108 protein-coding genes, 4 tRNA genes and 1 pseudogene (2 of these 113 running past the window's edge) are annotated in these 113,247 nt (G+C 63.7%); 70 read left to right on the forward strand and 43 right to left on the reverse strand.

What is annotated here, in order from left to right; genetic code table 11:
* On the forward strand, positions 1-968 hold the 3' portion of the coding sequence (locus F0185_RS35325; protein WP_167224901.1) for a methyl-accepting chemotaxis protein. 697 nt of this gene lie to the left of the window's left edge; only the last 968 of its 1,665 coding nucleotides appear in the window; its start codon lies off the left edge, out of view; the stop codon is at positions 966-968.
* Between the two features lie 119 nt (positions 969-1,087).
* On the opposite strand, the gene F0185_RS12690 is transcribed toward F0185_RS35325, so the two are convergent.
* Genes F0185_RS12690 through F0185_RS12705 form a run of 4 tightly spaced genes read right to left on the reverse strand, consistent with a single transcriptional unit; the run spans position 1,088 to position 5,385 of the window.
* Positions 1,088-2,236: an FAD-dependent monooxygenase gene (locus F0185_RS12690; RefSeq protein WP_167224903.1), complete on the reverse strand. Its 1,149-nt coding sequence runs from the start codon at positions 2,234-2,236 to the stop codon at positions 1,088-1,090.
* Positions 2,236-3,597, reverse strand: a complete 1,362-nt coding sequence (pepP, locus tag F0185_RS12695) for a Xaa-Pro aminopeptidase (protein ID WP_167224905.1) — start codon at positions 3,595-3,597, stop codon at positions 2,236-2,238. Before pepP ends, F0185_RS12690 begins: the two co-directional genes overlap by 1 nt.
* Positions 3,594-4,316 carry an N-acetylmuramate alpha-1-phosphate uridylyltransferase MurU gene (murU, locus tag F0185_RS12700; RefSeq protein ID WP_167224907.1) on the reverse strand — a complete coding sequence of 241 codons (723 nt, stop codon included), beginning with the start codon at positions 4,314-4,316 and terminating at the stop codon, positions 3,594-3,596. The genes pepP and murU overlap by 4 nt, the downstream gene beginning before the upstream one ends.
* Before the next feature lie 13 nt (positions 4,317-4,329).
* Positions 4,330-5,385, reverse strand: a complete 1,056-nt coding sequence (locus F0185_RS12705; protein ID WP_167224909.1) for an aminoglycoside phosphotransferase family protein — start codon at positions 5,383-5,385, stop codon at positions 4,330-4,332.
* A gap of 97 nt (positions 5,386-5,482) precedes the next feature.
* Here F0185_RS12705 and F0185_RS12710 point away from each other — a divergent pair, with 97 nt between their 5' ends.
* The 5 genes from F0185_RS12710 (at position 5,483) to F0185_RS12730 (ending at position 11,412) form a co-directional block, all read left to right on the forward strand.
* Entirely contained in the window at positions 5,483-7,708 is a 2,226-nt protein-coding gene (locus tag F0185_RS12710) for an LPS-assembly protein LptD (protein WP_167224911.1), read from the forward strand.
* A 65-nt stretch (positions 7,709-7,773) separates the two neighbouring features.
* Positions 7,774-9,147, forward strand: a complete 1,374-nt coding sequence (locus tag F0185_RS12715) for a peptidylprolyl isomerase (protein ID WP_167224913.1) — start codon at positions 7,774-7,776, stop codon at positions 9,145-9,147.
* 4 nt (positions 9,148-9,151) lie between these two features.
* Positions 9,152-10,222, forward strand: a complete 1,071-nt coding sequence (gene pdxA / locus F0185_RS12720; protein WP_167224914.1) for a 4-hydroxythreonine-4-phosphate dehydrogenase PdxA — start codon at positions 9,152-9,154, stop codon at positions 10,220-10,222.
* A 34-nt stretch (positions 10,223-10,256) separates the two neighbouring features.
* Entirely contained in the window at positions 10,257-11,042 is a 786-nt protein-coding gene (gene rsmA / locus F0185_RS12725) for a 16S rRNA (adenine(1518)-N(6)/adenine(1519)-N(6))-dimethyltransferase RsmA (RefSeq protein WP_166893669.1), read from the forward strand.
* Positions 11,043-11,055: 13 nt separating this feature from the next.
* Positions 11,056-11,412, forward strand: coding sequence for a DUF5710 domain-containing protein (locus F0185_RS12730; RefSeq protein ID WP_167224916.1), 357 nt, complete (start codon positions 11,056-11,058; stop codon positions 11,410-11,412).
* A gap of 143 nt (positions 11,413-11,555) precedes the next feature.
* Here the strand turns inward: F0185_RS12730 and F0185_RS12735 are convergent, their stop codons facing one another.
* Positions 11,556-13,808: a PhoX family protein gene (locus F0185_RS12735; RefSeq protein ID WP_167224918.1), complete on the reverse strand. Its 2,253-nt coding sequence runs from the start codon at positions 13,806-13,808 to the stop codon at positions 11,556-11,558.
* A 220-nt stretch (positions 13,809-14,028) separates the two neighbouring features.
* Here F0185_RS12735 and F0185_RS12740 point away from each other — a divergent pair, with 220 nt between their 5' ends.
* Positions 14,029-15,147, forward strand: a complete 1,119-nt coding sequence (locus F0185_RS12740) for a serine hydrolase domain-containing protein (RefSeq protein ID WP_167224920.1) — start codon at positions 14,029-14,031, stop codon at positions 15,145-15,147.
* Between the two features lie 200 nt (positions 15,148-15,347).
* Here the strand turns inward: F0185_RS12740 and F0185_RS12745 are convergent, their stop codons facing one another.
* Positions 15,348-15,962, reverse strand: coding sequence for a hypothetical protein (locus F0185_RS12745; RefSeq protein WP_167224922.1), 615 nt, complete (start codon positions 15,960-15,962; stop codon positions 15,348-15,350).
* A 50-nt stretch (positions 15,963-16,012) separates the two neighbouring features.
* On the reverse strand, positions 16,013-16,630 hold the full coding sequence (locus tag F0185_RS12750) for a hypothetical protein (RefSeq protein ID WP_167224924.1): 618 nt from the start codon (positions 16,628-16,630) through the stop codon (positions 16,013-16,015).
* A gap of 227 nt (positions 16,631-16,857) precedes the next feature.
* Here F0185_RS12750 and F0185_RS12755 point away from each other — a divergent pair, with 227 nt between their 5' ends.
* The gene (locus tag F0185_RS12755) at positions 16,858-17,574 is read left to right on the forward strand and encodes an HAD family hydrolase (RefSeq protein ID WP_167224926.1); all 717 of its coding nucleotides are present in this window, start codon (positions 16,858-16,860) and stop codon (positions 17,572-17,574) included.
* Between the two features lie 129 nt (positions 17,575-17,703).
* Positions 17,704-18,720: a heat-inducible transcriptional repressor HrcA gene (gene hrcA, locus F0185_RS12760; RefSeq protein ID WP_167224928.1), complete on the forward strand. Its 1,017-nt coding sequence runs from the start codon at positions 17,704-17,706 to the stop codon at positions 18,718-18,720.
* Between the two features lie 35 nt (positions 18,721-18,755).
* Here the strand turns inward: hrcA and fur are convergent, their stop codons facing one another.
* Positions 18,756-19,184 carry a ferric iron uptake transcriptional regulator gene (fur, locus tag F0185_RS12765; RefSeq protein WP_126073843.1) on the reverse strand — a complete coding sequence of 143 codons (429 nt, stop codon included), beginning with the start codon at positions 19,182-19,184 and terminating at the stop codon, positions 18,756-18,758.
* Positions 19,185-19,274: 90 nt separating this feature from the next.
* On the opposite strand from fur, the gene F0185_RS12770 reads away from it, so the two are divergent.
* The 5 genes from F0185_RS12770 to F0185_RS12790 are packed head-to-tail and all read left to right on the forward strand — an operon-like array spanning position 19,275 to position 22,098.
* On the forward strand, positions 19,275-19,835 hold the full coding sequence (locus F0185_RS12770) for an outer membrane protein assembly factor BamE (protein WP_167224929.1): 561 nt from the start codon (positions 19,275-19,277) through the stop codon (positions 19,833-19,835).
* Positions 19,836-19,877: 42 nt separating this feature from the next.
* Positions 19,878-20,675: a 4-hydroxy-tetrahydrodipicolinate reductase gene (gene dapB / locus F0185_RS12775; protein ID WP_167224931.1), complete on the forward strand. Its 798-nt coding sequence runs from the start codon at positions 19,878-19,880 to the stop codon at positions 20,673-20,675.
* 5 nt (positions 20,676-20,680) lie between these two features.
* Positions 20,681-21,337 (forward strand): MotA/TolQ/ExbB proton channel family protein, encoded by a 657-nt coding sequence (locus F0185_RS12780; protein WP_167224932.1) that lies wholly within the window; start codon positions 20,681-20,683, stop codon positions 21,335-21,337.
* A 10-nt stretch (positions 21,338-21,347) separates the two neighbouring features.
* Positions 21,348-21,770 carry an ExbD/TolR family protein gene (locus F0185_RS12785; RefSeq protein ID WP_167224934.1) on the forward strand — a complete coding sequence of 141 codons (423 nt, stop codon included), beginning with the start codon at positions 21,348-21,350 and terminating at the stop codon, positions 21,768-21,770.
* 1 nt (position 21,771) lies between these two features.
* Positions 21,772-22,098: a barstar family protein gene (locus F0185_RS12790; RefSeq protein WP_166893646.1), complete on the forward strand. Its 327-nt coding sequence runs from the start codon at positions 21,772-21,774 to the stop codon at positions 22,096-22,098.
* 66 nt (positions 22,099-22,164) lie between these two features.
* Here the strand turns inward: F0185_RS12790 and F0185_RS12795 are convergent, their stop codons facing one another.
* Positions 22,165-22,527, reverse strand: coding sequence for a VOC family protein (locus F0185_RS12795; protein ID WP_167224936.1), 363 nt, complete (start codon positions 22,525-22,527; stop codon positions 22,165-22,167).
* 133 nt (positions 22,528-22,660) lie between these two features.
* On the opposite strand from F0185_RS12795, the gene F0185_RS12800 reads away from it, so the two are divergent.
* Entirely contained in the window at positions 22,661-23,002 is a 342-nt protein-coding gene (locus F0185_RS12800; RefSeq protein WP_167224938.1) for a hypothetical protein, read from the forward strand.
* Positions 23,003-23,055: 53 nt separating this feature from the next.
* Here the strand turns inward: F0185_RS12800 and F0185_RS12805 are convergent, their stop codons facing one another.
* The 3 genes from F0185_RS12805 to F0185_RS12815 form a co-directional block, all read right to left on the reverse strand.
* Positions 23,056-23,820 carry a helix-turn-helix transcriptional regulator gene (locus F0185_RS12805; RefSeq protein WP_167225283.1) on the reverse strand — a complete coding sequence of 255 codons (765 nt, stop codon included), beginning with the start codon at positions 23,818-23,820 and terminating at the stop codon, positions 23,056-23,058.
* A 53-nt stretch (positions 23,821-23,873) separates the two neighbouring features.
* Entirely contained in the window at positions 23,874-24,482 is a 609-nt protein-coding gene (locus tag F0185_RS12810; protein ID WP_167224940.1) for a CCDC90 family protein, read from the reverse strand.
* Between the two features lie 87 nt (positions 24,483-24,569).
* On the reverse strand, positions 24,570-25,160 hold the full coding sequence (locus tag F0185_RS12815; RefSeq protein ID WP_167224942.1) for a hypothetical protein: 591 nt from the start codon (positions 25,158-25,160) through the stop codon (positions 24,570-24,572).
* Between the two features lie 137 nt (positions 25,161-25,297).
* Between F0185_RS12815 and leuS the strand changes: the two genes are divergently transcribed.
* The 11 genes from leuS to F0185_RS12870 all read left to right on the forward strand — a co-directional run bounded on the left by leuS (position 25,298) and on the right by F0185_RS12870 (position 39,873).
* Complete coding sequence (gene leuS, locus F0185_RS12820) at positions 25,298-27,940, forward strand: leucine--tRNA ligase (RefSeq protein ID WP_167224944.1); 2,643 nt, start codon at positions 25,298-25,300, stop codon at positions 27,938-27,940.
* A gap of 3 nt (positions 27,941-27,943) precedes the next feature.
* A complete protein-coding gene (locus F0185_RS12825; RefSeq protein ID WP_167224946.1) occupies positions 27,944-28,462 on the forward strand; it encodes an LPS-assembly lipoprotein LptE in 519 nt (172 codons plus the stop codon).
* A gap of 7 nt (positions 28,463-28,469) precedes the next feature.
* Positions 28,470-29,486 (forward strand): DNA polymerase III subunit delta, encoded by a 1,017-nt coding sequence (holA, locus tag F0185_RS12830; protein ID WP_167224948.1) that lies wholly within the window; start codon positions 28,470-28,472, stop codon positions 29,484-29,486.
* A 37-nt stretch (positions 29,487-29,523) separates the two neighbouring features.
* Positions 29,524-30,816, forward strand: a complete 1,293-nt coding sequence (locus F0185_RS12835) for a glutamate-5-semialdehyde dehydrogenase (protein WP_370664008.1) — start codon at positions 29,524-29,526, stop codon at positions 30,814-30,816.
* 15 nt (positions 30,817-30,831) lie between these two features.
* The gene (locus F0185_RS12840) at positions 30,832-31,242 is read left to right on the forward strand and encodes a CopD family protein (RefSeq protein WP_167224952.1); all 411 of its coding nucleotides are present in this window, start codon (positions 30,832-30,834) and stop codon (positions 31,240-31,242) included.
* Positions 31,243-31,252: 10 nt separating this feature from the next.
* Positions 31,253-31,852: a 2-hydroxychromene-2-carboxylate isomerase gene (locus F0185_RS12845; RefSeq protein ID WP_167224954.1), complete on the forward strand. Its 600-nt coding sequence runs from the start codon at positions 31,253-31,255 to the stop codon at positions 31,850-31,852.
* A gap of 194 nt (positions 31,853-32,046) precedes the next feature.
* Positions 32,047-33,249, forward strand: a complete 1,203-nt coding sequence (locus F0185_RS12850; RefSeq protein ID WP_373888462.1) for a THUMP domain-containing class I SAM-dependent RNA methyltransferase — start codon at positions 32,047-32,049, stop codon at positions 33,247-33,249.
* Between the two features lie 2 nt (positions 33,250-33,251).
* Entirely contained in the window at positions 33,252-34,532 is a 1,281-nt protein-coding gene (locus F0185_RS12855) for a multidrug effflux MFS transporter (protein ID WP_167224956.1), read from the forward strand.
* A 331-nt stretch (positions 34,533-34,863) separates the two neighbouring features.
* Complete coding sequence (locus tag F0185_RS12860; protein ID WP_167224957.1) at positions 34,864-37,095, forward strand: putative bifunctional diguanylate cyclase/phosphodiesterase; 2,232 nt, start codon at positions 34,864-34,866, stop codon at positions 37,093-37,095.
* Positions 37,096-37,183: 88 nt separating this feature from the next.
* Positions 37,184-38,416: a putative DNA modification/repair radical SAM protein gene (locus F0185_RS12865; protein ID WP_167224959.1), complete on the forward strand. Its 1,233-nt coding sequence runs from the start codon at positions 37,184-37,186 to the stop codon at positions 38,414-38,416.
* Entirely contained in the window at positions 38,392-39,873 is a 1,482-nt protein-coding gene (locus F0185_RS12870; RefSeq protein WP_167224961.1) for a UdgX family uracil-DNA binding protein, read from the forward strand. The genes F0185_RS12865 and F0185_RS12870 overlap by 25 nt, the downstream gene beginning before the upstream one ends.
* Before the next feature lie 26 nt (positions 39,874-39,899).
* Here the strand turns inward: F0185_RS12870 and F0185_RS12875 are convergent, their stop codons facing one another.
* Entirely contained in the window at positions 39,900-41,024 is a 1,125-nt protein-coding gene (locus tag F0185_RS12875) for a hypothetical protein (protein ID WP_167224963.1), read from the reverse strand.
* 287 nt (positions 41,025-41,311) lie between these two features.
* Here F0185_RS12875 and F0185_RS12880 point away from each other — a divergent pair.
* A tRNA-Arg gene (locus F0185_RS12880) sits at positions 41,312-41,387 on the forward strand.
* Positions 41,388-41,816: 429 nt separating this feature from the next.
* Here the strand turns inward: F0185_RS12880 and F0185_RS12885 are convergent.
* The 3 genes and pseudogenes from F0185_RS12885 to F0185_RS12895 all read right to left on the reverse strand — a co-directional run.
* Positions 41,817-42,179 (reverse strand): annotated as a pseudogene (locus F0185_RS12885) (integrase core domain-containing protein); the annotation flags it as partial.
* A 300-nt stretch (positions 42,180-42,479) separates the two neighbouring features.
* A tRNA-Asp gene (locus F0185_RS12890) sits at positions 42,480-42,556 on the reverse strand.
* A 50-nt stretch (positions 42,557-42,606) separates the two neighbouring features.
* Positions 42,607-42,682 (reverse strand) — tRNA-Val (locus F0185_RS12895).
* A 17-nt stretch (positions 42,683-42,699) separates the two neighbouring features.
* Here F0185_RS12895 and F0185_RS12900 point away from each other — a divergent pair.
* Positions 42,700-44,319, forward strand: coding sequence for a hypothetical protein (locus F0185_RS12900; RefSeq protein WP_167224965.1), 1,620 nt, complete (start codon positions 42,700-42,702; stop codon positions 44,317-44,319).
* A 26-nt stretch (positions 44,320-44,345) separates the two neighbouring features.
* Here F0185_RS12900 and F0185_RS12905 read toward each other — a convergent pair whose 3' ends face one another.
* Together F0185_RS12905 and F0185_RS12910 are read right to left on the reverse strand one after the other, a co-directional pair.
* Complete coding sequence (locus tag F0185_RS12905; protein WP_167224967.1) at positions 44,346-45,467, reverse strand: DNA methyltransferase; 1,122 nt, start codon at positions 45,465-45,467, stop codon at positions 44,346-44,348.
* Positions 45,467-46,747 carry a hypothetical protein gene (locus F0185_RS12910; protein ID WP_167224969.1) on the reverse strand — a complete coding sequence of 427 codons (1,281 nt, stop codon included), beginning with the start codon at positions 46,745-46,747 and terminating at the stop codon, positions 45,467-45,469. Before F0185_RS12910 ends, F0185_RS12905 begins: the two co-directional genes overlap by 1 nt.
* 298 nt (positions 46,748-47,045) lie before the next feature.
* Here F0185_RS12910 and F0185_RS12915 point away from each other — a divergent pair.
* The 3 genes from F0185_RS12915 (at position 47,046) to F0185_RS12925 (ending at position 48,117) form a co-directional block, all read left to right on the forward strand.
* Positions 47,046-47,119 (forward strand) — tRNA-Gly (locus F0185_RS12915).
* Positions 47,120-47,212: 93 nt separating this feature from the next.
* Positions 47,213-47,674 (forward strand): hypothetical protein, encoded by a 462-nt coding sequence (locus tag F0185_RS12920; RefSeq protein WP_167224971.1) that lies wholly within the window; start codon positions 47,213-47,215, stop codon positions 47,672-47,674.
* Between the two features lie 20 nt (positions 47,675-47,694).
* Positions 47,695-48,117 carry a hypothetical protein gene (locus F0185_RS12925; protein WP_167224973.1) on the forward strand — a complete coding sequence of 141 codons (423 nt, stop codon included), beginning with the start codon at positions 47,695-47,697 and terminating at the stop codon, positions 48,115-48,117.
* A gap of 78 nt (positions 48,118-48,195) precedes the next feature.
* Here F0185_RS12925 and F0185_RS12930 read toward each other — a convergent pair whose 3' ends face one another.
* The 3 genes from F0185_RS12930 to F0185_RS12940 form a co-directional block, all read right to left on the reverse strand.
* Positions 48,196-48,840: a hypothetical protein gene (locus F0185_RS12930; protein WP_167224975.1), complete on the reverse strand. Its 645-nt coding sequence runs from the start codon at positions 48,838-48,840 to the stop codon at positions 48,196-48,198.
* A gap of 143 nt (positions 48,841-48,983) precedes the next feature.
* The gene (locus F0185_RS12935; RefSeq protein WP_167224977.1) at positions 48,984-49,286 is read right to left on the reverse strand and encodes a hypothetical protein; all 303 of its coding nucleotides are present in this window, start codon (positions 49,284-49,286) and stop codon (positions 48,984-48,986) included.
* A complete protein-coding gene (locus F0185_RS12940; RefSeq protein ID WP_167224979.1) occupies positions 49,286-49,999 on the reverse strand; it encodes a LexA family transcriptional regulator in 714 nt (237 codons plus the stop codon). The genes F0185_RS12935 and F0185_RS12940 overlap by 1 nt, the downstream gene beginning before the upstream one ends.
* 88 nt (positions 50,000-50,087) lie before the next feature.
* Here F0185_RS12940 and F0185_RS12945 point away from each other — a divergent pair, with 88 nt between their 5' ends.
* The 19 genes from F0185_RS12945 (at position 50,088) to F0185_RS13035 (ending at position 69,314) form a co-directional block, all read left to right on the forward strand.
* A complete protein-coding gene (locus tag F0185_RS12945) occupies positions 50,088-50,300 on the forward strand; it encodes a helix-turn-helix domain-containing protein (RefSeq protein WP_167224981.1) in 213 nt (70 codons plus the stop codon).
* A gap of 12 nt (positions 50,301-50,312) precedes the next feature.
* The gene (locus F0185_RS12950) at positions 50,313-51,266 is read left to right on the forward strand and encodes a ParB/RepB/Spo0J family partition protein (RefSeq protein WP_167224983.1); all 954 of its coding nucleotides are present in this window, start codon (positions 50,313-50,315) and stop codon (positions 51,264-51,266) included.
* Positions 51,253-52,707 (forward strand): DEAD/DEAH box helicase, encoded by a 1,455-nt coding sequence (locus F0185_RS12955; protein WP_167224985.1) that lies wholly within the window; start codon positions 51,253-51,255, stop codon positions 52,705-52,707. The genes F0185_RS12950 and F0185_RS12955 overlap by 14 nt, the downstream gene beginning before the upstream one ends.
* Positions 52,704-53,660 (forward strand): toprim domain-containing protein, encoded by a 957-nt coding sequence (locus F0185_RS12960; RefSeq protein WP_167224987.1) that lies wholly within the window; start codon positions 52,704-52,706, stop codon positions 53,658-53,660. The genes F0185_RS12955 and F0185_RS12960 overlap by 4 nt, the downstream gene beginning before the upstream one ends.
* 428 nt (positions 53,661-54,088) lie before the next feature.
* A complete protein-coding gene (locus F0185_RS12965) occupies positions 54,089-54,655 on the forward strand; it encodes a hypothetical protein (RefSeq protein WP_167224989.1) in 567 nt (188 codons plus the stop codon).
* Between the two features lie 216 nt (positions 54,656-54,871).
* On the forward strand, positions 54,872-56,083 hold the full coding sequence (locus F0185_RS12970; RefSeq protein ID WP_167224991.1) for a phage tail tube protein: 1,212 nt from the start codon (positions 54,872-54,874) through the stop codon (positions 56,081-56,083).
* A gap of 163 nt (positions 56,084-56,246) precedes the next feature.
* The gene (locus F0185_RS12975; RefSeq protein ID WP_167224993.1) at positions 56,247-56,699 is read left to right on the forward strand and encodes a hypothetical protein; all 453 of its coding nucleotides are present in this window, start codon (positions 56,247-56,249) and stop codon (positions 56,697-56,699) included.
* 68 nt (positions 56,700-56,767) lie between these two features.
* The gene (locus F0185_RS12980) at positions 56,768-57,022 is read left to right on the forward strand and encodes a phage tail assembly chaperone (protein WP_167077584.1); all 255 of its coding nucleotides are present in this window, start codon (positions 56,768-56,770) and stop codon (positions 57,020-57,022) included.
* A gap of 23 nt (positions 57,023-57,045) precedes the next feature.
* Positions 57,046-62,700, forward strand: coding sequence for a hypothetical protein (locus F0185_RS12985; protein WP_167224995.1), 5,655 nt, complete (start codon positions 57,046-57,048; stop codon positions 62,698-62,700).
* Positions 62,697-63,623 carry a hypothetical protein gene (locus F0185_RS12990; protein ID WP_167224997.1) on the forward strand — a complete coding sequence of 309 codons (927 nt, stop codon included), beginning with the start codon at positions 62,697-62,699 and terminating at the stop codon, positions 63,621-63,623. Before F0185_RS12985 ends, F0185_RS12990 begins: the two co-directional genes overlap by 4 nt.
* The gene (locus F0185_RS12995) at positions 63,623-64,828 is read left to right on the forward strand and encodes a hypothetical protein (RefSeq protein ID WP_167224999.1); all 1,206 of its coding nucleotides are present in this window, start codon (positions 63,623-63,625) and stop codon (positions 64,826-64,828) included. The genes F0185_RS12990 and F0185_RS12995 overlap by 1 nt, the downstream gene beginning before the upstream one ends.
* On the forward strand, positions 64,828-65,490 hold the full coding sequence (locus tag F0185_RS13000) for a hypothetical protein (RefSeq protein ID WP_167225001.1): 663 nt from the start codon (positions 64,828-64,830) through the stop codon (positions 65,488-65,490). Before F0185_RS12995 ends, F0185_RS13000 begins: the two co-directional genes overlap by 1 nt.
* A 44-nt stretch (positions 65,491-65,534) precedes the next feature.
* Positions 65,535-65,867 (forward strand): hypothetical protein, encoded by a 333-nt coding sequence (locus F0185_RS13005; protein ID WP_167225003.1) that lies wholly within the window; start codon positions 65,535-65,537, stop codon positions 65,865-65,867.
* A 4-nt stretch (positions 65,868-65,871) separates the two neighbouring features.
* The gene (locus tag F0185_RS13010) at positions 65,872-66,120 is read left to right on the forward strand and encodes a hypothetical protein (protein WP_167225005.1); all 249 of its coding nucleotides are present in this window, start codon (positions 65,872-65,874) and stop codon (positions 66,118-66,120) included.
* Positions 66,110-66,625 (forward strand): glycoside hydrolase family 19 protein, encoded by a 516-nt coding sequence (locus tag F0185_RS13015; protein WP_167225007.1) that lies wholly within the window; start codon positions 66,110-66,112, stop codon positions 66,623-66,625. The genes F0185_RS13010 and F0185_RS13015 overlap by 11 nt, the downstream gene beginning before the upstream one ends.
* Entirely contained in the window at positions 66,622-67,008 is a 387-nt protein-coding gene (locus F0185_RS13020; RefSeq protein WP_167225009.1) for a hypothetical protein, read from the forward strand. The genes F0185_RS13015 and F0185_RS13020 overlap by 4 nt, the downstream gene beginning before the upstream one ends.
* Positions 67,005-67,259 carry a hypothetical protein gene (locus F0185_RS13025; protein ID WP_167225011.1) on the forward strand — a complete coding sequence of 85 codons (255 nt, stop codon included), beginning with the start codon at positions 67,005-67,007 and terminating at the stop codon, positions 67,257-67,259. Before F0185_RS13020 ends, F0185_RS13025 begins: the two co-directional genes overlap by 4 nt.
* An 80-nt stretch (positions 67,260-67,339) precedes the next feature.
* The gene (gene trmB / locus F0185_RS13030; RefSeq protein WP_167225289.1) at positions 67,340-68,020 is read left to right on the forward strand and encodes a tRNA (guanosine(46)-N7)-methyltransferase TrmB; all 681 of its coding nucleotides are present in this window, start codon (positions 67,340-67,342) and stop codon (positions 68,018-68,020) included.
* A 118-nt stretch (positions 68,021-68,138) separates the two neighbouring features.
* Positions 68,139-69,314 (forward strand): DUF418 domain-containing protein, encoded by a 1,176-nt coding sequence (locus F0185_RS13035; RefSeq protein WP_167225013.1) that lies wholly within the window; start codon positions 68,139-68,141, stop codon positions 69,312-69,314.
* Here the strand turns inward: F0185_RS13035 and F0185_RS13040 are convergent.
* Positions 69,238-70,167: a DMT family transporter gene (locus tag F0185_RS13040; RefSeq protein ID WP_167225015.1), complete on the reverse strand. Its 930-nt coding sequence runs from the start codon at positions 70,165-70,167 to the stop codon at positions 69,238-69,240. The two genes, F0185_RS13035 and F0185_RS13040, sit on opposite strands and share 77 nt — an antisense overlap.
* Positions 70,168-70,268: 101 nt before the next feature.
* On the opposite strand from F0185_RS13040, the gene F0185_RS13045 reads away from it, so the two are divergent.
* On the forward strand, positions 70,269-71,156 hold the full coding sequence (locus tag F0185_RS13045) for an AraC family transcriptional regulator (protein ID WP_167225017.1): 888 nt from the start codon (positions 70,269-70,271) through the stop codon (positions 71,154-71,156).
* A 43-nt stretch (positions 71,157-71,199) separates the two neighbouring features.
* On the opposite strand, the gene recQ is transcribed toward F0185_RS13045, so the two are convergent.
* The 6 genes from recQ to F0185_RS13075 form a co-directional block, all read right to left on the reverse strand.
* A complete protein-coding gene (gene recQ / locus F0185_RS13050; RefSeq protein ID WP_167225019.1) occupies positions 71,200-73,023 on the reverse strand; it encodes a DNA helicase RecQ in 1,824 nt (607 codons plus the stop codon).
* Positions 73,023-73,856, reverse strand: a complete 834-nt coding sequence (locus F0185_RS13055; RefSeq protein ID WP_167225291.1) for an undecaprenyl-diphosphate phosphatase — start codon at positions 73,854-73,856, stop codon at positions 73,023-73,025. The genes recQ and F0185_RS13055 overlap by 1 nt, the downstream gene beginning before the upstream one ends.
* Positions 73,857-73,995: 139 nt before the next feature.
* Positions 73,996-74,742 (reverse strand): YoaK family protein, encoded by a 747-nt coding sequence (locus tag F0185_RS13060; protein WP_167225021.1) that lies wholly within the window; start codon positions 74,740-74,742, stop codon positions 73,996-73,998.
* A gap of 26 nt (positions 74,743-74,768) precedes the next feature.
* The gene (locus F0185_RS13065) at positions 74,769-75,713 is read right to left on the reverse strand and encodes a carbohydrate kinase family protein (RefSeq protein WP_167225023.1); all 945 of its coding nucleotides are present in this window, start codon (positions 75,711-75,713) and stop codon (positions 74,769-74,771) included.
* A gap of 1 nt (position 75,714) precedes the next feature.
* Positions 75,715-76,923, reverse strand: coding sequence for an AGE family epimerase/isomerase (locus F0185_RS13070; RefSeq protein WP_167225025.1), 1,209 nt, complete (start codon positions 76,921-76,923; stop codon positions 75,715-75,717).
* Positions 76,924-77,027: 104 nt separating this feature from the next.
* The gene (locus F0185_RS13075) at positions 77,028-78,047 is read right to left on the reverse strand and encodes a LacI family DNA-binding transcriptional regulator (protein ID WP_167225027.1); all 1,020 of its coding nucleotides are present in this window, start codon (positions 78,045-78,047) and stop codon (positions 77,028-77,030) included.
* A gap of 350 nt (positions 78,048-78,397) precedes the next feature.
* Here F0185_RS13075 and F0185_RS13080 point away from each other — a divergent pair, with 350 nt between their 5' ends.
* The 5 genes from F0185_RS13080 to axe2C are packed head-to-tail and all read left to right on the forward strand — an operon-like array spanning position 78,398 to position 85,005.
* Complete coding sequence (locus tag F0185_RS13080; protein WP_167225029.1) at positions 78,398-80,641, forward strand: glycoside hydrolase family 3 C-terminal domain-containing protein; 2,244 nt, start codon at positions 78,398-78,400, stop codon at positions 80,639-80,641.
* Between the two features lie 6 nt (positions 80,642-80,647).
* Positions 80,648-81,982, forward strand: coding sequence for a glycoside hydrolase 5 family protein (locus tag F0185_RS13085; protein ID WP_167225031.1), 1,335 nt, complete (start codon positions 80,648-80,650; stop codon positions 81,980-81,982).
* A 20-nt stretch (positions 81,983-82,002) separates the two neighbouring features.
* Positions 82,003-83,211, forward strand: a complete 1,209-nt coding sequence (locus F0185_RS13090) for a glycoside hydrolase family 27 protein (RefSeq protein ID WP_167225033.1) — start codon at positions 82,003-82,005, stop codon at positions 83,209-83,211.
* A 6-nt stretch (positions 83,212-83,217) separates the two neighbouring features.
* Entirely contained in the window at positions 83,218-83,952 is a 735-nt protein-coding gene (locus F0185_RS13095; protein WP_167225035.1) for a GDSL-type esterase/lipase family protein, read from the forward strand.
* Between the two features lie 3 nt (positions 83,953-83,955).
* A complete protein-coding gene (axe2C, locus tag F0185_RS13100) occupies positions 83,956-85,005 on the forward strand; it encodes a bifunctional acetylxylan esterase/glucomannan deacetylase AxeC2 (protein WP_229476978.1) in 1,050 nt (349 codons plus the stop codon).
* Positions 85,006-85,071: 66 nt separating this feature from the next.
* On the opposite strand, the gene F0185_RS13105 is transcribed toward axe2C, so the two are convergent.
* The 4 genes from F0185_RS13105 to F0185_RS13120 form a co-directional block, all read right to left on the reverse strand.
* Complete coding sequence (locus F0185_RS13105) at positions 85,072-85,395, reverse strand: hypothetical protein (RefSeq protein ID WP_167225037.1); 324 nt, start codon at positions 85,393-85,395, stop codon at positions 85,072-85,074.
* A 615-nt stretch (positions 85,396-86,010) separates the two neighbouring features.
* The gene (locus F0185_RS13110) at positions 86,011-86,712 is read right to left on the reverse strand and encodes a hypothetical protein (RefSeq protein WP_167225038.1); all 702 of its coding nucleotides are present in this window, start codon (positions 86,710-86,712) and stop codon (positions 86,011-86,013) included.
* On the reverse strand, positions 86,709-86,978 hold the full coding sequence (locus F0185_RS13115) for a hypothetical protein (protein ID WP_167225041.1): 270 nt from the start codon (positions 86,976-86,978) through the stop codon (positions 86,709-86,711). The genes F0185_RS13110 and F0185_RS13115 overlap by 4 nt, the downstream gene beginning before the upstream one ends.
* A 51-nt stretch (positions 86,979-87,029) precedes the next feature.
* On the reverse strand, positions 87,030-87,290 hold the full coding sequence (locus F0185_RS13120) for a YkgJ family cysteine cluster protein (RefSeq protein ID WP_167225043.1): 261 nt from the start codon (positions 87,288-87,290) through the stop codon (positions 87,030-87,032).
* 96 nt (positions 87,291-87,386) lie between these two features.
* On the opposite strand from F0185_RS13120, the gene F0185_RS13125 reads away from it, so the two are divergent.
* The 6 genes from F0185_RS13125 (at position 87,387) to F0185_RS13150 (ending at position 93,947) form a co-directional block, all read left to right on the forward strand.
* On the forward strand, positions 87,387-88,142 hold the full coding sequence (locus tag F0185_RS13125) for a FadR/GntR family transcriptional regulator (protein ID WP_166896317.1): 756 nt from the start codon (positions 87,387-87,389) through the stop codon (positions 88,140-88,142).
* 207 nt (positions 88,143-88,349) lie between these two features.
* Complete coding sequence (kdgD, locus tag F0185_RS13130) at positions 88,350-89,261, forward strand: 5-dehydro-4-deoxyglucarate dehydratase (protein WP_167225045.1); 912 nt, start codon at positions 88,350-88,352, stop codon at positions 89,259-89,261.
* 20 nt (positions 89,262-89,281) lie between these two features.
* Positions 89,282-90,862, forward strand: a complete 1,581-nt coding sequence (locus F0185_RS13135) for an aldehyde dehydrogenase (NADP(+)) (protein ID WP_167225046.1) — start codon at positions 89,282-89,284, stop codon at positions 90,860-90,862.
* 83 nt (positions 90,863-90,945) lie between these two features.
* Positions 90,946-92,313, forward strand: coding sequence for an MFS transporter (locus F0185_RS13140; protein ID WP_167225048.1), 1,368 nt, complete (start codon positions 90,946-90,948; stop codon positions 92,311-92,313).
* A 180-nt stretch (positions 92,314-92,493) separates the two neighbouring features.
* Positions 92,494-93,369, forward strand: coding sequence for an SMP-30/gluconolactonase/LRE family protein (locus tag F0185_RS13145; RefSeq protein WP_167225296.1), 876 nt, complete (start codon positions 92,494-92,496; stop codon positions 93,367-93,369).
* 41 nt (positions 93,370-93,410) lie between these two features.
* On the forward strand, positions 93,411-93,947 hold the full coding sequence (locus F0185_RS13150; protein ID WP_167225050.1) for a GNAT family N-acetyltransferase: 537 nt from the start codon (positions 93,411-93,413) through the stop codon (positions 93,945-93,947).
* On the opposite strand, the gene F0185_RS13155 is transcribed toward F0185_RS13150, so the two are convergent.
* The 6 genes from F0185_RS13155 to F0185_RS13180 are packed head-to-tail and all read right to left on the reverse strand — an operon-like array spanning position 93,920 to position 98,193.
* Positions 93,920-94,348: a nuclear transport factor 2 family protein gene (locus F0185_RS13155; RefSeq protein ID WP_167225052.1), complete on the reverse strand. Its 429-nt coding sequence runs from the start codon at positions 94,346-94,348 to the stop codon at positions 93,920-93,922. The two genes, F0185_RS13150 and F0185_RS13155, sit on opposite strands and share 28 nt — an antisense overlap.
* 28 nt (positions 94,349-94,376) lie before the next feature.
* On the reverse strand, positions 94,377-95,771 hold the full coding sequence (locus tag F0185_RS13160; protein WP_167225054.1) for a multicopper oxidase family protein: 1,395 nt from the start codon (positions 95,769-95,771) through the stop codon (positions 94,377-94,379).
* A gap of 13 nt (positions 95,772-95,784) precedes the next feature.
* On the reverse strand, positions 95,785-97,194 hold the full coding sequence (locus F0185_RS13165; RefSeq protein WP_167225056.1) for a TolC family protein: 1,410 nt from the start codon (positions 97,192-97,194) through the stop codon (positions 95,785-95,787).
* 2 nt (positions 97,195-97,196) lie between these two features.
* Positions 97,197-97,541, reverse strand: a complete 345-nt coding sequence (locus F0185_RS13170; protein WP_167225058.1) for a hypothetical protein — start codon at positions 97,539-97,541, stop codon at positions 97,197-97,199.
* 56 nt (positions 97,542-97,597) lie between these two features.
* Entirely contained in the window at positions 97,598-97,951 is a 354-nt protein-coding gene (locus F0185_RS13175) for a hypothetical protein (protein ID WP_167225060.1), read from the reverse strand.
* Between the two features lie 44 nt (positions 97,952-97,995).
* Positions 97,996-98,193 (reverse strand): heavy-metal-associated domain-containing protein, encoded by a 198-nt coding sequence (locus F0185_RS13180; RefSeq protein ID WP_167225062.1) that lies wholly within the window; start codon positions 98,191-98,193, stop codon positions 97,996-97,998.
* Between the two features lie 138 nt (positions 98,194-98,331).
* On the opposite strand from F0185_RS13180, the gene F0185_RS13185 reads away from it, so the two are divergent.
* Complete coding sequence (locus F0185_RS13185; protein ID WP_167225063.1) at positions 98,332-100,539, forward strand: heavy metal translocating P-type ATPase; 2,208 nt, start codon at positions 98,332-98,334, stop codon at positions 100,537-100,539.
* 5 nt (positions 100,540-100,544) lie between these two features.
* Positions 100,545-100,934 carry a Cu(I)-responsive transcriptional regulator gene (cueR, locus tag F0185_RS13190; protein WP_167225298.1) on the forward strand — a complete coding sequence of 130 codons (390 nt, stop codon included), beginning with the start codon at positions 100,545-100,547 and terminating at the stop codon, positions 100,932-100,934.
* A gap of 38 nt (positions 100,935-100,972) precedes the next feature.
* On the opposite strand, the gene F0185_RS13195 is transcribed toward cueR, so the two are convergent.
* From F0185_RS13195 to F0185_RS13215, 5 genes are all read right to left on the reverse strand, one after another.
* Entirely contained in the window at positions 100,973-102,043 is a 1,071-nt protein-coding gene (locus tag F0185_RS13195; protein WP_167225065.1) for a GSCFA domain-containing protein, read from the reverse strand.
* Positions 102,044-102,053: 10 nt separating this feature from the next.
* Entirely contained in the window at positions 102,054-102,884 is an 831-nt protein-coding gene (locus F0185_RS13200) for a hypothetical protein (protein ID WP_167225067.1), read from the reverse strand.
* Between the two features lie 28 nt (positions 102,885-102,912).
* Entirely contained in the window at positions 102,913-104,760 is a 1,848-nt protein-coding gene (locus F0185_RS13205) for a tetratricopeptide repeat protein (RefSeq protein WP_167225069.1), read from the reverse strand.
* A 146-nt stretch (positions 104,761-104,906) separates the two neighbouring features.
* Positions 104,907-105,296 carry a hypothetical protein gene (locus F0185_RS13210; protein WP_167225071.1) on the reverse strand — a complete coding sequence of 130 codons (390 nt, stop codon included), beginning with the start codon at positions 105,294-105,296 and terminating at the stop codon, positions 104,907-104,909.
* 163 nt (positions 105,297-105,459) lie between these two features.
* On the reverse strand, positions 105,460-105,954 hold the full coding sequence (locus F0185_RS13215; RefSeq protein WP_167225073.1) for a GNAT family N-acetyltransferase: 495 nt from the start codon (positions 105,952-105,954) through the stop codon (positions 105,460-105,462).
* A 121-nt stretch (positions 105,955-106,075) separates the two neighbouring features.
* On the opposite strand from F0185_RS13215, the gene F0185_RS13220 reads away from it, so the two are divergent.
* The 6 genes from F0185_RS13220 to F0185_RS13245 all read left to right on the forward strand — a co-directional run.
* A complete protein-coding gene (locus F0185_RS13220; RefSeq protein ID WP_370664012.1) occupies positions 106,076-106,786 on the forward strand; it encodes a TorF family putative porin in 711 nt (236 codons plus the stop codon).
* Positions 106,787-106,985: 199 nt separating this feature from the next.
* Entirely contained in the window at positions 106,986-107,072 is an 87-nt protein-coding gene (kdpF, locus tag F0185_RS35445) for a K(+)-transporting ATPase subunit F (protein ID WP_167225300.1), read from the forward strand.
* A complete protein-coding gene (gene kdpA / locus F0185_RS13230) occupies positions 107,072-108,853 on the forward strand; it encodes a potassium-transporting ATPase subunit KdpA (RefSeq protein WP_167225077.1) in 1,782 nt (593 codons plus the stop codon). The genes kdpF and kdpA overlap by 1 nt, the downstream gene beginning before the upstream one ends.
* A gap of 18 nt (positions 108,854-108,871) precedes the next feature.
* A complete protein-coding gene (gene kdpB / locus F0185_RS13235; RefSeq protein WP_167225079.1) occupies positions 108,872-110,971 on the forward strand; it encodes a potassium-transporting ATPase subunit KdpB in 2,100 nt (699 codons plus the stop codon).
* Positions 110,972-110,983: 12 nt separating this feature from the next.
* Entirely contained in the window at positions 110,984-111,562 is a 579-nt protein-coding gene (kdpC, locus tag F0185_RS13240; protein WP_167225081.1) for a potassium-transporting ATPase subunit KdpC, read from the forward strand.
* A 20-nt stretch (positions 111,563-111,582) separates the two neighbouring features.
* Positions 111,583-113,247: the 5' portion of a DUF4118 domain-containing protein gene (locus F0185_RS13245; protein ID WP_167225083.1), read on the forward strand. It continues 1,038 nt past the right edge of the window; the window shows 1,665 of its 2,703 coding nt (coding positions 1-1,665); it begins with the start codon at positions 111,583-111,585; its stop codon lies beyond the right edge, outside the window.

Here is a 113,247-nt window from a genome sequence, read left to right on the forward strand (position 1 = left end):
CCGACACCGTCAAGATCGAATCGAACGATGAAATCGGCCAGTTGCTGGCGGCGCTGCAAAAGATGAACGACAGCCTGGTGGAAGTGGTGCGCCGGGTGCGTAGCGGCACCGATACGATTTCGGTGGCGTCTTCCGAAATCGCGGCCGGCAACCAGGATCTGTCGAGCCGCACCGAGGAGCAGGCCAGCTCGCTGGAGGAAACCGCGTCGTCGATGGAGCAACTGACCTCCACCGTCAAGGCGAGCGCCGACAACGCGCGCCAGGCCAGCACCTTGGCCGAGACGGCGTCGAACGTGGCCACCAAGGGCGGCAACGTGATCGGCAATGTGGTCGATACGATGGGGCGCATCAACGAGGCCAGCAACAAGATCGTCGACATCATCGGCGTGATCGACGGGATCGCGTTCCAGACCAATATTTTGGCCCTGAACGCGGCGGTGGAAGCGGCGCGCGCGGGCGAGCAGGGACGCGGGTTTGCGGTGGTGGCGAGCGAAGTGCGCAACCTGGCGCAGCGCTCGGCGCAGGCAGCCAAGGAAATCAAGGGCCTGATCGGCAGTTCGGTCGAGCAGGTCGAAGCGGGCAGTAAACTCGTGAACGAGGCGGGCAGCACGATGGACGATATCGTCCAGAGCATCCGCCGCGTGACCGACATCATGGGCGACATTGCGGCGGCCACCCAGGAGCAGACCCTGGGGATCGATCAGATTAACCAGGCGGTCACGCAGATGGACCAGGTGACGCAGCAGAACGCGGCGCTGGTGGAAGAAGCGGCGGCGGCGTCGGAAGCGATGCAGGACCAGGCGCGCCAGCTGGCCGAGGTGGTCAGCGTGTTCAAGTTGAGTGCGGGTGTGGTAGCGGCGGCGCCGCGGCAGGTGGCGGCCAGGCCGGCGCCGAAAGCGGTGGCGCGCGCGCCGCTGAAGAAGCAGTTGTCCAGCACCGCGCCGACGGAGGATTGGGAAGAGTTCTGATCGTCGTTCCCGCGAAGGCGGGAACCCAAGTTCGTCGAGTCGTCTGAGGCTGCCGCCCAGAATGGGGTTCCCGCCTTCGCGGGAACGACGGGCTACAGGTAAACGATCAGACTATCGGCTCACCGCCGTCCGAACATCATCCACTCCCCCAGCAAATTCTTGGCCGGGTTGAAGGTATCGAGTAGTCCCAGCGACAACCCCAGCAAAGCTTGCCCCGGCCCCTGATGCGCGAACGCGCGCGCCATGGTGTCGGTCAGCTCCACCACCAGCTTGCGGTCCGTCCGGCGCTCCCGCGCAAACGCGCTCAGCGCCGCCGGACCGGCCTCGCGCGCCAGCAAGCGCGCCAGCACCGCCGCGTCGCGCAGCCCCAGGTTCAACCCCTGCCCGGCCACCGGATGCAAGGTTTGCGCCGCATTCCCGATCGCCACCGTGCGCCCGGTCGCACCCGGATCGGCATTCAGGCCAAGCGGATACGCAACGCGCGCGCTGGTCCCGGTCATCCGTCCCAAACGCTGCCCGAACGCCTCGCCCAGCTGCGCCAGGAAGCGCGCGTCGTCCAGCGCCAGCAGCGCTTGCGCGCGCTCCGGCCGCACGCACCATACCAGCGCATATTGATGGCCGTCCGGACCGTCCTGTGGCAGCATGGCCAGCGGCCCTTCTTCGGTAAAGCGCTCGTACGCCCGATGCGCAAGCGGCGCGCTGGTGCTCACGCGCGCAATGAGCGCCGTCTGCCGGTAATCGTGCGTGCGCGAGCGGGCATCCTGTTCGCCGAACACGCCGCCTTCGGCCCGCACCACCACCGCCGCCCGCAGTGCGCGCCCATCGTCGAGCGTGAGCGCGACGTTCTCCGCATGCTCCGCATGCCCGGCCACGCGCGCAGGCCGCAGCACCGCCACCCCGGCGCGCTCGCACGCCCCCGACAGCGCCGCCACCAGGTCGCCGTAACGCGCCACGTAACCGAGCGCCTCGACGCCGTGCTCGCCGCGGTCGATCATGCTGCGTCCGAACTGCCCGCGCCGCGACACGTGCACCTGGTGGATGGCCGTCGAAGGCAGCGGCCAGGCGCCGATTTCTTCGAGCAGCATGCGGCTGCCGTACGACAGCGCGATCGAGCGCGGGTCGGAGAGCGCCACGCCGAGCGCCTTGGCGTCGATCAGGCCGATGCGCGTGCTGTCCATGCCGCGCCGCGCCAGCAGGGCGGCCAGCGCCATGCCAACCGGCCCGGCGCCGCAGATTGCCACGTCAAACTTGGTAAGTGTTGTATCCATCAGGGGCGCATCAGTTGTTCGATATCGTCGGCCAGCTTGGGCGCCGCTGCGCTCAGGATGGTGTGGCCGCCTTGCGTGGCCGGCATGACCAGCACGTCGTCTTCGATGCGGATGCCGATGTGCCAGAACTGTTCCGGCACGCCCTCGGCGGGACGCACGTAGATGCCCGGTTCGACCGTCAGCACCATGCCGGGCTGCAGCGGGCGCGATGGCTTGTCGTCGAGCGTGAGGTCGCGGTAGGCGCCGGCGTCGTGCACGTCCAGGCCCAGCCAGTGGCCGGTGCCGTGCATGTAGAACTGCTGGTGCGCGCGTTCGGCGATGACGTCGTCGACGCCGCCGAATTTGTCCTTCGCCAGCAATCCCAGGTCGAGCATGCCCTGCGCCAGCACGCGCGTGGCGGCGTCGTGGATGTCGCTGTATTTTTGGCCTGGCCGCACCACGTCCAGCGCGGCGGTCTGCGCGGCCAGCACCAGCTCGTAGAGCGTGCGCTGCGGCCCGCTGAAGCGGCCGTTGACCGGGTAGGTGCGGGTGATGTCGGCGGCGTAGCTGTCGAGCTCACAGCCGGCGTCGATCAGCACCAGGTCGCCGTCGCGCGTTTGGGCGTTGTTGGCGTTGTAGTGCAGTACGCAGGCGTTCGCGCCAGAGGCCACGATCGGCGTGTAGGCCGGATACTGGGCGCCGTTGCGGCGGAACTCGTGCAGCAGTTCGGCCTCGATTTCGTATTCGAACATGCCCGGCTTCGACGCCCTCATCGCGCGTGCATGCGCGATGCCCGAGATGGTCGCCGCGCGCAGCATCACGGCTTGCTCGGCGTCGTCCTTGAACAGGCGCATCTCGTCGAGCATCGCCAACAGGTCGTGCGCCACCGCCGGCGCGGTGACGCCGCCGCGCGCCTGGCGCCGCACCGCCAGCAGCCAGTTCTTCATTTGCATGTCGAGCGCCGCGCTGTGCCCGAGCGCGTAATACGCGGCCGGGGCGTTGGCCAGCAGCCTGGCCATTTCGCTATCGAGTTCGTCGATCGGAAAGGCGGCGTCGAATCCAAAGGCGATGCGCGCGCCGTCGGGACCGTGGCGAAAGCCGTCCCAGATCTCGCGCTCCACGTTCTTCTGGCGGCAGAACAGGATCGCCTGCGCCGGCTTGTCGGCGTGGGCGGCCACCAGGACCAGCACGCTGTCCGGTTCGGTAAAACCGGTCAGGTAGTAAAAATAGCTGTCGTGGCGGTACGGGTAGTCGCTGTCGCTGTTGCGCTGCACTTCGGGCGCGGTCGGCAAAATGGCCACGGCGCCCGGCTGCATGGCCGCGCACAGGCGCGCGCGCCGGGCCGCGAACGGCGTACTTGTGTGGCAAGGCGCGCCGCTCATGATTGCGCCTTGCGCGTGCCCAGCGGCGCGTTCAGTTCTTCCAGCTGCGCCACGGTGCCGACGTTGACCCAGTCGCCCTCGTAGATTTCGCCGCCCACCTGGCCCAGGTCCGCGTACTGGCGGATCAGGGCGCCCAGGCGCGCATGCGTGCCCGGGACGATGGCCTTGAACATCTCCGGCCGGTACACCCCGATGTTCGAAAAATTCCACTTCGGCTCGCCGTCGTTGGCCACCTGGTACATGGTCAGCCCGAAGTCGCCCTCGGGATTATGGAAGGGGTTCGGGGTCAGGTAGATCCAGCAGGCGTCGCGCTTCTCGGGCGGGTAGGGATTGCCCCACATGTCTTCGTCGACCAGCACGTCGGTGACCTGGGCAAAATCGAAGTACGGGCAGTAGATGTCGGCCGAGAGCACCAAAAACGGTTCGTCGCCCAGCAGGTGCAGCGCGTTGGCGATGCCGCCGGCCGTTTCCAGCGCCACCGTTTCGGGCGAGTAGACGATGCGCGCGCCGTATTTGCCGCCGTCGCCCAGTTCACGCTCGATCGCCTCGCCCATGTAGGCGTGGTTGATGACGATCTCGGTGATCCCGGCGCGCACCAGGTTCAGGATGTGCCAGACGATCAGCGCCCGCCCGCGCACCTTCAGCAGCGGCTTGGGGCAGTCGTCGGTCAATGGGCGCATGCGTTCGCCGCGGCCGGCGGCCAGGATCATCGCTTTCATGATTGGCTCCCCATCAGAAGGTGTAGCCCACTTGCGGCACCTTGTCTTCGAAGGCGTCGAGCAGGCGCGCCAGCGGCTTGAGGACGATGTAGCGGTTGCAGGTCTTGCGCACGTAGTCGATCACGGTCGGCAGGTCGCCCAGGTACGCGCTCTTGCCGTCGCGGTAGTTCAGGCGGCAGAAGAGGCCGAGGATTTTCAGGTGCCGCTGCAAGGCCATGAATTCGAAGTCCTGGTAGAACGCGTCGATGTCCGGATTGACCGGCAGCCCGACCGCCTTGGCGCGCTGCCAGTAGCGTACCACCCAGTCGAGCACGATTTCTTCGTCCCACTGCACGTAGGCGTCGCGCAGCAGCGAGGCCAGGTCGTAGGTGACCGGGCCGAACACGGCATCCTGGAAGTCGAGCACGCCCGGGTTGCCCTGGTCCATGAACATCAGGTTGCGCGAATGGAAATCGCGGTGCATGAAGACTTGCTGCTGGGCCAGGTTGTTGGCGATGATCGCGTCGAACACCTTGGCCAGGGTGGCGCTCTGGACGTCGGTCATGGTCACGCCCAGGTGCTTGCCGACGAACCATTCCGGGAACAGGTTCAGCTCGCGTTCGATGAAGGCGCGGTCGTACTCGGGCAGCACGCCCGGCTCGCTGGCGAGCTGGAACTTGACCAGCGCGTCGACCGCGTCCGAGTACATGTTGGGCGCGTTGTCGACGTCGAGCCGTTGCAGATAGGTGGTGCTGCCCAGGTCCGACAGCAGCAAAAAGCCGTTGGCCACGTCCTGCGCCACGATGGCGGGCACGGTCACGCCGGCGGCCAGCAGCAAGCCTTGCACATGAATATAGGCCGGCACGTTTTCGCGCTCGGGCGGGGCATCCATGGCGATCAGGGTCTGGCCCAGTTTGGCGCGCAGTTCAGGGGCGACGTCGAGCCGGAAGTAGCGGCGGAAGCTCGCGTCGGCCGAGGCCGGACGGCGTGATTCGACCTGGACCAGGCCGAGCGTGGCGAGCCAGGTGGTGAGCTGCGTCAGGCGGGTGTCCGACGATGTTGCGGGGGTGGTGGGGAGCGATGAGGACATGTTGCAGCCTGAGAATCCGATTGAAGGTGAAGATTCCCATATAATAAGGGATTAACCTCAAAAAATCGCCTGCCATGGTGTTTGCACACGTCATTTCATGAGCTTGAAAAAACCGGCAGCTCCCCCCTCGCAGCGTTGGGCCTATGCCCTGACGGCGCTCGTCACCGCCACCGCGGTGCCGCTGCACGCCCAAACCGTCCAAAAGCGCGAACGTACCGAAGATCCCAACCTGCCCGTCACCGTGCGCGCGGAAGAAATCTCCGGCCGCCCCGAACGCGAACTCATTCTTGAGCGCAAAGTTGAGCTGAGCCGGGGACAAACCCGGATGAAAGCCGACCGCGCCTGCTTCAAGAACGTCGAGAATGAAGTCACCGCGAACGGCAATGTCTGGATGGAACGCTTCGGCGATACCTACAAGGGCGAGGAGTTGCAGCTGAACCTGTCTTCGGGCAAGGGCTGGGTGCTCCATCCCGAGTACCGCATGGAGGTCAACAACGCGCAGGGCTCGGCCAGGCGCGTCGACTTCATCAGCGAAGACGAGGCCATCGTCAGCGACGGCACCTATACCACCTGCGAAGGCTTGCTGCCGGACTGGTACCTGAAATCGAACACCCTGCGCCTGGACGCCGGGCGCGATGTGGGCGTGGCCGGCAAGACGGTGATCTATTTCAAGGGCGTGCCGATCATCGGCGCGCCGGCGCTGTCGTTCTCGCTGTCGGGCGCGCGCCGCTCGGGCTGGCTGCCGCCGACCATCGGTTTCCGCTCCAAGGGCCGGGCCGAAATCCTGCAACCTTATTATTTCAACATCGCGCCGAACCGCGACCTGACCGTGTATCCGCGCTGGATGCTCGATCGTGGCCTGCAGATGGGCGCGACCGGACGCTATATCGGCGAAAACGACTACGGCGGCTACGAGGGCAAGACCCACGCCGAAGTCTTGCTCAACGACAAGATCACCAAGACCGACCGCTGGCGCTTCGATTCGCAGCACACCCAGGGCGTCGCGCCCGGCTGGTCGTATGGCTGGAACCTGAAGGCGGCGTCGGACGATAATTATCCGAGCGACTTCTCGCAGTCGATCTCGACCAGCGCGGAACGCCAGCTGGTGCGCGAAATCCGCACCGACTACCGTACCCAGTTCTGGAGCGCCTCGGCGCGCGTGCAGAGCTACCAGGTGCTGCAGGACCCGGTCTCGGTGACCGATCCGAGCCGCACCGTGCCGCGCCCCTACGACCGCTTACCGGAACTGCTGTTCCACGCCGGCCGCTACGACGTCAAGGGCTTCGACTGGGCGGTCGACTCGGAAATGACGCGCTTCTCGCATCCCGACCTGCCGACCGGCAACCGGGCGGTGGTGGTCTCGCAGCTCAGTTATCCGATCGTGCGTCCCGGCTATTTCGTCACGCCCAAGCTGATGCTGCACGCCAGCGCCTACGAGCTCGAAAAAACCAAGGCCGACGCTCCGCGCACGCTCACGCGCTCCTTGCCCACCTTTTCGCTCGACAGCGGGCTGGTGTTCGAGCGCGACGCCAAGCTGACCGGGCGCAAGATGACCCAGACGCTGGAGCCGCGCCTGTTCTACGTCTACACGCCGTACAAGGACCAGAGCAAGTTCCCCAACTTCGACACGTTTGAGGCGACGTTTAACCTAGCCCAGATCTTCAACGAAAACCGCTTCATCGGCAACGACCGCGTGTCGGACGCCAATCAGGTGACGGCGGCCCTGGTCTCGCGCTTTTTGGAGACCAACGGCGCCGAGCGCCTGCGCCTGGTGCTGGGGCAGCGCTTTTACCTCAACGAGCAGCGCGTCCAGCTGGCCAACACGCCGCGCACCGAAAACCGCTCCGACGTCCTGCTGGCCGCGTCGGGTCGTATTTCGGACAAATGGAGCTTCGACAGCGCCGTGCAATACAATGCCAGCGCCAGCAGCGTGGTGACGCAGAACTATGGCGTGCAATGGCAGCCGGGCGAGAAGAAGGTGATCAACGCCGAGTACCGCTATTTGCGCGACGTCGTCAAGAATGCGATGGTATCTTCCCAGTGGCCGCTGTCGAAACGCTGGTATGGCGTGGGCCGGGTCACGTATTCGGTACTGGAACATAAAGTCGTCGAGAGCCTCGTCGGTCTCGAATACCAGGCCGACTGCTGGGTGTTCCGCATGGGTGGGCAGCGTTTCGTGACCACCACGCGCAACACCTCGACGCCGATCTTCTTCCAACTGGAACTGAACGGCTTGTCCAAGCTCGGTTTCGGCAGCCCGCTCGAATCGTTTTACAAGAGCGTTCCAGGCTATACGAGGCTGAACCAGGGCTCGGGCCGCTAAGCGGGACGTCGGATTTTTTCATTTAACTGAATATGAGTGCTTCCCAGATTATGCGCAATATCCGTATGCACCAACTCAAGATCGCCGCCGCCTTGCTGTGCGCCCTGACCGCCGGCCAGGTGGCTGCCCAAGCCACGCCGGCCAAGCCGGCAGCGGCCGCGGCCAAGCCGTCGAGCGGCTTTTTGCCGCCGGCGTCGGCCTCGGCCAACGTCATCGATTCGATCGCCGTGGTGGTCAACGATGAAGTCATCACCCGCAACGAAATCACCGCCCGCGTGCGCGCCGTCGAAGGCGCGATGAAGTCGCAAAACGCACCCGTGCCCGAGGCGGCCGACCTGCAGCGCCAGGTCATCGAACGCATGATCGTCGAACGCGCCCAGATGCAGCTGGCCAAGGAGATGGGCGTGCGGGTCGACGACACCATGCTCGATCGCGCCATCGGCCGCATCGCCGAGCAGCAGAAGCTGTCGGTGCAGGAGATGCGCAACCAGATGGAAAAGAGCGGCACCACGTTTGCCGCCTTCCGCGAAGAGATCCGCAGCGAAATCATGATGCAGCGCCTGCGCGAGCATGAAGTCGACAACAAGATCCAGATTTCCGACGCCGAAGTCGACACCTACCTGGCCGCCGAAAAAGCCGCCGCCGCCGACAAGGTCGAGATGAACCTGGCGCAGATCATGGTGCGCATTCCCGAAAACGCCTCGCCCGAGCAGATCGCCGCACGCCGCGCGCGCGCCGACGACGTGATGCGCCAGCTGCGCACCGGTGGCGACTTCGCCAAGATCGCCGCCACCTACTCCGATTCGAGCGATGCGCTCAAGGGTGGCGAAATCGGCTGGCGCGCGCTCGATCGCCTGCCGCCGCTGTTTTCCGACGCGCTCGGCAAACTGAAACCTGGCCAGGTCACGCCGGTCCTGAAAAGCACCACCGGTTTCCACATCCTGAAAATGGTCGACAAGCGCAACCTGGCCGACGCCAGCGCGCCGGCGGCGGTGCAGCAGACGCGCGCGCGCCACATCCTGCTCAAGGTCAGCCCGACCATGACGGCGGCCGACGCCAAGCGCAAGCTGACCGAATTGAAGGAACGCCTCGACAACAAGGCTGCCAAGTTCGAAGAACTGGCGCGCCTGTTCTCCAACGACGGTTCGGCCAGCAAGGGTGGCGACCTCGGTTGGCTGTACCCGGGCGACACCGTGCCGGAATTCGAAACCGTGATGGCCACCCTGAAACCGGGTGAACTGAGCGACGTCGTCGAAACCCCGTACGGCTTTCACCTGATCGAAGTCATGGAGCGCAAGAGCGATGACCAGAACAAGGAACGGGTGCGCATGGCTGCGCGCCAGGTGATCCGCGACCGCAAGCTCGAAGAAGCGACCGAAGACTGGGCACGCCAGGTGCGCGACCGCGCCTACGTCGAATTCCGCGACGAGAACAAGTAAGCGCATGCGTCAGGCAAGCACACGGCCGGCGATCGCCATCACCACGGGCGAACCGGCCGGGATCGGGCCGGAAATCTCGATCCGCGCCGCCTGGGCCATGCGCGCGCAGGTCAACTGCGTGCTGCTCGGCGACGCCGCCTTCCTGGCGCTCACCGCCAGCCTGATCGACCCCGATATCCAACTGGCCGCCTTGTCGGTGCAGGCGCTGCGCAACGGCGGCCTGCCGCAGTTCGGCCCATCGCGCATTTGCGTCATCGACGTGCCGCTCGGCGCCCACGTGGTGCCGGGCGTCCTGGATCCGGCCAACGGCCGCGCGGTGCTGGCCACGCTCGACCTGGCGGTCGAAGGCGCGCGCGCCGGCTGGTTCGACGCCATGGTCACCGCGCCGCTGCAAAAGAGCACCATCAACGACGCCGGCGTGGCTTTTTCGGGCCACACCGAATACCTGGCCGAAAAGACCGCCACCGCGCAGGTGGTGATGATGCTGGCCGGTGAAACCGCGTCGGCTACCGCACCTGACACGCCGGACAATGTTGCGCTGCGGGTGGCGCTGGCCACCACCCATTTGCCGCTCAAGGATGTCTCGGCGGCGATCACGCGCGACGGTTTGGGGCGGGTGATCGACATCATTCACCACGACCTGAAAAACAAGTTCGGCATTGCCGCCCCGCGCATCCTGGTCACCGGCCTCAATCCGCACGCGGGCGAGAACGGCTACCTGGGACGCGAGGAAATCGACACCATCACGCCGGCGCTGGAAGCGGCGCGCGCACGCGGCATCGACGCGCGCGGCCCGTATCCGGCCGATACGCTGTTCCAGCCCAAGTACCTGATGGACGCCGACTGCGTGCTGGCCATGTACCACGACCAGGGCTTGCCGGTGCTCAAATACGCCACCTTCGGGCGCGGCGTGAACATCACCCTCGGCCTGCCGCTGATCCGCACCTCGGTCGACCATGGCACCGCGCTCGACCTGGCTTGCGCCGGGCTGGGACAAGCCGACTGCGGCAGCATGGAACAAGCCATCCGCACCGCATTGCAGATGGTGGACGCACAGCGCGCATCACAGCTGTAGATTGCACCCTTAGAACCGCATTGAGAAGAAGAATATGAAACACGTCGCCCGCAAGCGCTTCGGCCAGAATTTTTTGACCGACAAACTCGTCCTCGATAACATCATCGACGCCATCGGCCCCGAGAAGGGCCAGGCGATGGTCGAAATCGGGCCGGGCCTGGCCGCCATGACGGCGCTGCTGCTCAAGCGCCTCGACCACATGCATGTGGTGGAACTGGACCGCGACCTGGTCGCGCGCCTGGAAAACAACTTCCCGCGCGAGAAGCTGACCATTCATTCGGGCGACGCGCTCAAGTTCGACTACGGCCTCATTCCGGTGCCGGAAGGGCAGAAGCTGCGCGTGGTCGGCAACCTGCCGTACAACATTTCGAGCCCGCTGCTGTTCCACCTGGCCGACTTCGCGCACCTGATCGAAGACCAGCATTTCATGCTGCAAAAAGAAGTCGTCGAGCGCATGGTGGCCGCGCCCGGCAGCAAGACGTACGGACGCTTGTCGGTGATGCTGCAGTGGCGTTACGACATGTCGCTCATGTTCATCGTGCCGCCGACCGCGTTCGACCCGCCGCCACAGGTGGAGTCGGCCATCGTGCGCATGGTGCCGGTGCCGGCCGAACGCAAACTGGCGTGCGACGGCCCGACCCTGGAGGCGGTGGTGATGAAGGCGTTCTCGCAGCGCCGCAAGGTGATCCGCAACTGCATGGCGGGGATGTGTACCGAAGCGCAGCTGGTCGAAGCCGGAATCGACCCGTCGATGCGTCCTGAGACGGTCGGCCTGGCGCAGTATGTGGCGCTGTCGAATTTACTCAAGCAGCCGGCCTGACAGGAGTGCCCTCATGATCATGCTCAAAGTCCCGTACGCCGAAAAAGACGAGGCCAAGGCCCTGGGGGCGCGCTGGAACAAGGATAGCAAGCTGTGGTATGTGCCCGACGGGGTCGATGTGGCGCCGTTCCAGCGCTGGGTGCTCAAGGGCGTGGCGCCGTCGCCGGCGGCTGCCAATCCGTCCGGTGCGCCGGCCGGCAGGATCGATTCGTATGTGGGCAAGCAGGTCGTGGGAGCGCGCTATGTGGCGCTGGAACACGGGTGCAATCCGTTCGAGGCGTGCGCCGAGTGCGGGCCGAAGCTGGCCGCGTCGGGATGGACCGATGCGCGTGCCGAGGTGCTGCGGATTGTGGGTGGGCTGAAAACCTAAAAACCGTCATTCCCGCGCAGGCGGGAATCCAAGGCCTCTACGCTTAGCGACGGTGCCTTGGATTCCCGCCTTCGCGGGAATGACGGTTTTGGGGACGGTGGGAACGAGGCCTGATCAGGCCCGCCCACCTTCCAAATCGCTCCTTACGTCCCGATCCGGCCGCCATCATTCTTGGTAATCACAATGGTCGCCGAACGCGGGCGCTTGCCCGGGCCGTAGCCGGCGTTGCTTGGCCACTGGCTGGTGTACTTCGACGGATCGGCCAGATTCGCCTGCGCCGTGTTTTCGCCCGGGTGCTGGATGTTGATGAACATCGACTTGCCATCCGGCGTTTCGCAGATACCCGTGATTTCCGAACCCGCCGGCCCGACCAGGAAGCGCTTGAGCGTGTCCGCTGTCGGCTTCTTGCCCACATACGTATCGACCGCCAGGGTGCCGCCGGCCGCTTTCGGATGGTTCAGGGTGACCTTGGCGCCGTCGCCGACCGTGCCCGGCACTGCGGCCAGCATCATGCAGTTGGTGACGTCGGTGTAGGCGCCATCGTCGGTCTGGATCCAGCAGATGCCGGTGTACGGGCTGAATGCCAGGCCGTCCGGGCTCGAGAAATCCTGGTCCGCGGTCAGGTTCGACAGGTTCACGAAGCCGCCGGCGGCGCCCGCTTCGGCGCCGAACAGGTACACATCCCACGTAAAGCTGGTGGCTGCCGAGGCGCCGGCGCCTTCTTTCATGCGCAGGATATGGCCGTTCGGGTTACCGCTTTGGGCCGAGCTGCCTTTCATGTCGGTGTAGGCGCGCGGGTTGGCGCTGTCCGGCGCCAGTTGCGACGAGGTCGGGTCGACCGCGCGGTTCGAGTTGTTGGTCAGCGAGTAGTAAATCTCGCCGTTGGCCGGATTGACCGAGCACCATTCCGGACGGTCCATCTTGGTCGCGCCCACCGCATCGGCGGCCAGGCGGGCGTTGACCGCAATGTCGGCCTGGTCGGCGAACTTGTACGCGCTGTACGCGGCAATGGCGGCGTTCGACATGGCCAGCTCGATCCACTGGCCAGTGCCGTCGGCGTTGATCTTGGCGACATACAGCTTGCCGCTGTCGAGGTATTTGTCGCCCGTGGCCATGCGGTCCGTGGCGGTGGCGTCGGCGGCGGCCCAGACGGCGCTCGAGACGAATTTGTAGATGTACTCGTTGCGCGAATCGTCGCCCATGTAGACGGCCAGCTGCTGGCCGACGACCGGGTTGCCGAAGGCGGCGCTTTCGTGGGCGTAGCGGCCCAGGGCCGTGCGCTTCTTGGCCGACTTGGACTTGTCGTACGGGTCCATTTCGACGATGTAGCCCATGCCGTTCATTTCGTTGCGGTAGTCGTCGCTGCCATCCGTCGACGCGCCTTTTTTGCTGATGTCCCAACGTGCGTATTTGTCGTCGGTGCCGGCGCTTTCCCAGCCGTGGCGCGAGGTGGCGCCCTGGTTGCGGCCGTAGCGCTTGAGCGAAGCGATGCTCTTGTCGCCGGCACGGGCGGCGTCGTCGGCGGCGCCGCGCACGAAGTAGCCGGACCAGTTTTCTTCACCGGTCAGGAACGAGCCCCATGGCGACTTGCCGGTGCCGCAGTTGTTCAGGGTGCCGCGCGTCTTGGTGGCGGTCGGCGAGTATTTGGTCTTGAGCAGGGCATTGCCGCGCGCGGGACCGGACAGTTCGATGTCGGTCAGCGGGGTAATGCGGTGGTTGAAGGAGGACTCCTTGACGTAGGCCCAGGCGGCGCCGGTCTTCTTGACTTCGACCACGCTCACGCCGTGGATCGCCACTTCCTTGTCCACTTCCGACGCAGGGCGCGGCAGGGTGGTCACGCCGCCATTGGCGTGCAGGAAGAAGGACGACAGTTTCGAATCCGTGGTCGCTTCGTGGTTCACGGCCAGCAGGCCGCGGTCGGAGCTGGTGGTGGTGGCGCTGCCGGTGGCCGACAGGCCGTAGAACTCCATGCCGTCGTGATGGTCGCCGGCGCGGGTGTCGAAGTTGTTGTCGGTGCCGTCGTTTTTGTAGGCGGGGGTGGTGCCGTTGAGCGGGTCGCCCAGCGCATAGATGACCGAGGCGGTGTAGCCGGCCGGGACGCTGACCATGTCGGCCAGGCTTTTCGGCACGGCCGTGAAGGCCAGCAGTTTTTCAGCCGGGACCGGCGGCGGGGTCGGCGTTGGCGTCGGCGTGACAGGCGCCGGGTCGTCGCTGCTGCAGGCCGACAGACCGACTGCGCCAAAAATCGCCGTGGCGGCCGAGGCCATGCCGCCGCGCAGCAGGCTGCGGCGGCTCAGGCGGGCGTTCAGCACCGTGTTGAAGTGTTCGTTCGGCGAATCATTGCAGTCGATGTCATCTGGATCGATGGAGCTGACCAGATCGTTTGGCTTGTTCATGAAGGTCCTATGGCTGGGGGTTGGATTTAGCAAGCCGGATTCTAGCCAGCCCAGATGACCGTGCCGTGACGGCAAGATGACAGGAAGATGACAAGCTATCCATCACCTGTGCGGTCCATTCGGAAATATCATTTCCAAATAGCCAACATTGCCCATTTTCATGCCATGATGGGGTGGCGCTTGCCGACCGGTTCGCCCCTACCATGAGGAACATCATTCGATGAAATTTCCACGCACATTGTGTTTTCTGCTCGCCACCTTGACTGCCAGCCTGCCCGGTGCGGTCGTGCTGGCGGCGCCTGCCGCCGGGACCGTGCCGGCGGCCGAGAGCGCGGCCAACGAGGCGGTCCTGGAATATATTCGCGCCGAAATGCAGGAGCGCCGCATTCCGGGCATGCAGATCCTTGTGATCCGGCATGGGAAAGTGGTGCTGTCGGGCGCGTTCGGGGTGGCCAATCTCCAGCACAAGGTGCCGGTGGGCGAGGGCACCGTGTTTTCGATCAATTCCGCGACCAAATCGTTTACCGGCGTGGCCATCATGCAGCTGGTCGAGCAGGGCAAGTTGGCGCTCGATGCGCCGGTCTCGCGCTATCTGGACGGCTTGCCGGCGTCGTGGCGGGGCGTGAGCGTCGCCCAGTTGCTCAACCATACGTCCGGGCTGCCCGACGTTCTCGATGCGCAGGGCGACTTGCTGCCGGGCGGCATGGACGGAGCGTGGAAAACCGCGCTGGGCATGCCGCCGCAGTTTTCACCCGGCCAGCGTTTCAGCTATAACCAGACCAATTATGTGCTGCTGGGGAAAATCATCGACCGCCTCAGCGGCAAGCCTTTTGTGGAATTCATCCGGGGCGGGCAGTTCGAGGTGGTGGGCATGCCCAACAGCAGTTTTGGCGACACCGGCGACATCATCATGGGCAAGGCCAATTCCTACCGCTTCGCGGGCGGTGTGCTGCGTAATGTGGTGGAGGAATTTCCCCCGGCCATGCGCACCGGCGCCGGCATGAATACCACCGCGACCGAGCTGGGCAAGTGGATCGTGGCCCTCCAGCAAGGGCGTCTGCTCACGCCGGCCAGCCTGGCGGCGATGTGGACGCCATCGACCTTTGCCGACGGCCGCCCGGCGCCGTGGGCCTTGGGCTGGCCGGCGATCCGCCGCGGCCCCGGGGTGCAGCGCGCAGTGGCCGGCAACGGCGGTGGACGTTCGGCTTTTTATGTGTATCCCGACGACGACCTGGCGGTCATCATCCTGACCAACCTGGCCGGGGGCCGGCCGGACCAGTTGATCGACACCGTGGCTGGCTTTTATGTGCCAGCCCTGCGCAAGAGCGCCGTGCGCTGAACTGCGCCGGAACGCAGGCTGGAACGAAAACCGGGACAAAAAAAAGCCCGCTGTGAAGCGGGCTTGAAATCCAATTCTTTTTGAGGAGAGTTGGAGGAGACAGGTGCAATTATGCTGCGCTACAGCATATCAGGCCAATTTATCTTTGGAATATCAGTTATGCCTTTTGCAAATATCACCTTCACAAGCCCTCGATCGCCTTACTTTTCGCGGCACAGCACGTTGACGTTGGTCACCTCGGCATCGCCCATTTCGCCGATGCCACGGTCCACCGAGCAGACCAGCTTGCCGCCGTCCGGCTGTTGCAGGACCGACACGCCGTAGCTGGTGCCGAAGGCGATCGCACCGCCGAATTTATACGTTTGCGCATCCTTGGCGACGTTGATCCTGTCGCTGCTGCCGTTGATCAGCACCAGGTTTTCGCCGACATACGGCTTGGCCCCGCCATCGGCACCGACGATCTTGACGTTGCCGCCGATCAGATAGGTGTAGTCCCTGCAAGTAATGGTGACGTTGATGGCAGCCTGGCGCCCGGCGGTGTCCTTGTTGTTGTCCGGGGTGCAGTCCTGGTGCAGCGCGCTGGTTTTCACCTTCACGTCGTACTGCACGCCGTATTCGATGGTGTTAGGAAAGCGGAAGCTGGTGGCCTTGGCATCGACCGGCAGGTCGTTCATGCCGATATTGCTCAGGACCAGGCCAGAGTGCTTCAGATTGACGATTTTTCCTTCGACAGGAAAGGTCGCTTTGCCGCCGCACGCGGCCAGGCCCAGGGCGAGGGTCAGCAGCAGCGAATGGCGCAGGACGGATGACTTCATGAAATTCTCCAGAGAATATGGCGCCGCCCGCTCGGGGGCGGCGGCCGGGATCAGTTGCAGGTGATGAGGATATTGTCGACGTCGGTCTTGCCCATGATGCCGATCGCGTTGTCGATGCGGCAGGTCAGGCCGGGCGGCTGCTGCAGCACGCTCAAGCCATACGCCTGGGTTTCGCCGACCTGGCCAGGCATGGGTACGGGTTTCTTTTCATCGATGGGATCGACCCGCAGGTTGAATGTGGTCTGGTTGGCGCGAATGTTCAGGCGATGGGTGCCGTTGATGATCACCAGCGGCTCGGTGGTCAGGCCAACGATCTTGCCTTTGACATCGTGCGGTTTCAGGGTGCAGCTCACGCCGATCTGGCCGATGCCGTAGTTGCTTGACTTGCCCTTGCCGTTGATCATCTTGCAGGTGGCGTTCGAGGGAATCGATTTGAAGGTAATGTCGTATTCGGTATTGACGGCGATCAGGTTCGGGAACACGAAGCTGCTCGCGAACGGCTCGACCTTCAGTTCCGCTCCGCCCTTGTTCTGCAGCACCAGGCCGTCGATGGTGACGCCTTCGACGACGCCCCTCAATTGCATGGTGCCATCATCGTCGCCGCCGCAAGCGGCCAGGCTGAGCGCGCACGCAAGTGCCACGGCGGAACGCAGGTACAGATTTTTCATACTTTCTCCAAAACGAATGCGGGTAAGGTGGGGAGGCTGGGCCGCCGACGGACAGCCTGATATGGGCGTCATTTTAGAGCATTTGTCAACGCCGCGGCTCATTGCCTTGTATCGGGGTGTCATGCCGGCGCCGTGGCGCTCCCGTCCTGGTGCGCGCGCCCGACAGTCCGGTTGATTTTCAGGCTGTGCCTCGCTATGCTGGAAGCGGACCAACTACCGAGAAGACCATGCCGACCACGCCACGCCGCACCTGGCCCAAAGCCATCCTGTTCGACCTGGACGATACGCTGTGGCCGATCGCCCCGGTCATCCTGCAAGCGGAGCAAACCCTGCACGCCTGGCTGCACAGCAACGCGCCCCGGGTGGCCGAGCGCTTCACCATCGACGCCCTGCGCCAGGCGCGCCTGGCCTTGCTGGCGCAGCAGCCCGAATTCGAACTCGACCTGGGCGCCTTGCGCCGCGCCGGCCTGCTGTCGGCCTTCGAAGCGGCCGGCGAAGACGGGGCCAAGGTCGAGCAGGCCATGGTCCATTTCTATGCCGCGCGCAACGCCGTCATCCCCTACGACGACGTGGTGCCCGGCCTCTTGCGCCTGAAAGGCCGCAGCATGCTCGGCTCGGTTACCAATGGCAATGCCGACCTGCAGGCGATCGGCCTGTCGCACCATTTCAAGGTGTCGGTGGCGGCCAGCCAGTTCGGCCGCGCCAAGCCCGACGCCGCCATTTTCCTGGCCGCCTGCGCCGAGCTCGGGGTCGACCCGGCCGACGCGGTGTACGTGGGCGACGATGTGCTGCTCGACGTGCAGGGCGCCCAGCGCGCCGGCCTGCGCGCGGTCTGGCTCAACCGTACCGGCAGCGAGCGCCACCTCGAACACGGCGTGGCGCCGGACGCCATTTGCCGCAGTTTCGATGAGCTGCTCGACTGGCTCAAGCGCGAGCACGACTGAGGCGCCGAATGCGGCGCACGCGGCGCGCCGGCCACATAAAGCCCCGCCACGCTGGCGAACGTGCATAATAAGCGGATCAGCACTTGTGCTTGGCCTTGTTTTTGTCCTTACCGCCCCTCACCTAGAATCATGCAACTCGATACCCGCGCGCAAACGCTGCTCAAAGCCCTGGTCGAACGGTATATCGCCGACGGCCAGCCGGTCGGATCGCGCGCGCTGTCGAAAATCTCCGGACTCGACCTCTCGCCCGCCACCATCCGCAACATCATGGCCGACCTGGAAGAGCTCGGCTATGTGGCCAGCCCGCACACCTCGGCCGGCCGTATTCCGACTCCGCGCGGCTACCGCATCTTTGTCGATACCTTGCTGACTGTGCAACACATCGACGAGCATGCGGTCGACGCGCGCCTGCGCCTGCCGGCCCAGCAGCCGCAAAAGATGATCGCCAATGCGGCGCAGATGCTGTCGTCGCTGTCGCAGTTCGCCGGCGTGGTGCTCAGTCCGCGGCGCGAATCGGTGTTCCAGCAGATCGAATTCTTGCGCCTGTCCGAAAAGCGCATCCTGCTCGTCATTGTCGACCCGCGCGGCGACGTGCAGAACCGCCTGCTGTTGACCGAAGCCGACTACACGCCGGCGCAGCTGGTGCGCTCGGCCAATTACATCAACCAGAATTACGGCGGCCTGTCGTTCGACGACGTGCGCACCCGCCTGACCAAGGAACTGCGCCAGTTGCGCGACGATATGGGCAGCCTGATGCAGGCAGCGGTCGAAGCCGGCAGCGAGGCGATGACCGACCAGTCGGATGACATGGTCATTTCCGGCGAGCGCAACCTGCTGAGCGTGTCGGACCTGTCGTCCAACATGAGCTCGCTGCGCCAGATGTTCGACATGTTCGAGCAAAAGACCGGGCTGATGCAGTTGCTCGATGTGTCGAGCAAGGCGACCGGGGTGCAGATCTTTATCGGCGGCGAGTCGAACCTGGTGCCGATGGATGAAATGAGCGTGGTGACCGCGCCCTACGAGGTCAACGGCAAGATCGTCGGCACCCTGGGCGTGATCGGGCCGACCCGCATGGCGTACGAGCGCGTCATTCCGATCGTCGATATCACCGCCAAGCTGCTTTCGAACGCGCTCAGCCACTCGTGAGCCTCGCGTAGCAGTAGCTTGGTCGAGATCCCCCCTCAGGTTTTGTGGGGGCAGGCTGGCTTGACGCAGTTGCCGTAGATTGCCAGCGCGTGTTCGGCAATCTTGAAGCCGCGCTCGACCGCCACCTTGTGCTGGCGCGATTCGATCTCGTCGTCGTAGAACTCTTCCACCCTGCCGCAGTCGAGGCACACCAGGTGGTCGTGGTGGGAGCCGGCGTTGAGCTCGAAAATCGCCTTGCCTGTTTCGAAATGGTTGCGGTTGAGCAGGCCCGCTTGCTCGAACTGGGTCAGTACGCGATACACGGTGGCCAGGCCGACATCCATATTATCGGTCAACAAAATCTTGTAAACATCTTCCGCAGTCAGGTGGCGCACCTCGCTGTTCTGGAAAATCTCGAGGATTTTCAGGCGGGGCAGGGTGGCTTTCAGGCCGCTGGCTTTGAGGTCGCTGGGATTGTTACTCATGTTTGTTACTCGTATATTGGCGTAGTGCTTTATCATATAGCGTTTTAGACGGAGGTGCCTAGGCTTCCGTACAACGATTTGAGGTCATCTATGCCTGTCGATACTGCCGTTTTGCCCCGTTTTAGCCTGCGCGCGCCCCTGGTGGCGACCTTGGCCGGGGCCGTCCTGAGCCTGTCCGGCTGCACCATGTTCGGTGGCGCCAAGGATCCCGTGGTCCCGGTCAGCGCCTCGCCCGACGCCGGCGCCCAGACCGTGCAGGCCAGCAAGCTGCAAAAGTTCCTGTGGATCTTCTCGCCGTATCGTCCCGACATTCAGCAAGGTAACTTCATCTCCCAAGAAATGCTGACCCAACTCAAGGTCGGCCAGACCCGCGAGCAGGTCAAGTTTCTTCTCGGCACGCCGCTGCTGACCGATATCTTCCACGCCGACCGCTGGGACTTTCCGTTCTACCTGGCGCGTGGCGATGGCGAGCTGACCAGCAGCCGGGTCACGGTCTACTTCAAGGATAACAAGGTCGAGAAATTCGACGGCGGCAACCTGCCGACCGAGAAGGAATACATCGCGCGCATCGCCGGTCCGTCCAAGGTGGCCTCCAAGCAAGCGCCGAAGCGGGAAGAAGCCGGTTCGGCCTCGATCAAGATCACTAAATAAGTCATTCCATACCAGCGCACCGGTAGCACGAGGGTCGGCACAATGAATCAGATGAAAATTGCAGTAGCGGGCGCCGACGGGCGCATGGGACGGATGCTGGTGGACGCGCTCGCCGCGGCGCCGGACGCCGTGCTGGCCGGCGCGCTCGGCCTGGCCGGCTCGCCCGCCATCGGCCAACTGGTCGGCCCGGCTCCCGGGGTGACGATCGAAGCGGACCTGGGCGCCGGCCTGTCTGGCGCCGATTTCCTGATCGACTTCACCCGCCCCGAAGGCACGCTCAAGCACCTTGCGTATTGCGCCGAGCACGGCATCAAGCTGATCATCGGCACCACCGGTTTCGACGATGCCGGCAAGGCCGCGATTGCCGCCGCCGCCGAAAAAACCGCAATCATGTTCGCGCCCAACATGAGCGTGGGTGTGAACGTCACCCTCAAGCTGCTCGAACTGGCCGCCAAGAGCATGTCCGAGGGCTACGACATCGAAATCATCGAAGCGCACCACCGCCACAAGGTCGATGCGCCGTCCGGCACCGCGCTCAAGATGGGCGAAGTCATCGCCGACGCGCTCGGGCGCGACCTGAAGGAATGCGCCGTCTACGGACGCGAAGGCGTCACCGGCGAACGCGATCCGTCGACCATCGGCTTTGCCACCATCCGCGGCGGCGACATCATCGGCGACCATACGGTGTTGTTTGCCGGCACCGGCGAGCGCATCGAAATCAGCCACAAGTCGAGCAGCCGCGCCAGCTACGCCAGCGGCGCCCTGCGCGCCTGCCGCTTCCTGGCCGACAAGGCGACCGGTTTGTACGACATGCAGGACGTGCTGGCGCTTAAAGACTAGGCGCCATGCCACCGGTCAATCATTTCAGCATCGCGCGCTACTGGGAACAGGGCGACGCGCTCAGCCACGCGGTGGCGTACGTGCTGATGCTGATGTCGCTGGTGAGCTGGTTTTTCATCCTGTCCAAAGCCTTCAGCAGCTGGCGCGTGCGGCGCGCGGCGCCAGCCTTGGACGCCTTCTGGAGCGCCCCCACGCTGCAGGACGGCATCGCGCTGCTGGCCCTGGCCGACCGCGAGCGCATTTATCTGCCGCTGCCGGCGCAAGGCCTGGCCCACGCCGGCGGCGCCGCCACCCTGGCCGGCGCAATGAGCAAGGATGAACAAATCATCCGCGTGCTGCGCCAGGAAATCACGCGCGCCACCCATCGCATCGAAAGCGGACTGACCGTGCTGGCCTCGATCGGCGCGACCGCGCCGTTTGTGGGCCTGCTGGGCACGGTGTGGGGGATTTATCATGCGCTGTCGAATGTGTCCGCCGCCGGCAGCGTGCAGATCGACAAGATCGCCGGACCGGTCGGCGAAGCCTTGATCATGACTGGCTTCGGGCTGGTGGTGGCTATTCCCGCCGTGCTGGCGTATAACGGCTTGAACCGCCTGAACCGGCTCACGTTGGCCGAGCTCGACGGCTTTGCCCACGATTTGCATTCCTACTTCGGCAGATAAGGGGAGCGGCATGGCATTCGGCAGCTTCAATCCATCGCGCCAGCAATCGATGATGAGCGATATTAACGTGACCCCGATGGTCGACGTGATGCTGGTGCTGCTCGTCATCTTCATCATGACCGCGCCGATGTTCACGCATGCGGTCAAGCTCGACTTGCCACGCGCGCAGGCTGGCGCGGTGCAGTTGCAGCCGCACACGGTGACCATTGCCATCGATGCCGAAGGCGTGCTGTACTGGAATGAGGAGCGGGTCGATGCGGCCGGGCTCGACGCGCGCCTGACCCAAGCGGCGCGCCAGGCGCCGCAGCCCGAATTACAGCTGCGCGCAGACAAAAACACCCGTTACGAAGCCGTGGCCCAGGTCATGGCGGCGGCGCAGTCCCGAGGTCTCGGCAAACTGGGCTTCGTGACCGATCCACACAAGGAGAAATAATATGGCCAGTGCCGAACTGAATGGCGCCTCGATCCTCGGCTGGGATACCTTTCATTCCGAAAGCCGCGCGGCGTTCGGGTTTCCCGAGTATTACGCCAACACGATGGATGCCTGGGTCGATTGCCTGAGCTACCTGCGCGACGAAGACGGCATGACCCGCTTCCGGCTGAAACCGAACGAGGTGCTGGAGATTGTCGTCAAGGATGCGGCATCGATGCGCGAGCGCGTGCCCGACTTGCTCGACGAGATGACGTTCTGCATCGCCGGCATCAACGAGCGCTATGAGGATTACGGCGAGAAGCCGGCGCTGGCGCTGGTGTTGCGCTGAGCAGCCTGGTGGTTTTGCGTAGGGCGCGCGGGCAGCAAGTGCCCGCGCGCCTGATCCGGCTGGCGCTCAGCGGACCTTCTTGAGGTCGAAATGCGGATTGTAGATCAGTCCCAAGGTATTGCCGAACGGATCCTTCAACTCGACCACCTTGATCGACTCGCCCACCTCCTGGATGGCCGAGTGGATGCTCGCGCCCAGGCCGGTGATGCGTTCGACTTCCGCCTCGATATCGTCCACGCCCCAGTAGGCCACGCAGCCGGGCATGCCGGGTTCCCCCGGGTGCAGCCCCAGTTCGAAGCCGCCGATCTCGAAGCCGATGTAGAACGGCTCATCGAAGTAGGGCGCGGTGCGGAACACCTCGGTGAACCATTTCTTGGCCGCATCCATATCCTGGACCGGGTAGCAGACTGTGCGCATTCCGTTGATCATGATTGTCTCCTGTGAGTGCAAAGCAGCATCCTGCCACGGCGCGCGCCGCTTGTATTGTAAAAATGTAAGGCGGTCAGCTCAGGTCTGCTTTCGGCTGGTCGATTGCGCCAGCTTGATTACAAGCCGTTTTTGAATGTCAAAAATTATGTTAGATAACTCTCCAGAGAGCAAGAGCCTCATCAATGCCTGCTTTCTCATCGAAAAATTGCAGAATGAACTAAACACTATGCTGTCTTTTTCAAGTGATCAGCTAAGCCGATGGCATTCGCAGAACGAGGTTCGCCTGGCTCTGCTGCTTCAGTTCGCTGAGCAAGCTCGGCTTCCTGAAGAATCGTATGAACGCATTCAGAAAAACGTTTGCATGCTTCATAAACCGCTGACGGGCGCCGTCGACATTTCCGCCGATGACATCGGTAGAATATCTGCCTTGCTCCGTGAAATCGACAATGAGGGGTTCTGCTGCTGGATGATCTAAGGTTGCCAGCGACTATTCGCGACGTGCAGACGCTGCCGGGACGATATGCACGGTCAGGCCCGCGCGGCAAACGATTCCGGCGTGCTGCCCGACAATTGGCGGAATTCGTGGATCAGGTGCGGCTGGTCGTAGTAGCCCAGCTCGAGCGCGAGGCTGGACCAGTCGAGCTGCGTGGGGTCGCTGGCGGCGCGGATGCGTGCGCTGGCCTGGCGAAAGCGGCACACGCGCGCGAACTGCTTGGCGCCCAGGCCAACCCTGGCGCGAAACTGGCTGGACAGGTGCTGGCGCGACACGCCCAGCTGCGCGGCCAGGGTCTCGATGCGCAGGGAACCGTGGGTGCGCTCGATGGCGCTCACGGCCGCATCGGCCAGGCCCGGCTTGATGTCGGTGGCAGTGCCGCGCAGGCGTTGCAGCAGCAGGCCTTCGACGGTGGCGACGGCCTCGCTGTCCGATAAGGTGCGCGACCACAATGCATCGGTGAACTGGCGCGCTGCGGCACCGTCCCACAGGTCATCCAGGGAAGGATGCTGGTCGGCCAGTTCGTGCAGCGGCATGGCGAAAAAGTGCGCGGCGGCGCCCGCTTTGAAGCGCGCCGCGATGGTGCGCACAGGCTGGTGCACGGGCACGTGGATGACCGTGCTCATCATGCCCGATACCCGGCTCAGCGCGGCCACATCCTGCCACAGGATGTCCATGCAGTTGTCCGGCAGCACCCGGTGCGTGACGGGGGAGGCGCCGGGCAGCACCTGGCAGGTCCACAGGCAAGCCAGATAGGGCGCCAGCGCGGGCTGGGGCGGGTGTTCCTGGTAGAGGACCATCAAGATGGCTGGGCGAGTGGACAGGCGGGTATTTTACCGTGCAACGGCGGCGTTCAGGCCAGCAATCCGGGCCAGAAAGTTTTCAGGAATATCGGAATAATCAGGCTGAAAAACAGCGCGCTTACCCACCTGTATTGGGCAAGTTCGTTCTTGATCGAGTCCACGCTTGCGCTCAGCCGATCGATTTTGGCTTCAAGGTCAGTCCTGACCTTGTCGATTTTCCCGTCGAGTTGCTTGATTTCGGCACTCAGCTCAGTCTTGACCTTGTCGATTTTCCCGTCGAGTCGCTTGATTTCGGCACTCAGCTCAGTCTTGACCATGTCGATTTTCCCGTGAAGTTGACCAAATTCGGCACTCGCATCGGTACGTATCCTCTCTGATTTTCCGTCGAGCAGGCTGATTTTGGTGTTGAATTCGCCTCTGAAGGTGTCGACTTTGGCGCCAAGCTCGGTCTTGGTCGAATCGATCCGCGACGTGAGCCGATCTTCGGCATGCCGAAGATCACGCTGCAAGTCGTTTTTGGTTTGCAAAAGGTCGGCTTCCGACACAACCTCGCTCACTACCGCAGTCAGTGCTTTCGCATGTACATCTGCCTGGCTCCTTGGTACACCGCCCGATTCCAACTGCTGTGCATACGCTATTGCGTCGAATTTGATCGTCATGATGGCAGTTTCCGGTAAGGCTTACTTAGCTCAGAAAAAATCCAGATGGTTCAGAGGCACCGCCATGCGCCGCGATTGATCCTGCTTTCAGGGAAAGAAAATCTTGATCGCCATGGCGATGTTCAGCGAAATGATCAGGCCGGACAACCAGCGGTTAACGGTCAGATCGTGTTCGATCGCTTTGAAGCGTGCCTCGAATTCGCGTCTCAACGAGTCGACTTTTGCATCCACGTTATCGATTTTTGCATCCACGCGATCGACCTTTGCATCCACGTGATCGACCTTTGCGTCCACGTGATCGACCTTCGCATCCAAGCGATCGACCTTTGCGTCCACATGATCGACCTTTGCATCCATGCGATCGACCTTTGCATCCACGCGATCGACCTTTGCATCCACGCGATCGACCTTTGCGTCCACGCGATCAATTTTTGCGCCCAAATGGTCGATTTTTGCAATCAGCTCGGTTTTAAAAAGATTGAGTTGCAAAACCAGCCGCTTCTCGCTCTCTTCAATTTCATGCCGCAGGCTGCTCTCCAGCCGCAACAAATCCTGCCGGCACGCGAACTCGCCAACGACCTCAGTCAGTGCCGTTGCATGCACCTCTGCCTGGTCCCTGGGCACGCCGGCATCTTCCAGCCGCTTCGTGTAGGCTAACGCGTCGAATTTGCTTGTCATGTTGTTTGGACAGCAAGCCCGCCCCATAGTTCAGCGAATTTTCGCCCCGTGCCCCCGGCCGTGCCCGGATACGGGATGTGCCAGTATAATGATCGGTTCATATTACTTTTGGCCGCGCCCGCTTGGCCGCACACATCATGCAAGATAAATATAGTCCCGCCGACGTAGAACAAGCCGCCCAAGCCCACTGGAAGGCCATCGACGCCTACAAGGCCGTCGAGAACGACCCGCGTTTCCCGAAAGGCAAGTACTACGCTTGCTCCATGCTGCCTTACCCGTCGGGCAAGCTGCACATGGGCCACGTGCGCAACTATACGATCAATGATGTGATGTACCGCTACCTGCGCATGAGCGGCTACAACGTGCTCATGCCGATGGGTTGGGATGCCTTCGGCATGCCGGCCGAGAACGCGGCCATGCAAAACAACGTGCCGCCGGCGCAATGGACCTACTCCAACATCGCCCACATGCGCGAGCAGATGGAGTCGATGGGCCTGGCGATCGACTGGTCGCGCGAAATGACCGCGTGCAAGCCCGAGTACTACAAGTGGAACCAGTGGATGTTCCTCAAGATGCTCGAAAAAGGCATCATCTACAAAAAGACCGGCACCGTGAACTGGGATCCGATCGACCAGACCGTGCTGGCCAACGAGCAGGTCGTCGACGGCAAGGGCTGGCGTTCCGGCGCGCCGATCGAAAAGCGCGAAATCCCGATGTACTACGCCCGCATCACCGACTACGCCGACGAACTGCTCGACTATGTCGACAACAAGCTGCCAGGCTGGCCGGAACGCGTGCGCGTCATGCAGGCCAACTGGATCGGCAAGTCGGTCGGCGTGCGCTTCGCTTTCCCGCACACCATCGCCAACGCCGCCGGTGAATTGATCGACGACGGCAAGATGTACGTCTTCACCACCCGCGCCGACACCATCATGGGCGTGACCTTCTGCGCCGTGGCGCCGGAACACGCGCTGGCGCAGCATGCCGCGCAAACCAATCCGGAACTGGCGGCCTTCATCGCCGAGTGCAAGCTCGGTAGCGTGATCGAAGCCGACATGGCGACGATGGAGAAGAAGGGCATGCCGACTGGCCTGTTCGTCACCCATCCGGTCACCAATGAGCAAGTCGAAGTCTGGGTCGGCAACTACGTGTTGATCACCTACGGCGACGGCGCCGTGATGGGCGTGCCCGCGCACGACGAGCGCGATTTTGCGTTCGCCAAAAAATACAATCTGCCGATCAAGCAAGTGGTCGCGGTCGAAGGCAAGGAATATTCGCTCGATGCCTGGCAGGAATGGTACGGCGACAAGGAGAGCGGCGTTTCCATCAACTCCGGCAAATACGACGGCCTCGATCACATCGCCGCCGTCAATGCAGTCGCTGGCGACCTGGCCACGGCCGGCCTGGGCGACAAGAAGATCACCTTCCGCCTGCGCGACTGGGGCATTTCGCGCCAGCGCTACTGGGGCACCCCGATCCCGATGATCCACTGCGCCGATTGCGGCGTGGTGCCGGTGCCCGAAAAAGACCTGCCGGTGGTGCTGCCCGAGGACTGCGTCCCGGACGGCAGCGGCAACCCGCTCAACAAGCACGAGGCTTTCCTCAAGTGCGACTGCCCGCAGTGCGGCAAACCGGCGCGCCGCGAGACCGACACGATGGACACCTTCGTCGATTCGTCGTGGTACTACATGCGCTATACCTCGCCGGGCAGCACCGACGCCATGGTCGACGCGCGCAACGATTACTGGATGCCGATGGACCAGTACATCGGCGGCATCGAACACGCCGTCATGCACCTGCTGTACGCGCGCTTCTGGACCAAGATCATGCGCGAACTCGGCCTGGTCAAGTTCGACGAGCCGTTCGTCAACCTGCTCACGCAAGGCATGGTGCTCAACGAAACCTACTACCGCGAACCGCAGCCGGGCAAGTACGTCTGGTTCAACCCGGCCGATATCGACCTGGCCCTGGACGACAAGGGTCGTCCGCAAGGCGCCACGCTCAAGAGCGACGGCCAGCCGGTGATCATCGGCGGCACTGAAAAGATGTCGAAGTCGAAGAACAACGGCATCGACCCGCAAGCCCAGATCGGCCAGTACGGCGCCGACACCGCGCGCCTGTTCACCATGTTCGCCTCGCCGCCGGAGCAGACGCTCGAGTGGTCCGACAGCGGCGTCGAAGGCGCCAGCCGCTTCCTGCGCCGCGTGTGGGCGTATGCGTACGCGCAATCGCCGCGCATCGCTTCAAGCCTGGCCGCGACCGACAAGGTCGACGGCGGCGAAGCGCACAAGACGCTGCGCCGTGAACTGCACAAGATCCTGCAGCAGGCCGACTACGACCTGAAACGCATCCAGTACAACACGGTCGTTTCGGCCTGCATGAAGATGCTCAACACGATGGAATCGGCCAAGCTGGAAGACGGCGCGGCCACCGACGCGGTCATCGCCGAAGGCCTGTCGATCTTCCTGCGCGTGCTCAACCCGGTCGCGCCGCACATCACCCACGTGCTGTGGGAAGAACTGGGCTACGCCAAGGTCCATGGCGACATCCTCAACGTGCAGTGGCCGCAGGTCGATCCGGCCGCGCTGGAACAGGCTGAGATCGAGATGATGATCCAGGTGAACGGCAAGCTGCGCGGCTCGATCAAGGTCGCCAAGGATGCCGACAAGGCCTCCATCGAAGCGATGGCGCTGGCCTGCGAAGCGGTGCAGAAGTACATCGAGACGCCGCCGAAAAAGGTGATCGTGGTGCCCGGCAAATTGATCAGCATCGTGGTGTAAGCGATGACCATCCTTCGCTCCGCCACCGTGCTGCGCGCCACATGTGCGCTGGTGCTGCTCGCAAGCCTGTCCGCGTGCGGCTTCCAGCTGCGCGGCTCGAACGGCCAGTTCAAGATGCCGTTCCACAGCATCTACCTGGCCTTCCCCGAAACGTCGGCCCTCGGCACCGAGTTGCGGCGCAACCTGCGCGGCGGCGACGACGTGAAGGTGCTCGCCGATGCGTCCAAGGCCGAGACCCTGTTCGACGTGCTGTCCGAGACGCGCGGCAAGCAGATCCTCTCGCTCAACGCCCAGGGCCGCGTGCGCGAATACCTGCTGACCTATACGCTGGTATTCCGCCTGCGCGACAACAAGGGCGCGGAACTGCTGCCGGCCACCGAAATCTCGCTCAAGCGCTCGATCACCTTCGACGAGAGCCAGGTACTGGGCAAGGAATCGGAAGAAGTGCTGCTGTACCGCGACATGCAGACCGACCTGGTTCAGCAGATCCTGCGCCGCCTGGTGGCGGTCAAGCCGACATGAGCATGCGATGCAGCTGAGGATTGACGCGCTCGAAGGGCACCTGGCCAAGACGATCGCGCCGCTGTACGTGATCGCCAGCGACGAGCATCTGCTGGCGCTGGAGGCGGCCGACAAGATCCGCCGCGCCGCGCGCGCCAACGGTTACTCCGAACGCGACGTGCTGACGGTGGAGCGCACCTTCAAATGGGGCGAGCTGCTGGCCGCCAACCAGGCCTTGTCGCTGTTCGGCGACAAGAAGCTGATCGAACTGCGCATCCCGACCGGCAAACCGGGCAAGGATGGCGGGGCGGCGCTGCAAAGCTACGCCAAGGATCTCAGTCCCGACAACCTCACGCTGATCACCCTGCCCAAGCTCGATTGGCAGACCGCCAAGGCGGCCTGGGTGGGCGCGCTGCAGCAGGCCGCCGTGTACATCGAAATTCCCTCAATCGAACGCCCCCAGCTGCCCGGCTGGATCGGCACGCGCCTGGCCGCGCACGGCCTCTCCGCCGACCGCCAGTCGCTCGACTTCATCGCCGACCGGGTCGAAGGCAACCTGCTGGCGGCGCACCAGGAGATTCAAAAGCTCGCGCTGCTGCATGACCCCGGCAAGCTGACCTTCGAGCAGGTGCACGACGCGGTGCTCAACGTGGCGCGCTATGATGTGTTCAAGCTGTCCGAGGCCATGCTGGCGGGCGATTGCGCCCGCCTGGTGCGCATGCTCGAAGGCCTGAAAGGCGAAGGCGAGGCGCTGCCGCTGGTTTTATGGGCGGTCGCCGAAGAAATCCGTACGCTGTTAAAATTGAAATCCGGGATGGCGCAGGGACGGCCGCTCGGCGTGCTGCTCAAGGAACACCGCATCTGGGGTCCGCGTGAACGCATGATGGAACCTGCGCTGCGCCGCATCTCGTTGCCAATCCTGGAAGGCGCGATGCGCGACGCCGCGCAGGTCGACAAAATGATCAAGGGCCTGCGCGCCAAAGGCTTCGCCGGCGACGCCTGGGATGCGATGCTGCAGCTGGCCTTGAAAGTAACGCGCGGATAGAACGCAGCGGCACGCTACCATGGTGCCGGCGCGATCGATGCGCTTCACCTACGTAGACGAGATAATGAACATTACCGAATACATGCAACAGGTCGGCCAGCGCGCCCGCGCCGCTTCGCGCGCGATGGCAAGGTCCGACAGCGCCACGCGCAACCGCGCATTGCTGCTGATCGCCGACGCCATCGTGCGCGACAGCGCGCTGCTGCGCGCCGCCAATCAGCTCGACCTCGATGGCGCCGCCGCCGCCGGCCTGGCGCCGGCCATGCTGGACCGCCTGCAGCTGTCGGACAAGGCCATCGACACCATGGTCGAAGGCTTGCGCCAGATCGTCTCGCTGACCGACCCGATTGGCGAAATCTCGAACATGAAGTTCCGCCCGAGCGGCATCCAGGTGGGCCAGATGCGCGTGCCGCTGGGCGTGATCGGCATCATCTACGAAGCGCGCCCCAACGTCACGGTCGACGCGGCGGGGCTGTGCATCAAGAGCGGCAACGCGACCATCCTGCGCGGCGGCTCCGAAGCGATCAACTGCAACCGCGCGCTGGCCAAAATCGTGGCCGAGGGCCTGGCCGGCGCCGGCTTGCCGGCCGACGGCGTGCAGATCGTCGACACCACCGACCGCGCCGCCGTCGGCGCGCTGATCACCATGCCCGAGTATGTGGACGTGATCGTGCCGCGCGGCGGCAAAAGCCTGATCGCGCGCCTGATCGCCGAAGCCACGGTCCCGATGATCAAGCACCTGGACGGCATCTGCCACGTCTACATCGATACCAAGGCCGACCTGGAAAAAGCGGTGGCGATCGCGTTTAACGCCAAGTGCCACCGCTACGGCACCTGCAACACCATGGAAACCCTGCTCATCGCGCGCGCCATCGCGCCCACCGTGCTGCCACGCCTGGCGGCGCTGTACGCGGGCAAGGAAGTCGAACTGCGCGCCGATCCCGAATCGTTCGCGCTGCTGGCGGGTTACCCGCACCTGGTGGCGGCCGTGGAAGAAGACTGGTCCACCGAATACCTGGCGCCGGTCCTGTCGATCAAGCTGGTGGACGGCCTGGATGCGGCGATCGACCATATCAACACCTATTCGTCGAAGCACACCGAAGCGATCATCACCGAAGACTACAGCGACGCGCTGCGCTTCCTGCGCGAAGTCGATTCGGCCTCGGTGATGGTGAACGCCTCGACCCGTTTTGCCGACGGTTTCGAGTATGGCCTGGGCGCCGAAATCGGCATTTCCAACGACAAGCTGCACGCGCGCGGCCCGGTCGGGCTGGAAGGCCTGACGTCGCTCAAGTACGTGGTGTTCGGCCACGGCGAAGTGCGCCCTTAACTACTTTGGATTGCCATGCTCTGGATTAAAGCGTTTCACATCGTCTTCATCGCCTCGTGGTTTGCCGGGCTGTTTTACCTGCCGCGCATTTTCGTCAACCTGGCGCAGGAAACCGAAACGGTGGCCACCGCGCGCTTGCTGCTGATGGCGCGCAAGCTGCTGCGCTTTACCACCATGCTGGCGGTGCCGGCGGTGCTGCTGGGGGTCTGGCTGTGGCTCGGATATGGCTTCAAAGGCGGCTGGATGCATGCCAAGCTGACGCTGGTGTTGCTGGTGATCGGTTACCACCACGCCTGCGGCTCGCTCCTGAAAAAATTCGAGAACGGTGTCAATAAACGCAGCCATGTGTGGTTCCGCTATTTCAACGAGGTGCCGGTGCTGCTGCTGACCGCCATCGTGATCCTGGTCGTGGTCAAACCCTTCTGACGGGGGCTTCATGAGTAAAACGGTTCAGTATTTTTTCGCGCCGCAGTCGCCGTGGGCGTATCTGGGACACGAGCGCTTTGTCGCCATGGCGCAGGCGCGCGGGGCGCTGATCGACATCAAGCCTTTCGACCTGGGCAAGGTGTTCAGCGTGTCGGGCGGGCTGCCGCTGGCCAAGCGTGCGCCGCAGCGCCAGGCCTACCGCCTGCAGGAACTGGCGCGCTGGTCGAAGCATCTGGGCTTGCCGCTGATTGCGCATCCGACGTTTTTCCCGGTGCCGCCCGATGCGGCGGCGCGTTTGATCATCGCCGCGCGCACCAGCCTGGGCGCCGAGGCGGCGCTGGGACTGACCGGCGCGATCATGCGCGCGCTGTGGGCCGAGGACAGGAATATCTCGGACGAAGACACGCTGGCGCAGGTCGCCAGCGCCTGCGGGCTCGATGGGAAGATGCTGGTCAAGTCGTCGGCCACGGCCGGCGTGCAGGAACAGTACGACCGCAACACCGATGAAGCCATGGCCGCCAGCGTATTCGGGGTGCCGTGGTACGTGGTTGACGGGGAGGGGTTCTGGGGACAGGACCGGCTCGATTTTGTTGAGCGGGCGCTCTCTTAGCACTTGAAACGCAATCTTTAGAGGTCGGCTGCAGAGTCCCGTCGTTCCCGCGAAGGCGGGAATCCATAGCACCTCCGCTAAGCACATGTGCTATGGATTCCCGCCTTCGCGGGAAAGACGAAGGATAGTGGCTCAAACAGCTACACCGGTATTAGCAACAAACGATTTTTCACAACGGACAAAGGGTTCACCACATGCCATCATTTTTCTGCCCATGCCCACGCGGCATGGAAGCGGCGCTTGCCGAAGAACTGGGCGAAATCGCCCTGACCAGCACCACCATGAAAGTGCACAACCAGGTTCCTGGCGGCGTGCACTGCTCGGGCGACCAGACTGACGCTTACCGCATCAACCTGCACTCGCGCATCGCCTCGCGCGTGCTGATGCGCATGGCGCACGCCAGCTACGCCAACGAGAACGACATCTACGACCTGGTCCTGGCCCAGCCCTGGGAAGACTGGTTCGGGGTCGACCACACCATCCGCGTCGACGTCACCGCCGTCAAGTCGCCCCTGCGCAGCCTGGAATTCACCACGCTCAAGATCAAGGACGCCATCTGCGACCGCTTCCGCGACCAGTTCGACAAGCGCCCGTCGGTCAACACGCGCGAGCCGGACATGCGCATCGTCGGATTTCTCGACAACCGCAACTTCACGGTCTACCTGGACACCTCCGGCGAAGCCCTGTTCAAGCGCGGCTGGCGTGAAGAAACCGGCGACGCGCCGCTGCGCGAGAACCTCGCCGCCGGCATGCTGCGCGTCTCCGGCTGGAAGCCGGGCACGGTGCTGTTCGACCCGATGTGCGGCTCGGGCACCATCCTGATCGAAGCGGCCCAGATGGTGCAGGGTATTCCGCCTGGCGCGCGCCGCAGTTTCGCGTTCGAGAAATTCCATAACTTCGTGGCCGCCCCGTGGCAGGACATGAAGAACGCGATCAAGCCGCTACCGCTGCCAAGCGAGCCAACCATCTTCGGCAGCGACATCTCGGGCGACATGGTCGCCATGACGCGCCATAACCTGAAAATCGCCGGCATCATGTTCGACGTGCCGCTCAAGCAGATCGAGGCCCAGGAAGTGAAGGCGCCGACCGAGCAGCCGGGCATCCTCTTGACCAACCCGCCGTACGGCGAGCGGATCGGCGTGCGCGGCGACAGCACCATCCCGGCCGACGACATGTCGGTCGCATTCTACTCGGCGCTGGGCACCACGCTCAAGCAGCGCTTCGCCGGCTGGACCGTGTTCCTGTTCACCGCCGACCTGACCTTGCCGAAGCTCCTGCGCCTGAAAGAAGCGCGCAAGACGCCATTCTTCAACGGCGCCCTCGAATGCCGCCTGTTCAGGTTCGACATGGTGGCAGGCTACAACCGGCGCGAAGAAGCCAAGCCAAAACCGGAGTAAGCATGTTCCCCAGTCCGCCGCCCAACCTGCCGCCGGACCCCGTCACGCCGGTGCCGCTGCCGCCCGTGACGCGGCGCGCGGTTCCCGGGATGGTGGGCCTGGCGACCCTGCTGGCCGGGCTGTCGATGTTGGGACCGTTCTCGATCGACGCCTACCTGCCGGCCTTCCCCAACATCCAGGCGTCGCTGGGCGCGACCCCGATCGAAGTCCAGCAAACCCTGACCGCCTACATGCTCGCTTTTGCCGGCATGGTGCTGTGGCATGGCGCGCTGGCCGACGCCTTCGGGCGCCGCAACGTGGTGCTGTGCGCGCTGGTGGTGTTCGCCATCGGCACCTTCGGCTGCGCCGCCTCGCATTCGGTGCACTACCTGTGGATCTTCCGGATCATGCAGGGCGTCTCCGCCGGGGCCGGGGTGGTGGTGGGACGCGCCATCATCCGCGACCTGTACGACGATGCGCCGGCGGCGCGCCTGCTCTCCCTGGTGACGATGATTTTCACGATCGCGCCGGCCATTGCGCCCATCCTGGGCGGCTGGATCGTTACCTATTCCGACTGGCGCACCATCTTCCTGGTGCTGCTGGCCTACAGCGTGATCCTGTTCGTGTACTGCTACCGGCGCCTGCCCGAAACGCTGCCGCCTGACAAACGCCAGGCCTTCAATCCGCGCTACCTGTGGCAGAACTACAGCGCCATTTTCAGCTCGCCCCTGTTCCACATGAAGGCCGGCATCGTGGCCCTCAACTTCGCCGGCCTGTTCTTGTACATCTCGGCCGCGCCGGTGGCGCTGCCAATGCACCTGCGCCTGGGTCCCGACCAATTCGGATGGCTGTTCATTCCCTCGGTGGCCGGCATCTTCCTGGGCGCGCTCACGGCCAACCGCATCGCCGGCAAAATGAGCTTCGCGCGCCAGATCGGCATCGGTTTCGGCTTCCTGCTCACGGCCGCCAGCGCCAATCTGTTGTATCACAGCGTCTTTACACCGGCGCTGCCGTGGAGCGTGGCGCCGATGTTTTTCTACACCTTCGGCATGTCGCTGATCGCGCCCGGCGCCACCCTGCTCGCGCTCGACCTGTTCCCGCATATCCGCGGCACGGTCGCCTCGTGCCAGTCGTTCGCCGTCACCCTGCTGGGCGCACTGGTGGCGGGCGTGATCGCGCCGTTCCTGTCGCACTCGATGCTGTGGCTGGCCATGGGCCAGGTCGGTTTCGCCTTGTGCGCGCTCGGCTTGTGGGTGGCCTCGCGCATGTATCACCGCAGGCGTCCGGCGGCCCTGGAATCGTGACGCGCGGCGCCACTTGACAATAAAAAGTTTTGCTTTGAGTAACGTTCCTCGGGTCAACATTCGTGCATATATGCTAAGATAGCCGTTTTTAAAACCTGACACGCTGCCCAAATCCCGCGCGCGACAGGCGTATTTGATTTTTCGTCGTGGTCGCATCGCGTTGCGCGCCACCTCCAACCATCGACCATTTGGCGGCAGTTTTCGACACCATGCAGCATTCGGACAACGATCTTCGCAAGCGGCCCGGGCACGCCCCGGCGCCCCTGTTTCCCGCACCTGCGGGGCAAGTGCGCGTTGCGGGTGCGGACGATGGATTCCGTTTAAGGTTCCAATGAACGACAATCCCGCCAGCGCGCTGTCGCAGACCGATGCTTCTATCAGCGAGGCCGATGCCCAGGCGCAGCCGCGCATCCTGCTGATCGACGACGAGCCGCGCCTGCTGTCGGCACTGCACGAGCTGCTGCGCGACCGCGGTTTCGAGCTGGTGACCGCCAGGAGCGGCGCCGAGGCGCTGGCGCAACTGAGCGCGCGCCGCTTCGACCTGGTGCTGCTCGACCTGCGCCTGCCCGACATGAGCGGCCATGAGATCATGGACTTCATCAACGAGCGCGAGATCGACGCCGACGTGATCGTGATGAGCGGCGACGTCGGCATCGAGGCGGCCATCGGCGCCCTCAAGCGCGGCGCCTACGATTACCTGCGCAAGCCCTACAGCCGCGAAGAGATGCTCAAGACGGTCGGCAACGCGCTCCAGCAGCGCAGCCTGGCGCTGGACAACGAGCGCATCGCCTCGCAGCTGGAAAACTCCGAAAAGCTGTACCGCTACCTGGTCGACAGTTCGCCCGACATCATCTACACCCTCAATCACGAGGGGCGCTTCACCTTCATCAACGACCGCGCCTTCCAGTTGCTCGGCTTTGCGCGCGAAGACCTGATCGGCCAGCACTACACGATCCTGGTGCACGATGAAGACCTCGAACGCGCGCGCTACGCCTTCAACGAGCGCCGCGTCGACGAACGGGCCTCGCGCAACGTCGAACTGCGCCTGAAGTGCCATGCGCGCGCCGGCCAGGACCGCCAGTTCAACACCACCCTGATGACCATCTCGCTCAATTCGATGGGCATGCATGTGCCGGATAACGACGTCAGGAAGCTCGAGTTCTACGGCACCTACGGCGTGGCGCGCGATATCACCGACCGCAAGCGCGCCGAAGAAGTCATCTCGTACCAGGCTTACCACGACATCCTGACCGACCTGCCGAACCGCATGCTGTTCAAGGACCGCCTCGGGCTGGCCATCATCCAGGCCAAGCGCAAACTGACCGAGCTGGCCGTGATGTTCATCGACCTCGATCGCTTCAAGCTGGTGAACGACACGCTCGGCCACGTCAAGGGCGACGAGCTGCTGCAGCAGGTCGCGCTGCGCCTGAAGCAATGCCTGCGCGACGGAGACACCCTGGCGCGCCAGGGCGGCGACGAATTTACCATCGTGCTGCCGGAACTGGCCGGACGCGCCGAAGCAAAAGCGATCGCCGAGCAATTCCTGGCCTGCCTGCACCTGCCGTTCGACCTCGATGGGCACCAGGTGCACATTTCGGCCAGCATCGGCATTGCGATTTATCCGGGCGACGGCGAGTCGATCGACGAGCTGCTGCGCCATGCCGACATCGCGATGTACCAGGTCAAGGCGCTGGGCAAGAACGGCCAGAGTTTTTATCACAACTCGATGCTCGACGTGTCGCACCAGAAGATCGCGCTCGAACAGAGCCTGCGCAAGGCGCTCGAGCAGAACGAGCTGGAAATGTACTACCAGCCGCAGATCGACGTGATCACCGGCCGCATCATCGGCGCCGAAGGGCTGATGCGCTGGAACCATCCGCAGCGCGGCCTGTTGACCGCCAACGAGTTCCTGCCGTTCGCCGAAGACAATGGCCTGATGCTGCCGATTTCGGACTGGATGCTGGGCGCCCTGTGCCGCGACATGCTGGTCTGGAACGAGAACGGCGGCGAAGCGATTCGCCTGTCGCTCAATTTGTCGCCGCAATACCTCGACCGCGGCGACTTTTTCGAGAAGATGCGCGGCGCGCTGCTGCGCTACGGGATTTCGCCGGCCCAGATCGAAGTCGAAATCACCGAAAACATCTGCATCCGCAATCCGCAGTACGCGATCGAGCAGTTGAACAAGCTGTGCCAGCTGGGCGTATCGGTGGCGATCGACGATTTCGGCACCGGTTACTCCTCGCTGTCCTACCTGCACCGCTTCCCGATCCACACGATCAAGATCGACCAGTCGTTTGTGAAGGAAATCCACGACGAGCAGGGGCATTATCCGGTCATCCTGGCGATCATTTCGATCGCGCGCGGCTTGGGCCTGCATTTGATCGCCGAAGGGGTGGAAACCGAGGTGCAGGCGCGCTACCTTAAGTCGAACGGTTGCCTGACCATGCAGGGCTACCTGTTCCACCATCCGGTTTCGCTAGGCAGCTTCCTGGAAGTGCTGCGGGAACAGGAAGTCCAACTGGCGGCCTGCCGCGCCACCTTGCCGCAGGCCAAGCGCGCGTAGCAATCCCGCACAGGCGCGCCGCGCGCGTGCCCCCGTCCATGGGAATGGTGTACCATACTGTATATATATACAGTTGAGCGCCAAGCCCATGGAACTGACCGACAAGCTCGAAATCCTCGCCGACGCGGCCAAATACGACGCCTCCTGCGCCAGCAGCGGCGCGCCCAAGCGCTCGTCCGAGGGCAAGGACGGCATCGGCGCCACCAACGGCATGGGTATTTGCCACAGCTATACGCCGGACGGGCGCTGCGTGTCCCTGCTCAAGATCCTGCTGACCAATTTCTGCGTCTACGACTGCCAGTATTGCGTCAACCGGCGCACCTCCAACGTGCCGCGCGCGCGGTTTTCGGTCGCTGAAGTGGTCAAGCTGACGGTCGACTTTTACCTGCGCAACTATATCGATGGCTTGTTCCTCAGTTCCGGCATCATCCAGTCGGCCGACTACACCATGGAGCAATTGGTGGCCATCGCGCGGCAGTTGCGTGAAGTCCACAATTTCCGTGGCTACATCCACCTCAAGACCATTCCCGATGCCGACGCCGCCCTGATCGCCGCCGCCGGCAAGTATGCCGACCGGCTCAGCGTCAACATCGAACTGCCGACCGAGGGCAGCATCACGCGCCTGGCGCCCGAAAAAAGCGTGCACACCATCAAGCTGGCGATGGGCTCGATCCGCCGCAAGCTCGACGAAAAGGCGCAGGAGCCGCGCGCGCCCAGGTTCGCGCCGGCCGGGCAGAGCACCCAGATGATCGTCGGCGCCGACGCCAGCGACGACCAGACCATTCTTAACACCGCCGAAACCCTGTACGGCAGCTACAAGCTCAAGCGCGTCTACTATTCGGCCTTCAGCCCGATCCCGCAAAGCCCCGACTCGGTGCCGGCGGCGCCCCCGCCCATGCAGCGCGAGCACCGCTTGTACCAGGCCGACTTTCTCATGCGCAGCTACGGTTTCAACGCGGCCGAACTGTTGCCGGCGGCCGGCAACCTGGCGCTCGACATCGATCCCAAGCTGGCCTGGGCGCTGGCGCACCGCGAGCATTTTCCGATGGACCTCAACATGGCTGAAGAAACGATGATCGCGCGCGTGCCAGGGATCGGCCTGCGCAACGCCAAACGGCTGGTGGAACTGCGCCGCCTGCGCCGCATCCGCTACGCCGACCTGACCCGCCTGCGTTGCAGCATGAAAAAGATCGCCCCGTTCATCGTCACGGCCGACTACCGGCCGGCCTCGGACACCACCGCGTCCGAGGTGTTGCGCCGCTCAATGGCCGAGCACTCACCACGGCAGCTGGATTTATGGGCGGAACTGCAGGCGGCGTAAGCGCGGCCGCGTCGGCTGCGGCCGGGCGACCGGTGCTGGTCCACTCCTTCGAGCAGTGGCGCCACGCCGCGCGCGACTTGCTGGCGCACAAAGTGCCGCCCCATGCGGTGCAATGGATTTCGCACAAGGATGACGGCGACTTGTTTTCGCAGGGCGCGGAACCGCCGGCCACGGATGCGGTCCAACCTCACAGCAAGTCCACCATGCGCATACCGCGCCAGTTGATGGACATGCTGCAAAGCGCGGCTTGCTGCCGCGTGCCGAACCGCTGGGCGTTTTTGTACCTGGTGCTGTGGCGCTGGCAGCAGGGCGAAAAAGACGTGCTCTCGGCCGCCGACGAAGACGGCGCCCGCCTGCACGCCATGGCCAAGGCGGTGCACCGCGAGGAACATGACATGCATGCCTATATCCGTTTTCGCGAGCGCCGCGAAGACGCCGGTCCGCCCCGTTTCGTGGCCTGGTTCGAGCCGGCCCACGATGTGCTGCCGCAGGTGGCGCGCCACTTCGCCAGCCGCATGGGCAAGGTCACGTGGATGATCGCCACGCCCGAGGCCAGCGTGCTGTGGGACGGCGCCACCCTGCACAGCACCGGCCCGCTGATGCGCGGCCCGGAAGACATCGACGACGCCGGCGAAGCTTTATGGCTCACCTATTACCGCAGCATCTTCAACCCGGCGCGCCTGAATGCCGACCTGATGCACGGACACATCCCCACGCGCTTCTGGAAAAACCTGCCCGAAGGCGCGCTGGTGCCCGAGATGGTGTCGCAGGCGGCAGCCGGCGCGCGCAGGGTGGGGCAGACCCACAGCGTGGGGCAGCGTGGCGGCACCGTCATTCCCATCAGTGCCGACAAGGCCCAGCCGCAGCGCGACGCGCCCAGCACGCTCGACCAGTGCCGCCGTTGCGAGCTGTGGCAGCACGCGACCCAGGCGGTCGGTGGCGTCGGCCCGGTCGAGGCACGCATCATGCTGGTGGGCGAACAGCCGGGCGACCAGGAAGACCTGGCCGGGCTGCCCTTCGTCGGTCCGGCCGGGCAACTGCTGGACCGGGCCATGGCCAAGGCCGAGCTGGACCGGCGCACGATCTACCTCACCAATGCCGTCAAACATTTCAAGTGGGAACCGCGCGGCAAGCGGCGCATGCACAAGACCCCGGCCCAGCGCGAGGTGGACGCCTGCGCTTACTGGCTGGGCAGCGAGCTCGCGCAGGTCCAGCCCGAGGTCGTCGTCGCCCTGGGCAGCACCGCGCTCAAGGCGGTGACGGGCAATCCGCACGCCACGCTCAAGGAGGTGCTGGGCAAGCCCTTCCTGCACGAGGGGCGCTGGGTGGTGGTGGTCTACCACCCGTCCTACATCCTGCGCGTGCCGGGCGAGGACATGAAGGTGCAAGCCTTCGGCGTGCTGGTCGACGGCTTTCGCCAGGCGCGCGAACTGGCGGCGCCGGCGCCAGTGCCATGAGGGCGCGCCGATAGCGACACGGGGCCTCACACCATCGGCCGCAAGCCGCCCACGCGGGCGCCGATGCAGCGCACCAGCGCATGGCTTGCCGCATAACAGGCCATCACGATGGCGCCCACCAGCGCATAACACAGCGGTCCCGGCTGTTGCATCAGGCGGTGGCCGAACAGGTCGGCGCCTATCGCTGTGAGCAGCATCATCAAAGGAAAATGAAACAGGAAGGCCACGCTGGCGCTGTCGGCCAGATGGCGGTTCAGCCTGGCGAAGAAGGAGGGCGCCGCGCCGCGCGCCGCCGGCACCATCGGGCTGCGGTAGAGCACGCTGGCGACGGCGGCAAATCCCAAGCCGACGATCACGTACTTCCAGAGCATCAGCAGTTGCCCCCAGGGAGCCGGCAAGAGGTCGGTGCGGGCGCCGGCCAGGCGCGAAAACAAGATCGCCGCCGCCAGCAAGCCCCAGGCCGCCAGCGGGTGGAGCAGGGGCCGGGGCCACGGCCCGCGCAGGCCGACCGCCACGCCGAGCAGCCAGACCGTCAGCCAGGGCCAGAACGTCGGCGGCATCCAGATCACCAGGCCCAGCAGCATCGCCGCGCCGCCCGCCAGGGGCCACGGCGCGTGGCTGCGCCATGCGCGCCGCAGCACAAGCAGCAGGCAGCAGGACCACCACAGGTAGGCGTACAGATACAGCATGCCGTTGCTGCCGAAGGTAGGCGCCAGGGCCGGTTGCAGCATGAACAGATTGCTGTAAAAAGCGGACCAGCTGAGGGTGACGGTGCTAAAGGCGGGAAAGTCGGAGTACAAGCCCGAGCCGTTGAAAAAATGCACGCCGGCCAGGTCGAGCAGGCCGCCCAGGGCCAGCACCGGCACCAGCGCCAGGTGCGAGCGCCACCAGCGCGCGAGCAGCGCACGATCGCCCTGCGCGGTCGGCATGTGGCGCAAGAACAGGCCGACGAAGATGCCGTTGATCACGAAAAACACGGCGAAGGATTCGTGCCCGAGGCCGGTGAGGAAATAGAATGCCTGGTCGATGTGCGAGCGCACCCGCATGGCGTCGTAGTCGACGAACATGAGGAAGCGCTCGTGATAGACGAGCGCCATCAGGGCGCTGATCCACAGGGATGTGTCGAGAAATATTACAAAGCGTCTGTTCATGTCGCGCTCCTTCGCAAGGCCAGGACGGTAGCCCGGCGGCCCATTGTCTATGCATGTGATCGGCGCTCGTTTGTGGTGCGACAAAGTCGCAGGCCTCCACCGGATAGTTGCAGTGACACGCTGCAAGTGTCGAAAACCGCCCGGTGCCGGGCGGGACGGGCCTGGCGGGGCCGGGATCAGGGGGCAAGATGGCGAATGGATCGAAAACCCTTGGGTGCGGGGCGGCGGGGAGCTTATAATGCCTGCGACCGTTCAGGTCGTTCAAGCGTCCGAATCGGACCAGGAATGCGGCTGTAGCTCAATGGATAGAGTATTGGCCTCCGAAGCCAAGGGTTGTGGGTTCGATCCCCGCCAGCCGCACCACCTCAAAAAGTTATCGTTTTCCATCCTCATTTGGCAGTTGCGTGGCAGTTGCAGCGCCGGCAGGCTGGCGCGTTCCTCGTTTGTTGCATTGCTCGTTGATGCACGATGGGACACATTCCATGTATACCACAGACGGTCTGTAGCAGGCCTCTGGCATTGAGGTGAATGGACCTGCTGAGGAAAGAGGCGTTTTAGCATAGGATAGGTAACAGCGCCCTACCGACAAAATATTTCTATATTTGCAAGCCGTGAACCCAGTTGACCAGCTTTGTTTTTCAGTAAGCGATCTCATTGATCATGTTGAGGTCGGGCCGGCGCATGTCCCTTTGGCGCTGCTGGGAGAGTTCAAAAAGGATGTGGCTAAGTTCTTGAAAGGGACGAGCCGTGATATCGGAAATTTGCACGCTAGTTGTCGCCTAAATACGATTTTTACGCTGCTTTTTTGAGTGCTTGATTTTTCTCCTTTTTGGTGACGGCTTCCGTGACACTTTTTTCGAGATTGAGGTGTACGGTCGTAACTGGCGCCCAGCTTCGCGTATCGCCACTCCAGCGCTCCGGGCGCGCGGCCTTGGCCGCTTCATAGACCTCGGCGCGTTTGCGTAGCAGCGCGCCGTCCAGGCCCGAGTGACGCTGTGCCGGCGTAACGAATTGGATAGCGCTGTGACGGTGTTCCTCGTTGTACCAGCGCACGAACGTGCCGACCCACTGCCTTGCGGCCATGAGGCTTTCAAATGAACCCTGCGGGTAGGCTGGGCGGTACTTGAGCGTTTTGAAGAGGCTTTCGCTGAAGGGGATATGTTATCAAACACATATCCCCTTATATGTTGCGGCCAAAGATATGTTGCGCGAGGCGCAGAACGCCGGGATCCGCAGAGGAGTGTTAGCTCAGCTGGTAGAGCAGCGGACTTTTAATCCGTTGGTCGCAGGTTCGAATCCCGCACGGCCTACCACGAATGTGCATCATAATGCCTCTATGAGGAGCTACGAGAAATTGTAGCTCCTTTTTTTGTGCTCTGGGCAACTCTGCATGGCCATTGCGAACTACTCACCGCAATAGAAAAAGGGCCCGAAAAATTTCGGGCCCTTCGATGTTGGCGGAGCGGACGGGACTCGAACCCGCGACCCCCGACGTGACAGGCCGGTATTCTAACCAACTGAACTACCACTCCATATTGCTTTGATCGGTAAAACTGATCTCAAAACCAATCCTTGGTAATGCTGGTGGGCGCTGAGAGGCTCGAACTCCCGACCTAAGCCTTGTAAGGGCTCCGCTCTACCAACTGAGCTAAGCGCCCCACTACCAGGGATGCACATGACGTTTGTCACCACGTCTAGCGCGAAGCCGCATTCTATATGTTCGCTTTGCTTGCGGCAAGTGTTATTTGTAAATAGCGCCTCCGGTGTGGATGCGCTTGGCCACGGAACCCCTTGCTTCGCAGCCGGGTTCCCTACGTCCGAAAAAGGTGGCAGGAAAAATTTACCTATGTCAACATTGTTGCCACACTACTTCTGGGCCACAACAATGACATTTTCCGGGAAACTGCCTGGCAAAACCGCTTACTCTGGGATTCGACGACCGACTACCCGATCAGCTGGGGTAACTTCACATGGGACCTCTACTGGTGGCCAATGGGACGAACGCCAATCTAAGCAATATAGCCTCGTCGCAGGTGTTGAATTATGCTTTCAATTCGAAATCCCGCCCCACGTACAAGGTCAGTGGATCGCTTTTGGTGGTTGGTTTTTGGCCACAGGTGACGTAGATGTAACAATTGACAGTCCTTTTCCAAAATTTACGCTTTCACCGCCACGTGCGCCCGACTGGTCCAAAATGGGTAGTATGTGGCAGGGTTCAGGCGCAGCCTGCGTTGCAACGCTCGCTGTGAAAGCGAGGTCTAACACAACGTTCACGGTCTGGAATTTTGCCTGTGGAATCGTTCGGAATCCAGGTTGCTTTTCGGGTAGCGGATTTGTTGAATGCGATGGAGGCAGTTATCTCCAGAGGATGCACGATCTTTCCCCTGAGGCGCACCTTTGGGAGCAGGAAGGTGCAGTTTCGCTCCATTTAAGTCAAGACACCGCCCTGGATTTGAGCGATGGGGAACCGATCACTGTGAAGTCCTGCAATCGGTGCGGACGATTCCTGCCGGTAAATTTCCAGAATGAAAGGGCCACACTAAGCTTCTCCAATCACTGCGTCGCTAACCGACCTTGCAAACATCCTCTTTTTGGCGCCCCGCGTCATATTAAAACCGGAGAAGCAATTCAGCTGGAGTACGGATTCCAGCTCGAATGCAGGTATTGTAAGAAGTACTGTGTCAATTGGATGCATAACAGGCAACGAACTGCCGCACAGATGAAGGAAGACGGCGCCCGCCGGAGATTTTTTGAGTTGCTTATTGCAGAGTTGTTTCAGGAGAGCAAGCAGCTTGCATACAAGGAAAAAAACGGCAGAGAATTGGCCGATTACATCTGGAATAAGTTTGAGAAAAAGTGTTTTAGCTGCGGGGACGACCTGCCTCGCGTGAATGATATGCATCTGGACCACACTCGCCCACTTGCTTTGCTGTGGCCGCTAGACGAAACTGCAACGGCGCTTTGCGGACCTTGTAATAGTTCGAAAAGCGACAAATTTCCCTCTGACTTTTATGAGAAGCCAGCGTTGGAAATACTTAGCAAAATTACAGGAATTCCCCTTGTGGAACTGGAAACACCGGCGCCGAATATGGTCGTGGTTAACGAGCTTATAGCTAACTTGGAATGGTTCTTTTCGGAATTCTTAACTTGCGAAGTCATGACTAAAGAACGTGACGGAAAGGTTGCCGCTGAGTTAGTGGTCAAGGCGCTCCAGAAAACCCTTGATCGATGCCCCTCCGGAGCACCCATCGATCTCCGTGCCGAATACGAGCGCCGGCTGTCAAACCAGAGATAGGCTAAACTGGTCAGGGCATAAAATATCTATTTCTTTTTTAGAACAAGGTATTGATGCCCTGTTACGCTGCCTTTATCCCTAATGCCATGACTTTCACAATGGTCGACGGATTCAGTGTAGCGATCAAGAATGGAAAACTTATCTTCTGCAAGCAATGCTAGTTCGGTCGCCATATCGCATTTTTTACTGAATCCCAAATGGAGAACAACAAGTCCATCATCTTTTAGATGCTTGCTGAATTGATCGAAAATTGTCAAGTAAATGGACAAATTCTTTTTCTGAGTTACTTCAACAAAGTTCTGCGATTCCGTATCGAAATCGGATCTAGCCCAACCACAAAACCAATAGCGCATCCAGTTGGTCATGTAAAAGCGCGTAGAGTCAAAAAACGGGGGGGAAGTGATTATCGCATCGACTTGAGTAATCTGCTCAGGCCATGGCTCACAAATATCTGCTTGATAGCATCGGCCCGGTTTGAAGTTGCTTGGAATTTCGACGGCAAGACTCTTATTTACTTTTGTGGAAAGTTTCTCAACAACCGATTTATAGATATATTCGCCAGTTGGGGCGTAGGGCGTAATGGGATGGCTATTTCGACTGAGCGCGTACGGCCTATTCCCGTGGAGGATATGCAGCATGCATGACATCACAAGGTGCCATTCCGCTGTATCTGCCTTGTTCTTGGCGAAAAATTCTCGGGCGCTCAATACTTCCATATACGTTTCAGGATGAAAATATTCAGAGAGCTTGCCGTTAAACTGCACTGTGCCGGCATCATCTAAGGTCTTTTGCGACGGCGGTACTGTCTTGATCCACTTCGCAAGTTCATCCAAGAGATATTTGACTTTTTCAGCATCGGGACGCATCAATTTCGCGTTCGATAATGCAACTCCTAGGAGCGCAATATCCAATCCCAAGCCTACACGCCCCATTAGGGAAGCCTCAAAGGGGATCGTGCCGGAGCCGCTAAACGGATCCAAAATAACGTCGTTTTCCTTTGAAAATGCGCCAACAAGATGGTGAGCCAATGCAGGCTTCATTTTTGCTTGGTAGGAGCAAACGGAATGAAGTGGGCTGCCCCAGTTTCGCTTAGAATAAGGCAATGCTTGGTGTGGCATTGCGTCTTTAAATTCGTTCCAAATGCGCATTAGTTCTTTATCTTCCTGAGGACAATAAGCGACTGCGAAAGTTTCGTTTGATCCTTCGAAGTACGCGTGCGTAATCGTATAGTTTCGACATGCTGCAAGCCAATGTCTTCCCCGATTGCTGCAAGTATTTCGTGTGTTGGTACGTGAACGCCACCGTATCGGCTGTCGCCAATATCGATGCAGAGAACTCCATTTAATCGGCAATTTTTCGATAACGATTTAAGGACAACTTGCATATCTTCAAAGTAGCCTGCAACCATTCTCGGGATTCGCATGTCATACGCATTTTCTTCAAGTTTGGCAACGAGTTCGCGCACTGTCTCGTTCACATGGACGCGACCCTGTGTCTTCGCGACATCGTTTATTCCAGAAGTTATCGCTAAGTTTCGGAAACTGCGCAATGCATTTTTCTCACCTAAAAAACGACCGTACCACAGCTCTAGTTTTGTATTGCGAAAATAATTTGTGCCATTGAGATATGGCGGGCTCGTTATGACGCCATCCGCTAGAAAATCCGGACACATACCCAACTCTTTGGCATTTGACGTTAGTAATTTAATTGATCCAACAAGGTCGGGCGACGCCAGGCAGTCATTTGCAATCACTATCAGATGTTTTCCGACCTCTGCTACAAGGTCGGGGATCCCTTTGGCAAGCTCCTTCTCAGTTTTATACCGGACATCGCCTGCCCGCTTTAGCAACGAGCAGATGACAATCTTCGACATCACGGAGACGCTTAAAAGCATTCCCAACAAAGGATCTTGCTTGCCTATCTGGTCGTTGACGGTTCTGATTGCAAGCAGTGAACGAAAGGTACCTTCATCAAAGAATATGCTAGAGCCAAAGTTATTTTGGTAGTCTTTTAGTAATAATTCATCAGATGGAGCTGCGGCAATTTTTTCCGCTATTGAATCGCTAAGAGCCAACAACCGAGATCGAACCGCTATCCTTTCTGTCCGGGGCAAGTTACCAACTGCCATTTTGGCAGAAATGACGAGTCGCATCGCCGGATTTACTTCGCAATAGCCGCAGTCGATTCCGAGGCCTGCAAGTACAATTGGCGCTGTTCCCGTTCCGGCAAATGGCTCGATGATGCGACGTGCTCCGGGAATATACTGCGTCAGCATGTGTTTCACGAATTCGGAGGAGAAGCCCTCGAGATATGGGTACCAATCGTGAAAGGGTTCGCCCTTACCGCCGCTGTGTGTCGTGTGACGGGCTTCTATTTCATCGCGCGGAAAATCCAACGCAAACTGTTGATCTTGCTTCATCAATTTCATGCTAACTCGATTGCCCTAATGTAATTTTTCGCAAGCTTGTTGGCGAGCGCACGACTTGACCATGTTGAGTACGCCTGCCAAGGCTGGGCCAGCCTCAGCACAACATGACAGTATACGTGATGGTCATCGACCGGGCTACAGGAATGTGGTCACATCCGTGTGATCCCCAGGACCTACGCAGCAAGCGTACTGTCGAAGCCATCACAGCGAGCGCGAGGTAGCCATTCCCATTTTCCATCACAGATACGGTGTCTGAAATTTGTCAAACACGCTAGAACCCGCGTAGAATGCAGGTGTCGCGGGTGTAGCTCAATGGTAGAGCAGAAGCTTCCCAAGCTTACGACGAGGGTTCGATTCCCTTCACCCGCTCCAGTGACCTCAGTACCGAATCGTCTGTCCTGACGGCATACGATTCCACTTGGCATGGCTAGAATCTGGTTTCCGTTCATGCGAACGAAAGGATCCATGCACCCCTTTGCGATATTGCTCTACGCCGCCCTTAGCCTGATACTCTTCAGCGCAGCTATTCCTGCCCATGCATGCAAACTTGCTGAGGAAGCGTACGACCTCAAAGCATTTTTGGCCAAAAAAGATCCCAAGCAAGTCGTGTTCCTTGGAAAAGTAACGTCGGTCGTATCGCTGCCAGCATCGCCTTTGCTGCTTGTTGATCAACAAATGGAGTTCGAAACGACGCACTGGTGGCGCGGAACGCCCAGGAAATTCGTGTCCGGAAGCGGGTACGTTGAAAAGCCAACGGGTTCAAGCTGCGATGGTGTGTTTGATTTCTCGGTCGAGGCTGGTGCAGAATGGCTGATCGTCGGCTACGTCGAGGGCGGGCGCGTGCATCCAATGCGCATGCTGAGCAAGCGCCTGGCGAACGGCGACATGCCAAAGGATGCGCTGCGCATCCTCGACGCCCATCAGTGAATCCCTATCTTAAGGTCAGCATGAAGACAATCTCCAGTATGTCGCTGTGGCTCGCGGCACTGATGTGCTTTCCCGCCACTGCCACGGCATGCACGCCGGCAGGGAAATTTACGCCTTACACTGTCGAGCAGCTCTACAACATCGCCGCCCATGTGGTGTACGCAGAGGGCGGCGAATTGGTGCACTCCCCCAACGGCGAGCGCGTCACCGTCAAGGTTCTGGAGCATTTCAAAGGGCCGCAACTCGACAGCGTGCCTGCCTACGAAAGTAGCTGCGACCGGCAACCGCAAATTGGCGTCGCCGGAGTGCATTTTCTTGATCCAAACGGCAAAGGGCACGTGATGGCGTATCCGAGCGGCCAGAGCGTGGAGCAGATCCTGGCATCGTTGCGCCGCATCAAAGCCGACGCCGCTGCCGGCAAGACGCCCGCCACAGCGCAATAACGGCAACCGGCCTGCACCCGCTCCAGTCAATGAACATGTGGCGCACCTGTCCACCTGTCCCCATATCAGCCTGTCTGCTCAGCTGGCGCGAAACTGCCCGATGCCATGGCGTTCGCCTTTGTGCTCCAGGAACTCGCTCACCTGCCTGACGTATCGCTGGCGATAGCGCGATGTCAATTCGGCCAGCATCGCGTTGATGGTCGAACGCTCGTCTGCCGTGAGCCACTCTCCCAGATCCCTGAGCAAATACGTCATCGCGTTTTGATTATGAAGCATGTGTTCCGGACGGGTCCTTGTCCATGTGGTACAGAAGAGCGCGCTGCGTATCAGTTGGCCGCGTTCCTGCAAAGGGAGCTTGTCGTCGGCCTCGTAGTCGCGCAGCGCTCGCTGGGCCGCGAGCCACCTCATTTTTTCAACCGACACGCGGCGCCAGTAAAAAAGCAGCGCGGTAGTGGTCAGCAGCGCATAAAAGGGGAGCGGGCCCCAGAAAATCATGATGTTGAACGCAAACAAACCCACGCCCACCCACCATACCGGCATGACCAGTCCGATTCTTGGCTGCATTGCTAAAAAAAACTCGGCCCCGCCGCCAATGCCGAGCGTAAGCGCTGCCAGGACAAAGGGCGTGCCAACGTAGGAAAATGTCGGGAAAAGCGCGCAAAAACCATAGAACAAGGCGGCGATTATTCCGAGCACGACAGCGGCTTCGAGATTGAAGATCATGGGGATGAGCGCAGTGCTGGTAAGGAGATGATGTAAAGATGATGCTGACTTTATGCATTATAACGTGCAGATAAGCAATAATCATGGCGGAGGGGCCCGACGCGGGACGGTACGCGAACCTGTCGGACCCGATTCCAGGTGAGCTAGAACGGCAATTGACCGGTATCCGCGGATGTTGCATCGAGATCGATCTCGACAAATGCCACATGCTCCAGCTGCACCAGCGCCAGCAATTCGCTGGTCTGGAACGTGGCGAAAGAGCGAAAACCGTTGTCTTCAATCGACACCAGCATGATCGGCAATGCCGGGAAATACGGCTGCAGCCGTACCAGCAGCGCCGGCCCGCGTTCGGGCAGCGTGTCGATGGAGTCGACCAGCACGATCGCCAGCACCAGGCCGCCCACCGTGATGCAGGCCGACTTCATCGGCCCGGCGCGCACGCGCATCAGATACGGTCGCTTTCCTTGCGCACCACGCGCCCCACGATAATGCAGTCGCTGCCGCGGCACACCTTGCGATGGTACTTGCGCTTGTCGGAATTGTCGGACTCCAGCCACCAGTCGCCGGCGTCGCGCGAGAGCCTCTTTACCACGGCCTCGCCTTCGTAGTTGACCGCGAACACAGCGCCGTCGGCCGGCCGGTTATCGGCCGTGTTGATGACGATGATATCGCCGTCATACAAGGTCGGCTCCATGCTCTCGCCCTTGACCCGCGTGGCCACCAGGCGCTCGGCCACATAGTGGTTGCGTCCGACCCAGCCGGCGTCGAGCGGCAAGGTGGCCCCGGCGTCGTGCTCGGGGTCGGCCTGGAAACCGCTGATGCCGGCCGACAGGCGCAAGGTCACCATCTTGATCTTGACGAAGCGCGGATCGCCGTCTTCCGGAACCACGACGGGCTGCATGCGCGCCAGGCTGGCGCCATCTGCCCCATCTGCACCACGGCGCGCCATCGGCCCGGTGCCTTCGTGCAGCCACTCGAAGGCCACATTGCACGCGCTCGCCAGGGCGGCCAGGGTGGCGGCCTCGGGACCGCGCGCGCCGCTGCGGTTGAGGATACGGTTAATGGTCGGCTGCGGGACGCCGGAGGCGCGCGAGAGCGCGCTTTGCGACTGGAACCCGGCTTCTTCCATCGCTTGTGTGAGTCGGTCTGAGATAGTCATGGAGGCGATTATACACGTGCGGATAGAAATGACCAGAAAAATACGAGAGTGGATTGCACATCTATTCGATTGCGTATAGAATGTGTATATGGATAAAGATATCTCCACCCTGTTACGGGAAATCAAAGACGCTACCGGGTGGACGGAAATGCGCATTGCCACGGCCCTGGGAACAACCCAGCCGACCGTCAACCGTATCCTGAACGGTCAGGCGGAATGCAAAATCGCCACTTTCCACGCGATCTGCGCGCTCCACGCGCTGAAATGTCCTCATGCCCGCACAAGCGGATCGATGAACTGACCTGAGGCAAACATGAGCAACACCCATCACGCCAGCGGCTTGTCCGCCGGTGCGGGACAGTCACGTCCGCACCCCACCGGCAGCGCCTCCTCGCAGCCTGCGCCGGTGTACGAACTGCACCCGCTATGCACCCTGTTTCCGCGCCTCTCGGGCAGCCAGTTCGATGCGCTCAAACGCGACATCGCCGCCCATGGCCTGCGCCAGCCGATCGTGCTGCACCAAGGCGCGATCCTCGACGGCGGCAACCGCTACCGCGCCTGTCTCGACATCGGCACCGCGCCCCGCTTCATTGAACTGGACGGCATCGGCGCGGCCGCGTATGTGCTGTCGGCCAATCTGCACCGGCGCCATCTGTCGCCCGGGCAGCAGGCCGCCATCGTCGCCAGCGCGCAGGACTGGAGCCAGGCCCAGCGCAGCGGCGGCGACCGCACGGCGGGGCAGGGTGCAAGGCTGCACCTTGACACCGTGGCCGAGCGCGCCGCGCGCGCCGGCGCCAGCATCCGCACCCAGAAGATGGCCGACAAGGTCGCGCGCGCCGCGCCCGAGCTGGCCAAAATGGTGGGACGCGGCGAATTGAGCTTGCCCGCCGCGCATGAACGCCTCGCCGCGCCGCCATCGCCATCGGCAGCGCAGCCTGATTCGAGCGGCACAGCCGCGCATGGCGCGCGCCCCGACCTGCTGATCGAGCTCGAAGCGGCCGACAAGGAAATCCGCCGCCTCGGCGCGCTGGTGCTTGAGCTGAGCACGTCCGACCTTGCGCAGCAGGTCGCGGCCTGGTCGCTGCGCTTCGACCAGTTGTCCGGCCGCCTGGCGCAGCTGAACACTACCTGCAACGACGCCGACAGCAAGGCGCGGCGCTACGCCCGCTTGCTCGAACGCGTGCGCGCGCTGCTTGGCGTCGAGGCCAACGCCGCGATCGTGCCGGCTGTCTGCGCGCTCAAGGAGGCCGTCCATGCACGCTATTGAACTGCGCGATTACCAGCGCCAGTCCGAGGACGGTTTGCGCGCGCATATTCGTGACGGTGCGCGCAACCTGATCCTGTCGATTCCCACCGGTGGCGGCAAGACCGTGATCGCCGCGCACATGATGGCCGAGTGCCGCGCCAAGGGCCGGCGCGCCATCTTTGTCGCCGACCGCATCGCCCTGATCGACCAGACCAGCGCCACGCTCGACCGCTATGCCATCGAGCACGGCGTGCTGCAGGGGCAGCACTGGCGCTATCGCCCGTGGGAGCCGATCCAGGTGGCCAGCGTGCAAACGCTGGCGCGGCGCGGCTGGCCCCAGGCCGACCTGATCATCGTCGATGAATGCCATGCCCTGCAAAAGACCGTCACCGAACGCATCAGCGCGCGCGCCACCGTGTGCATCGGCCTGACCGCCACGCCCATCACCAAGGGGCTGGGGCGCTTCTACGACCGCATCGTCACCGTCGCCACCACCAACACCCTGATCCGCGAACAATTCCTGGTGCCGTTCCGCGTCTTCGCCGCCAGCGAGCCCGATATGAGCGGCGTCAAGACCGTGGCCGGCGAGTGGAGCGACGATGCCGCCGCCGAGCGCGCCATGCCCATCATCGGTGACTGCGTCGAGGAGTACCTGCGTCACGGCGCCGGTAAAAAATTCATCGCCTTCGGCTGCAACGTGCGCCACTGCGAAGAGATGCAGCGCCAGTTCGCCGCCGCCGGTGTCCTGTGCGACCTGGTGACCTACCGCAGCGGCGACGAAGCGCGCGCCGCGGCGATTGCCGAATTTCGCAAGCCGGACAGCTACCTGCGCGGCCTGATCAGCGTCAGTGCGCTGAGCAAGGGATTCGACGTCAGCGATGTCGAGGTGATCATCATGGCGCGTCCGCTCAAGTCGAGCCTGGCCGAGCACATGCAGATTCTCGGGCGCGGCTTGCGCAGCCATGCGGGCAAGCGCGAATGCATCGTGCTCGATCATAGCGGCAACTGCCTGCGCTTCTGGAGCGCCATGCACGACTTCCTCGAACACGGCGCCAGCGCGCTGGACGACGCCGAACGGCGCGCGCGCGCCGGCCGTGCGCCTGCCGTGCGCTTGCCGATGACGTGTCCGGCATGCGCCCATGTGCACGATGCGCTGCCGGCCTGTCCGGTGTGCGGAAAAATGCACGACACGCGCACCCTGACCCAGCACGCCGAGGGCGCGCTGCACGAAGTGGCCGCCGCCGCGCCCTCCGGCACGGCCGATAGGGCCGACTTCCACGCCCAGCTGCTGGCGATCGCGCACGAACGCGGCTACGCGCACGGCTGGGCCGCCAACAAGTTCAGGGAGAAGTACGGCGCCTGGCCGGACGAGCCGGCGCCGGCCCCGCGCGCGCCCACGGCGGCCATGCTGGGATGGGTGCGTTCGCGCGCCATCGCCTTTGCCAAGGGGAGGCAGGCATGAGCGGCTTCCTTGCATTCATCGGCGCGCACGGCATCATCGCGCCGGACTACCTCACGCCGGGCAAATGGCAGCGCTGCCGCACCGAGAACCACCCGCGCAAGAAGAACGGCAGCATCAAGCTGGCCGACGACGGCCAGGTCGGCTGGTGCCAGGACTACGCGGTCCATGCCGAGCCGCTGATGTGGCGCGCCGGCCGCGCCGGTGCGCTGGCGGCGCCGCTCGAGCGCGCCCTGATCGCGCGCCGCCAGGCCGAACGGCGCGCCGCGCTGGCCGCGGCCACCTTGAGTGCGCGCAGCCGCTACGCGCAGTGCGCGCCGCTGCGCAACGAACATCCCTACCTGGCCGGCAAAGGCTTCGGCGTGGCCGGCTGCCACGGCCTGCGGGTCGACGCGGCCGGTGCGCTGGTGGTGCCGATGCTGTGCGACGGCGCCATCCTGAGCCTGCAGCGTATTGCGCCGGACGGCGAAAAGCGCTTTCATCCGGGCGCCACCACGCGCGGCGCCTGTTACGTCATCGAGCGTCCCGGCGCGACCCTCACGGCCTTTGCCGAAGGCTTCGCCACCGGGCTGACCATCTTTCACGCCGTGCCCGCGTGCCGCGTGGTGGTCGCATTCAACGCCGGCAACCTGCCGGTCGTCGCCAGCGCGCGCCGGCCCGCCGGGCTGGCCGTGGTGTGTGCCGACAACGACTGGGAAACCGCGGCGCGCATCGGCCGCAATCCGGGCCTGGAGTACGCGCGCGAAGCGGCGGCCCTGCTCGGCGTGGGCGTGGCCTATCCCGAGTGCGCCGGCAGCGACTGGAACGATTTCCTGTCGGCGCAGCTGGAAGCGCGCGCCGCCGCACTGCGGCCCGGCCTGCGCCATGGGCGTGGCATCTTGCAGATGCAAGCCGGCGTATTCGCCGAGATCAAACACAAGGTCATGCGCCAAGCGCGCCTGGTGCGTCCCATGTAGGACGCCGGGTGGAGCGGACGACACCCTGAAAAACGTGCACGGGCCTGTATCGGCCCACACCGCGCAAAGACTGGCCGCCTGCCATACACCAGGCAAGACAAAAACAAGGCGCGAGGGGGCCTTGCCGAGGACCGCGAGCACGGTCCGGAGCGAACAGCGGTGAGTGTTGAAAAAACTGGCCCGCTTGCAGGTCGCATTCGACAAGAGTGTGCCCGACAAGCGGACCGAGGGGAGGTGAGGGCTGCACCTTGGCGGGATTGACCACCCGTGAAGCGGCTACGTGCGATAGCAGTTTTTGTCTGTTTTGCTCAGGGGGCGGGAAACCACCTCTTTTACACATGCAATCAAGAGGGTTCAACCAACCCCTCTAATGACCACTTATGGGGAATCGACATATGAACACCAACTGCATCACCGAGGGAGCAAACATGATGGACACACTGACCATGGCATGGCGCGGCAACGACGCGGGCAGCGCACGCAATGCAGGCAATGCAGGCAAGCTGCGCGCCGAAGCGGCCGTACCGGCGCGCGCACGCGTGCTGACCCGGGCGCCGGCACCGGTAGCGACCGCGTCGCCGCCGGCGCCGACGCTGCGCGCGTGCGGCGCACACGATGCGCCAGGCCGGCTGGCGCACGAGCGGCTGGCCGACGATCCGGTCAACCTGTGCCTCGAACTGTGGAAGCGCTGGATGGCCGGCGACGCCGACCGCGACCTGGGCACGCGCACCATGCGCGGCCTGCGTGGCGACGGCGACGGCCACGGCGTCGACCTGTACGAAGCGCAGCAGGCCAGCGACATCAAAATAGCCGAAGCCACCGACGCCATGATCGGCAGCCTCGAGCGCATCCACGTGTGGGCCATCTACCGCGCCTGCAGCCTGGCCACGGTGTGGGCGTTTCCGAACGCGTCGCTGGTGGACGTGGCCGCCGAAGCGCGTGCGCAATTGCGCGTGAAACTTCGCAAAAACATTTGCACGGGCATTTTGTTTTGATATAATAGAGGCTCAGGTCGGGTTCGCTCGTCCAAAGAAAAGCCCGCTACTAACCTAGCGGGCTTTTTGCATTGGGGCGTGCAAACAGCACCGGCCTGGACAACCCGGTCAATCGACACCAAGGTGCAATCCCGCACCATCACAGCAGGATCAGAATCATCCAACCACAACCGCAAAGCATTCGCTTGCGGTTTTTTTTCGTCTAAAGGAATTAACATGGGCACTGCAAGCGGCATTTACAAACAAGTCAGCTACAAAGAAGAACTCACCTACGGCGTGCAGCCGGCCGCGGCCGCATCGCAAGCCGTGCGCCGCGTCACCTCGTCGCTGGACATGACCAAGGACACCTACCAGTCCAACGAGATCCGCACCGACTTCCAGATGAGCGACTTCCGTCATGGCCAGCGCAAGGTCGGCGGCGCGATCAGCGGCGAGCTGTCGGCCAAGACCTATGCGGACTTCATGGCTGCGGCCCTGAAGAAGCCTTTCACGGCCACCCCCGCCATCATCGGCGCCACCATCACCATTTCAGGCGTTCCCGGCGCCTACAGCATCACCCGCGCGGCCGGCTCGTTCCTGCTTGAGGGCATCAAGATCGGCGACGTCATTCGCCTCACGGTCGGCGCCTTCAACGCTGCCAACCTGAACAAGAACATCCTGGTCACCAACGTCAGCGCGCTGGTACTGACCTGCCTGGTGCTCAACGGCACCGCCCTGGCGTCGGAAGGCCCGATCGCGTCGGCCAATGTGACGGTGTGGGGCAAGAAATCCCTGATCCCGCAAACAGGCCACAGCGACAAGTCGTATTCGATCGAGCACTGGTATCCGGAAGTGCCGACCAGCGAAGTGTTCACCGGCTGCAAGGTGTCGAAAATCGGCTTCTCGCTGCCGCCAACCGGCATGGCCACCTGCAACGTGGAATTCCAGGGCCAGAACGCGGTCACCAATGTCGGCCAGTACTTCACCAACCCGAGCCCGGTCACGGCCACCAGCACCATGGCGTCGGTCAACGGCGTGTTGCGCGTGGGTGGCATGACGGTCGCCAACGTGACCGGCCTGAGCGTCGACATCGCCGCCGCCCAGAGCGGCGAGCCGACGGTCGGCTCGAACACGGTCACGTTCCAGGCCGCGGGGCGCGTGATCGTCACCGGTCAGATCACGGCCACGTTCGACTCGACGGCGCTGCGCGACGCTTTCTACAACGAAAGCGAAATCAGCCTGTACGCGGTATTCACGTCGGATAACACCGGCGCGGCCGAGTTCATCGCTTTCAGCATCCCGCGCATCAAGATCGGCGGCGCGTCCAAGGACGACGGCGAAAAAGCCATCATCCAGACCTTCCCGTTCCAGGCGCTGCTCAACAACGCCGGCGGTGTGAACCTGGCGACCGACCTGACCACCATCGCCATCCAGGACTCGGCAGCGTAAGCGGCCCCGGTTCTTCACGCAACAACGCGGCGCCGGGATTGCCCGGCGCCGCATCACCAGCACCGGCCGGACCGCTGTCGCCTTTCGCGGGCGCGGCGTTCCGGCACGGGCACATTGCAGTTCTCTTTGTCATTCCCTCATTTACTCGCGAAAGAAAAACCACATGAACACCATCGACAACAACGTCAGCGACCTCACCTTCAAACTGATCAACAACCTGGACCTGGACGACTACGAAGACATCGTGGCCGGCCGCCTGGTGCTGCTCAATCCGAAGACCAACGAGCCGAGCTCGGCTTACATCGAACTGGCCAGCCCGGAACACCAGGCGCGCAAGCGCATCGACCTGGCGCGCACCCGCAAGCTGCGCTCCGAGTATTCGCAGACCGGCAAGATGCCGAGCACCGATCCGGTCGACGACATCGAAGAAGAGACCGACTACCTGGTCGCGTCCACCCTGGGCTGGAACCTGTCGCAGGGCGGCGCGCCGGTGCCGTTCACGGCCGACGCCGCGCGCAAGCTGTTCACCGATCCGAAAAAGCAATGGGTGCGTGCCCAGGCGCTGGCCGGCCTGCGCAAGACTGAGCTTTTTATCAAAGACTCCGCGAAAGCCTAGCGGAGTGCTGCCGCGCCGAGTATGAACTGTCGGCGCGGCAAGGCGACGGCGCCAGCCTGCGCACCCATTTGCTCAGGCTGGCAGCCAACACCGGCAAGCGCGACGCGCGGCTGCTGATCGAGTGGCCGCGCCTGGGTTTGCCGGTCTGGGAGGCGTTTACGCGCCTCGTCAGGGCGCCGTCGATGAACGGCGTGGAACGCATCAGTACGCAGGAAATCGCCGCTTACCAGGACGTCTATGGCGTCCGTTTTACGCGCTGGGAACTGGACATGCTGGCCATGTTCGACCACATCGCGATCGATGTATCAAACAAAACACAGTAACCACAACATAGATTGGACCGCACATGATCGCTGGAGACATGGAAACCCGGCTGCGCGCTGATATTGCGCAGCTGCAGCGCTTTATGCAGGATGTCGACGTCCTGGTCAGGACTTCCGTCGATGACATGCAAAAGAAGATCGTTGCCGCGCTGGGCAATATTTCGACCACGGTCGGTGACGCCGTCAATAACCTCAATGGCGTGGTCGCCACCGCCGCCAGCGCACTGACCACGCTGACCACGAACGCGGCCAGCGGCGTGGCTGCGGCGGGCGGACAGGCGGCAAGCGCCATGAGCAAGGCGATGGCGGCCGCCAATAGCGCGCTGGTCGGCTATGCCAAGAACATGGTGATGGATTTTCCTGCCTGGATCAAGGGCGGCATCGATGCCGCCGATGCCGTCGGCGCGCTGGCCAAGAAGACGGGCATCGCCACCAAGGACGTCGCCGGTTTGCAACTGGCATTCACCCAGGGCGGCGCCAGCGGCACGGTGTTCGAGAAGTCGATGGCCAAGCTCGCCATAGGCATCGCTGAAGGCAATAGCGGCCTTGGCGCACTGAAAATCAAGACCGAGACGGTCGGTGTCGGCTTCGCCAAGAGCAAGGACGTGCTCTATTCGGTGGCCGAAGCGTTCAAGGGCATGAAGGACGGCGCCCAGAAGAGCGCGCTGGCTATCAAGATTTTTGGCGAAGGTGGCGATGCCCTGATTCCAATGCTCAATGACGGCGCCAAGGGCCTGAAAGAGATGGAAGAGAACGCGCGCGACCTGGGCCTGACGATCAGCGACGAAACGGCCGAGAGCGCCGGCAAGTTCAACAGCCAGCTCGACCTGATCAAGCTCGGCGCCACGGGGATGGCCACCCGGATCGCCGCCGACTTGCTGCCGACCCTGACCAATCTGTCGGACGTGTTCCTGGAGACGATGAAGAGCAGCGAACTGCTCGGCTTTGCAGCGCATGTGCTTGGCGGTTTCCTGAAATCGCTGTTTGCCGTAGCCCTCATGGTGGGCGAAGTCTTCTCTCAGGTTGGCAAGACGATCGGCGGGATGATGGCGGAGATCGCGGTCGGCATCGGCGGCTATGGCGAGGCGATCGGCAAACTCATGAACCGCGACTGGAGTGGCGCCCTGGCTTCGGCCAAGCAGACCTACGCGCAGATTACGGCCATGAACGCCGACATCCGCCAGGACAAGATCGACAGCATGAGCGCCACGTTCGGCCGGATGGAGAAGGTGTTCTCCCCCGATGCGCCCGAGAAACCGAAAGAAGATCCCAAGAAAATCGGCTTGAAGGATGAATTGTTGCGCGAACAGAAAGAGCGCGAAGCGGCCAAGAAGAAGGCCGAGGAAAACCGTGCCAGCGCGAACAAGGACACCGATAACTATATTAAGTCCCTGGAGAAGGAGCGGAGCGAAATCGGGCTGTCGGCAGCGGCGGTCAAACAGAGCACGGCCGAACGCGAAGCGGCCAAGGCGCCGCAGGAGTCGCAGCGCCAGCGCATCCTGGAACTGGCGGCGGCGATCAAAAAGGAGACGGCCGCCAACGAGGAGGCCAGCAAGGCCGAGAAGAAGCGCCAGGAAGACGCGGCCGCGTCGCTCAAGGTGTACACGGATGGCGCCACGAAAATGAAGGAAGAGGTCGCCGCCCTGGAGCGCCAGAAAGAAGTGCACGGCAAGTCCGGCAAGGAAGTTGAAGAACTCGAGACGGGAAAGCTGAAGAAGAAGCTGGCGGACGGCGCGACGCCGGAGGAAACCGCAGCGATCCAGGAAACCCTGAAGCTGACGGAGCAAAAGACCAAGCTGCGCGTGGAGATCGAGGGCATGGACGCGCTCAAGAAGGCCGGCGAAGAACTCGACAAGTTCCTCGATCCGGGCAAGGCGAAAGGCTACGCCGAGGTGCTCAAGGATGCCTTCGGCAGCACCGGCGAATCGATCGGCAAGCTGATGGATGTCATGGGCGAATACGGCGAGCGCGAAGAAAAGGTCGCCGAGGCGCGCAAGAGCGCCAACGCCAAATATGCGAACGACGCGACCAAGCTGGCCGCCGTCACGCGCGAGATCAATATCAAGGAAACCAAGGACCGCATCGGCTCCTACGGCGACATGGCCGGGGCCGCGAAAGGCTTCTTCAAGGAGGGTTCGACCGGCTATAAATCGCTCGAAATCGCGGAGAAAGGTTTCCGCGCCATCGAAAAAGCCATGGCGATCCAGTCGATGCTGACCAAGAGCGGCTTGCTGCAGGCCTTCACCGGCCTGTTCGTGAGCAGCAAGGCCACCGAAACCGCTGCCACCGTGGCCAGCGTCGCGCCCGACGTGGCGGCATCGGTCACCAAGGGCACCGCGGCGGCGGCCGCCGGCGTGGCCGGCCAGGCCCAGGGCGATCCGTACACCGCCTGGGCCAGGATGGCGGCGATGGTGGCCGCCATGGCCGCACTCGGCTTTGCCGTGGCAGGCGGTGGCAAGGGCGGCGGCGGCGGCAAGACCGCCGCCGAGATGCAAAAGACCCAAGGCACCGGTGGCGTATTCGGCGACGAGAATGCCAAGTCGGACTCGATCGGGCGCTCGCTCGAACTGCTCAAGGGCAGTTCGGACAGCCTGATCCCGCTCAACCGCGGCATGCTCGCGTCGCTGCGCGCCATCGAGGCGTCGCTGGGCGGCTTGACCAATATCCTGGTGCGCACGCCCGGCGTTGTCAACGGCACCAATATGGGCATCACGACCGGCCAGTTGGACATCGGCAAGCCGACCGACGCGATTTCGGGCGTGATGACCAGCGTCACGAAAGCGCTGCTCCCAGGCTTTGGCGGCAAGGTCGCCGGCTTTATCAATAACCTGTGGGGCAAGACCAAGCAGACGATCGTCGACGCCGGCATTCAGTTCGGCGGCAACGTGCGCTCGCTGCAGGCTGGCGAAGGCTTCAGCCAGTACGCCAGCGTGGATACGACCAAGTCGAGCTTCTTCGGCGCCAAGAAAAAAACCACCAACAACGTCAAGGTAGAAGGCTTGAACGACGAACTGTCGGATCAGTTCGGCAAGGTCTTCACGAATATCGAAGGCGTATTGAACCACGCAGCCATCGGCCTCGGCGTGGGCGCTGACCACGTCAAGAACACGCTGGACGCCATGACGATCGAGGTCAGCAGCATCTCGCTGAAAGGCTTGACCGGCACGGCGCTGACCGAAGCGCTCAATGCGGTCCTGTCGAAGACCATGGACGACATGGCGCAGAAGGTGTTTCCCGACATGACGGGTTTCCGCCAGGTGGGCGAAGGCTACGCCGAAACGGTGATCCGCCTGGCGTCGAACTACAGCGCGCTCGACGCCAACCTGAAGTCGATCGGCATGACCTTCGGCGCGGTGGGCGTGCCAAGTCTGCGGGCGCGCGAAGACCTGCTCCTGCTCGCCGGCGGGCTGGACAAGCTGACCGAGCAGACCAAGGGCTTCGCCGAGAATTTCCTGACCGAAGCCGAACGCCTGGCGCCGGTGCAGGAATATGTGACGGCCGAGCTGAAGCGCCTCGGCTTCGAAGGCGTCCAGACGCGCGACCAGTTCAAGGCTGCCGTGCAGAGCTTCTCCGCCAGCGGCGCGCTGGCCACCGCGACCGGTGCCGAAACGTACACCGGCCTGATGGCGCTGCAAGCGGCGTTTGCGGCGGTGGTGCCGGCAATGGAAGCGGTCGCGGTCACATCCAAGTCGGCCGCCGATATTTTGGCGGAAGGCAAGACGCTGAAGGGGCAGATCGCCGAGCTGAACATGACCGACCCGGACAAGCTCACGAAGGAGAAAAATGGATATGACAAGAGCAATTGGGCCGACTTCGACGAACTGCAGGCGGCCAAGGCCAACAAGCCGCTCAGGGAGCAGATTGCGGCATTGAAGTGGGCCGCCATGACGACCGAGAAGCAGCGTGAAGAGGAAATCAAACTCCTCGACAAGACCACCCTGGCGCTGTACCTGGAAAAGGAACAGCTGGTCGCCACTGCCAAGGCGGCTGCCGACGCCAAGGTCGCCAAGGAAAAGGCCGACGCCTTGCTGGCCAAGAACCGCACCATCGACATCCAGATCATGGAATTGACGGGCAACAAGATCGGTGCGCTCAAGGCCACCCGGGAAACCGAGCTGGTGGGACTTGACGCATCCACCGTCGCCCTGGTCAAGCATCGCAACGCCTTGCAGGACCAGGCTCTGGCGGCAACGAATGCCGTCACCGGCGCGAATACCGCCTTTAACAACGTGAAAACGGCGGTCGAGCAGGATAAGGCCGATCTGGAAACGGCGTACCAGACCAACGTCACGGCGATCCAGAAACGCGCCGACGACGCCAAGATAGCGATCGACGGCATCACCCAGCGCGCCGACGCGGTGCGCGCCGTGTTCGAGAAACTCAACACGGCGCTGGCCTCGACCGTGATCGAATCGAAAGCGTTCGACGGGGCCCAGCGCAGGTCGGCCCAGGAGTTGCTGGCGCGCGCAGCGGCCACCACGCGTGGCGGCGGCACGGCCGATATCAAGGGCCTGGACGACGCGCTGGCAACCATCGCCAAGCCATCGCAGCAACTGTTCCGGACTTTCGAGGAATGGGCGCGCGACCAGGCACGCACCGGCAATACCATTGCCGCCTTGCAAGCGAACGCGAAGGCCGAGATCGATGTGGCGGAGCTGACCGTGGCGGCCATCAACCGCTCCGTCAGCGCCATCGAGGGCGGTACCGCAGCGGAACTGCGCCTGCTCAAGGAGCAGCACGAAGCTGCGATGGCCAAGCAGCAGCTGATCATCGACAGCGCCAAGTTGCAACTCGACGCCGCCCTGGGCCTGAACACCGGGATCCTGTCCGTCACCGAGGCGCTCAAGCAATTCGGCACGGCGCTGACCGTGGTCAAGACCACCCAAAGCCCGCGCACCGTCGAGGGTCTGTACGAACAGATCCTCGGCCGCAAGGGCGAGCAGGGTGGGCTGGACTTCTGGAAGAAGGCTTTCGGCGAATCGATCGACGACAACGAAGTGGCCGATTTCACCAACGCGGCCAAGCCCGAACTCGACGCCAAGCAGAAAGGCACCTGGCAGCAATTCCTGAGCGATCACGGCATTCCGTCCAGCGCCATCGGGGGCGGCGCGCCGCCGCTGACCTCGGTCGGCGCCGCGCCGGTCACATCGGTCGGGGCCGCGCCAACGCTGCTGACGGTCGACCAGCTGTACGAAAACATACTGCATCGCCGCGGCGAGACAGCCGGGCTGACGTTCTGGAAGAACGCCTTCGGCGCTTCGGTCGATGCGGTCGAGGAGCTGGAGTTCAGGAAAGCGGCCTTGCCGGAACTGCAGGCGCGCGAGAACGGCACGCTGGCGAAGTTCCTGCGCGATCACGGTGTGCCGGGCTATGCCGACGGCGGCCAGTTCGAGGGCGGCGTGCGCCTGGTGGGCGAGAACGGTCCGGAACTCGAAGCGACCGGTCCGGCGCGCATTTACAACGCCGGGCAAACGCGCTCCTTGCTGGTCAACGCCAGCAGCGGCGACCTGGCCGGCGAAATTCGCGAACTGCGCATGGTGGTGCAGTCGCAGGCCGAAGCACTGATCGAGATCTCGTCCAACACGGGCAAGACGGCCGGCAGCAGCGATCAGTTGGCCAAGCAGTTCAACAACGTCAGCTCCGGCGGCAATAACCTTCGAACGAAAGCAATCGCATGAGCCAACCCTGCAGTGTCCTGGTGCCCGTCAAGGTCACCGGCGCCATGATCGTGAGCACCTCGGTGCTCGAGAACGATTATGGCGCCTATCTCCCGAACAAGGCCTACGCGCTGGGCGAGCGGTGCATCAGCACCGTCACCCACCGGATTTACGAGAGCGTCTCGGCGTCGCCCAACAGCGGCCACGATCCGACCCTGCTGATCAACCAGTTCGGCGCGGTGCCGTGGTGGGTCGACCAGGGCCCGACCAATCTGTGGGCGATGTTCGACGGCTACGTGTCGACCCAGTGCACGGTTGCCTCGCCCTTGAGCGTGACCTTGCGGGTGGGCGCCTTCAACGCCATCGCCATGTTCGGGCTCGATGCCGACCGGGTCGACATCACGGTGCTCGATTCTCCTGGCGGCAAGGCCGTCTACACCTATTCGGACGACCTGGAAGGATCGGACCCGCCCGATTATTACGAGTGGTGCTTCGACCGTTTCAAGCCGCAGACCGATTTTGTCGGCACCGGCCTGGAAGCCTACAACGATGCCCAGGTGACGATCACCTTGAGCAAGGTGACCGGTCCGGTGAAGTGCGGCCTGATCGCCCTGGGCGACATGCGCCCGCTCGGGCTGACCGAGTACGGCGCCAAGGTCACGCCGCAGACCTTCAGCTATGTCGATGTCGACAAATTCGGCCGCACCACCATCGAACTGGGCGCCAATACCACCGACATGAGCCTGGTGGCCAAGCTCGGCATCAGCGACGCGGCGGCGGTCTACGCCACGCTCAAGGAACTGCAGGCGGTTCCCTGTGTGTGGATCGCCACCGACCTGGTCGATTACTCACCCCTGCGGGTGTTCGGACTGGGCACGCCGACGCTCTCGTTCGACGGCCCCGACCTCTGTACTGTTAACCTCGAAGTGAAAGGATTTATCTAATGGCAATCGAAATTCCACCTCCAATGACCCCGGGCCCGGTCCCGTTCATCCAGCGCGGCGACCGCGCGACCTTTTCCAGCCGCCTGGACGCCTTCGTGCGCTGGATCATCGCCGGCGTGCCGCAGTTCGTCGCGGTGGCCGCCAACGTCGAGCATAACGCCGCCGAGGCCCTGACCAGCGCCGCGGCGGCCGATAAATCGGCATTGGCGTCGAAAGAGTCGGCCAGGGTCTCGGCCGAATCGGCGGGGTTGGCGACGGCGGCGGCCGAAACGGCCAACGGCACCCAGCTCACCAGTACCAGCGTGTCGCCGCTGTCGATCGGCAATGGCAATCGGATCTTCGAGACCCAGGCGGCCAAGCAGTTCCGTGTCAACGTGCCGATGGTCGCGGTGTCGGCCAGCGATCCGAATGCGCGCATGTTCGGCACCGTGGTCAGCTATGCCGGGACCACCCTGGTGCTGAACATTACCTCGTTCAGCGGGGTCGGCACGGTATCGAACTGGAATATTTCGGTGGCCGGCGCGGCCGGTCCGGCCGGTAGCAGCGTGTTGGCTGGCAATGCGACCGACGCCATCAACGAAAAGCGCGGCGCCGACATGGTGTCCTCGGCCAAGCCCGACATCTGGGCGGCGGGCGGCAACACGGTGGTGCTGACCACCACCGACGCCATTACCGGCTTTCCGCCGGCGCCGCAGGCCGGGGCCACGCGCCGTTTCATCGCATCGGGCAACACGCCGATCCAGGGCGACGCCAATCTGGTGATCAAGGGCGGCTCGAACGTGCTGGCGGCGGGCGACGAAGTGCAGGTGCTGGCGCTGACCACCACTACCTTCCGCGCCACCATCACCCGGGCCGACGGCAGCGCGGTGGCGGCGCGCGTGGTGCGCTACGACGCCGGCACGGTCAACACCCTGGACTTCCGCAACGGCCAGGTGCAGCGCTGGGCGCCGGTGGCCGGTGCCAACGTGCTCAACATCATCAACTGGCCGCAGGCCGGGCAGCTGGGCGAACTGCTGATCGAAGGCTACGCGCTGTCGGGACGCTGGAATCCGGCCAATATCAAGTGGATCAAGTCGGATGGATCGCATGCCACCACCCTGGGCGCGGTGCCGGTGACGATGCTGGCAAGCACCACCGTCGCCGACTGGATCTTGCTGTGGACGGTCGATGGCGGGGTCACTATCTTCGGAAAGGTGATGCGCTGATGAGCATGCTACTTTTCCGCAGGGGCATGAGCAGTTCGCGCCAGCTGGTGAACCTGATGTTCTACTCGAACACCACGTGGACCTGCCCGGCTACCACCACCCGCGTGTCGCTCAGCGGTCAGGGGTCGGGGGGGGCGCCCCAGTCGTACGCCAACGGCGCGCTGAACTGCACCACGGTGACTTACATTAATGACGGGCAGTTTCCGGAAGGCCTTCAGCTTGGCAACTACGGCTGGGCGGGTATCCGGGGAGTGACGGAAATGGGCGTTGCGGCGCGCCTGAACAACAACGGCGGCGCGGCGGGTTTTTTCCGGACCGAGTTTATTCAGTATTCTCACCCGAGTTTTGGCGAGAAGTACCAACGCACCGACACCTTGGTGCCTTTAGCTAATTTCATCATGGGTTCGGCCGGCATCTTGTATGAAGGCTCGTTTCCGACGTCGGGGCCGATCCAGAACAGTGCCAGCGCCTCGGTCGGCTTCACCTATGTGGTTGCTGCCACCAACGGCTGGCCGACCAGCGCTTTCGGGTACACATTTCCTGGCGGCGTGGGAGGCCCGGCCAGCGCCAGCGCGTACCCCGATATTGTGGTCGTTCCCGGCTCTCCCTATCCGCTCACGATTCCACCTGGCGGATGGGTCAGTCTTAGTTATTATCAGTAACCCACCCAACCCGCTTCGGCGGGTTCTTTTTATGGGAGGCATCCATGCAAATCGATCCGACTGGCGACAGCGTCGTGGGCATCAAATACAGCGTGCTGATTTTTTCCTTCATCGGCGCCGCAGTCTCGCTCAGCTATGCAAAAGAAATGACGCGCCCCCAGGCGCTGACCGCCATCACCGTCGGCACGGTCGTGTCGGTGATGGCAACGCCGCTGATACTGCATTACCTCGGCCTGCCGCAAGAACTCGACCGCGCAATCGCGTTCTTTTCCGGCCTGGCGGCGATGCGCGCGGTGCCCGTCCTGTTTTCCCTGATCGACCGCCTGCGCGACATCAAGCTGCCATGGCTGTCGGAACACAATGACCCGAAGGAATAAGCGCATGCCGATCGTTTCACTCATCCAGGCGCTGGCCGGCCTGTACGTCGCCTATGTCAGTACCCTGGCCCTCAATAAAATGGATAAGCGCACCCCGCCTGGCGTGCGCTACGCCCACATCGCACTGGTGGCCGGCAGCGCCGCCGGGGTGGCCTCGTGCGTGGTTGCGCGCGACATTTTCGAATGCCTGTTCGCGGTCGGCATTGCGCTGTACGTCGCCGGCAACCGCCGCGGAGAACCGCATGACGCTTGAAGAACTGCGCAGCATCATGCCGTTCGCGCGCGCCAAAGCCGGCATGTTCCTCCCCGGCCTGAACGCTGCGATGGCCGAATTCGACATCGACACGCCGGTGCGCCAGGCGGCTTTCCTGGCGCAGGTGGGCCATGAGTCCGGCCAGCTGCTGTACGTGCGCGAGCTGGCCAACGGCGCCGCCTACGAGGGCCGGCGCGATCTTGGCAACGTGGTGGAGGGCGACGGCGTTCGCTTTCGTGGACGCGGATTGATCCAGCTTACCGGGCGCAGCAACTACAGCGCGTGTGGCAAGGCGCTCGGCATGGACCTGATCGCCCATCCGGAACTGCTCGAGCAACCGGCCAACGCGTGCCGTTCGGCCGGCTGGTTCTGGCATGCGAACGGACTCAATGCCCTCGCCGACGCACGCGAGTTCGTCAAACTCACGCGCCGCATCAATGGCGGCGCCAATGGCCTGGTCGAACGCCTTGCGCTGACAGCGCGCGCGCTCAAGGTGCTGGCATGAGCGCCTTTGCCAGCCTGGCCGGCGGCAGCGTCTGGAAGCTCGCCAGCGCCGTCCTGCTGGCTGCTCTGCTGGTGACCCTGTCGGCAGGGACCACTGCCTGGTGGCTGGCCGCCAGTGCGCGCGACCAGGCCCAGGCCGAGCTGCGCGTGCAGCACACGCTGGTTGCGCAACTGCGCGGCGCGCTCGACGCGCAGAACGCCGCCGTCGCCGCCGCCGGCCTGGCCACCGCCCTTGCCGAACAGCGCGGGGAGTTGGCGCGCCAGCAGGCGGCGGCCAACGCACGCCGCTTCGACCTTGCGCTGGCCAGGGTCGCGGGCGTGAAGGCCGCCACCTGTACAGAGGCCATGCCGGCCGTGAACCTGATCCTGGAGTCGATCCGATGAAAGCGATCACGCTGCTGATGGCGGGCGCACTGCTGGCCGCCTGCGCCAGCGCGCCGCCGGCGCTGCGCGAAGTGCGCGTGCCGGTGTACACGCCGTGCATCAAGGCCGCACCCGAGCGCCCGGTCTTTGCCGCGCGCACCCTGGCGCCGGACGCCAGCGATGGCGAGAAAATCCTGGCGATTGCGCGCGACCTGCCCATGCACCTGCGCTACGAGGCCCAGCTCGAAGCGCTGCTGACCGGCTGCCTGTAGCGACGGCCGGTACGATATAATGTCGTCCGGCCTTTTCTTCTACCTCCATCCCCATGTCCGCAGATACCCCGAACCGCCCGATGTTGTACGACCCGACCGAACATCGCATCCGCAGCTTCGTCACACGCGCCGGTCGCCTGTCGATCGCCCAGGCGCGCGCGCTCGAAGAGCTGGGACCGAAGTTCCTGGTCGAGTATGCAAAAACACCGCTCGACTTCGAACAAGCCTTCGGCCGCACAGCGCCGGTGATCCTCGAAATCGGCTTCGGCATGGGCGACACCACCTCGCACATCGCCAAAGGCATGCCGGAGAAGGACTTCATCGGCGTCGAAGTGCACACGCCCGGCGTGGGCAGCCTGCTCAAGCAGATCGGCGAACAGGGTTTGAGCAACCTGCGCCTGATCCAGCACGATGCGGTCGAAGTGCTCAACCAGATGATCCCGGCCGGCTCGCTGGCCGGCGTGCACGTGTTCTTTCCGGACCCGTGGCACAAGGCGCGCCACAACAAGCGCCGCCTGCTGCAGCCGCCGTTCGTCAAGCTGCTGGCCGAGCGCCTCGCACCGGGCGGCTACCTGCACTGCGCCACCGACTGGGAAGACTACGCGGTCCAGATGCTCGAGGTGCTGGGCGCCGAACCGCTGCTGCAAAACACGGCCGAAGGCTATGCGCCGCAACCGGCCTACCGTCCCCTGACCAAGTTCGAAAACCGCGGCATCAAGCTCGGTCACGGCGTCTGGGACCTGGTGTTTACCAAAAAATAGACCCGATGGTGGCGATGCGGCCATGCTGGCTGCATCGCCACGTTTTTTTCTCCAGAGTGGTAGCGTTTCCAACTAGAATACACAATCTTGGTACGCTTCTTCACAAGGAGTCAATACGATGGGTTCACAAGCCCCCCGCCTGGACGTGGTCGACGCATTGCGTGGCTTCGCCATCGTGTCGATCATGCTGCTCCATAACATCGAGCACTTCGACCTGTACTACGTCGTACCCGGCTTGCCACCCTGGCTGGCCGCCCTCGACAACGTCGTCTGGGAGGTCGCCTTCTTCCTCTTCGGCGGAAAATCGTACGCCATCTTCGCGCTGCTGTTCGGCCTTACCTTCCACCTGCAGTCGCAGGCGCGCAAGGAGCGCGGCGAGGACTTTCGCACCCGTTACGGCTGGCGCCTGCTGATCCTGTTCGGCTTCGGCATGCTCAACTCGATGTTCTATCACGGCGACATCCTCACCATCTATGCCGTCATCGGCCTGTGCCTGCTGCCGGTCGCGCGCCTGCGCGATTGGGCCCTGCTGGCGCTGGCCGCCATCCTCATGCTGCAGCCGTACGAATGGCTGGTGCTGGTCGACGCCCTGCGCCAGCCGGATGCGATCATCGGCGACCCGGACTCGTGGCAGTATTTCGGGCGCATGAATGCGTACCTGACGGGCGACTCGCTGCTGCGCGTCTGGGCCGGCAATCTGACCAATGGCAAGCTGGGGGTGATTCTGTGGAGCTGGGAAAATGGCCGCGTCTTCCAGATCCTGTCGCTGTTCATGCTTGGCATGCTGGCCGGACGGCGTGGCCTGTTCGAGGCCGGCGCCCACAGCATGCGTTTCTGGCGCCGCACCCTGCTTGTTGCCACCTTGCTGTTCCTGCCGCTGTATTCCATCCGCATGCTGCTGCCCGACTGGGTCGCCAGCACCGCCGTGCGCCGCCCGCTGGGCGTCATGGTGGCCTCGTGGTCCAACTTCGCCTTCATGCTGGTGCTGGTGGCGTGCTTTGTCCTGCTGTACCAGGGCGGTGCGCTGACCCGGGCGCTGCGCTTACTGGCCCCGTTGGGACGTATGAGCCTGACCAGCTACTTCACGCAGTCGATCATCGGTTCCTTTATCTACTATGGCTTCGGCCTGGGCCTGTACCAGGTCACCGGCGCCACCGTGTGCCTGTTGATCGGCGCTGTGCTGGCGGCGCTGCAGTGCGCCTTCTGCGCGTGGTGGCTCAGGCGCCACGCGCAGGGGCCGCTGGAGCAGTTGTGGCACCGGGCGACCTGGATCGGCGCGCGCCAGGCTGCATGAAGGCCATCAGGTTCCCGCCCAGGACCAGCAGCAGGCCGCCAACGGCGAGGGCGCTCCACTGGTAGCCTTCCAGGACGGTGGACACGCTCAGCGCCACCACCGGAAACAGCACGGTGGAATACGCCGCGCGGTCCGGGCCGATGCGCCCGACCAGCAGCAGATAGGCGGTAAATCCCACCACCGAACCGGGAATGGCCAGGTACAGCAGCGAGGCCGCGTAGCGCAGGCCCGGTTCGATCGCAAAGGGCATTTTCAAGAGCCACGCGCCGGCGCCGAGGATGGTGGCGCCGATCAGCATGGCCCAGGTATTGGTCAGCCAGGGCGTCAGGCCAAGCGCCTGCATGCGCGACGACAGCAGGTTCCCGGTCGAGAAGCACAAGGTGCCCAGTAGCGCGAGACCGAGGCCGAACAGCATGCCACTGTCGTTCCAGTGGCCGTGCATCTGCGGCAGGAACAGCAGGGCGATGCCGCCCAGGCCCAGCAAGGCGCCGCCGATCACCTGGCGCCGGATCGGGCGCCCCATGAAGATACGGCCGTTGATGGCGTTCCAGATCGGCGCCGTCGAAAACACCACCGCCACCAAGCCGCTCGGCACCCACTTGCTCGCGTAGTAGAGGCATAGGAAATTACAGCAGAACAGCACGATGCCCTGCGCCAGCAGATAGCGCCAGGCGCTGCGCGGCGGCCAGACGGGTTTGCGCGTGGCGATCAAAAACAGCATCAGCACCGCGCTGGCGATCCAGAAGCGGTAGGCGATCGACACCGGGGCCGGCACCACGCCGAGTTGAAAGGTGATGGCGATCCAGGTGGTGCCCCAGATCAGGACCGTGAGAAAGTAGAGGAAGATATTCATGACGCCATCTTGCCCCGGCGTGGTGGGCGCGGCTTGTCTGATCTTGCGCACTTTGCGCCGTCCGACGGCAGCGGCGCGCTTGCCATGCTAGACTTTTCAGCATGCACTCACGACCATCGCTCATTTCGCACGCCGTCTTCAACACCATGAGCGGCACCAATGCCACGCTCGAACGCTTCGCGTGGCTGGGCGACGGCATGGCAACGGCAATCTGGCAGCGCGACACCGAGGAAGAGCTCACCAGCTACGTGCAGCCCGGCCACCACACCCTGTCGTGTTACCTCGGCGGCGGTTACCGCACCGAGCGCGCCGGCGTGCCGGGCCGTTACGGGGCGCCGCAGCAACTCTGTTCCATGCCCGACTGGCACGAGTCGCAATGGGTGGTGCGCGGCCATGTGCGCATGCTGCATGTCTACTTCATGCCCGAGCATTTCACCCGGCGCGCCGTGGTGGAACTCGATCGCGAACCGCGCGAACTGACCCTGGCCGACCGTACCTACTTTGAAAACCCGCGCATCGTGCAGCTGTGCGAAGCGCTGCTCACGCAATCGTGGGCGGCGCCCGACGATCTGCTGCGCGCCAACGAGATCACCCACGAAGCCTTGAGCGAACTGCTTCGCTCGCAAGCCATCGTGCGGCGCGACCTGCGCCTGCGCGGCGGCCTGGCGCCGCTGGTGCGGCGTCGCCTGGCCGACTACATCGAGCAGCACCTGGCCCAATCGATCACCCTGGGCGAACTGGCGCAGCTGGCCTGCATGTCGGAGTTTCACCTGGCGCGCATGTTCCGCGTCTCGTTCGGGATGCCGCCGTCAAGCTGGGTGGCGCAGCGCCGCATCGAACGCGCGCGCGCCTTGCTCAAGGCCGGCAAGCTGCCCTTGCAGCAGGTTGCCGCCGCCTGCGGCTACGCCGACCTGAGTCACTTCAGCCATCGCTTCAGCAAAGCGGTGGGCGCGCCGCCCGGGCGCTTCCGCCAGGCGCTGTTGGATTAAGCGTTAAGTACCCGCCCATAAATAACTGTGATTTTTGTCTTCCCTAGCTCATTTCCATGATGATGGCGACAATCTCGTCGCCATAGGAGACCAGCTTCTTCTCGCCCACGCCGGTCACGCCGCGCAGCTCCTGCAGCGAGGTCGGCTTGGCCTTGGCGATTTCGCGCAGGGTGGCGTCGACAAAGATCACATAGGCCGGCACGTTGTGGGCGCGCGCGGTCTCCATGCGCCACCAGCGCAGCTTCTCGAAAATCGCCTGTTCCGACTTGGACAGCTCCATCTCCACGTGCGCCTTGGACGACACGCCCGCCGCGCGCTTCTGCTTGACCGGTTTTTGATACTGGCGCAGCTGCACCTTTTGCCCGCCCTTGAGCACCGGGCGCGCGGCGTCGGTCAGCTTGAGCGAACTGTAAACTTCATGGTCGACCGTGATCAGCCCGAGCGCAATCGCCTGGCGCAAGATGGCGCGCCACTCCGCTTCCGTGCGTTCGCTGCCGATGCCGTACACCGACAGCGAATCGTGGTGCCACTGCTTGATGCGGTCCGTTTCGACCCCGCGCAGCACGTCGATCACATGGCCGGCCGCAAAGCGCTGGTCGACCCGGTAAATCGCCGACAGCAGTTTTTGCACCGGCACCGTGCCGTCGAACGACACCGGCGGAATCAGGCAGGTATCGCAATTGCCGCACGGGGTCGATTGCTCGCCGAAGTATTCGAGCAGGCGCACCCGCCGGCAACTGAGCGTTTCGCACAGTCCCAGCATGGCGTCGAGCTTCATCGACAGCACGCGCTTGAACGTTTCGTCGGCTTCCGACTCGTCGATCATGCGCCGCTGCAGCACCACGTCCTGCAGGCCATAGGCCATCCAGGCGCTGGCCGGCATGCCGTCGCGGCCCCCGCGCCCGGTCTCCTGGTAGTAGCCCTCGATGCTTTTCGGCAGATCGAGGTGGCAGACAAAACGCACGTCCGGCTTGTCGATGCCCATGCCGAAGGCGATGGTGGCGACCATCACGATGCTCTCTTCACGCAAAAAACGCGCCTGGTTGGCGCTGCGCTTGGGGTAGTCCATGCCGGCGTGGTAAGGCAGGGCGCGGATGCCGTTTTCGTTCAGGAAGTCGGCGGTTTCTTCGACCTTTTTACGCGACAGGCAGTACACGATGCCGGCGTCGCTGCCATGTTCGGTGGTGATGAAGTCGAGCAGTTGCTTGCGCCCGTTGGCCTTCTCGACGATCTGGTAGCGGATGTTCGGGCGGTCGAACGAGGACACGAACTGGCGCGCATCGCCCAGTTGCAGGCGCAGCGCGATTTCGGCGCGGGTCTGCTGGTCGGCGGTGGCGGTAAGCGCTATGCGCGGCACGTCCGGGAACTGCTCGTGCAGGATCGACAGCTTGATGTATTCGGGCCGGAAGTCATGCCCCCACTGCGACACGCAGTGCGCCTCGTCGATCGCAAACAGCGCGATTTTCGACGCCTGGAACAGGTCCAGGCAGCGCTGCGTCATCAGGCGCTCGGGCGCCACGTAGACCAGGTCGATCTCGCCGGTGCGCACCAGGCGTTCGATGCGCATCGATTCTTCGTAGGTCTGGGTCGAATTCAAGAACGCGGCGCGCACGCCGACTTCGGCCAGGGCGTCGACCTGGTCCTGCATCAAGGCGATCAGGGGCGAGACCACCACGCCGACGCCGTCGCGCAGCAGCGCCGGAATCTGGTAGCACAGCGACTTGCCGCCGCCGGTCGGCATGAGCACCAGCGCGTCGCCGCCGCTGGCGACGTGTTCGACGATTTCCTTCTGCTGCCCGCGAAACGCCGGGTAGCCGAAGACCGTCTGCAGCTGTTCGAGCGCGCGCGCTGAGAGGTCGGCGTCCATTATTCCGCCCAAACGACCCATCCGTAGTGCGAGCTGGCCAGCACCACGATGCCGAACACGATGCGGTACCAGGCGAACACGGTGAAGTCATGGGTGCTGATGTAGCGCAGCAGCCAGCGCACGCACAGGAAGGCCGAGATAAACGCCGCGATCGAGCCGATGCCGAACATCGGCAGGTCGGCCGACGACAACAGGGCGCGTTCCTTGACCAGCGAGTAGACGGTCGCCAGCAGCAGGGTCGGGATCGCAAGGAAGAACGAGAATTCGGTGGCGGCCTTGCGCGGCAGGCCGAACATCATCGCACCGATGATGGTCGCGCCCGAGCGGCTGGTGCCGGGAATGAGCGCCATGGCTTGGGCGCAGCCGACCTTGAAGGCGTCGAGCAAGGTCATGTCGTCCACCGTTTCGACCCGCACCACCGGGGGATTGAGCTTGTTGCGGCGCTCCACCCACAAAATGATGATGCCGCCGATGATGAAAGCCAGCGCCACCGGCACCGGCTTGAACAGGGCCGACTTGATCATCTTGCCCAGCAAAAGACCCAGCACCGCGAGCGGCAGGAAGGCGACGATCAGGTTGAGCATGAACTTCTGCGCCTTCGGGTCGCTCGTCAAGCCGCGCATTACCGACGCGATGCGCGCGCGGTATTCCCAGCATACCGCCATGATGGCGCCGGCCTGGATCACGATCTCGAACACTTTCGCTTTCTCGTCGGTGAAGTCGAGCAGGCTGCCCGCCAGGATCAGGTGGCCGGTCGAGGAAATCGGCAGGAATTCGGTGAATCCTTCCACCAGGCCCATGATGATGGCCTTGAGCGCGAGAGCGAGAGTTATGTCCATTAAGCAGTTTGTATTGTTATCGGGGAAGTCGAACCGGAAGACGGCACGGTGCGGGGTCGAAGCTTACCACGAGCACGCCTCCGGCTTCTGATCCAGTCGCAAGTGCGGCGCTGTTTTTCGTGGCGGATGGGCGCTATTGTTTTCTTGTTGCAATATTCTTAACGTCGTCCAGCAGCGGCATGATCGCCAGGGTCATCAGGGCGAGCGCGAGCGGCACGGTGGCCACGTAGCCCAGATGGCTGAAGCCGAAGGCGCCTGCGATGCCGCCGACAAAAAAACAGGAGGCCAGCATGGCCAGCACCGCCAGGCGCTGGCGGTTGGCCTGGACCGGCGCCAGCGCCGCGCGGTTCCAGTACATCATCTTGCCCAACTCGATGCCAATGTCGGTGACGATGCCGGTAATGTGCGTGGTGCGGATCTCGGCATGCGAGAGTTTGGTGATCAGGGCGTTCTGCAATCCCATGATAAAACTGAGCAGCATGACGGTTGCCGACATCGGCAGCTCGCCGGCCGGGGCCAGGCGCGCACCGAGCAGGCCGAAGCAAAGCAGCAGCAGCGCTTCGAGCATCAGGGGCAGCGCATACACGCTGTGCAGCGCGCGCCGCCGGCCGTAGTGGACCATGATCGCGGTGCAGGCCGCGCCGGCCATGAACGCGAGCAGCATGCCCAAGCCGGTCAGCACCAGCGCGTGCGCGCCCAGCACCAGGTCGTCGGCCATGGCCGACACCACGCCGGTCATGTGCGAGGTGTAGCGCTGCACCGCCAGGAAGCCGCCGGCGTTGATGGCGCCGGCCACGAACGCCAGCATGTAACCCAGGTGGGCATTGGCGTCGCTGGAGCGGGCTGGCGCGGTAAGCCTTCTGGCGTAGTTGACGGGCATGCGGTGCTTTCTGGGGAACCGGTCGGTCATTGTAGCGCGGACCGCCCCGCTGGCGCCTGGCGCTGCAACAAGCCTTCGATCGCTTGCAGCGAAGGCGGGGTGGCGCCAGCGGCCTGGCACGCCGCCGCGCCGGCGGCCACCGCGAAGCGCAGGTGCTCGTGCGGCGCGCGCTGCGGCTGGTGCAGCAAGCTCCAGGCCAGCGCGCCGATGCTGGCGTCGCCCGCGCCCACGCTGTCGACCACCGTGATGGGTGGCGGGGCGGCGTGCCAGGCATCGGCGCCGATATGCAGCGATGCGCCTTGCGCGCCGCGCGTGTACAGGTAGGTGGCGCCCGGGTTCCAGCCGCGCAGGGTGGCGAATGCGCTTTCCAGGTCGGCGCTGCGAAACAGCCCGGCCAGGTCTTCGTCCGACACCTTGATCACATCGGCCAGCGCCGTCATGCGCTGCAAGGTGGCGTCGTAGCGCTGGTCCATCAGCGCCCGGAAGTTCGGGTCGTAGCTGATCTTGACGCCATCGGCCTTGAGCGAGGCGGCCAATGCCAGCAGCTTGCCCGCCAGCGGCTCGCGCGCCAGGCTGATGCCGCCGAAATGCACCCACTTGCAATGCGCGCGCCAGCCGTCGGGCAGGCGCGCGGCGTCGAAGTGCAGGTCGGCGCTGTCGTCGCCGACGAAAAAGTAGCTGGGCGGGTCGGTTTGCCAGACGATCGCCAGCAGCGGCGAGCGCGCCTCGCGCTGCACGAAGCGCATATCGAGCCCGGCGGCCACGCTGGCGTCCCACAACTGGTCGCCGAACACGTCGCAGCTGACCGCGCCGGCGAAAGCGCTCGGCACGCCCAGGCGCGCCATCACGCGCGCCACGTTCCAGGTCGAGCCGCCCACCTGGCTGCGCCACTGTTGCTGGCCCGGTTCGGCGATCATGTCGGTCAGCGCTTCGCCGGCGGCCACAAACAGCGGGAATGTCGGTGCGTTCATGTCAGTCCTTCAGTACATTGAGCACTTCGTAACAGGCGCCCATGGTGTGATAGTCGACCTTGCCGGCCGGGCTTTTTTCGTCGGTCAGCTTGCCGTTGGACGGGCTGAGAATACGGTACCACGCGCCGTGCCGGTGGTCGACAAAGTGCGTCCAGCTGTATTCCCAGATGCGCTGGTACCAGTCCCAGTACTGCGCCTGGCCCGTGCGCGCGCCCAGCAGCGCGGCCGCGGCCAGGCTCTCGGCCTGCACCCAGAAGTATTTGTGGCCGTCGCAGATGCTGTCGTCGGGCGCGAAGCCGTAATAGACGCCGCCGTGCTGCGCATCCCAGGCTTTATCCATCGCCTGCAAAAACAGGGCGCACGCGCGCGGCAGCAGCCAGGCGCAATCGCCCGCCAGGTGCGCCTGGTGGCGTTCGAGGATCAGCAGCAGCTTGCTCCACTCGGTCAGGTGGCCCGGCTGGAATCCCCACGGGCGGAAGATGTTGGTGCTGTCGTGGCGGTTGTAGTCCATGTCGACCGACCAGTCTTGCTTGTAATGTTCCCACACGGTGTTTTCGCACAGCGCTGCCTGGCGCATGGTGATGTTGTGGGCCAGCGTTTCGGCACGGTGCAGGTAGACCTTCTCGCCAGTCGCTTCAAAAGCGCTGATCAGGGCTTCGCAGGCGTGCATGTTGGCGTTCTGGCCGCGATACGGGGCGAGCTCCGACCAGTCGGCGCTCGCTTCGTCGGCGTACAGGCCATGCCGCGGCTCCCAGAAGCGGCGCTCCATCAGCGCGAAGGTCTCGCCGATATGCGCGCGTGCTTCTTCCACCCCGGCCATCAGCGCGTGCGCATACGCCAGCAGCACGAAGGCCAGGCCGTAGCAGTGGTTGGTGCCGTCCATGACCTCGCCCTTGCCGTCGGCCCAGTTCAAGGTCCAGGCGTAGCCGCCGGTGGCCGGGTTGCGGTGCGCCGCGCGCAGGAAGTCCAGGCCGTGCAGGAGGCGCTGCTGGTCGGCCGGGTCGGCGAACTGGCGGAACGCCATCGCATAATTGAAGATGAAGCGTGTGCTGCTGACCAGGTGGCGCGTGTGGGTGTCGTAGACGGTGCCGTCGTCCTTGTAGAAGTGATAAAAGCCGCCGCTCGGATCGACGCAGCGCGGATCGTAAAAGCGCTTGGTGTGGCGAATGTGCTCGAGCAGGGTGTCGCGTGAATGAAAATCGGGGGCCATCGTCAAGTCTCGTTGTCAAAAAAGGGTGAAAAAAACTGCGTGCGGACGCGGGCCGGACGGCCGCGCTTGCGCATCGCGTGTTCAGTCGGTGAGGGAAATTCGCTCTATTTGTGCGGTCCGAAGTCGTCGCACACGGTGCTGGCGCGCACGATCAGCTCCACCGGCGCGACCTGCTCCACGGGCGGTTCCTGATGGTCGCGCAGCAGCAGTTCGACGCCCATCGCACCGAGCTGCTTCTTGTCGATGCGCAGGGTGGTCAGGGGCCGGTGCCCGAGCACCGCGCTGGAGATGTCGTCGAAGCCGACGATCGATACATCGTGCGGCACCGTCAGGCCGGCCGCCAGGCAGCAGCGCATGGCCACCAGGGCGGCGCTGTCGTTGTAGCAGAACACCGCGTCGGGCGGGTTGGGCAGGGCCAGCAGCGACTGCATCGCTTCGCAGGCGCCGGTTTCGAGGTCGACGCCGTCCGCCAGGCTCGCTTCCAGGCGCGGGTCGGCCAGCATGCCCGACTCGAACAGCGCCTGGCGATAGCCCTTGTTCCGTTCGCGCACGCTGTAGTGGCCGAGCGAACCCGAAATCATGCCGATCCGCGTGCGCCCCAGGCCGATCAGGTGTTTGGTGGCCAGGTAGCCGCCCATGAAATTGTCGGGATTGACCGAGCTGTAACCGCGCAGCTTCATGTCGATCAGGACCAGCGGCTTGCCGCTCGCGCGCAGGGCGCCCAGCAGCTCCGGCTCGAAGAAGCCGGCGCACACCACCGCGTCCGGCGCGTGCATGCGCAACTGTTCGGTCACGCCGTCGGCCGGGCCGACCGCCATGAACGAGAGCACGATGCCCTGCTTGCGGCAGGCTTCCTCGGCGCCGTGCAGCACCGGCGAATAGAACGGACTGCTGGCCGCCGTGTTGTGCTGGCGGTGCAGTAAAAAAGTCAGGCGCCGCATGCGCTTGCGCCGCAGGTTGGCAAAATCGTAGCCCAGTTCATGGGCGGCCGAGAGCACCATCTGGCGCGTGGTTTCGGTCAGTCCCGGCTCGTTCTTGAGTGCGCGCGAAATGGTCCCCGCCGAGACGCCGGCGAATTTGGCGATGTCGCGGATGGTGACGTTCGATGGGCTGGCGGCGCTCATCGGAACGGGGCCTGCGGGGCGCGCGGAAGGTTCACAAGGTTCTCCAGTGGCAGATGCCTTTTTATGCTGAGAGTCTTGCATATCGATTAGCCCATGGTCAAACGATTGGTCCGGTTTGCAAACAGTTTAGCCCGGTTTTACTAAACAGGGCGCTGCCTGCTGCTACTAAGGCCGCCATGCCCCGCGCATGGCCGCGCGCGTGTTTAGTGATCATGGCTAAACATGGTCGAAAGTGCCATTTTTTGTTTGACCGGCCGAGGCTGCGCATGCACACTCGTCTCATCCATATAAACCGGCCGGCGACCCTTTCCAGGCGCCGAGCGGGTAAATACAAACAGGAGACACGCACGATGAACACCCTGACCAAACACGCCCTGGCCGTGGCGATTGCGGCCGCGCTGCCGCTGTTGGCCGGCGCGGCCGATAGCCCGAAGCCCTGGCTGGACCCGGCGCTTTCCGCCGGCCAGCGCGCCACGCTGGCGCTCAAGGAAATGACGCAGGAAGAAAAGCTGCAATGGGTGTACGGCTACTTCGGCGCCGACTTCGCGCCCAAGAAAACCGTTAAGATCGCCGCCGCCCTGCCGTCGTCGGCCGGCTACATTCCCGGCGTTGCGCGCCTTGGCCTGCCGGCGCTGTTCGAGACCGACGCCGGCCTCGGCGTGGCCTCGCAGGCCAGCGCCAATCCACGCGAGCGCACCTCGCTGCCGTCCGGCCTTGCCACGGCGGCCACCTGGAACCCCAGGCTGGCTTACCAGGGTGGCGCGATGATCGGTCTCGAGGCGCGCGCCTCGGGCTTTAACGTGATGCTGGCCGGCGGCGTGAACCTGATGCGCGATCCGCGCAACGGCCGCAATTTCGAATACGCCGGCGAAGACCCTCTGTTGGCCGGGATCATGGTGGGGCAGGCGGTCAAGGGCATCCAGTCCAATCATGTGATTTCGACCGTCAAGCACTATGCGCTGAACAACCAGGAAACCGGCCGCAACGAACTCGATGCGCGCATCGGCAATGTGGCGGCGCGTACCAGCGACCTGCTCGCCATGCAGCTGGTGATCGAACAGGGCGACCCGGGCTCGGTCATGTGCGCCTACAACCGCGTCAACGGTCCGTACGCGTGCGAGAACGCGTGGCTTCTTAACGAAGTGCTCAAGCAGGACTGGGGCTTCAAGGGCTATGTGATGTCCGACTGGGGCGCGGTGCACAGCACCGTGGCATCGGCCAACAATGGGCTGGACCAGCAGTCCGGTTCCGAATTCGACAAGTCGCCGTACTTTGCGGGCGCGCTCGAAGAAGCGGTCAAGACCGGGTCCGTGTCGCAGGCGCGCTTCGACAATATGGTGTACCGCATCCTGTTCGCCATGTTCGACAAGGGCGTGGTCGATCATCCGGTCAAGCCGGACGGCGCGATTGACTTCGCCGCCCATGGGCTGGTCAGCCGGCTCGACGCCGAAGAAGGCATGGTCCTGCTCAAGAACGCCGCTCAGGTGCTCCCTTTGCGCAAAGACGTGAAAACGATTGCAGTGATCGGCGGCTACGCCGACCAGGGCGTGCTCTCCGGCGGTGGCTCGTCGCAGGTGTATCCGATCGGCGGCAGCGCCGTCAAGGGCTTGCTGCCGGCCAGCTGGCCCGGTCCCGTGGTGTACCACCCATCCGCGCCGGTGACCGAAATCGGCAAACTGGCGCCCGGCGCCAGGGTCGTTTTTGATAGCGGCGCCGATCCTGCCAGGGCGGCGCAGCTGGCCGCCACGGCGGACGCGGTCATCGTGTTCGGCACCCACTGGATCGGCGAAGCCAACGACGCGCCCGACCTGTCGCTGCCGGACCGGCAGGATGCATTGATTAACGCCGTCGCCAGCGCCAATCCGCGCACCGTGGTCGTGCTCGAGACGGGCGGCCCGGTGCTGATGCCGTGGCTGGACAAGACGGCGGCCGTGCTGCAAGCCTGGTATCCGGGCACGCGCGGCGGCGAGGCGATCGCGCGCGTGCTGTTCGGCGATGTCAATCCGTCCGGGCACTTGCCGGCCACCTTTCCGCAATCGCTGGCCCAACTGCCGCGTCCCGTGCTCGATGGCGACCCGGCCAGGCCGCAAATGCAGTTCAAGGTCGATTATCACGAAGGCGCGGCGGTTGGCTACAAGTGGTTCGACCTCAAAAAGCACAAGCCGCTGTTCCCGTTCGGGCATGGCTTGTCGTACACGCAGTTTGCCTATTCCGCCCTGGCGGGCGAGTACAAGAACGGCCAGCTGCAGGTGCGCTTCAAGGTCAGTAACACGGGCAAGGTGGCCGGCAAGGACGTGGCGCAGCTGTACGTGGCTCCGCTCGGGGCTCGCTGGGAAGCGCCCAAGCGCCTGGCCGGTTGGGACAAGGTCGACCTGCAACCGGGCGAAAGCCGCGACGTGACCCTGACGGTGGAGCCGCGCATGCTGGCCGTGCTCGATGGCCCGTCCAAGACCTGGCGCATCGCCAGGGGCAAATACAAGCTGATACTGGCGCAGGATGCCGCCGGCACCGGTGAAAGCAGCATCACGGTCGACCTGCCGGCGCGCACGTTGGACCTTCATGGCAAAGCACTTCCTTCAAACGTGAAAAGGTAGAAAGCGATGATCAAGATGAACCAAGTGGTTGCGGCATTGGCAATGGCGGGCATGGTCGGTGGCGCGGCGCAGGCGGCGCCGGTGAGCGCGGCGGGCAAGAGCGAATTCGTGTCGGTCAAGAAGACGCACTTCGCGCGCAAGGGCAAAACGTATTACATCGCCGGCGCCAATTTCTGGTACGGCGGCTATCTGGGCTCGCCCTCCGGCGTGGGCGAGCGCGCGCGCCTGCGCAAGGAGCTCGACGCCATGAAGGCGCTCGGCATCAACAACGTGCGCGTGCTGGCCGTCTCCGAAAAGACCGAGATGAGCAGCGCCGTGCGCCCGGCCACCACCAACGGCCCGGGCAAGTACGACGAAGACCTGCTGGCGGGCCTGGACTTCCTGGTCGATGAACTGGGCAAGCGCGACATGACCGTGGTGCTTTACCTGAACAACTTCTGGCAGTGGTCGGGCGGGATGACGCAGTACCTGAACTGGTTTGAAGGCACGCCGGCGCTCGACCCGAACGTAACCCGCGATTACGACGACTACATGGCCAAGACCGCGCGCTTCTATGCCAACAAGGATGCGCAGAAGGAGTATCGCGGCACGATCAAAAAGATCGTCCAGCGCGTCAACACCATTAACGGCAAGCCTTACCGCGACGATCCGGTCATCATGTCGTGGCAACTGGCGAACGAGCCGCGGCCCGGCAACGGCAAGGCCGGCGACAAGGAAAAGGCGATTTACACCACGTGGATCGCCGAGACCGCGCAGTACATCCATGAACTGGACAAGAACCATCTTGTGAGCAGCGGCAGCGAAGGCCTGGCCGGATCGGCGCAGGATGCGAAACTGTTCATGGCCTCGCATTCGACGAAGCATATCGACTACCTCACGTACCACCTGTGGCCAAAGAACTGGGGCTGGTTCGATTCCAAGAAGCCGGTCGAGAGCTGGGACGGGGCAATTGCCAAAAGCCGCGATTACCTGAACTCGCACATCGACATAGCCAAGACGCTCGGCAAGCCGATCGTGCTGGAAGAATTCGGCCTGGACCGCGACGGCGCCTCGTTCGACATCAAGGCCGGCACCAGCATCCGCGACCGCTTCTATGGCGAGATTTTTGAATTGGTCCAGCGCCGCGCTGCCAATGGCGACCCGATCGCGGGCTGGAACTTCTGGGCCTGGGGCGGCGCCGGGCGCGCCGCCAACGCCGACTACTGGTGGAAGCAGGGCAATGACTTCATGGGCGATCCGCCGCAGGAAGAGCAGGGCCTGTACTCGGTGTTCGACTCCGATGCCAGCTCGCTGGCGCTGATCAAAGAGCACGCGGGCAAACTGCGCGCCCTCCAGAAGTAAAACGAGCCGACGGGACGACGATGAAAATCGCAACGACGCTGTTGATGGCGGCAGCACTGCTGCCGGGCGCGCGCGCATCGGCGCAAAAGTTCGACACCCTGGCGGCGACGCCGCAAATGGGCTGGAACAGCTGGAATAAATTCGCCTGCAATATCGATGAAAAACTGATCCGCGAAACGGCCGACGCCATGGTCAGGATCGGCATGAAGGACGCCGGCTACGAGTACGTCAACATCGACGACTGCTGGCATGGCAAGCGTGACAAGAACGGCAACATCGAGCCCGACCCGGTGCGCTTCCCGTCGGGGATGAAGGCGCTGGCCGACTACGTGCACGCGAAAGGCCTCAAGCTGGGCATCTATTCCGACGCCGGCGCCACCACCTGCGGCGGCCGGCCGGGCAGCCGTGGCCATGAATACCAGGATGCGATCAGCTACGCCAACTGGGGTATCGACTACGTCAAGTACGACTGGTGCGATACCAAGGGCCTGAACGCGGCGGCGGCCTACACCACCATGCGCGACGCCATCCGCAGCGCGGGGCGGCGCATGTTGTTCAGCATGTGCGAATGGGGCGACAACAAGCCGTGGGAGTGGGGCGGCGACATCGGCCATTCATGGCGCACCACCGGCGACATCTATCCGTGCTGGGATTGCGAGATCAATCACGGCTCCTGGTCCGCCTTCGGCGTGCTGCGCATCCTCGACAAGCAGGCCGGCCTGCGCAAGCACGCCGGTCCGGGGCACTGGAACGACATGGACATGATGGAAGTCGGCATGGGCATGAGCGAGGATGAAGACCGCGCCCACTTCTCGATCTGGGCCATGATGGCGTCGCCGCTCATCTCCGGCAACGACCTGCGCTCGATGCCGGAGTCGACCCGCAAGATCCTGACCAACAAGGACGTGATCGCCATCAACCAGGACAAACTGGGCGTGCAGGCGTGGAAGTTCATGTCGGAAGGGACGCTGGAGCTGTGGGCCAAACCGCTCGCCAACGATGAATGGGCGCTGATGATCCTCAATCGCGGGCCGGGTCCGATCAACTACAAGGTGGACTGGAAAAAGCACAGGATCAGCGATGACCTGAGCAAGCGCGAACTCGATATCAACAAGACCGCCTACCGCTGGAGCGACGCCTGGAGCGGCAAGACCGGCGACACCGGCAAAAACCTCGACCTCACCATTGCGTCGCACAGCGTGGCGATGCTGCACCTGAAAGTAAAGTGACCGACCATGAACCTGCGACTTCTTCCGATCCTGCTGGCCGGGGTCCTGTGCGGCGGCCCTGCGCACTCCCAGGCGGACGCCGTGCAAACCTGCGCCGTCAACATCAAGCCGCGTACCCAGGCGTATCCGTGGATGACCATCGAACGCTGGCAGCGCATGCACGACGACCAGCTGGCGCTGGCCGACAAGGGCAATGTGGACTTGATGTTCCTGGGCGACTCGATCACCGAAGGCTGGCCGCGCGCTATCTGGGACGCCAATTTCGGCGCGTACAAGGCGGGCAATTTCGGCATCGGCGGCGACAACACCGGCAATGTGTTGTGGCGCCTGCAGGACAAGCGCATGGCCAGGCTGTCGCCCAAGGCGATCGTGCTGCTGATCGGCGTGAACAACTTCGGGCTGTGCGACGAAAAGCCGGACCAGGTTTTCGCGGGCGTCAAGGCGGTGGTCGCGGCCTTGCGCAAGCAGTATCCGGACGCGCGCATCCTGCTCAATGCCATATTGCCGACCGGTGAATTGGCCAGCAGCGAGCGGCGCCAGAATGTCGTTGCGCTCAACAAGATGGTGGCGACCATGGACGACGGCCGCCATGTGGTTTTCCGCGACTACGGCGCCTCTTTCGTGCGGCCTGACGGCAGCATCGGCGCCGACATCATGGGCGACCATCTTCACCTGACGCAAAAAGGCTACGCCATCTGGGCCGACGTCATGCTGCCCGATGTGAAAAAGCTGATGAAGTAAGTCATGTGCCGCAACGCGCTGGCGGTGGCACTGATGTTCGCTTGTGGCCCCGCCTGGGCCGAGCCGACCGTGCGCGCGGACGACCCGCGCATCGCGCGCATGGGCAGGACCGTGGCGCAGGCCGACGGCAGCCTGCGCTTCGCGTATCCCGGGGTGCGGCTGTCGCTGGCGTTCGAGGGCAGGGCGCTGTCGCTCGACGCCGTCGCCAGCGGCGAGCGCAGTCATATTGAAGTGACTGTGGACGGTGGCGCGGCGCGCATCATCGGCTTGTCCGCAAGGCCCCGGACGATCAGTTTAGTGAACGCGCGCCAGGCTGGCGTTCACCGCGTCGACATCCTGCACCGGTCCGAAAGCTGGCATGGCGTCGTCACGCTGGCCCGCTTTGTCACCGACGGCGCACTGCTTGCCGCGCCGGCGCTCCCGGAGCGCAAGATGCTCGTTCTTGGCGACTCGGTCACTTGCGGCGAAGCGATCGACCGGGTGAAAGGCGGGGAAAAGGATTCATCGTGGTGGAACCCGCGCGCCTCCTACGGCATGCTGGCGGCGCAGGCGCTCGGCGCCCAGGTTCACCTGGTCTGCCACGGCGGGCGGGGACTGGTGCGCAGCTGGAACGGCCGCACCGGGGACGACAATCTTCCCGATTTCTACGAGCTGGCCATAGCCAGCGAAGGCCAGGCGGTGCGCTGGGACCACGCCGGCTACGATCCCGGCCTGATCGTCAGCGCGATCGGCACCAATGACTTCAGCACCGGCATTCCAGAGCGCGCGGCGTACGTCAAGGCCTACGAGGGCCTGCTGCGCACCTTGCTGCGCAATCATCCGCATGCGCAGATCGTGCTGACCGAAGGCGCCGTTCTCGATGGCGAGCGCAAGGCTGCCTTGAGCAGCTATATCGCCGAGACGATCGACCGCATGGGTAGCGCGCGCGTGCATGCGGCGGCATTGCTGCATCATCCCGGCGACCTGACCGACGCGCACCCCACAAAAGCGCAGCACGCGGCGATGGCGCGCGAACTGGTGCCCCAACTGCGCGCGGTCACCGGCTGGGAATAAAAAAGAGAGCCGGTGAACCGCAGATTGTCCGCAGTGCGCCGGCCCAAGCCACCCAGGTAAAACGGATCAGTAATTGACGCCCACGCGCACACCGAACATGCGCGGCTCGACAAAGCTCGCCTGCATGAACCCACCGAACACCGAGTCGCCGCTGGTCTTGGCGTGGCTGTTGGCGACGTTGCGCACGAACGCCTCGGCATGCCATTTGTCGTTCGGCGCATCGAGCCGCACCGACGCGTCGCCCATCGCATACGCCTTCTGATAGCGGCCGATGTGCGCGAACCCGGAATTGCGCAGGTCAAAGTACGCCTTGTCGCGCCAATTGACCTTCAGGTATGGCGTGATCCGGTAACCGCTGGCCAGTTCGAACTTGTGCTGGCAGGACCGCACAGCCGAACGCGCTGGGGACCGCCAGACTCGTCAGAGTCCGTGTCGTTGTGAATCGCATCTTGTCTCCTGATTTCCGTTTGGAATATGTGCGCGCGGCTTGCGGGAGCCCGCTTTGCGCTTATATGCAACACCGTGGTGACCCGCCAGCCGTGGCAAGCGATGCAGCCTTGCGTGTATGGACGAATCGACTGAATCGAGTATTGCATTCGAAAAAACGGAGGGTCAAACAATTCCCGGAAACGGGAGGGAGTTTCATGGGGTTTACTAAACAGGGTGGCCAGCGTGCAGACCAGTTATGCGTGGCGCGTTGAAGCAGGGTGGGGGCGGCGTCCAGTACGTGTGCGGATGCCGTTCACTGCAGGGCTCATCGTCAAGTGACCTTCAAGCCGGGCGCGGTGTTTTTCGTTGCGACCAGATGGTCTGGCGCGCACTGTCCCATGTGGTGAAGTCGGGCTGCTAAGTAAGTGTGCAGAAATTATTGTGATTTATAGCGAACAGAAGCGGATGCCTTGCAAGGCGCACGCCGCGACGCAGTGCGAGCACTGCTAGCGGTGGGCAACGTGGCAAGGCGCCGCTTATGGAAGCTAGAAATCGCAAGAATTTATGCGCACTTACTTAGACCTTGACTCGAACGCGTGGCTTTTTGTTTTTGGTGACTGCATCAGTCAACCTGGCTTTTGCTTCGTCATACCGAAGTTCCGATAGCAACTCCGCTCCGGCGGGAAGAAACCAGCCGACGATGCAGTCATTGTCGCGAAGATCAATCTGAATATGCGTGTTGACGTGGAATTCAGAGGTGGGAGCAACCCGCTCTCCTTGATAAAAGGCCGCACGCACTGCCTGGAACAATGCAAGCGGTGGTGTGTGAGATTCCCGAGCCTTGTGCATCCAGGTAAAGACTGCGTTATCCAAAGCCCGGTAAATGACGTCGGTGTCCGTATGATCGGCCGGCCTGTTGACTGGAACAGGCTTCCCCGCCGCACTCAGGCCGTCAGCAAAGGCATGATATGCCAGACTGAACTCCTTGATGCCTGCTTGCGTTGTCATATCGAGCCAATTTTGCACCTGCAGAACCGCGCCCACGACGGCGGGCGTAGCGATTGGTTTAGCTGTGTAACGCTTTGCCGGATTGCGATGCGATGCTTGGGCAAACAAAAAGGCGCGTTCAATATCGCGTTCAAAAAAATAGGCTCCCGGACCTAGCCAATCGTACTGATTATTGCTGTGGGTTAGATGTTTTACTCGACCACTGACCAAGTCGTCGCGCGTTGTGACATCACAGCCGTGATACACGATCAAAGAGGGGCCGGCGCTCACTTGAACGTGCGTGTCAACTTGCCGGAGCGAGTAATAATACCGGCCTGCAATGCGACCTTGACAGCTTGTTCAGGAGACATGGCATAAGGATTGTTCACGGGCGCCGGTACCGACGCGACTTTTACGCCATATCGCTTGGCGATGTCGCCCACAGCAGCGGAGAATTGCTGTTGTTGTGTGGCGTGCCCATTCGTCCTGGGAGCTTGCTTGTTGACGCTGACAGGCCGTGGGCTGGCTGGCTTGGCTTTGACGGTCGGCTTAGACATGAATCGATTCTCCCACAGTGCATATTGGAGCGCAAGGCGAACGCGCACCGGTCAAATGCGCGGCGCGGTCGCCCGCTCCAACTCCCCCAGCCACTGCATCGCATGTTCCCGGCTGCTCCCGCACATCTCTTGCGATGGCTGCAGCCCGCCGCAAAACGCCGGCCGTTCCGGCTTGCCGAAAATCAGGCAGCGGTTATCAAGCCCGAGCTGGATGCAGCGCTCGCCTGCGGCTTTGCCATGCGGCATGCCGGGAATCGGACTGGTGATCGAAGGGGCGGTGCAGCAGGCGCCGCAATTGTCACGGCAATTCATGCCATCTCATTTCTGTGGGTGATTCTAGGTCGCCCAAGTATACACCCCATCCAATCATAAGATGTCGTACAACTATTCGGGTTGTATAATATGTGCATGACACCTTCCCCTACTGCCCAGGCGCTGCCGCCACCCCGCAAGAAACACCGCACCCTTGCCCAAGGCGTGGTCGAACACATCACGGGCAGCATCCAGCAGGGCGTGCTCAAGCCCGGCGACAAGCTGCCCACCGAATCGGCCATCATGGAGCAGCACGGCGTGAGCCGCACCGTGGTGCGCGAAGCCATTTCGCACCTGCAGGCGGCCGGCTGGGCCCAGACCCGGCACGGCATCGGCACCTTCGTCATCGAACGCAGCAACGCGGGCCTGGCGATCAACGCCGAGAGCATCGTCACCGTCATGGATGTGCTGGCGATGCTGGAACTGCGCATCAGCATGGAAGCCGAAGCGGCCTGGCTGGCGGCGGCGCGCCGCAGCGAGGCGCAGGTGGCCGAACTGGCCAAGGTGCTGGGCGCCATGCAGCGCAGCGTGGCGCGCGGAAGCCCCGCCGTTGACGCCGATGTGCAGTTCCACCTGTTGATCGCGCAGGCCACCGGCAACCGCTATTTCGTCGATATCCTGAGCCAGCTGGGCACCACCATCATCCCGCGTGCGCGCATCAACATGCCGCAACTGGGACACGACGATCCGGCCGCCTACCTGGAACGGGTCAACCGCGAGCACGAAGACATCTTCAACGCGATCCTGCGCAAGGACCCGGAGGCGGCGCGCGCCGCCATGCGCACCCACCTGAGCAACAGCCGCGAACGCCTGCGCCAGGCGCAGCAGCAACTGGAGTCGAACGGGGCCTGATCGCCCGTCCGTCCACCCATCCCGCATAGGGGAGCGCGCCCGCCGGCGCTCCCGCCGCTGTTCGCTTCGCCCTCCCTGTTTTGCGCCAACGGCCCCGCGCCGGCGGCGCCCTCATCCGTCTCAACGTTGTGCTTGCTTATGTCGGAGACTAGTTGTACGATGACGTATCACTAGCGCCAAACAACCCGCCTACCATCTGGAGACCCCATGAATCCGCAAGAACTCAAACAAATCCTCTCGTCCGGCCTGCTGTCGTTCCCGCTGACCGACTTTGACGAGCAGGGCAATTTCAACGCGCGCACCTACGCCGACCGTCTCGACTGGCTCGCTCCGTACGGCGCCAGCGCCTTGTTCGCGGCCGGCGGCACCGGTGAGTTCTTCTCCCTGACCCCAAGCGAATACTCGGACGTGATCCGCACCGCGGTCGACACCTGCCGTGGCAAGGTGCCGATCCTGGCCGGCGCCGGCGGCCCGACCCGCACCGCGATCGCCCTGGCCCAGGAAGCCGAGCGCCTTGGCGCGCACGGCATCCTGCTGCTGCCGCACTACCTGACCGAAGCGAGCCAGGACGGCCTGATCGCCCACGTCGAAGCAGTTTGCGCATCGGTCAAGTTCGGCGTCGTCGTCTACAACCGCGGCCAGTGCCGCCTCACCGCCGACTCGCTCGAAAAACTGGCCGCGCGCTGCCCTAACCTGATCGGCTTCAAGGACGGCATCGGCGACATCGAACTGATGGTGCAGATCTGGCGCCGCATGGGCGAGCGCTTCAGCTACCTGGGCGGCCTGCCGACCGCCGAAGTCTATGCCGCCGCCTACAAGGCGCTGGGCACCCCGGTGTACTCGTCGGCCGTGTTCAACTTCATGCCGAAAATGGCGATGGGCTTCTACCACGCCGTCGCCGCCGACGACCATGCGACCACCAACCGCCTGCTCGACCAGTTCTTCCTGCCTTACCTCGAGATCCGCAACCGCAAGGCCGGCTACGCAGTGAGCATCGTCAAGGCCGGCGCGCGCCTGGTAGGCCACTCGGCCGGCCCGGTACGCGCGCCATTGACCGACATGACGGCTGAAGAAGACGCGATGCTGCTCAAACTGATCAGCGCCCAGGGCGCCCAATAATCCCGACCGAGGAACAGCATATGCAAATCAATGGAGAAATGGTCATCGGCCAACGCACCCTGCGCGGCACGGCCGGCGTGGTGCGCGCGATCGACCCGTCCCGCAACGACACGATGGGGCCGGACTTCGGCCTGGCCACCGACGCCGACGTCGATGCCGCCTGCGCCCTGGCGCAAAGCGCCTTCGACGCCTACCGCAACACCACGCCCGAACAGCGCGCGGTCTTTTTGGAGACCATCGCCGAAGGCATCCTCAATCTCGGCCCCACCTTGATCGAACGCGCCGCGCTGGAAACCGGCCTGCCGACCGCGCGCCTGGAAGGGGAGCGTGGCCGCACCGTCAACCAACTGCGCCTGTTCGCCAAGGTCGCGCGCGACGGCTACTTCATCGACGCCACCATCGATTCGGCCCTGCCGGAGCGGGTGCCGCCGCGTCCCGATCTGCGCCTGCGCAAGATCCCCCTGGGACCGGTCGCCGTGTTCGGCGCCAGTAACTTCCCGCTGGCCTTCTCGGTCGGCGGCGGCGACACCGCCTCCGCGCTGGCCGCCGGCTGCCCGGTCGTGGTCAAGGCGCATGGCGCCCACCTCGGCACCTCGGAACTGGTTGGCAAGGTCATTCAACAAGCGGTGGCCGCTTGCCAACTGCCCGAAGGCGTGTTCTCGATGCTGTTCGGCGAAGGCCGCCAGATCGGCCAGCGCCTGGTCGACCATCCGGCCATCAAGGCGGTTGGCTTTACCGGCTCGCGCCAGGGCGGCCTGGCGCTGATGCGCACCGCGGCCTTGCGCGCCGAACCGATTCCCGTGTACGCGGAAATGAGCAGCATCAATCCGGTGTTCCTGCTGCCGGCGGCCTTGTCAAGCGACCGCGCCGCCGTGGCGCAAGGCTTCGTCGATTCGCTGACCCTGGGCGTGGGCCAGTTCTGCACCAACCCGGGCCTGGTCATGGGCCTCAAAGGCGACCACTTCGACCAGTTCGTCGACGCGGCGGCGACCGCGCTGCAAGCCAAGGGCGCCGGCACCATGCTCACCCCCGGCATCCACAAGGCCTACGTGGGCGGCGTGGAACAGCTCTCCGGCATCGACGGCGTGGCCCTGGTCGCCCAGGGCAAGGCGGACGGCGCCGGCTGCGCGGCGCGCGCCTCGCTGTACCTGTGCGAAGCGGCCACCTACCTGGCCACTCCCGCGCTGGAGTCCGAAATCTTCGGGCCGTGCGCCCTGCTGGTGCGCTGCCGCGACGCCGACCAAATGCAGCAGGTCGCCGAACACCTCGAAGGCCAGCTGACCGCCACCGTGCACGCGCTGGCGGCCGACCGCCTGCATGCCGCGGCGCTGCTGCCGGTCCTGGAACGCAAAGCGGGCCGCATCCTGTTCAACGGCTATCCAACCGGCGTCGAAGTGGCCCATGCGATGGTTCACGGCGGCCCGTTCCCGGCCACCTCGGACAGCCGCAGCACCTCGGTCGGCGCATCCGCCATCGACCGCTTCCTGCGCCCGGTGTGCTACCAGAACGTGCCGGCGGACTTGCTTCCGGAGGCACTGGCCGACAATAATCCACTGGGCCTGACCCGCCTTGTCGACGGAGGCATGCAAGTCCCGCAGTAAAAGCTGGTTGCGCCGCCGGAGCATGGGTGTGGAGACACCTTCCGGCGGTGCTGTTTCTAAAAACAACCATAAAGAAGCGACCGATGAACCAGCAAGTCATAGGCAAATACCGGTGGACCATCTGCGCCCTCCTGTTTTTCGCCACCACCATCAATTACCTCGACCGCCAGGTCCTGAGCCTGTTAGCCACCGACCTGTCCAAGGAATTCGGCTGGTCCAATACCGATTACGCCAACATCACGGCGGCCTTCCAGTTTGTGTACGCGTTCTCGATGCTGTTTGCCGGCCGCGTGATCGACAAACTCGGCACCAAGCGCGCCTTCGTGCTGGCCATTACCATCTGGTCGCTCGGCGCGATCATGCACGCCTTTGCCATCGGCGTCGGCGAGGGCGTCAACGGCATCCTGACCAGCCTTGGCATGACCGTCGTGCCGGTGTCGATCGCCGGCTTCATGATGTCGCGCGCGGTGCTGGCGCTGGGCGAAGCGGGTAACTTCCCCGCCGCCATCAAGGCCACCGCCGAATACTTCCCCAAGAAAGAACGCTCGTTCGCCACCGGCATCTTCAACTCCGGCGCCAACGTCGGCGCGATCCTGGCGCCGCTGACGGTGCCGGTGATCGCCGCCGCGTGGGGCTGGCAGATGGCCTTCATCATCATCGGCGCCATCGGCTTTTTCTGGATGGTCCTGTGGATGGTGTTCTACGAAACCCCGGCCGCGCAAAAGCGCATGGGCAAGGCGGAACTCGATTACATCAACAGCGACTGCGCGGTGGCGCCGGAGCCGGTTCCGGGTGTGGCCAAGCCGAAAACCTCGTGGTTCAAGCTGCTCGGCTATCGCCAGACCTGGGCCTTCGCGCTCGGCAAATTCATGACCGATGGCGTCTGGTGGTTCTTCCTTTTCTGGCTGCCCAAGTACCTGGCCGCGACCTATGGCCTCAAAGGCACCGACATCATCGTGCCGCTGGCCGTTTTGTACAGCATGACCATGGTCGGCAGTATCGGCGGCGGCTGGTTCCCGACCTACTTCATCAACCGCGGCGACAATCCCTACGACGGCCGCATGAAGGCCATGCTGTGCATCGCCTTCATTCCGCTGGTGGTGCTGCTGGCGCAGCCGTTCGGCTACATCAGCTTCTGGGTACCGGTGATCCTGATCGGGATCGGCGCCTCCGCGCACCAGGCCTGGTCGGCCAACATCTTCACCACCGTGTCAGACATGTTCCCGAAACATAGCGTCGGTTCGGTGGTCGGCATCGGCGGCATGTTCGGCGGCATGGGCGGCGTTTTGTTGACCAAGCTCGGTGGCTGGCTGTTCGATTACTATGGCGGCATGGGCCAGATCAGCACCGGCTACATGATCATGTTTTCGATCTGCGCGCTGGCCTACCTGGCGGCATGGACGATGATGAAAACATTGGTGCCACGCTACCGCGAAATCACCGATCTGTAAGAAGGCCACTGTTTTATGATCCGTCTTTCCCGCGCAGGCGGGAATCCAAGGCATCTACGCGTCGCAAGGGTGCATTGGATTCCCGCCTGCGCGGGAAAGACGGTCTTGACCGCAATGGCAATAAGGGCTTTAGTGGACGGCATCACAATCTGTAAGGGCAATATGAGCAAGCAAGCGATGATCGAAACAGTCCCGGACATCACCTGCGCGGTGGGCGAAAGCCCGCTGTGGAACGCGCGCGAGGGCGCCTGGTACTGGGTCGATATTCTCGGTCGGCGCATCTGGCGCTTCGATCCGGCCAGCGGCGCGCAGCGCTCCTGGCTCAGCGCCGAAATGCCGGCTTGCATTGCGCTCACCGACAGCGGCGCCCTGATCGCCGGGATGGAGAGCGGCGTGTTCCAGCTCACGCTGGGCGAGGACGAACACGTACACGCCGCGCTGCTGGCCGCGCCGCCCGAACTCACACCGGGCATGCGCTTTAACGACGGGCGTTGCGACCGCCAGGGGCGCTTCTGGAGCGGCACCATGCGCCTCGACAGCCCCGAGCTGCACGCCGACGGCCGCTTGTACCGCTACACGCGCGAGCAGGGCATCTCGGCGCCGCTGGTGTCGAACCTGGTGGTGCAGAACGGCCTCGGTTTTTCACCAAGCGGGCGCACCATGTATTTGTCCGACTCGCACGTCTCGCGCCAGCAGATCTGGGCCTTCGACTATGACACCGACAGCGGCACGCCCAGCAACCGGCGCGTGTTCGTCGACATGACGGCGCACCGTGGCCGTCCCGACGGCGCGGCGGTCGATGTCGACGGCTGCTACTGGATTTGCGGGAACGACGGCGGCTGCCTGCTGCGCTTCACGCCCGAGGGCACGCTCGATCGCACCATCGACCTGCCGCTGCTCAAACCCTCGATGTGCAGCTTTGGCGGCGCCGGGATGGATACCTTGCTGGTCACCTCGATCGCGGCCGGCCGCAAACCCGAGGACAGCGGGTCCGGCACGGTGCTGCTGGTGTACCCGGGTGTGCAGGGCATGCCCGAAACCGCGTTTCGCGCATGAATTCCGGGCCTGCGGGCCCGGTTTTTCGCTAAGATAGGGGCATGAAATTCGAACGCCTCAATCCAACGCACGCCGCCGCGTACCGCGCGATCACGCTCGAAGCGCTCGCGCTGCATCCCGACGCCTACACCTCCAGCGCCGCGGAACGCGCGACGCGCCCTGCGTCGTGGTGGGAAGCGCGCCTCAATCCCGATCCGGCATCGAACGAGATCGTGCTCGGCGCGTTCGATGATGGCGGCGCGCTCGCCGGCACCGCCGGCCTGTCGTTCGAAGCGCGCGAAAAAGGGCGCCACAAAGTCACCTTGTTCGGTATGTACATCACGCCGCGCTGCCGCCGTGCGGGCCTGGGCGCGCAACTGCTCAACGCCACCCTGAACGTTGCCGCATCGCGTCCGCACGCAAAAATCATCCAGCTGACCGTCACCGAAGAGAACGCGGCTGCCCGCAGCCTGTACCAGCGGCTCGGCTTCGCCGTCTTCGGCGTGGAGCCGTACGCCATCGCGCTCGGTGAGCGCTATCTGTCGAAGGTTCATATGTGGCGCGCGCTGAACTACTTGGCCTTGCGCGAGGACCAGTGAAAATGCAGCACTACCCAGCCGTCGCCCTTCTTTTCCAGGATGGCGGTCTCGGTGCCCACCGCATTGATGGTCTTGCCCTTGAAAGTGCCTTTGCTCTCGGTCTCGTCGAGGATGATGGCGATGTCGCCGTCGATCCGCTCCTTGTGCCGCAATACCCTGCGCGTGGTGGCCCTGGCGAACGCAATATCGTCCGCCAGGTGATGGTCCGCATATTCGCTGCGTGAACGCTCCACGTGGCCGGCCTCGTAAATGACGGCTTCGGGGCTGAGCAGCTTCATCGCGCGCGCCTCGTCGCCCGCGTGCAGGGCGGCGTGGAAGGCCGCCAGCGTTTCGCCGGGCGTCGCCGCGCGGGCATGCAGCGATGCCAGTCCGAGGACGGCAAGCAGAACGAATTGGCGCATCAGCTTCTTTCAATGGTTGAAAAAAGCGTCAGTGTGCATGATTTTTGCCCGGTTTGGTCACTTGCAGCACCTTTTCGCCCGGTTTTGCCGCCATCTTGCCGGCGTCCGGCGCGCGCACCGCTTCCGGCCTGGCGATCCCGCCTTCCTTCCATTCGTAGGCCAGCGTGCCGGCGGGATGCTGGTACCAGCCCGGGTCCTTGTAGTCGCCGCGCGCGAGGCCCTTGCGCACCTTCATCGTGGTGAACATGCCGCCCATGCCGATGCCGCCGAACGGACCGCTGCCGGTCATCATCGGCAGCGTGTTGTCCGGCAGCGGCATCTCCATCTCGCCCATGTCGGCCATGCCCTTGTCGCCCATGATCATGTAGCCCGGCACCAGCTTGTTGATCTTGCCGAGCACCTCGCGCTGGTCGACCCCGATCAGGGTCGGCACGTCGTGGCCCATGGCGTTCATGGTGTGGTGTGATTTGTGGCAGTGGAAGGCCCAGTCCCCCGGTTCGCTGGCGACGAACTCGATGGCGCGCATCTGGCCGACCGCGATATCGGTCGTCACTTCCGGCCAGCGCGCCGCCGGCGGCGTCCAGCCGCCATCGGTGCCGGTGACCGTGAATTCATGGCCGTGCATGTGGATCGGGTGATTGGTCATGGTCAGGTTGCCGACCCGGATGCGCACCTTGTCATTCTGCGCAATGACCATCGGGTCGATGCCGGGAAAGGCGCGGCTGTTGAAGGTCCACAGGTTAAAGTCGAGCATCGTGTTGACCTTGGGCGTATAGCTGCCCGGGTCGATGTCGTACGCATTGAGCAAAAAGCAGAAGTCGCGGTCGACCCGCATGAAGTTGTGGTCCTTGGGGTGGGTGATCCAGAAGCCCATCATCCCCATCGCCATCTGCGTCATTTCGTCGGCGTGCGGGTGGTACATGAAGGTGCCGGGACGCTTGGCCACGAATTCGTAGACGAAGGTCTTGCCCGGATCGATGCCGGGCTGGGTCAGGCCGGTTACGCCGTCCATCCCGTTCGGCAGGCGCTGGCCGTGCCAGTGTACGCTGGTGTGCTCGGGCAGTTTGTTGGTGACGAAAATGCGTACCCGGTCGCCTTCCACCACTTCGATGGTCGGGCCCGGCGACTGGCCGTTGTAACCCCACAGGTTGGCCTTCATGCCGGGTGCGATTTCGCGCACCACCGGCTCGGCCACGAGGTGGAATTCCTTGACGCCGTCCTTCATCCGCCAAGGCAAGGTCCAGCCGTTGAGGGTGACCACCGGATTGTACGGGCGGCCGTTGGGCGGCGTCAGGGGCGGCTGGGTGGCCGCCTTGTCCATGATGACCGCTTCCGGCAGCGAGGCGGCGCCGGCGCGCGAGACCAGCGCCGTGCTGACCGCCAGTGCGCCCGCGCCAGTGAAGAAATTTCTACGTGAGACCATGTTGCATGTCCTTTCAATGTTGGGCCGGTGCGGCGCCAGGCGCTGCGCTGCCGGCGCGTGGGGTGGCGGCGTCGCCGGCGCCGGTCAGGGCGGCCTGCAGCGCGGCGTCGGCGATCCAGTAGTCGCGCTGCGCTTCGATGGCGGCGTTGACGGCAACGACCTGCTCGCGCGCGTCGGCCAGCAGTTCGAAGACGCTGATCAGCATGCCGTTGTAGCGCAGCAGCTGTTCGTCGGCGATGCGTTTTTTGAGCGGCACCACTTCGTCGCGGTAGTGGCGCGCCAGGTCGTAGGCGGTGCGGTAGGCGCTGTAGCTTTCGCGTACCTGCGAGCGGGCGTCGACGGCAAGTCCGGCGGCGCGGTGCACGGCCTGCATGTACATCGCCTCGGCCTTGGCCACCCGGGCGCCGCCCCAGTCGAACAGGGGAATCTGCAGTTCGATTTCGTAGCCGGTGGCGCGCTCGCCGGTCTCGCCGGTGTTGCGCAGGTAGCTCAGGTCGAGCAGGTTGACGAAGCGGGTGGCGCGCGTGAGGCCCAGCGACGACGCCAGCCCGGCCAACTCCTTTTGCGCCATCAGCAGGTCGAGCCGGTTGCTCATGGCCTGGGCTTCGGCGTCAAGCACGTCGCGCGCGGCCGCCGGCAGGTCGGGCAGGCGCTCGGGCAGGGTGAAGGCGCTGGAGCTTGATACGCCCAGCAGGCGCGTGAGCTGTTCGCGTTCCAGGGTGCGGGCCTGGCGCGCGCGCGCCAGGCCCGCCACCGAATCGGCATAAAACGCCTGTTCGCGCGCATGCTGCAGTTTGCTCCAGTTGCCGGCCACCGCCATGCGGCGCGCCAGTTCGGCGCTCGCTTCGGCGGCGTTTTTTACCTGTTCCATGTACACGGCGCTTTGCTGGGCGGCGACCGCACCGTACCAGGCGCGCCGGGTGGCGTCGGCGGTGCGCAGCACGTCGCCGGCGGCGCGCATTTGCGCCTGTTCGTAACGGCGCCGTTCCAGGCGGGTGGCGACCGGCATGGTCAACAGGCCGATCACGGGCAGCATCAGCTTGCGCTCGATCTCGACGCCTTCGTGGCGCTTCATGCGGCCGAAACTGAGCACCGGATTGGCGATGCGGCCGGCCTGCACCAGGTCCGCTTCGGCGATGCCCAGTTCCGCGTAGTCCGCTTGCAGGCCACGGTTATTGAGCAGGGCGATGGTGACCGCGTCGTCGGCCGACAAGGGTTTGGACAGCAAGGCGGCGACCTGCTGCGCGACATTGGCGGAGCTGGCGCCGGGCGCGCTGGCGGGAATGGCGTTGCCGCCGCGCTGTTGCGCGAGCTGGCGCACCTCGGCGTAGCCGCCGTCGGGCGAGAAGGATGCGCAGCCGGCGGCGAAGGCGCAGAGGGTGGCGAGCGCGATGCGGCGCAGCGGAGTCGATAGTCGTCGCATCGTCATTCCTTGTGTTGGTGGTTCTGGTGCGGATCGGCCTTGGCCGGCTGCGCGCTCTTTTTCATGCCGCTCATATCGTGGCCGGCATGAGGATCGTCAAGCTTGGGCGCATCCGGTTTTTTGGCGGCGCCCATGTCGTGGTTCATGTGGCCCATCTGGCCCATCTGGCCGGACCGCTTGAGCAGTTGTTCGTTGGTGTCCTTCCAGGATGCCGCTTGCGGCTCCCGGTAGGCGCGGTACCCGGCAAAGGCCGAGTCGTAGGCGGGTGACGCGGCCGGCGCTTGCGCCAGCGCCGGCGGCGTGGCGGCGGCGAGCAGCAGCGCCCATATCAGGCGAGGGGAATTCATGACAACCTCAATCGTGTTGGTTAAAAGACGCTGGTCCGTGGACGGACCAAGGGCATTCAGGCGATCGGGGAGTGAGGAGGACGTTCCAGGCCGCCGGGGATATGCGCCGTCACGTGCATGGCGGCGTAGGCAATCAATTCGGAGGCGAGTGGCGGCGCGGCACCCGGCGCGGGAAATGCCGGGGCGATGGCCATGCCCACGCAGCAGAAGGCGCAGTTGCTGCACTTGGCGGGGCTGTCCGGCGCGGCGCTATCCGCCTTGTCGCAGTGGCCTTCGTCCATGCTGGCGACGGCATGGCTGGCGAGCGGCGCATTCGCCGCTGCGCACAGCGCTGACGATGCCGCCGCGAAACCCTGCAAGGGAATCGCAAGCAGCATCAGCCACACCAGCAATGTTCGGAAGCACTTCATGGACAAAGTCTAGCACATGGAAAATCGGAGCCGCGCCGTGCGGATCAAGCGGCGCTAGCGGGATAGCCGGCCTCGGCCAGGCTGGCGAGCACCTCATCCTGCGCCGCCGTCGTGTCCAGCTCAATGGTGCGCGCAGGCATGTCGAACGTGACGATGGCATCCTGGTCGAGCTCCTTGACGGTCTTGTTGATGACGCCGGCGCAATGGCCGCAGCTCATCTCGGGAATGCTCAGTTTGATCATGGCGAAACTCCTGTTGGTGAATGGAATAGAGCCATTGTCGACGTTCCCACGGTAGTAAGGTCAAGCGGTTTTTTCGCTTGACCTTACTATAATGGGAAGCTTAATGATGGTGGCATGCGAATGTAACAGGAGCTTGAAATGACTACCACTGCAATGCAAAACACGCAGGACGCCGCCGAAACCACGCTCGAGGTAGGCGGCATGACGTGCGCCTCGTGCGCCGGACGGGTCGAAAAAGCCTTGCGCGCGGTCCCCGGCGTGCAGGGCGCCACCGTCAACTTGGCCACCGAGAAAGTATTGATTACCGGCGCACCGCTCGATCCGGCCCAACTGATCGCGGCGGTCGAGCGCGCCGGCTACTCGGCCAGCGCGCCTGCCGAGGTGGCCACGCCCGTGGCGCCGCCGCGTGGCTTGTCCGAACCGGCCGAGATCGCCATCGCCGCCGCCCTCACCATTCCCTTGCTGGCGCCCATGTTGCTGGCGCTTGTGGGCATCGACGCGATGCTGCCCGCCTGGGTCCAATGGCTGCTGGCCACGCCGGTGCAGTTCTGGATCGGCGCGCGCTTTTACCGTTCCGCCTGGAAAGCGCTGCTGGCCAGAAGCGGCAACATGGACTTGCTGGTCGCGCTCGGCACCTCGGCCGCCTACGGCCTGAGCCTGTACCAGTGGTTCGGCCAGCAGCATCACGGCGCGCACCTGTATTTCGAAGCATCCGCCGTGGTGATCACCCTGGTGCGCCTGGGAAAATGGCTGGAAACGCGCGCCAAGCGCCAGACCACCGAAGCGATCCGCGCGCTGCAGTCGCTGCGCCCGGAAACGGCGCGCGTGCGCCGCAACGGCGTGGAGACCGACATTCCAATCACTAAACTGAAGGTCGGCGACGAGGTCGTGATCCGCCCCGGCGAGCGTATCCCGATGGATGGCGAGGTCATCGACGGCGCCAGCCACGTCGACGAATCGATGCTGACCGGCGAAAGCCTGCCGGTGAGCAAAACCGTGGGCGCGCGCGTGATCGGCGGGGCGGTCAATGGCGAAGGCTTGCTGCTGGCCCGGGCCAGCGCCATCGGCGCCGAAACCGTGCTGGCGCACATCATCCGCGCGGTCGAGGATGCGCAGGCGGGCAAGGCGCCGATCCAGCGCCTGGTGGACAAGGTCAGCGCCGTGTTCGTGCCGGCGATCGTGCTCATCGCCGTCGTAACTTTCGTCGGCTGGTGGCTGGCCAACGGCGACTGGAGCGCGGCGCTGCTCAACGCGGTGGCGGTGCTGGTCATCGCCTGCCCGTGCGCGCTGGGGCTGGCGACGCCCACGGCGATCATGGCCGGCACCGGCGTGGCCGCCAGATACGGCATCCTGATCAAGGACGCCGAAGCGCTCGAACTCTTGCACGGCGTCACCGTGGTGGCGTTCGACAAGACTGGCACCTTAACCGCCGGCAAGCCGCGCCTGACCGCGCATGTTGCCGTGTCCATGGAGGCACCGGGCGGCGCACACGCCTTGCTGGCGCTGGCGGCCGCCGTGCAGCAGGGCAGCGAGCATCCGCTGGCGCGCGCGGTGGGGGACGCGGCGGGGGCGGCGGGCATCACGCCGGCCCCGGCTGGCGGCACCCGTGCATTGGCCGGGCTGGGCGTGAGCGCCACGGTGGGTGGCCGCGAGCTGCTGCTGGGTAACGCCGCACTGATGCGCCAGCATGGCGTCGACCTCGCCGCGCTGGCCGCGCAAGGGCAGGCGCGCGAGCAGGCCGGCGAGACGGTCTCGTGGCTGGCCGAGGGCGGGCGCCTGCTCGGCATGCTCGCTTTTGGAGACGCACTCAAGCCGGAGAGCCGGCAAGCGATTGAGCGGCTGCACGCGGCCGGCATCCGCACCGTGATGCTGAGCGGCGACAACCCCGGCAGCGCGCGCCACATCGCGGACCAGCTCGGCATCGACGAGGTGCACGCGCAGATGCTTCCCGAGGGCAAGGCGGCGATCATCGCGGCATTACGCGCCAGCGGCGAGCGGGTGGCGATGGTGGGCGACGGCATCAACGATGCGCCGGCCCTGGCGGCGGCCGATATCGGCGTGGCCATGGGCAGCGGCACCGACGTGGCGATGCACACGGCCGGCGTGACCTTGATGCGGGGCGACCCGCGCCTGCTGGTCGACGCCATCGACATCTCGCGCCGCACCTACGGCAAGATTCGCCAGAACCTGTTCTGGGCGTTCGTGTTCAACGTGATCGGGGTGCCACTGGCCGCGTTCGGCTTGCTCAACCCGATGATTGCGGGGGCGGCGATGGCATTTTCCAGCGTATCGGTGGTCAGCAATGCGCTGCTGCTCAAGCGCTGGGTAGCGGGAGGAACGGCATGACGACGATGAATATCGGCGACACGGCCAAGGCCTCGGGCGTGTCGGCCAAGATGATCCGGCACTACGAATCGATCGGGCTGATCGGCGAGGCGCAGCGCACCGATGCCGGCTATCGCGTGTATGGCCCGCGCGATGTGCAAGTGCTGCAGTTCATCCACCGCAGCCGCGCGCTGGGCTTTTCGCTGGAGCAGATCAAGACCTTGTTGGCCCTGTGGCAAGACAAGCAGCGGGCCAGCAAGGATGTGCGCGCGATGGCCAGGCAGCATATCGCCGAGCTCGACCGCAAAATCGGCGAGATGGAAGCCATGAAGCGCACCCTGGAAAAGCTGGCCGGCGCCTGCCATGGCGACGAGCGGCCGGACTGCCCTATCCTCGACGACTTGTCGCTCGGCTGAGGCGTTTGACAGGCGCCGTCCGGGCGCCGGCTTGGTATTCATAGAAGATCTTCGTCGCACATGACGTTCACGATGGCATGCGCTTGTGCGTCGAAGGTGGCCTGTTCGCGCCCGCTGCCGGGCGCCGCCGGCGGCGCGTGACCGCCCGTGCCACCTTCGGTGGCGTGCGCAAGGAAGGTCCGCATCACATGTTCGACGCCGGCCTCGGTCACCGAGCGCAGATCGGGTCCGAAATAGCTCCCCTTCGAGAAAGGCGAGGTGACGATTTCGTACGAGGGGAAGTAAGCAATATGGCTGAATTCACGTTCGAGCTGGTCGGCGGCGACGCGCAATATCGACTTGGACGCCACGGTCGACACCAGGACATGGCGTGGTTCCATTGTCGCCATCAAGGGCACCGGGGACACGGTAAAAATGATTTTCGCGCCCGGGTTGACCTGGCCCAGCTTGTCTTGAAACTCCCGCAACTCCGCGATGACCTCATTGACGGATGAGTTATGGAAGACATGTTTGTCAGGCGAGAACTCGCCACCGGCAACGCCGGGACACACCGGGAAGACGCTGCCATCGATGGCCGAGCGCCAGTGTTCGGTCAGGCCGAGCGTGAAGATGAACACGTCGAGGTGCTCGAACATCGTCCGTACCGCGCGCAGATGCTGGACCCTGTCCCTCAGCAGCTCTTCTTTGCTGGAAAAACCGCCCGGCTCGATCGATGGCCGGTACGGGTCGATCGGCCTGCCGCTCGCGTTGAGCCAGCAGTCTTCGGTCGGCGAGAAGCTGCCGTACGCCCTGTCGAATAATTGCAGTAACTGGCGCGCGGTGTAGACGTTGCCGTAACGCGCGGAGAAAATGCCGTAATGATGCGCTTTCTTGATGTCCGGCGACCCGATCGCATGTCCGGGTTCCGTTACAAAAAAATTGAACCCGTCGCGGCCAAGATGGCGCGCGATATGCTGGGCAAAACAGCTGCCGGCGGTCGCGACCTTGTCGTGCCTGGATAATTTGAATTTGAAATCACCGACCAGCTCTATCTGGTTGGGCGCCATGCCGTCGAATGCCTTGCGCCAGTGCGACGTTGCCGGGATATCCTGATAGGGGTGCTGGGGCATGGTCGTGCCTTCAGTTGTTTTGGACGAGGGCGGTGATCTGGTCGAGTATCAGGGCGCCATAGCCGTCGTTACCGTGCAATGGATCGATGTAATACGCGCGGCGCAAAAATCCGCTGTCATCGATGGAATCGCCTGGACAGGGAATGAAGCCGATCCCGATGCGTTCGCATTCCTGGCGAACAATCCGGCTGTGCAAACGCCACAATTTGTATCGAAAAAATGGTGCGGCAATGTTCATCGTCGCATACTGTTTGGTAAGAAAAACCGGCGGCAGGTTTTGCTTGCAGAAATCGTTATCGAACACTGGCGGAGGACTCTCCAGATGATATATCGGAACCGGCATGGCGCGGCGCAAGGCGTTCAGGAATTCCAGGTCGCGGACGACCAATCCAAGCAATACCTTGGCGACATAATCGTAAGGCACGAGCTCGGCGCCGGGGTCGAAAGGAAGATCGGTTTGCTCGGGTAAAACGATATCGTACGGAACGCGATGTTGAAACAGTCCCATGAAATTATGGGCATTCCCCCCGACCATCGAGAAGATCGCCGTGTTCCCGCCATCTGCCTTTGCAAGCCGCTCGCGCAAGGTCGGGTTGATGTATGTTGCCGCGCCGTCCGTGTGCAGGAACTGCTTGTCCGGCACTGCTTTCAACATATGAATAATATCGAATTCCGCCTGGAACGCACGCCGTGTGTTTTTCAGCGCGCCCCGCAGCGCATTGGTGTGACTTAACCCGATGATTTGTGCTCGCATTTTGTTCGCTCGTCGAAAAATGATCGGTTCAATGCGCCTCTCATGGGCGTCGGTTCGTGCCTTTCTCGCAAGTGCACCGGTCAGCATCGCCGGATATCCCGGTCACTGAAGCGGATTACTTGACTCTTTTTTTGGCGGCCGGCTTGAGCACCCTTGCCACAGCCTCGCTGAACTGGTCCGGTTCGCCTGCGGCGGCGCGCTTTTTCAGCGCATCCGTGGTGCGCTTGCGGTCCTTGCTCAAGTGCAGCAGCATGCGCAGGCTGGCGTCGGCCTCGGCCGGCTGGTCGGCCAGCGCGGCCGCTTCGGCCATGTTTCTCCAGCCTTCCACGTGGTCGGGCGCAGCCTCAAGCAGTTTGGCGAGCACCATGCGTGCACGCTCATGGTCGCCAGCGCCGATGAGAGCGGCGCCGAGCGCGCTGCGGGCAGCGAGGTTGGCGCCGTCGGCATCGACCGCAATGCCGAGTGCGACGATCGCGGCCTTATAGTTCTTGTCGAGCAATTCTTTGGCGCCTTGCTGCAAGAGTCCTGCCGATGCTTTCCTGGCGGTCTCCGACACCGGCTCCTGCGGCCTGGCTTGTTCCGTCAGGGTACGCACCGTGGCCCAGTCGCGCGCATTGACGGCGACCAGCATGGGGGAGAGCGGCTGGACTGGCTTGACAGGCATGTTGACGTACACGCCGGCGGGGGCGACGGCCGCTGCGTCCGCCGCCGGCGCCGTCACAGCCGCCGCGGCCGCTACAGCCTTTGGCGGCGCTTGCGGGTCGTTGACTAGCTTGTAAAGCAACACGCCAACGATGACCGCCGACACCAACGACATGGCCAGCGACACCAGGTCCGGCCCGCTGCCTGCGGACGCCAGTTCCGGCGCCGGCGTGGGCGCCGGCTGGGCGTAGTGCCGCGCGCGCTTGGCCAGGGCCGCCTGGCGCGACTGGCGCGAACGCTTGGCGCGCCGCTTATCGCGCCAGATGGACAGACCCCACAGCACGCCGACCGCCGCTACCCGTTCGGCCTGCATTTCATAAAAGAAGCTGGTGGACGCCATGCCTGATAACATCAGCGCCCCCGTGGCAAGCAGTGGCGCGATCATGCCGCGAAGCGCGTGCTTGCCTTTGTCCAGATTGGCTGGCAGCGCGTCCGTCACCAGATTGGCGTCGAAGGTGCCGTCGACCCAGGCATTGTATTGTTTGCCGCCATACGCGATCACGACATGGCCTACGGGAACATACACTGCCGATGCCTCCCAGCTGGTGCTGGCGTTCCAGTGCCAGTCGCGTTGCTGCTCGCCTTGTGCGTGGCCCTTGACGCATGTTTCGACCACACTGGCGACGCGCGCCTCGGCGTGCATCGAATAGGCGATGTGTTGGGGCAGGGCGTAGGGCTGGGTTTCGACGCCACTGGCAAAGGCGGCGTCGAAAGGCCTTGCCAATATCATGTTTTGCAAGCGGTCAAGCAAGGGCAAGGCGGCCGGCGCCAGGCCGCTGCCGGCGTAGGCAAGCATGAGAAACTTGTTGGCGTCCTGGCCGTTGACCGGGCGCCAGTCGACGACGGTGCGTGACTTCGTAACCGGCACCCGCCGCGATTGGCCATCCACGTGGCGCAGCACATGGTCGGTATACATTTCGGTCCGGTTGTAGCCGAACGAGGCTGTCCACGAGGCACTGTACGAGACGGTGAAGGCAAAGCAGGGCATGTAAAAACAATTTACGGTCAGCACGGCGCGCTCGACCATGTCATCCGGCACAAGATCGTTCGCCGCCAGGTGCCGCAGCACCCCGAACGCGAGCGCGTTTTCTTCGACCGACAGCGGAATGATCCGCTGGGCCGCCGTGCCGGCTGTTGGCGCGGCATGCGCAATCGGCGTGACCGCGTCGCAGTAATCGCATTGCAAGGCTTGCAAGCCGGCCGCGTAACTCAGGCGTGCGCCGCATCCCTGGCAGATTAATGTGTCCAGCTGTGCCGCCATCGCATCCTCAAAATATATAGTTCACTACTCCTGCGGTGTCAGGTCTGACATTCGGACACGGACTGTACCGTGGAGGTCCGATTGAGTTCCATAACAGATGAGCTCGTGTCCGATTGTCAGACCTGACACCGGTTTTGACACCGGTGTTACTGGCCGGCCGCTTTCAGCAGCGGATTACTCGACGTGCCGCCTTGACCGCCTGTTTTGTAATGCGTGACGACCACGCCTTTTTTGTTGAATTCGAAAGCGGTGGTCTCGCTGATGTTTTTGCCGATAATTGCTTGCCCGATCTGGGTGAAATCGTAATACCAGACGGTATTGCCGCCGGCTTCCGTTTTCCGGTTTGGCTGGCCGACGACGGCGATCACATCGGCTTGGGTGCTTTTCTTGTCAATGACGCTTGCCATTTGTGCCGCCGAAATTTGCGTGCCCGTCTTCATCGCGCCAAAGTCGGACAAGCCTTTTACCGAACCGCATGCGGTCACGCTGGCCAGGCAGATCACAGTCAGGCAAATACGGATTTTATTCTTCAACATAAACACTCCAGGGTTAACAACTCACTTGAAATCAGGTATGCCGGCGCAAAATTCCGGCACTTACACATGGGATTATACGGAACAGCCACCCAGCTTATCTGATTGTCAATGTGAATGGATAAATAAGCTCCTGGGCCACGCTCATTCGCCTGTTTCCCCCGCTTCATTCAACAAGTGCTTTCTCCATCCGCCATGCATCCATCCCATCTTCGTAATACGCTTCGTATTCCCCGAATACCCGATATCCGCTCGTTGTAAACAGCCCGATCGACGCCACGTTATCCTTGCGCACTTCCAGATACACCGCCGTACACCCGCGCGCCCGCGCCGCCTGTTCCGCCGCGCGCACCAGTCCCGCCGCCACCCCGCGGCCCTTCCAGGCCGCCGCCGTCGCAATGGTGTACACCCGCGCCCGCGCCGTCTTCGCGCGAAACAGCAAGGTCAGGTAGCCGCGCGTTTCTCCCGCCAAGGTATCGATCAGCGTGAGCGATTTTCCCCGCGACAGAAGATGCCGAAAACTGCGCCGGCTCACCCGGTCGCCGCTGAAGCTGGCTTCTTCGATCGCCGCCAGTGTCTCCACATCGTCCATCGACGCGCTGCGCATCGTCGCCGTCTCATGCATTTCCATCGCTACTCTCCGCTTCATCAACGGCTGCATTTTTACATTTCCTTTACGACAGCGTGCCAACTCTTTAGAAATTCTTTACGGCCACGTCGATACCATTTGCTGTGTCTCCACTCCTCACCACAGCCAAGAAAGAAGCACCATGAAGATCGCCATGTTCGCAGCCGCCCTGTTGTCGTTCTCCGCACAGGCCGCGACCGATGTCAGTGTCAACGCCGCCGCCACCAGCGACTACCGCTATCGCGGCATCTCGCAAACCCGCCTCCAGCCGGCCTTGCAGGGCGGCGCCGACCTGCTGCACAAGCCATCCGGCTGGTACGCCGGCGTATGGGCCTCGACCATCAAGTGGACCAATGATGCCGGCGGCGACGGCAAGGTCGAAATCGACGTCTACAGCGGCAAACGCGGCGATCTGGCCGGCGGCATCGGCTACGACGCCGGCGTGCTTGCCTACGCCTACCCATCGAACAAACTCGGCCATGTGGCGGGCTTTGCCAACGCCAACACCACCGAGGTCTACGGCCAGCTCTCGTACGGCGTCGCCCTGATCAAGTATTCGCACGCGCTGACCAACCTGTTCGGCTATGTCGGCAGCAAGCACAGTGGTTACCTCGATCTGGCCGCCAATCCGGATCTCGGCAACGGCGTCGTGCTCAATCTGCACGCCGGACGCCAGCGCGTGGCCCACAACAGCGCCGCCAGCTATACCGACTACAAAATCGGCGTGACGCGCGACTTTGGCGTGGCCAGCGTGGCCTTGGCCGTCATCGGCACCAACGCAAGCAAGGCCGCCTACGCCTCGCCCGCCAACGGCAAGTTCCTCGGCAAAACGGCGCTGCAACTGACCGTAAGCAAGACCTTTTAATGGCGGCGTTTACGCTTTGTTTACACCGGCGCGGCAACTCTTTACACCGTTTTTAGACGCTTGCCGATACGCTCATCAATAACAAAACCAACTCGTTCGAGGGTGATATGGACCTGATTTTTATCGGAGCGCTCCTGCTCTTTTTCGGCCTCTGCCGCGCTTTTGCAGCCGGCTGCGCCACCCTGGGGGACAAGAAATAATGGAACCCATCTACATCGCCGGCGTCGTGGCCGCCGGCCTGCTGGCCTACCTGGTCCATGCGCTGCTGAACGCGGAGGACCTGTGATGACCATGCAATCGATGGCGCTGCTGGGCGCCTTTCTGGCCGTGCTGCTGGCGCTGGCCTGGCCGCTGGGCCGCTTGCTGGCCAAGGTCGGCGCTGGCGGCGCCGTGCCCGGCTTGGGCTGGCTGGCGCCGCTCGAACGGCTGCTGTACCGCTTGGGTGCCGTATCGCCCGACACCGGCATGGGCTGGAAAGCGTATGCCACCGCGCTGCTGGTCTTTAACGGACTCGGTGCGCTGTTCGTGTACGGGGTGCAGCGCCTGCAGGCGTTCTTGCCGCTCAATCCGCAGGCGCTGGGGAACGTCAGCCCCGATTCCTCGTTCAACACCGCCGTCAGCTTCGTGGCCAACACCAACTGGCAAGGCTACGGCGGCGAGCAGACCATGAGCTACTTCACCCAGATGGTCGCGCTGGCCGGCCAGAACTTCTTTTCCGCCGCCACCGGCATCGCGGTCGCCTTTGCGCTGATCCGCGGTTTCAGCGCGCGCTCGGCGGCGTCGATCGGTAACTTCTGGGCCGACATCACCCGTTCCATCTTGTACGTGCTGCTGCCCTTGTCGCTGCTGTTCGCCGTGTTCCTGATGGGGCAGGGCGTGGTCCAGAACTTCAACAGCTACCAAGAAGTGCAGTTGATCGAGCCGGTCGCGTATTCGCTAACCACGCCGGGCGCCGATGGGCAGGCAGTAACCGAAGCCAAAGTCGCCACCACCCAGACCATCGCCATGGGCCCGGTCGCCTCGCAGGAAGCGATCAAGCTGCTTGGCACCAACGGCGGCGGCTTTTTCAACGCCAACTCGGCCCACCCGTACGAAAACCCGAGCGCGCTGTCGAACTTTGCGCAGATGCTGGCGATTTTCCTCATTCCCGCCGCGCTGTGCTTCGCTTTCGGGCGCATGGTCGGTGATGCGCGCCAGGGCTGGGCCATCCTGGGCGCCATGAGCCTGATGTTTGTCGTCGCCGCCAGCGTGGTGATGAGCGCCGAACAAGCCGTGCATCCGCAACTGGCGGCGCTGGGCGTGGACCAGGGCGCGAGCGCCCTGCAGGCCGGCGGCAACATGGAAGGCAAGGAAGCGCGTTTCGGCATCGCCGCCTCGACCCTGTTCGCCGCCGTGACCACCGCCGCTTCGTGCGGCGCGGTCAACGCCATGCACGACTCCTTCACGCCCCTCGGCGGCATGGTGCCGATGCTGCTCATGCAGTTGGGCGAAGTGGTGTTCGGCGGGGTCGGCTCGGGCCTGTACGGGATGCTGGTGTTCGCCATCATGGCGGTCTTCATCGCCGGCCTGATGATCGGCCGCACCCCGGAATACCTGGGCAAGAAGATCGGTTCGTACGAAATGAAAATGACTTCGATCGCGATCCTGGTCACCCCGCTGCTGGTGCTCGGCGGGACCGCGCTGGCGGTGATGCTCGACGTGGGCAAGGCGGGCATCGCCAACCCCGGCGCGCATGGCTTCTCGGAGATCCTGTACGCCTTCAGCTCGGCGGCCAACAACAACGGCAGCGCCTTTGCGGGCTTGTCGGCCAATACGCCGTTCTACAACACCATGCTGGCCATTGCCATGTGGTTCGGACGCTTTGCCGTGATCGTGCCGGTGCTGGCGATCGCCGGCGCGCTGGCCGCCAAGCCGCGCCTGAAAGAGAACGCCGGCACCATGCCCACGCACGGCCCCATCTTCATCGGCCTCCTGGTCGGCGTGGTGACGCTGGTCGGCGTGCTCAATTACGTACCGGCGCTGGCGCTCGGCCCCGTTGTCGAGCATTTGCAGCTCTATTCCAAATAACTTCATGCGGAGCATATGATGTCGCAAGCACTTCCGCTGCCACCGGCAGCGACCACCCGCAAGACACTCACGCTGTTCGATCCGGCGCTGATTGGCCCCGCCATCGTCGACGCCGTCATGAAGCTGGGACCGCGCACGCAACTGCGCAGCCCCGTCATGTTCGTCGTCTACGTCGGCAGTATTCTTACCACCCTGATGTACTTCCAGGCCGTCGCCGGCAAGGGCGACGCCGACAGCGGCTTCATTCTGGCCATCAGCGTCTGGCTGTGGTTCACCGTGCTGTTCGCGAACTTCGCCGAAGCGTTGGCCGAAGGGCGCAGCAAGGCGCAGGCCGCGTCCCTGCGCGGGCTCAAGCAAAGCGTCAGCGCCAAGCAGTTGGCCACGCCCAAATACGGCACCACCTGGTTGCCCATTCCCGGCGCCGATCTGCGCAAGGGCAATACCATCCTGGTCGAAGCGGGCGATGTGATTCCCATCGACGGTGAAGTCATCGAAGGCGTGGCCTCGGTCGACGAGAGCGCCATCACGGGCGAATCGGCGCCGGTCATCCGCGAGTCGGGCGGCGACTTTTCGGCCGTCACCGGCGGCACCCGCGTGCTGTCGGACTGGCTGGTGGTGCGCGTGTCGGTCAATCCCGGCGAGACCTTCCTGGACCGCATGATCTCGATGGTCGAAGGCGCCAAGCGCCAGAAAACGCCCAACGAAATCGCGCTCACCATCTTGCTGGTGGCCCTGACCATCGTGTTTTTGGTGGTCACCGTGACCCTGCTGCCGTTTTCGCTGTTTGGCGTGGCGGCGGCCGGTGCGGGCAAGCCGGTCAGCGTCACGGTGCTGATCGCATTGCTGGTGTGCCTGATCCCGACCACCATCGGCGCGCTGCTCTCGTCCATCGGCGTGGCCGGCATGAGCCGCATGATGGGCGCCAATGTCATTGCCACCTCGGGCCGCGCGGTGGAAGCGGCCGGCGACGTCGACGTGCTGCTGCTGGACAAAACCGGCACCATCACGCTCGGTAACCGCCAGGCCGCCGGCTTCTTCCCGGCGCCGGGCGTGAGCGAGCAGGAACTGGCCGACGTGGCGCAACTGGCCTCGCTGGCCGACGAAACCCCGGAAGGGCGCTCGATCGTGGTGCTGGCCAAGCAGCGCTTCAACATCCGCGAGCGCGACATGGCCAGCCTGCGGGCCAGCTTCATCGCGTTCAGCGCCAACACGCGCATGAGCGGCGTGGATGTGGGCGCGCGCCAGGTGCGCAAGGGCGCGGCCGATTCGGTGAAAAAGCATGTGGAGGCGCTCGGGCTGCCGTATCCGCTTGAAGTTGCGCGCACGGTCGACGACGTGTCGCGCCGTGGCAGCACGCCGCTGGTGGTGGTCGATGATGGCCGCGTCATGGGCGTGGTGGAGTTGAAGGATATCGTCAAGGGCGGCATCCGCGAGCGTTTTGCGGAACTGCGCCGGATGGGCATCAAGACGGTGATGATCACCGGCGACAACAGGCTCACCGCCGCCGCGATTGCCGCCGAAGCGGGCGTGGACGACTTCCTGGCCGAGGCCACGCCCGAAGACAAGCTCAAACTCATTCGCAGCTACCAGGCGGAGGGCCGGCTGGTGGCGATGACCGGCGACGGCACCAACGACGCGCCGGCGCTGGCCCAGGCCGACGTGGCGGTGGCCATGAACTCGGGCACGCAGGCGGCCAAGGAAGCGGGCAACATGGTCGACCTGGATTCGAATCCGACCAAGCTGCTCGAAATCGTCGAAATCGGCAAGCAGATGCTGATGACGCGCGGCTCGCTCACCACGTTCTCGATCGCCAACGACATCGCCAAGTACTTCGCCATCATTCCGGCCGCCTTTGTGGGCACTTACCCGCAGCTCAAAAGCCTGGACGTGATGCGCCTGGCAAGTCCCGATTCGGCCATCATGTCGGCCGTGATTTTCAATGCGCTCATTATCGTGGTGCTCATTCCGCTGGCGCTCAAGGGCGTGAAGTACCGGGCGATAGGCGCGGCGGCCCTGCTGCGCCGGAACATCCTCATTTACGGTGGGGGTGGCATTGTGCTGCCGTTCATCGGCATCAAGCTGATCGACATGCTGCTGTCGGCGCTTCACCTGGTCTAGAAAGGACACTCCATGCAAACCACTTTTCGCCCCGCCATCATGCTCTTTGGCGCACTGACCCTGGCCGTGGGCGTGCTCTATCCGCTGGCGGTGACCGGGATCGGGTACGTCGCTTTTCCGGACCAGGTGCGCGGCAGTTTGCTCACGCGCGACGGCAAGACGGTCGGCTCAAGCCTGATCGGGCAGTCGTTTTCGGCGCCGGGGTATTTTTGGGGCCGGCCGTCGGCGACCGGGCCGATGGCCAACAACGCGGGCGGCAGTTCGGGCTCGAACCTGGGGCCGCTCAATCCGGCGCTGGTGGAGGCGGTCAAGGGCAGGGTGGCCGCGCTGCGGGCGCTTGACCCGGGCAACACGGCCTTGGTGCCGGTGGACCTGGTGACGGCATCGGCCAGCGGGCTCGATCCGGAGATCAGCCTGGCGGCGGCGCAGTATCAGGCGGGCCGGGTGGCGCGCGCGCGCAAGATCCCGCGCGAGCGGGTCGAGGCGATCATCAAGGAAAAGGCGATCACGCCGGTGCTGGGCGTGTTCGGCGAGGCGCGGATCAATGTGCTGGCGTTGAACCTGGCGCTGGATGCGGCGTATACTCGGTAACGTTCGTAACAAAGGTGGCCATGTCCCCAACCGACCCGCAACGCCCCGACCCCGACGCCCTGCTGGCCCAGGTCCAGACCGAGGAACGCAAGGCGGCGCGCGGCAAGCTGCGCATCTACTTCGGCGCCTCGGCCGGCGTCGGCAAAACCTACGCCATGCTGGCCGCCGCGCGCAAGCTGCACGCCGACGGCCTCGCTGTGCTGGTCGGCGTGCTCGAAACCCACGGCCGCGCCGACACCGCCGCCCTGCTCGACGGCCTTGACCGCCTCGAACCGAGCACGCTGTACCACCGTGGCAAAACCCTGCACGAATTCGACCTCGATCGCGCCCTGGCCGCCGCCCCGTCCCTGATCCTGGTCGACGAGCTGGCCCACTCCAACGCCCCCGGCTCGCGCCACCCCAAGCGCTGGCAGGATGTGGAGGAGCTGCTGGCGGCCGGCATCGACGTCTTCACCACCGTCAACGTGCAGCACCTGGACAGCCTGAACGACGTGGTTGGCGGCATCACCGGCGTGCGCGTGGCCGAAACCGTGCCCGACACCGTGTTCGACCGCGCCGACGAAGTGGTGCTGGTCGACCTGCCGGCCGACGAACTGCTGGCGCGCCTGCGCAGCGGCAAGGTGTATCAGCCGGAACAAGCCGAACGCGCCTCGAAAAACTTCTTCCGCAAAGGGAACTTGATCGCCCTGCGCGAGCTGGCCCTGCGCCGCACCGCCGACCGCGTCGAGGACGACGTGCGCGCCTACCGCATCGAAAAGTCGATCGACACCGTCTGGAAGACCGGCGGCGCGCTGCTGGCCTGCGTGGGACCGCGCGCCGACGCCGAGCATGTGGTGCGCAGCACTGCGCGCCTGGCCGGCCAGCTGGGCGCCGACTGGCACGCCGTGTACGTCGAAACGCCGGCCCTGCAACGCAAGCCGGCACCGCGCCGCGAACTGACCCTGAAAACGCTGCGCCTGGCGCAGGAGCTGGGCGCCACCACGGCGGTGCTGGCGGGGCGCGACATTGCCGCCGCCATCGTCGAGTATGCGCGCGACCACAATATGTCGAAGGTGGTGCTGGCGCGCGCGCACCGCTCGTGGCCATGGCGCCGCCCGCATCGCGCCCGCATCGCCAGCGCCGCACCGGACATCGACCTGATCGAAGTCGGCGGCGGCAAGCCACGCCCGGCCCCGATGGCGCCGGAAACGAACACCGTCATCCTCGCCATCGACAGCGGCAAACGGCGCGCCCGGGCCTACGCCTGGTCGGGCGCGGCCAGCCTGGCTGCCGCGCTGCTGCTCTCGCCCCTGGTCGGCTACGTCGACCTGGCCAACATCGCCATGCTGTTCCTGCTGGTGGTGCTGCTGGTGGCGGTGCGCTTCGGGCGCGGGCCGTCGGTGCTGTGCACCTGCCTTTCGGTCGCCTTCTTCGATTTTTTCTTCGTCTCGCCGCGCTTCACGTTCAACGTCTCGGACCTGGAATACCTGATCACCTTCGGCGTGATGCTGGCGGTAGGCCTGATCACCGGCCACCTGACGGCCGGCCTGCGCTTCCAGGCGCGCGTGGCGGCGCACCGCGAGCGCCGCTCGCGCGCGCTGTACGAATTTGCGCGCGAGCTCTCCGGCGCGCTCCAGACCGAACAGATTGTCGACACCACCAGGGACGCCATCGCCCGCACCTTCCGCGCCAGCGCCACCCTGCTG

Source organism: Massilia rubra, from assembly GCF_011682065.1.
Classification (GTDB): Bacteria; Pseudomonadota; Gammaproteobacteria; order Burkholderiales; family Burkholderiaceae_D; genus Telluria_A; species Telluria_A rubra.

Bases quoted from the DNA above. Each gene is read 5' to 3' on its own strand.
- kdpA (WP_167225077.1), top strand. From the start codon at position 107,072: ATGACCATGCAATCGATGGCGCTGCTGGGCGCCTTTCTGGCCGTGCTG.
- F0185_RS13085 (WP_167225031.1), top strand. From the start codon at position 80,648: ATGATCAAGATGAACCAAGTGGTTGCGGCATTGGCAATGGCGGGCATG.
- F0185_RS13205 (WP_167225069.1), bottom strand. From the start codon at position 104,760: ATGGCGGCACAGCTGGACACATTAATCTGCCAGGGATGCGGCGCACGC.
- F0185_RS13015 (WP_167225007.1), top strand. From the start codon at position 66,110: ATGACGCTTGAAGAACTGCGCAGCATCATGCCGTTCGCGCGCGCCAAA.
- F0185_RS12735 (WP_167224918.1), bottom strand. From the start codon at position 13,808: ATGAACAAGCCAAACGATCTGGTCAGCTCCATCGATCCAGATGACATC.
- recQ (WP_167225019.1), bottom strand. From the start codon at position 73,023: ATGGACGCCGACCTCTCAGCGCGCGCGCTCGAACAGCTGCAGACGGTC.
- F0185_RS12780 (WP_167224932.1), top strand. From the start codon at position 20,681: ATGCCACCGGTCAATCATTTCAGCATCGCGCGCTACTGGGAACAGGGC.
- F0185_RS13060 (WP_167225021.1), bottom strand. From the start codon at position 74,742: ATGCCCGTCAACTACGCCAGAAGGCTTACCGCGCCAGCCCGCTCCAGC.
- rsmA (WP_166893669.1), top strand. From the start codon at position 10,257: ATGAAACACGTCGCCCGCAAGCGCTTCGGCCAGAATTTTTTGACCGAC.
- F0185_RS13065 (WP_167225023.1), bottom strand. From the start codon at position 75,713: ATGAACGCACCGACATTCCCGCTGTTTGTGGCCGCCGGCGAAGCGCTG.
- F0185_RS12945 (WP_167224981.1), top strand. From the start codon at position 50,088: ATGGATAAAGATATCTCCACCCTGTTACGGGAAATCAAAGACGCTACC.
- trmB (WP_167225289.1), top strand. From the start codon at position 67,340: ATGTTGTACGACCCGACCGAACATCGCATCCGCAGCTTCGTCACACGC.
- F0185_RS12925 (WP_167224973.1), top strand. From the start codon at position 47,695: ATGAAGACAATCTCCAGTATGTCGCTGTGGCTCGCGGCACTGATGTGC.
- F0185_RS12930 (WP_167224975.1), bottom strand. From the start codon at position 48,840: ATGATCTTCAATCTCGAAGCCGCTGTCGTGCTCGGAATAATCGCCGCC.
- F0185_RS12870 (WP_167224961.1), top strand. From the start codon at position 38,392: ATGGGCGGAACTGCAGGCGGCGTAAGCGCGGCCGCGTCGGCTGCGGCC.
- F0185_RS12845 (WP_167224954.1), top strand. From the start codon at position 31,253: ATGAGTAAAACGGTTCAGTATTTTTTCGCGCCGCAGTCGCCGTGGGCG.
- F0185_RS13220 (WP_370664012.1), top strand. From the start codon at position 106,076: ATGTTCGCAGCCGCCCTGTTGTCGTTCTCCGCACAGGCCGCGACCGAT.
- F0185_RS12805 (WP_167225283.1), bottom strand. From the start codon at position 23,820: ATGGTCCTCTACCAGGAACACCCGCCCCAGCCCGCGCTGGCGCCCTAT.
- hrcA (WP_167224928.1), top strand. From the start codon at position 17,704: ATGCAACTCGATACCCGCGCGCAAACGCTGCTCAAAGCCCTGGTCGAA.
- F0185_RS13040 (WP_167225015.1), bottom strand. From the start codon at position 70,167: ATGAATATCTTCCTCTACTTTCTCACGGTCCTGATCTGGGGCACCACC.
- F0185_RS13010 (WP_167225005.1), top strand. From the start codon at position 65,872: ATGCCGATCGTTTCACTCATCCAGGCGCTGGCCGGCCTGTACGTCGCC.
- F0185_RS13140 (WP_167225048.1), top strand. From the start codon at position 90,946: ATGAACCAGCAAGTCATAGGCAAATACCGGTGGACCATCTGCGCCCTC.
- F0185_RS13195 (WP_167225065.1), bottom strand. From the start codon at position 102,043: ATGCCCCAGCACCCCTATCAGGATATCCCGGCAACGTCGCACTGGCGC.
- F0185_RS12840 (WP_167224952.1), top strand. From the start codon at position 30,832: ATGCTCTGGATTAAAGCGTTTCACATCGTCTTCATCGCCTCGTGGTTT.
- F0185_RS13150 (WP_167225050.1), top strand. From the start codon at position 93,411: ATGAAATTCGAACGCCTCAATCCAACGCACGCCGCCGCGTACCGCGCG.
- F0185_RS13160 (WP_167225054.1), bottom strand. From the start codon at position 95,771: ATGGTCTCACGTAGAAATTTCTTCACTGGCGCGGGCGCACTGGCGGTC.
- F0185_RS12935 (WP_167224977.1), bottom strand. From the start codon at position 49,286: ATGCGCGTGCGCGCCGGGCCGATGAAGTCGGCCTGCATCACGGTGGGC.
- F0185_RS13025 (WP_167225011.1), top strand. From the start codon at position 67,005: ATGAAAGCGATCACGCTGCTGATGGCGGGCGCACTGCTGGCCGCCTGC.
- F0185_RS12975 (WP_167224993.1), top strand. From the start codon at position 56,247: ATGAACACCATCGACAACAACGTCAGCGACCTCACCTTCAAACTGATC.
- F0185_RS12960 (WP_167224987.1), top strand. From the start codon at position 52,704: ATGAGCGGCTTCCTTGCATTCATCGGCGCGCACGGCATCATCGCGCCG.
- F0185_RS13170 (WP_167225058.1), bottom strand. From the start codon at position 97,541: ATGAATTCCCCTCGCCTGATATGGGCGCTGCTGCTCGCCGCCGCCACG.
- F0185_RS12995 (WP_167224999.1), top strand. From the start codon at position 63,623: ATGGCAATCGAAATTCCACCTCCAATGACCCCGGGCCCGGTCCCGTTC.
- F0185_RS13000 (WP_167225001.1), top strand. From the start codon at position 64,828: ATGAGCATGCTACTTTTCCGCAGGGGCATGAGCAGTTCGCGCCAGCTG.
- F0185_RS13070 (WP_167225025.1), bottom strand. From the start codon at position 76,923: ATGGCCCCCGATTTTCATTCACGCGACACCCTGCTCGAGCACATTCGC.
- F0185_RS12705 (WP_167224909.1), bottom strand. From the start codon at position 5,385: ATGTCCTCATCGCTCCCCACCACCCCCGCAACATCGTCGGACACCCGC.
- F0185_RS13125 (WP_166896317.1), top strand. From the start codon at position 87,387: ATGACACCTTCCCCTACTGCCCAGGCGCTGCCGCCACCCCGCAAGAAA.
- kdpB (WP_167225079.1), top strand. From the start codon at position 108,872: ATGTCGCAAGCACTTCCGCTGCCACCGGCAGCGACCACCCGCAAGACA.
- F0185_RS13080 (WP_167225029.1), top strand. From the start codon at position 78,398: ATGAACACCCTGACCAAACACGCCCTGGCCGTGGCGATTGCGGCCGCG.
- F0185_RS12815 (WP_167224942.1), bottom strand. From the start codon at position 25,160: ATGACAAGCAAATTCGACGCGTTAGCCTACACGAAGCGGCTGGAAGAT.
- F0185_RS12715 (WP_167224913.1), top strand. From the start codon at position 7,774: ATGCACCAACTCAAGATCGCCGCCGCCTTGCTGTGCGCCCTGACCGCC.
- kdpC (WP_167225081.1), top strand. From the start codon at position 110,984: ATGCAAACCACTTTTCGCCCCGCCATCATGCTCTTTGGCGCACTGACC.
- axe2C (WP_229476978.1), top strand. From the start codon at position 83,956: ATGTGCCGCAACGCGCTGGCGGTGGCACTGATGTTCGCTTGTGGCCCC.
- F0185_RS13115 (WP_167225041.1), bottom strand. From the start codon at position 86,978: ATGTCTAAGCCGACCGTCAAAGCCAAGCCAGCCAGCCCACGGCCTGTC.
- F0185_RS13185 (WP_167225063.1), top strand. From the start codon at position 98,332: ATGACTACCACTGCAATGCAAAACACGCAGGACGCCGCCGAAACCACG.
- F0185_RS12905 (WP_167224967.1), bottom strand. From the start codon at position 45,467: ATGCGCATTTGGAACGAATTTAAAGACGCAATGCCACACCAAGCATTG.
- F0185_RS13005 (WP_167225003.1), top strand. From the start codon at position 65,535: ATGCAAATCGATCCGACTGGCGACAGCGTCGTGGGCATCAAATACAGC.
- F0185_RS13165 (WP_167225056.1), bottom strand. From the start codon at position 97,194: ATGCGACGACTATCGACTCCGCTGCGCCGCATCGCGCTCGCCACCCTC.
- dapB (WP_167224931.1), top strand. From the start codon at position 19,878: ATGAATCAGATGAAAATTGCAGTAGCGGGCGCCGACGGGCGCATGGGA.
- F0185_RS13215 (WP_167225073.1), bottom strand. From the start codon at position 105,954: ATGCAGCCGTTGATGAAGCGGAGAGTAGCGATGGAAATGCATGAGACG.
- F0185_RS12950 (WP_167224983.1), top strand. From the start codon at position 50,313: ATGAGCAACACCCATCACGCCAGCGGCTTGTCCGCCGGTGCGGGACAG.
- F0185_RS12970 (WP_167224991.1), top strand. From the start codon at position 54,872: ATGGGCACTGCAAGCGGCATTTACAAACAAGTCAGCTACAAAGAAGAA.
- F0185_RS13045 (WP_167225017.1), top strand. From the start codon at position 70,269: ATGCACTCACGACCATCGCTCATTTCGCACGCCGTCTTCAACACCATG.
- F0185_RS13020 (WP_167225009.1), top strand. From the start codon at position 66,622: ATGAGCGCCTTTGCCAGCCTGGCCGGCGGCAGCGTCTGGAAGCTCGCC.
- F0185_RS12900 (WP_167224965.1), top strand. From the start codon at position 42,700: ATGACGTTTGTCACCACGTCTAGCGCGAAGCCGCATTCTATATGTTCG.
- F0185_RS12860 (WP_167224957.1), top strand. From the start codon at position 34,864: ATGAACGACAATCCCGCCAGCGCGCTGTCGCAGACCGATGCTTCTATC.
- F0185_RS13135 (WP_167225046.1), top strand. From the start codon at position 89,282: ATGCAAATCAATGGAGAAATGGTCATCGGCCAACGCACCCTGCGCGGC.
- F0185_RS12800 (WP_167224938.1), top strand. From the start codon at position 22,661: ATGTCAAAAATTATGTTAGATAACTCTCCAGAGAGCAAGAGCCTCATC.
- F0185_RS12690 (WP_167224903.1), bottom strand. From the start codon at position 2,236: ATGGATACAACACTTACCAAGTTTGACGTGGCAATCTGCGGCGCCGGG.
- F0185_RS12740 (WP_167224920.1), top strand. From the start codon at position 14,029: ATGAAATTTCCACGCACATTGTGTTTTCTGCTCGCCACCTTGACTGCC.
- F0185_RS13095 (WP_167225035.1), top strand. From the start codon at position 83,218: ATGAACCTGCGACTTCTTCCGATCCTGCTGGCCGGGGTCCTGTGCGGC.
- F0185_RS13200 (WP_167225067.1), bottom strand. From the start codon at position 102,884: ATGCTGACCGGTGCACTTGCGAGAAAGGCACGAACCGACGCCCATGAG.
- F0185_RS12940 (WP_167224979.1), bottom strand. From the start codon at position 49,999: ATGACTATCTCAGACCGACTCACACAAGCGATGGAAGAAGCCGGGTTC.
- holA (WP_167224948.1), top strand. From the start codon at position 28,470: ATGCAGCTGAGGATTGACGCGCTCGAAGGGCACCTGGCCAAGACGATC.
- F0185_RS12855 (WP_167224956.1), top strand. From the start codon at position 33,252: ATGTTCCCCAGTCCGCCGCCCAACCTGCCGCCGGACCCCGTCACGCCG.
- kdgD (WP_167225045.1), top strand. From the start codon at position 88,350: ATGAATCCGCAAGAACTCAAACAAATCCTCTCGTCCGGCCTGCTGTCG.
- F0185_RS13175 (WP_167225060.1), bottom strand. From the start codon at position 97,951: ATGAAGTGCTTCCGAACATTGCTGGTGTGGCTGATGCTGCTTGCGATT.
- F0185_RS13090 (WP_167225033.1), top strand. From the start codon at position 82,003: ATGAAAATCGCAACGACGCTGTTGATGGCGGCAGCACTGCTGCCGGGC.
- F0185_RS12790 (WP_166893646.1), top strand. From the start codon at position 21,772: ATGGCCAGTGCCGAACTGAATGGCGCCTCGATCCTCGGCTGGGATACC.
- pdxA (WP_167224914.1), top strand. From the start codon at position 9,152: ATGCGTCAGGCAAGCACACGGCCGGCGATCGCCATCACCACGGGCGAA.
- F0185_RS12835 (WP_370664008.1), top strand. From the start codon at position 29,524: ATGCGCTTCACCTACGTAGACGAGATAATGAACATTACCGAATACATG.
- F0185_RS13075 (WP_167225027.1), bottom strand. From the start codon at position 78,047: ATGAGCGCCGCCAGCCCATCGAACGTCACCATCCGCGACATCGCCAAA.
- F0185_RS12920 (WP_167224971.1), top strand. From the start codon at position 47,213: ATGCACCCCTTTGCGATATTGCTCTACGCCGCCCTTAGCCTGATACTC.
- F0185_RS13035 (WP_167225013.1), top strand. From the start codon at position 68,139: ATGGGTTCACAAGCCCCCCGCCTGGACGTGGTCGACGCATTGCGTGGC.
- F0185_RS12875 (WP_167224963.1), bottom strand. From the start codon at position 41,024: ATGAACAGACGCTTTGTAATATTTCTCGACACATCCCTGTGGATCAGC.
- leuS (WP_167224944.1), top strand. From the start codon at position 25,298: ATGCAAGATAAATATAGTCCCGCCGACGTAGAACAAGCCGCCCAAGCC.
- F0185_RS12770 (WP_167224929.1), top strand. From the start codon at position 19,275: ATGCCTGTCGATACTGCCGTTTTGCCCCGTTTTAGCCTGCGCGCGCCC.
- F0185_RS12825 (WP_167224946.1), top strand. From the start codon at position 27,944: ATGACCATCCTTCGCTCCGCCACCGTGCTGCGCGCCACATGTGCGCTG.
- F0185_RS13210 (WP_167225071.1), bottom strand. From the start codon at position 105,296: ATGTTGAAGAATAAAATCCGTATTTGCCTGACTGTGATCTGCCTGGCC.
- F0185_RS12710 (WP_167224911.1), top strand. From the start codon at position 5,483: ATGAGCTTGAAAAAACCGGCAGCTCCCCCCTCGCAGCGTTGGGCCTAT.
- F0185_RS12985 (WP_167224995.1), top strand. From the start codon at position 57,046: ATGATCGCTGGAGACATGGAAACCCGGCTGCGCGCTGATATTGCGCAG.
- F0185_RS12965 (WP_167224989.1), top strand. From the start codon at position 54,089: ATGATGGACACACTGACCATGGCATGGCGCGGCAACGACGCGGGCAGC.
- F0185_RS12910 (WP_167224969.1), bottom strand. From the start codon at position 46,747: ATGAAATTGATGAAGCAAGATCAACAGTTTGCGTTGGATTTTCCGCGC.
- F0185_RS12745 (WP_167224922.1), bottom strand. From the start codon at position 15,962: ATGAAGTCATCCGTCCTGCGCCATTCGCTGCTGCTGACCCTCGCCCTG.
- murU (WP_167224907.1), bottom strand. From the start codon at position 4,316: ATGAAAGCGATGATCCTGGCCGCCGGCCGCGGCGAACGCATGCGCCCA.
- F0185_RS12795 (WP_167224936.1), bottom strand. From the start codon at position 22,527: ATGATCAACGGAATGCGCACAGTCTGCTACCCGGTCCAGGATATGGAT.
- pepP (WP_167224905.1), bottom strand. From the start codon at position 3,597: ATGAGCGGCGCGCCTTGCCACACAAGTACGCCGTTCGCGGCCCGGCGC.
- F0185_RS12785 (WP_167224934.1), top strand. From the start codon at position 21,348: ATGGCATTCGGCAGCTTCAATCCATCGCGCCAGCAATCGATGATGAGC.
- F0185_RS12990 (WP_167224997.1), top strand. From the start codon at position 62,697: ATGAGCCAACCCTGCAGTGTCCTGGTGCCCGTCAAGGTCACCGGCGCC.
- F0185_RS12955 (WP_167224985.1), top strand. From the start codon at position 51,253: ATGCACGCTATTGAACTGCGCGATTACCAGCGCCAGTCCGAGGACGGT.
- F0185_RS12730 (WP_167224916.1), top strand. From the start codon at position 11,056: ATGATCATGCTCAAAGTCCCGTACGCCGAAAAAGACGAGGCCAAGGCC.
- F0185_RS13155 (WP_167225052.1), bottom strand. From the start codon at position 94,348: ATGCGCCAATTCGTTCTGCTTGCCGTCCTCGGACTGGCATCGCTGCAT.
- F0185_RS12810 (WP_167224940.1), bottom strand. From the start codon at position 24,482: ATGACGATCAAATTCGACGCAATAGCGTATGCACAGCAGTTGGAATCG.
- cueR (WP_167225298.1), top strand. From the start codon at position 100,545: ATGAATATCGGCGACACGGCCAAGGCCTCGGGCGTGTCGGCCAAGATG.
- F0185_RS12865 (WP_167224959.1), top strand. From the start codon at position 37,184: ATGGAACTGACCGACAAGCTCGAAATCCTCGCCGACGCGGCCAAATAC.
- F0185_RS13180 (WP_167225062.1), bottom strand. From the start codon at position 98,193: ATGATCAAACTGAGCATTCCCGAGATGAGCTGCGGCCATTGCGCCGGC.
- F0185_RS13120 (WP_167225043.1), bottom strand. From the start codon at position 87,290: ATGAATTGCCGTGACAATTGCGGCGCCTGCTGCACCGCCCCTTCGATC.
- fur (WP_126073843.1), bottom strand. From the start codon at position 19,184: ATGAGTAACAATCCCAGCGACCTCAAAGCCAGCGGCCTGAAAGCCACC.
- F0185_RS12750 (WP_167224924.1), bottom strand. From the start codon at position 16,630: ATGAAAAATCTGTACCTGCGTTCCGCCGTGGCACTTGCGTGCGCGCTC.
- F0185_RS12850 (WP_373888462.1), top strand. From the start codon at position 32,047: ATGCCATCATTTTTCTGCCCATGCCCACGCGGCATGGAAGCGGCGCTT.
- F0185_RS12755 (WP_167224926.1), top strand. From the start codon at position 16,858: ATGCCGACCACGCCACGCCGCACCTGGCCCAAAGCCATCCTGTTCGAC.
- kdpF (WP_167225300.1), top strand. From the start codon at position 106,986: ATGGAACCCATCTACATCGCCGGCGTCGTGGCCGCCGGCCTGCTGGCC.